Here is a 115,343-nt window from a genome sequence, read left to right on the forward strand (position 1 = left end):
GTTCCGTGTTCGCGGTGGGTGCGGACGCCTTGCAGTACTTCTTCGGGGGTGCCGGAGGTGAAGGAGGCGCCGCCGCCACCGTGGTTGTGCAGGTCGACGAAGCCGGGCACGATCCAGTGGCCGGTGAGGTCGAGGACGGCGGCGCCGTCGGGGGCGCTGCCGGCGATCCGGGTGCCCTCGACGATCACCCGACCGCCCTCCACTGTTCCGGTCGGCAGCACCACTCTGGCGCCGGAGAGAACGGTGCAGTCTGCGCTTCCGGCCATCAGGCGGTTACCTCCGTGGCAAGTGGATCGGTGGGGGGTGGGGTGGTGCGGTGCTCGCGGGTTGCTGGCGGGGCGCCGGCCGGGCTGCCGGGGGCGGGCTCGGCGGGGGCGAGTAGGTCCCAGGCGAGCAGGCCGGCGCCGAGGCAGCCCGCGGTGTCGCCCAGGGCGGCCGGGACGATGTCGGGAAGCCGCTGGAAGGTGACGCGCTCGCGTACGGCGGCGCGTAGCGGGCGGAACAGTGTCTCGCCCGCCTCCGCCAGCCCGCCGCCGATGATCAGGGTGCGTGGGTCCAGCAGGGTCAGTGCGGTGACCAGCCCGTCGGCGAGGGCGCTGACGGCTTCCTCCCACACCGCGATGGCCCTGGGGTCGTGGACGGCGACGGCCCTGGCACAGTCGGCGGCGTCCGCGCCGGGGTCACCGCTCGCTGCGGCCCAGGCGCGGGTCACGGCGGCGGCGGAGGCGAGGGTTTCCAGGCAGCCGCGCTGGCCGCAGCCGCAGGCGGGGCCGCCGGGCCGTACGACGATGTGGCCGATCTCGCCCGCGTAGCCGTGGGCGCCGGCCTCGATGCGGCCGGCGATGCCGATGGCGCCGGCGATGCCGGTGCCGAGCGGTACGAAGAGGAAGCGGTCGGCCTCCCGGCCGGCGCCGATGCGCCCTTCGGCGTAGCCGCCGGTGCGTACGTCGTGGCCGAGGGCGACGGGGATGCCGTCCAGCCGTTCGCTGAGGAGGTTGCGCATCGGTACGTCGCGCCAGCCCAGGTTGGCGGCGTAGACGGCGATGCCGCGGTCGGCGTCGACGATTCCGGGTACGGCGACTCCGGCCGCGCAGGCGGGTTCGCCGAACCGCTCGCGTCCGAGCGCGTGCAGGTCGGCGGCGAAGCCGAGGATGGTTTCGACCACTGCTTCGGGTCCGCTTTCGCGGCCCGTCGCGCGACGGGCCTGGTGCAGCAGTGTGCCGTCCGCTCCGACCAGGGCGGCCTTCATCCCGGTGCCGCCCACATCGAGGGCGATGACGTGTTTCACGGGGACAGTCTCGCCCGATCGGACACGAAAGGTCTAGTCCACTGGGGTGGATTGTTGACTAGCCATACAAAAGAGGCACCCTCTCGGTGTGGTTTAGACCTTGGTGTAGACCTCATATCCAGCCATGGGGCAAAATCGCAGCTCATGCCTTGTCGTGCCGGGGGGAGCGACACACAAATGCTGAGCAGCAAGGGTGGGAACAATCTGTGAAGGCCCGTTACCCGGCACTGGCCGCGGCCGGCACCGCACTGGCGATGACGATGACGCTGACCGGTTGCGGCAGCCTCACCGGTGACAACGACGTCACCCTCAAGATCGTGGCGGCCGATTACGGCGACAGTGAGGCCAACAGCTCCCAGAAGTACTGGGACGACCTCGCAGCCGCCTTCCACGAGGCGAACCCGGAGATCAAGGTCGAGGTCAGCGTCTACTCCTGGAACGAGGTGGACGCCAAGGTCGCTGAGCAGGTCAAGGCGGGCAAGGCCCCCGACATAGCCCAGATCGGCGCCTACTCCGACTACGTGGCGGAGGACAAGCTCTACTCCGCCGACGAACTGCTGACGATCACCACCCAGGCCGACTTCCTCGGATCGCTCGTCGATGCCGGCGAAGTCCGGCGCGTCCAGTACGGCATGCCCTTCGTCTCCAGCACCCGACTGCTGTTCTACAACGAGGACCTGTTCGCGGAGGCCGGAATCGCGAAGCCGCCGACCACCTGGGCGGAGCTGGAGGAGGCGGCGAAGAAGCTCAAGGGCGTGGCCAAGACCCCCTTCGCGCTGCCGCTGGGCCGTGAGGAGGCCCAGGCGGAGACCATGATGTGGCTGCTCAGCGGAGGCGGTGGCTACACCGACGTGGACGAGGTCTACAAGATCGGCTCCGCGGAGAACGTCAAGACGCTCAACTGGCTCAAGGACAAGCTGGTGGCGCCGGGGCTGACCGGCTCGGTGGAGCCTTGGAAGCTCAACCGGCAGGACGCCTTCGACGCCTTCTCGCGCGGCGAGGTGGGCATGCTCAACGGCCACCCCACCCTGATGAAGCAGGCCAGCAGCAAGGGCGTGAAGTACGGGATGGTCCCCATGCCCACGCTGGACGGCGAGGAGCAGCCGACCATGGGCGTCGCCGACTGGGTGATGGCCTTCAAGAACGGGCACCGCAAGGAGTCCGGAAAGTTCCTCGACTTCCTGTACGAGGAGAAGAACGTCACCAAGTTCACCAGCACCTACGGCCTGCTGCCGGTCACCAACAGCGGCTACCGCGCCATGCAGCAGAGCAGCGACCCCGCGGACGAGGAGCTCAAGAACTTCCTCACGGCACTCCCCGGATCCCGGCTGTACCCCGTGGGCAAGAAGTCCTGGGCAGCGGTCAGTGAGAGTGTGAAGAGCAACATCGGTAGCGCCGTCATGCCTTCCGGGCGGGCCGATTCGGTGCTGGAGCGGATCGCGCAGGACGCCCAGACCGCGGAGGACGCCCAGTAACGGGCGGCGCGTGATCCGGGCCGGGATCGGCCCGGATCAGCGATCCGCAGGTGGATCGGCGTTCGCCGATGGGGTCAGCGCTCTGCGCGGTGGCGCTCGCGCAGCCGGCGCAGCCGGTTCACGGTGACCGGATCGTGAGCCGACGCCGCCGGGCGGTCCAGAAGCGCGTTCAGTAGTTGGTAGTACCGCACGGGGGACAACCCCAGCTGTTCCCGGATCGCTCGCTCCTTGGCGCCCGGGCCGGGCCAGCCGGTCCGCTCGAAGCGTAGTACCGCCCGTTCGCGGTCCGAGAGAGGCAGGTCATCCGTCACACGGACCAACATAGCTCCGTCGGGCGACGATGGCCCCGAGCCCCCGGCCCCCAGCACCGGGCGGGCCTGGGAGTGGGAATTTCCGTTCGGGGATGCGTCCATACGCCCGGCGTGAGCCCCCGGGGCGCCGGTAGGGTCAGGAACATGGGCAGCCATCCGAACACCCTGCCGAACCCCGTCACCGCAGCCGGGCGTGAAGGCCTCGACGCGCTGCTGCACGAACCCAGCTCGGCCGTCGTCGCGCTGGACTTCGACGGCACCTTGGCCGAGATCGTGCCCGATCCCGAGCAGGCCCGGGCCCACCCCGGCGCGGTCCCCGCACTGGCCGCGCTCGCCCCCAAGGTCGGATCGATCGCCGTGATCACCGGCCGACCCGCCGGAGTTGCCGTGCGGTACGGCGGCTTCGCCGGTGTCCCCGGCCTGGAGCACCTGGTCGTCCTCGGGCACTACGGAGCGGAACGATGGGATGCGGTGAGCGGCATCGTCTCGGCGCCCTCCGAGCATCCCGGGGTGGCGGCGGTCCGTGCTGAACTCCCCGGATTCCTCGACGAGATCGGGGCCTGGCGGGGAACCTGGATCGAGGAGAAGGGGCGCGCGGTCGCGGTGCACACGCGGCGGGCCGCCGAGCCCATGGCGGCCTTCGAGGCGCTGCGCGGCCCGTTGGCCGACCTCGCGGAGCGGCACGGCCTGATCGTGGAGCCCGGCCGGGCCGTGCTGGAGCTCCGGCCACCGGGGACCGACAAGGGCGTGGCCCTGCGCGACTACCTCGCCCACGCGGGAGCCTCCGCGGTTCTCTACGCCGGTGACGACCTCGGTGACCTCGCTGCCTTCGCCGAGGTGGAGAAGCGCCGCACGGAGGGGCAGCCGGGCCTGTTGGTGTGCAGCGGCAGCACGGAGGTCACCGAGCTCTCCGACCGTGCGGACCTGACCCTCAACGGTCCCGCACAGGTGGTCGCCTTCCTGACCGCGCTCGCCGACCGGCTGCCCGCGCCCACGGACTGAGCCGGGGCGGCGCGCCCGTGCGGCCGTCCGCGCGGGGTAGGGAGCCCGTCCGTCCCCGCCCGGAGGGGCTTTAGTCCTGCCACAGGGCAGTCAGCTGCTCCTCGAACCAGCGCCGCGGCGGCATGGCGGTAGCCGCCGCGGCGAGGCGTTTGGTGCGGACGGTGCGTTCGGCCGGTGGCATGGTCAGTGCCTCGTGTAGGGCGCGGGCGGTCTCGGAGACGTCATAGGGGTTGACGCAGATCGCGTCCTCGCCGAGTTCCGCGTAGGCCCCGGCCTCGCGTGACAGCACCAGCGCCACACCGGCGTCGGAGAGGACCGGCATCTCCTTGGCGACGAGGTTCATGCCGTCCCGGACGGGGTTGATCAGGGCCACGTCCGCCAGGCGGTAGGCGGCCAGGGAGCGCGGGAAGTCGTCCTTGACGTAGAGGACGACCGGGCGCCAGCTCCCGGTGGCGTACTCCTCGTTGATCTCCTCGGCGAGCTGGGACACGGCGGCGGTGTACGAGCGGTAGGAGGCCAGGTCCTGCCGGGAGGGGTAGGCGAAGGCGAGGTGGACGACCCTTCCGTGCCATTCCGGCCGGGTGGCGAGCAGTTCGCGGTAGGCGAGCAGACCCCGCAGGATGTTCTTGCTCAGTTCGGTGCGGTCCACCCGCACGATGGTCTTGCGGTCCCGGTCTCCTATGGCTTCGCGCAGTTCCGTCAACCGCTCCTCGACCACTGGGCGGCGGCCGAGTGCGCGCAGGTCCTCGGCCTCCACGCCCAGCGGGTGGGCGGCCACGCGCGGGGCGGCGGATCCGGTGTGCCCGTAGCGTTCGGCGCAGGTGGTGAACGCCTCGGCCCAGGCGGCGGTGTGGAAGCCGAGGTGGTCCGCGCCCAGCATGCCGTCCAGGAGTTCGGAGCGGATGTCGGCGGGCAGCATGCCGAAGTAGTCCGGCGGGGCCCAGGGAGTGTGGGTGAAGTGGGCGATCCGCACGTCCGGGCGGAGCTGGCGGAGCATGCCGGGGGCCAGCGCCAGGTGGTAGTCCTGGATCAGCACCCGGGCGCCCTCGCCGGCCGATTCGGCCAGTGCGGTGGCGAAGGCGGTGTTGTAGGCGCGGAAGGACTCCCAGTGGCGACGAAAGGCGGCATCGAACACTGGTTCTAGCGGAATCTGGTAGAGGGTGTGGTGGGTGAACCACAGCACCGAGTTGGCGATCTGGTTGTAGGCCTCGGAGTACACCGTGGGATCGATGTCCAGCATCCGGACCCCGGGTTCGAGCACGTCCCGCCGCACCGCTTCCCGGTCGCCTTCGCTGAGCGCCGCACACACCCACAGTGCCCCTGGGTGCTGGCCGAGCGCGTCGGACAGGCCCGAGACGAGTCCGCCGCCGCCCCGGCGGGAGTCCAGGCCTCCGTCGGACGCGAGATGGTAGGAGAGCGGGCCGCGGTTCGACGCGACGAGCACCTGATGGTTTTCCTGGGCGTCCTGGGTAGCCATGCCGCGAACCTATCCGTCGGGCGAGCGGTCAAACGTACGGTCGGTTTCCCTGGCGGGAGTCCTACGCTACCGGGCTCAGCGACACCGTTCCCCTTGAGGCCGGGGCGGCGGCGGTACGGGCCGGCGCCTCCTGCCGTACTCCTCGATCTCCCGCATCGGCGGGCGTTCCTCGGTGTCCACCGCGTGGGTGCGCGGGACGAAGCCCGCTTCGGCGCGCTCGAACTGGGTCAGCACCGGGCGTACCAGGTGGGCGCGGGCCAGCCGAAGCTGCGCGGTGCGGTAGATGGCCGCGGCCATCCGGCCCAGCGCCTGACCGTCCTGGTGGCGGTGCACCCGCACCCCCACGTCGACCTGGGCGAGCGCATCGAGGCCGACCACGTCCAAGGCATCGATCAGGAGCCCGAGTTCGACGCCGTAGCCGACGGGGAACGGCAGCCGTTCCAGTAGTCCGCGACGTACCGCGTACTCCCCGCCGAGGGGTTGGACGAAGCCGGCCAGTCGGGGCCAGTGCAGGTTGAGCAGTGGGCGGGCGACGAGTTCGGTGACCCGGCCGCCCTGGCCGGGGGTGGTGCCCAGCGGCCGGTCGTACATCGCCTTGACGAACGCGATGTCGGGATCGGTCAACAGCGGCCCGATGGTGCCGGAGACGAAGTCTGCCGAGAAGTCCCGCAGGTCGGCGTCGACGAAGCAGATGATGTCCCCGTCGGTGACCAGCAGTGAACGCCACAGCACCTCACCCTTGCCGGGCACGGCGGGAACGCGCGGGAGGATCTCGTCGCGGTGGATCACCCGAGCGCCGGCCTTGGCGGCCACCTCGGCGGTCCGGTCGGTGGAGCCGGAGTCGATGACCAGGAGTTCGTCCACGAGAGGTACGGCCAGCCGCGGGGACTCGACCAACTCCCGGCGGATGGTCGCCACGATCGCACCGACCGTCTGTTCTTCGTTGAGCGCGGGCAGCACCACGCTGACCCGGCTGCCGGTGGCCCGTTTGGCGGCGACCAGCCGGTCGAGCGGCCGGTCGGCGGTCGCCCAGGACCGTCCGGCAAGCCAGCGCTCCACCTCTTCCAGCACGGTCCGCACGCTCCCTGGGTCGTTCGATTCGAGGATTCGATGGCCAAAACGTGATCCATCTCGCGGTTCGGACGGCTGTCTCGCCGGCCATCCCCTTCGGTTACAGTCTTGAACAACGCGGAGGGCCCTCGCATGTCGGGGTCGCTCGCGTACAAACGCCCGGGCCCGGCCCGGCGCCATACCGCTCATCCAGAGGGGCAGAGGGATACGGCCCGTTGAAGCCCCGGCAACCCTCCAGTCGGCACTCGCGATTCCGCAACATCAGCGAGGCCCCGACTAGGGAAGGTGCCAATTCCGTCTCGCGGTGCGACCTGCGCCGTGGGGAAGATGAGGAGAAAGGGCCTCGCCATCATGGCTGTACAGACCACTGTCACCCCCACCTCTGCCGGCGTCACCGTCGATCTCGGTCCCGCTGCGGCCCTCTCCTGCCGGGAGTGCGGACACCGCTTCGAACTCGGCCCGATCTTCGCCTGTGCCGAGTGTTTCGGACCGCTTGAGGTGGCCTACGAGCTGCCGGTCGGTGACCCGCAGGCGCTGCGCAGGCAGATCGAGGCCGGCCCGGACAACATCTGGCGCTATGCGCCGCTGCTGCCCGTTCCGGCGGACGTGGCCGACAAGCCCAGCCTGAATCCGGGTTTCACCAAGTTGGTCGAGGCCGACAACCTCGCCCGCGAGCTGGGCGTCACGGGCAAGCTGTACGTGAAGGACGACTCCGGCAACCCCACGCACTCCTTCAAGGACCGCGTGGTGGCGATCGCCGTCGAGGCGGCCCGAGCCTTCGGCTTCACCACCCTGTCCTGTTCCTCCACCGGCAACCTGGCCGGGGCCGTGGGCGCCGCGGCGGCCCGGGCCGGCTTCCGTTCCTGCGTGTTCATCCCGCACGACCTGGAGCAGGGCAAGGTGGTCATGGCCGCGGTGTACGGCGGTGATCTCGTCGGCATCGAAGGCAACTACGACGACGTGAACCGTTTCTGCTCCGAGCTCATCGGCGACCCGCTGGGCGAGGGCTGGGGCTTTGTGAACGTCAACCTTCGCCCGTACTACGGCGAGGGCTCCAAGACGCTGGCCTACGAGATCTGCGAGCAGCTCGGTTGGCGGCTGCCCGACCAGATCGTCATCCCGATCGCGTCCGGCTCCCAGCTCACCAAGATCGACAAGGGGCTCCAGGAACTCGTCAAGCTGGGTCTGGTCGAGGACAAGCCGTACAAGATCTTCGGAGCGCAGGCGGAGGGCTGCTCGCCCGTTGCGGCGGCATTCAAGGCCGGTCACGACGTGGTGCGTCCGCAGAAGCCGAACACCATCGCCAAGTCGCTGGCGATCGGCAACCCGGCGGACGGCCCCTACGTGCTCGACATCGCGCGCCGCACGGGTGGTTTCGTCGAGGACGTGAATGACGAACAGGTCGTCGAGGCGATCCGGCTGCTGGCGCGGACCGAGGGCATCTTCGCGGAGACCGCGGGCGGGGTGACCGTCGGTGTGACCAAGAAGCTGATCGAGGACGGCCGGCTGGACCCGTCTTTGACCACGGTGGTCCTCAACACCGGCGACGGCCTGAAGACCCTGGAGGCGGTGGCCGGCACCGGTCAGAGCGCCACCATCCGCCCGAGCCTGGACGCGTTCCGCGCCGCGGGCCTGGCCTGATTCCCCATCTCGGACACTGGAAGGCGATAAGCGCATGAGCGTCAAGGTCCGCATCCCCACCATCCTCCGCACGTACACCAAGGGCGAGGCCGAGGTTTCCGCCGAGGGCGCGAAGCTCTCCGAGGTCATCGAATCCCTGGAGAAGGACTACCCGGGCATCGCCGCACGGGTTCTCGACGATCAGGGCAAGCTGCGTCGTTTCGTGAACGTGTACGTGAACGACGATGACGTTCGGTTCGAGGGCGGCCTGGAGGCGGTCACGCCGGAGGGCGCGGGCGTCTCGATCATCCCGGCCGTGGCTGGCGGCTGCTGATTTCCTGGACCGGCATATGCCCCCTCCGCTAAAGCGGAGGGGGCAATTCTGGTTGGTCGCGCGGGATAGAGTGAGAGCGGTTCCCCTCGCTTGTTTGTGCCTGATGCATATGAACGGCTCCGAGTTTGGCCTCGGAGGGGCGACATTGGGCCAAAGGTCGTGCGCGGTATGGGGTGTTGGCGCATTTTGCCCAGCCCGACTTGCCCGGCGTTGATGTAAATTTTCCCCGCTTTTCCACATACTGGACTGTCCAGATTTCTCGTCGGATTGACCTGTTGCAGACAGCGTCCGTGCAGATACATTCAGCCGCGGTCGACGCGTTAGGTCTGACCCAGGTCCGCGAAGTGTGGACCTGCGCAAGGGCCAGTAACAGGGGAGTTAGGCATGGCTCAGGGCACCGTCAAGTGGTTCAACGCGGAGAAGGGTTACGGCTTCATCGCGGTCGACGGTGGTGCGGACGTGTTCGTCCACTACAGCGCGATCCAGATGGACGGCTACCGCACCCTTGAAGAAGGTCAGCGGGTCGAGTTCGAGATCTCGCAGGGCCAGAAGGGTCCACAGGCGGACATGGTCAAGCTCGCCGTCTGACCAGGCGCGATCGACCACGGACGTATTCACGCCGAGGGGTCCGTACCCACCATGGGTACGGACCCCTCGTGCGTGCCCGCCCTGCTCCCCTCCCGCGCCCACCTTGATCGTCTCCCGATCCGGCTCCCGATCCGCGTCCCGGCTCGCGGGAGGCGCTTGCACTCGGAGGGGGCGAGTGCTAATCATTGGCGTTAGCACTCTCCGAGTGAGAGTGACAAAAACGGGACCGGGTCGGTGAGGCTCGCGAGGCCGGGCGGGAAGGAACCGCCAAGGCGCGCAGGCCGTCCGTCGCGGGCGCTGGCGCGGTCCGGAGCAATCCACCCCTGTCCGGGAGGACCACTTCACATGGCCAAGATCATCGCGTTCGACGAGGAGGCCCGGCGCGGCCTGGAGCGCGGCATGAACCAGCTCGCCGACGCCGTCAAGGTCACCCTTGGCCCCAAGGGTCGCAACGTCGTCCTTGAGAAGAAGTGGGGCGCCCCCACGATCACCAACGATGGTGTGTCCATCGCCAAGGAGATCGAGCTGGAGGACCCGTACGAGAAGATCGGCGCCGAGCTGGTCAAGGAAGTCGCCAAGAAGACGGACGACGTCGCCGGCGACGGTACGACCACCGCCACCGTCCTCGCCCAGGCGCTCGTCCGCGAGGGCCTGCGCAACGTGGCCGCCGGCGCCAACCCGATGGCCCTCAAGCGCGGTATCGAGAAGGCCGTCGAGGCCGTCTCCGGTGCGCTGCTTGAGCAGGCGAAGGATGTCGAGACCAAGGAGCAGATCGCCTCCACGGCCTCCATCTCCGCCGCCGACACCCAGATCGGCGAGCTCATCGCCGAGGCCATGGACAAGGTCGGCAAGGAAGGCGTCATCACCGTCGAGGAGTCCCAGACCTTCGGTCTGGAGCTGGAACTCACCGAGGGCATGCGCTTCGACAAGGGCTACATCTCGGCGTACTTCGCCACCGACATGGAGCGTATGGAGGCGTCGCTCGACGACCCGTACATCCTGATCGTCAACTCCAAGGTCGGCAACGTGAAGGACCTCCTTCCGCTGCTGGAGAAGGTCATGCAGTCCGGCAAGCCGCTGCTGATCATCGCCGAGGACGTCGAGGGCGAGGCCCTGTCCACGCTCGTCGTGAACAAGATCCGTGGCACCTTCAAGTCCGTCGCCGTCAAGGCTCCGGGCTTCGGTGACCGTCGCAAGGCCATGCTGGGCGACATCGCCATCCTCACCGGCGGCACGGTCGTCTCCGAGGAGGTCGGCCTCAAGCTGGAGAACGCCGGGCTGGACCTGCTCGGCCGCGCCCGCAAGGTCGTCATCACCAAGGACGAGACCACGATCGTCGACGGCGCTGGCGACAGTGACCAGGTCGCCGGCCGGGTCAACCAGATCCGCGCCGAGATCGAGAACTCCGACTCGGACTACGACCGCGAGAAGCTCCAGGAGCGCCTGGCGAAGCTGGCCGGCGGCGTGGCCGTCATCAAGGCCGGCGCCGCGACCGAGGTGGAGCTCAAGGAGCGCAAGCACCGCATCGAGGACGCCGTCCGCAACGCCAAGGCCGCCGTCGAGGAGGGCATCGTCGCCGGTGGTGGCGTGGCCCTGCTCCAGGCGACCGCCGTCTTCGAGAAGCTCGACCTGGACGGCGACGAGGCCACCGGTGCCTCCGCCGTGAAGCTGGCCCTTGAGGCTCCGCTGAAGCAGATCGCCGTCAACGCCGGCCTTGAGGGTGGCGTCGTCGTGGAGAAGGTCCGCAACCTGACCCCGGGTTGGGGCCTGAACGCCGCGACCGGCGAGTACGTGGACCTCATCGCCGAGGGCATCATCGACCCGGCGAAGGTCACCCGCTCCGCGCTGCAGAACGCGGCGTCCATCGCCGCGCTGTTCCTCACCACCGAGGCCGTCATCGCCGACAAGCCGGAGAAGGCTGCGGCCGGTGCTCCGGGCGGCGGCATGCCGGGCGGCGACATGGACTTCTGATCCACCCGGATCAGTGGTTCAGGGCCCAGCACCCAGCCAGTTGCAACCGAGGGCGGTACCCCTGCACCAGGGGTACCGCCCTCGGGCGTGTGCGCGTCAGCGCCCGCTCGGTTCACGGCACGGCCCAGCGCTCCAGAGGGTGAGCGTGCCGCCCGGAGGACGGGTCTGGGAACTTCACCGACCGGGCCCAAGGCCTGTCCCGCGGCCCTGGCGGGCGCGCGGCGACGGCCAATGCGCCTCGCCGCTTTGTCGGATCGGCCGAACACACTGGGTAGGAAGGCGACCCTCCGCCTTGCGAGGCACCGCACCTTCCGCCGCGCGCCGATCCACCGGGTAGTGCGGTACAGCCCCTAAGGAGCGTTTTTGGTCGTGATCAAGGAATGCTGGTGAGTTCCTTGATCCGGGTCATCGCGGCGCGGGGGTGAAGGCCGGCGCGGTACCCTCGCCGCTTTGAGGCGCGTCCTGGGCGAGTACCGATCGTGATCGATCTGCGGGTTCTGTCTGCGCGGCGGGGCCTGGACGGGTAGCCCTTCTTGGGTGACGCGTACGCAACTGACGGATGTGGAATGGGAGTTCAACGGGCCGTACCTGCCGATCGGCGAGTACGGCCCGCACTCCGAGCGGCTGCGGCAGCAGTTCGAGGGCGTGATCTGGCGGTTCAGGACGGGCGGGCAGTAGCGGGAGATGCCGGTGGAGTTCGGCGCCTGGCCGACCGTCCACAACCGCTTCCGGCAGTGGCGTGACGCCGGGGTCTTCGAAGCTCTGCTGGAGGACCTGATCGCACAGGCCGCGAAGCGGGGCGAGGTGGACCTGTCCCTGGTCAGCATCGACTCCACCACCGTCCGGGCCCATCACGGCGCGGCCGGAATGCACCTGGAGGAGGACGCCCTCACCGCATTGGAGAAGGCCAGGTCAAAGGGGGGCGGCTGCGACGAACAAACCGGACAGGAGGCCGAAGGCGACCCCGAGCGGGAAGAGCGAGGGCGCATCCGTCGACGGCGCAAACTTCGACTGAAGGCCGCCCTGCTCGGACGCTCCAGGGCGGACAGACCAGCAAGATCCATGTCGCCGGCGACCGGAAGTGCCGCCCACTGGTGTTCCTCGTGACCGCGGGCCAGGCCGCCGACGGCCCGCAGTTCATCCCCGTGCTGAAGAAAGTACGGGTCCGCGGGCCCGTCGGCCGACCCCGCACCCGGCCGGACGCGGTCTCCGGGGACAAGGCGTACTCGTCTCGCGGAAACCGCGCCCACCTGCGCAAACGCCGCATCAAGGCGGTCACCCCGGGGGAGGAGGACCAAGCCGCCAACCGGCAGAAGAAGGGCCGCGAGGGAGGCAGACCCGTCAGTCACGACGCCGACCTCTACGAGGAACGGAACACCTTCGAGCGCCTGATCAACAAGCTCAAAGCGTGGCGAGGCATCGCCACCCGCTACGGCAAGACACCCGCGAGCTACCTCGCCGGCCTCTACCTCCGGGCATCGATGATCTGGCTCAAGAACCTCGCCCGGGCCATCTGTTGGTCACAACCCCATACGCTCCCTAGTACTCCGGGGACTTGGCCAGCAGGTCGCGGCGGTCGACGATCTCCGGCTGGTAGACCTCCTCGTCCCACAGTTCGGGCTCGACGGGCTGGAGGGAGACCGAGATGACACGGTCCTCCACCTCGAAGGCCTCGCGCACCGCCTCGGCCACCCGCGCGACGAGCCGGGCCTGCTGCTCGGCGTCGAGAGGCTTGGGGAAGTACTTGATGTTCACATGGGGCATTGCTGGTCTCCTTCTGCTCGGTACTGGTTGGGGCGTGCTGCCGGTTCGGTGGGGGACCTTCCAGCGGGTGGCCCTAGGAGGTTTCCCGCTGAATGACCTTGGTGAGCTCGTCCACGCCCGGGTCGCGTAGGGCGCCGTAGTGGTCGGTGTCCAGGTGGATCAGATCGAAGGCGCCGGTCTCCGGGGGGACGGTCCGTTCCAGGAAGGAGTCCTCGTCGCCCCGGGCCTTGAAGAGGGTGACGGGGGCGGAGAGGGCTCGGGGCTGCGGCATCCAGCCGTAGGTGGTGCACACCACCCGGACGATCCGGCGCACCAGGGACGCGTCCAGGCCCCGGAACCGTTGGATGACGAACCGGGCGAAGCTGTCCTCGTCGACCGCGACTCGGAGGCACTCGGCCAGCAGGGGCCCTCCGGTGGTGCCGGCGAAGACCGAGTAGAGGATGGTGACGAAGGTGGGGTCGGCGAAGTCGGGGCCGGGCGTGCTCCAGGATTCCGCCCGGTCCGGGATGCGCGGTGATCCCGGCGCGAGCAGCAGCAGCCGCTCCACCTTTTCGCCGGCCTGCTCCAACAGCCAGGCGGCTTCGTAGGCGACCCGGGCGCCGAAGGAGTACCCCCACAGTGTGTAAGGTCCGGCCGGCTGGATCCGGCGCAGTGCGGTCAGGTCGGCGCGGGCCATTTCCGTCAGGTCGGTGAAGGGCTGCTCGCCGCTGTTGAGGCCGTGTGCCTGCACCCCGTAGAAGGCGCGCTCCCCCGGGTCGCGGGTGGCCAGCAGGCGCAGGTTCATGGCGTAGCCGCCGAGGCCGGGCCAGCAGAACACCGGGTGCGGGGCGCCCGGTGCTGCGGTGGCGCCGTGGCGCAGCGGGACCAGGCGGGAGGACGGGCCGCAGCCGTCCCCGTCGATGCGTGCCGCCAGTTGTTCCACGGTCGGGGACTGGAAGATCACCTGGACCGGCAGGCTGACGCCGAAGGTCCGGTTGATGCGGTGCACCAGAGCCACCGCTATCAGGGAGTTGCCGCCGCAGGCGAAGAAGTCGTCCTGGACGGAGACCACCTCGCGCTTCATGGCGGCCTTCCACAGGTCGCGGACCTTGGTTTCGGTGCGGGTGCGGGGTGCGACGACGGGGCGCTCGTCCTGGGCGATCTCGGCGTCCACCCGGGCTTCCAGTGCCTTGGTGTCGATCTTTCCGTTGGCGGTCTGGGGGAGCTGGTCGAGGACCAGGATGCGGTTGGGCAGCATGAACTCGGGCAGGAAGCCGACCAGATCATCCCTGATCATCTCGGCCGGGCCCTTCATGTGCACGGTGTCCTCGTACATGCCCTGGTGGTCGCGCTGGGTTTCGCTGACCGGTCCGCCGACGCAGAAGTAGGACGGTCCGGCTGGCAGTTCGCACTGACTGAGGATGTCGCGGAACCGGCGGGCGGCCGGCAGGTCGTGCCCGCTGCGGGAGCTGTAGCCGGCGGACATGAAGCCGAGGCCGGAGGCGTTCGACTGGAGGTGTTGCAGGGCTCGGCCGAGGTCGATGTACGAGCGCCAGTGCGGGACTTCCCCCTCGACGCCGTTGCGGGCCACGAAGGTGATGCCGAAACCCGCGCGTTCGTATACCTGCTGGTTGATCGCGATGACGTGACGCTTGAGGACGAGTTCTTCGGAGATCCGCTCCAGCGCGCCTGCCCGGTAGCGGTACTGTCCGGCGGGCAGGTCACTGGTGCCGCCGGGGTGCAGTTGGACGTAGACGTCCACCGGACTGTCGGTGGGGGCGGTGCCGTGCGGGGTGAGCGCGAAGGAGCCCAGGTAGTGGTCCTCGGGTGCACAACCCAGCCGGGCCCGCAGGTCCGGGGTGTGGGGGAGGTCGGTGACGGTGAGCCCGTAGCCGGGCAGGACCTCGTCGAGGAGGCCGAGCATATGGCCGGTCTCGATCTCCAGGACCTCACGGATGTTGTTCTTGTAGACGGGTTCGATGGCGCTGGTGCGGCCGACGAAGTGCAGGCTGAGGCCGGGGCGGACGGTGGCCACGGCGGGGTCCGCCGGTTGGACGAGCACCAGTTGGTGGCGCTGCGGGTGGTAGTAGTGCACGCCCGGGGCCAGCCCGGGGAACCCGTGCGCCTCCAGGTAGAGCTGGGTGGCGTACAGGGAGCCCGGTGAGGCGTAGCCGTACTTCGGAAGCAGCCGGTCCCCGCTCAGATGTGGGCCGAACTCGCGTAGTAGTCGACCGAGTTCATCGAAGGACAGGGTAGTGGCGGCCCGAGGGCGCCGGGCCGGTGGAGCCGGGCGGCCCAGGGCGTCGAGGAGGTCCTGGACCTGCGGTGCGCCGCCCTCGTAGAAGCGGTACGTCTTGCGGGCGAAGGCGCGGCGGCGTTGCTCGGAGGTCGCCTCGGCTCCGGGCAGGGGGAGGGTCGGTCGGTGCGCGAGGTCGTTGTCCTCGCGGGTGCCCGGGTTGGCCAGCTGCGCCTTGACCTGGAGCTTGGAGGCCTTGGAGAGGTGGTGCGCGCCGGGCGTGCCCTGGTCCATCAGGGCGGCTTCGCGTGGGCTGAGTTCCATGCACGCGATGAGGTTCTGGAAGCCGGTGTGCGGGTCGTCGCGGACCAGGACGGCGGCGTTCTTCACCCAGTCGTGGGCCTCGATGGCGAGGCGTATCTCGTCCAGCTCGATGCGGAACCCGCGCAGTTTGACCTGGTTGTCGACACGGCCGGCGAACTGCACGGTGCCGTCGGTGTTCCACTGGGCGAGGTCGCCCGTGCGGTAGAGCCGGTGGTGGGGGGCGGGGGCGCCGGAGGGGTTGTCCAGGAACCGTTCCGCGGTCAGGTCGGGACGGTGCAGATAGCCGCGGGCCAACTGAACACCGCTGATGTGGAGTTCCCCGGTCTCTCCGGGCCCCACCGGCCGGCCGGTGGGGCCCAGTACGTAGTAGCGCATTCCGGCCACGGGCGCGCCGATCGACACGGCCTGGGGGCCGTCGTCGAGGGCGGCGGGATCGACCGTGAAGGCAGAAGTGTTGATGGTGCACTCGGTCGGTCCGTAGAGGTTGGTGACCGTGCAGCGAGGTAGTTGAGCAGCGCATTTCCGGGCCAGGGTGCGAGAAAGCGCCTCTCCGCCGCTGAATATCTGGGTGAGTGATGTGCAGCGGTGCAGCTCGTCGCTGTCCAGAAGGGCCTGGAGGAGAGTGGGGACGCATTGCAGCGCCGTTACCCCGTGCTGAATAACGGCTTCGATCAGTCGGGGTGGGTCGCGATAGATCCCGGCGGTTCCGATCACTGTCCTACTGCCGCAGGCCACGGCTAGGATTTCCCATTGCGCGGCGTCGAAGCTCATGGGGGTCTTCTGGAGCACGACGGTGCCGGCGCCCAGTCCGCAGGCGTCCGCGAGCCAGTTCATCTGGTGGGCGATGCTGCGGTGCTCGATCATCACTCCCTTGGGTTTTCCAGTGCTTCCCGAGGTGTAGATGACATAAGCGAGGTCTTCCGGGTGAGGGCCTGGCGGCAATTCTGTGCCGCGATCGGAAGGTGCCTTCTTCTTGTACTCGGAGACATCTTCCGAGGTGACGATCCGTATTCCTTCTGGCGTCAATTCGGTGAGGCGTTCCCGTAGTTCTTCCTGGGTGAAGACCACGGTGATCTGGGCATCCTCGATCATATAGCGAAGGCGTTCATCCGGGTATTCCGGGGAGAGCGGTAGATAGGCGCCGCCGGCGTAGAGGATGCCCCAAGTCCCGGCGATGAGTTCGAACGCCGGATCGACGAAGACGCCGACCGCCTCGTCCCTCTTCAACCCGAGGTGATGCAGGTAGGAGGCGAGGTCCGTGCTCCAGTCCACCAGCTCGCGGAAGGTCAGCGTTTCCGCTTCGCATACCACCGCGATCTCGTTCGGGCGAGCCCGTGCCTGCTCGGTGAGCAGGTCGGTCAGACATTTCCCGACCGCGGTCGACTTCCCCATGGCGCCCCCAATTCGATGCGTCTTTATACCCCCGGAACGCTGGAAACTATGGGATCGAGCCACGGTGGTTGGCAAGGTTCAGCCAATGAATGGCCAATTACCGAGAGGCTTAAATCGCTCTATATGGTTGCTTAGTGCCCCTATCTGGAGCCGTGTGTGGCTGATTCTGTCGACTAACGTCGAAATCAAGCCAATCGACGTTCGGCGGATGCCGGCTAGTCAACGCGCATAGGGAGACCGGAGTGTCCGTTCTTGCGGTGATACGCACCCCCGCATTGTGTGCAGTGCGGGGACCCGAGCCATCGCGGCTGTGGCGAGCGGACCAAACCCCCGGCAGGCTTCAGGGCGTGGAATAGGTGGGAGGGGCGATCCATGCTGGTAAATCCGGCAGCCGAAGTCACTATTGACGACCTGCGGGCCGAGCTCGACGCAATCGACGAGCGCTTCCTTGAGGAGCTGCGGGCCCGTATCGAGAAGTGCGTCGAAATCGGACACTTCAAACGTGACAACAGCGTACCGATGATGCAACCGCACCGAATCGGCATCGTTCAGGAGCGTGCCGCCAAGTTCGGCGCCGAGCACGGCATCAACCAAGAATTTCTGCGCAGGCTCTACGACCTGATCATCGAGGAGACCTGCCGGGTCGAGAACCTGGTGATCGGGGATTCCGCATGAGAACACTGCTGATCGACAACTACGACTCGTTCACCTACAACCTCTACCAGTTGCTGGGCGAGGTGAACGGACAGGCACCCGTCGTCGTGAAGAACGGCGCCGACTGGTCCCGACTGAGGCTCGACGAATTCGATGCCATCGTGGTCTCACCCGGCCCCGGCCGACCCGACCGCGAACGTGATTTCGGCATCAGCGCCCGCGCCATCTTGGAGAGCGGACTGCCCGTGCTGGGGGTGTGCCTCGGCCACCAGGGCATCTGCCACCTCTTCGGCGGTGAGGTCGCTCTGGCCCCCACGCCGATGCACGGTCGGGTCTCCGCGGTGAAGCACAACGGCACCGACGTCTTCGCGGGGCTCCCGAGCCCCTACGACGTGGTGCGCTACCACTCGCTCGCCGCGACGACCGTGCCGGAGTCGCTCGAAGCCATCGCCTGGACCGAGGACGGCGTGGTCATGGGCGTGCGCCACAAGACGCTGCCGATCTGGGGAGTGCAGTTCCACCCCGAATCGATCAGCAGCGAGTACGGGCGCGAACTCCTCGCGAACTTCCGTGACCTGGCGCTCGCGCACGCCGGTACCCGCACGCCCGCCAGCCCGTACACCGTGCACGTGCGCACCGTGGACCACCAGCCGGACACCGAGGCCGCCTACCGCGCCCTGTTCGCCGGCAACGCGCACGGCTTCTGGCTGGACAGCGGCAACGTCATCGAAGGGCTGTCGCGGTTCTCGTTCCTCGGCGACGGCAGTGGCCCGCTGGCCGAGTACGTCAGCTACCGGGTCTCGGACGGCTACGTCACCGTCCACACCCCCGGCAGGCCGGGTGACGAGGGCGAGATCGTCGAGCAGGGGTTCTTCGACTACCTCGACGAACAGCTGCGGCTGCGTGCCGTACCCGCCCCCCAGGGCGTGCCCTTCGAGTTCAACCTCGGCTACGTCGGCTACCTCGGCTACGAGCTGAAGTCCGAAGCCGGCGGGCTCATGGTGCACAAGGCGGACACGCCGGACGCGGCGATGCTCTTCGCGGACCGGATGCTGGCCGTCGACCACGTCGAGGGCACCAGCTACCTGCTGGCCCTGTCCACCGGCGGGGACACCGCCGCCGCCGAGCGCTGGCTGGAGGAGACCGAAGCAAGACTGCGCGAGGTCCCCGACCACCGGACGACGGTCCGGGAGCAGGTGAGCTTCGCTGGCGCAGGCATGACGGACCCGGCCGCCGCGGGCACCGCCGTGTTGCGCCACGGCAAGGAGGAGTACCTCGACCGCATCGCCGAGAGCCTGGAGGAGATCCGGCAGGGCGAGACGTACGAGGTGTGCCTGACCAACACGGTCACCCTCGGCGCCCGGATCGACCCGCTGACCACCTATGCGCACCTGCGCCGGATCAGCCCCGTGCCGTACGGTGCGCTGCTGGACTACCCGGGGGTGGCCGTGCTCAGCGCCTCACCCGAGCGGTTCCTGACAGTCGGCACCGACCGGGTCGCCGAGTCCAAGCCGATCAAGGGCACCCGCCCGAGGGGCGCCACCCCGGCCGAGGACGAAGCACTGCGCACGGACCTGCTCAGCCAGGAGAAGGACCGCGCCGAGAACCTGATGATCGTGGACCTGATCCGCAATGACCTCAACGTGGTCAGCGAGATCGGCTCGGTGCACGTGCCGAGCCTCTTCCACGTGGAGACCTACGCCCCCGTGCACCAGCTGGTGTCCACCATCCGCGGCACCCTGCGGCCAGAGGAGACGGCCGTCTCCTGCGTCCGCGCCGCCTTCCCGGGCGGATCGATGACGGGCGCGCCGAAACTGCGCACCATGGAGATCATCGACCGGCTGGAGGAGGGCCCGCGCGGGGTGTACTCCGGTTCGCTCGGCTGGTTCTCGCTCAGCGGTGCGGCAGACCTCAACATCGTCATCCGGACCCTGGTGGCCACCGAGGACCGGGTCAGCTTCGGTGTCGGCGGCGCGATCGTGGCTCTCTCGGACCCGGAGGAAGAGTTCGAGGAGACCGTCGTGAAGTCGCGGGCCATGGTGGCCGCGGTGCTTGCCACCGCACTGGAGTCGGAGCCGGAGACGGTCGCCGGGCACCCGGGAGGTACCGCGTGATCAAGCGTGCCGTGGTCGTGGGTGGGGCCGGCGCGGTGGGAGCCCTGTTCGTGGAACGGCTGCTCCAGACCGGAGCCGAGGTGACGGTGGTGGACACCGCCGATCCTGCCGAGCCCGATCACCGGGTCAGCCACGTGCGTGGGGACGTCACCGCGATCGGATTCCGGCTGGCCGCCGAACTGGGCCACGCCGACCTCGTGGTGCTCGCCCTGCCGGACGCCGTCGCCCTCGCCTCGGTCCGCGGGATCGCCGAGGAACTGCGTCCCGGTGCACTGCTGGTGGACACGCTGTCGGTGAAACAGCCCATTACCGAGGCCATCCGCGCTCAGGCGCCGGGGGTCCAAGCCGTGGGCCTGAACCCGATGTTCGCCCCCTCGCTGGGCTTCGATGGTCGGCCGGTGGCCGCGGTCGTCGTCCACGAGGGCCCGCGCACCGAGGAGTTGCTAGCCCTGGTGGAGAGCTGGGGAGCCACCGTGGTCCGGGTGGATGCCGCCCAACACGACCAGTTGGCCGGCGCCACGCAGGCGTTGACCCATGCCGCCGTCCTCGGTTTCGGCCTGGCCCTCACCGAGCTCGGGGTGCCCGCAGCGGACCTGCGGCCGGTCGCTCCGCCGCCGGCGAACACGATGCTCGCCCTGCTGGCGAGGATCGCCTCCGGGACACCGGAGGTGTACTGGGACGTCCAGTACGCCAACCCGGAGGCCGCCGGGGTCCGCAAGACCCTCGCCGACAGCCTGCACCGACTCGCCGGGATCGTCGAGCACGGCACCGAGAACGATTTCGCGGCCGTCCTGGACGAGCTGCGCACGTACTTGGGCGAGGACCTCGCCCACCACCGCGACACCTGCGCCCGGCTCTTCGCCCTGGCCTGAGACCGCGCCGCTGCGGGCCCTTCGGGGTCCGCAGCACCCGATACCGCTTCCGCAAACCCCTGCCTGGAAGGTGCAACTCCCATGACCACGTTCGCCCCGACCGTACTCACCCCGGAGCAGCGCGAGGCGCTGGCCGCCGACGTCACCGTGGGCGGCGGCAACCTGCTGCGTTCCGCGATCGCCGCGAACCCGCAGCCCGACGTCAAGTTCATCCACTCCTCCCGCCCGATCGGCACCACCGCCGGAGAGTTCCAGCAGGACTTCAGCCTGGTCGAGTTCGACGAGCTCGCCCAGGCCTGGTCGGCCTGGTACCTGGCGCAGGGCGTCCAGACCCGGGACCGGGTCGCGGTGTGGTTCGAGGACTCCATCGCGTACTCGCTGCACTTCTACGCGCTCGCCCAGATCGGCGCCGTGGCCCTGCTGATCAACTCGAACGCCTCCAAGGCGATCGCCACCTCACTGATCGAGCAGTGCACCCCGGTCGGCCTGTACGCCGACCAGGCCCGCATCGACCGCCTCGGCGACACCTCGGGGCTGAGCATGAACTGGGTGCAGTCCCTGGAGGGCCTGCCCGCCCCGCAGGCCGCCCCGCTGCCGGAGTCCTCCTACTGGAAGCACCACGACGAGGACCCGGTCGCGATCCTGCACTCCTCGGGCACCACCGGTCGCCCGAAGCCGACCATCCACACCCACAAGTCCATCGTCTCGGGCCCCAAGTTCCGTCTGATCGACCACACGGAGCAGCCCGGCGCCCTGATGATGACCGCGCTCCCGCAGTCCCACCTCGGCTGCGTGGCGTACACCGTGTACGCCGTCCTCGGCGGCACTCCGATCGTGGCGCTGAGCGACGTCAACGGCGCCAGCCTCACGGCGGCCGTGCAGAAGTTCAAGCCCACCGCCGTGATGTCCTTCGCGCACGCCTACGCCGAGCTCGCCAACCTCGACCTGCCGGTCGGCGCCCTGGACTCGGTCAACGTGTGGACCTCCATCGGTGACGCCGTCCACCAGTCGCACATCACCAAGGTGCTCTCGCTGCGCAGCCCCGAACTGAAGCCCTCCGCCTTCTTCGACCGGCTGGGCACCACGGAGCTCGGCTGGGGCGTCCTGCTGAAGATCCGCACCCTGGACACCGAGCGCAACGACCGCTGCGCCGGAAAGCCGGTGGGCGTGGCCGACGTCGCCATCCTGCGCAAGGACGGCAGCCACGCCAACGACAACGAGGTCGGCTTCCTGGCCGCCCAGGGCCCGGCCATCACGCCCGGCTACTGGGCGGACTCGGAGACCACCTACCGCTTCAAGCTGGCCGGCTACTGGCTGCCCGGTGACATGGCCTACCGGGACTCCGAGGGCGACTTCTTCCTCGTCGACCGTGCCGCGGACGCCATCGAGACGGAAACCGGCACCGGATACTCGGTGTTCATGGAGGAGGTCATCCTCAACGACGTGCCCGACACCGGTGACGTCGCCGTGATCGCCGGCCGTCGCGACGGAGCCGTCGTACCGGTCGCAGTGGTCACCGTCGCCGAGGGCGCCGCCGCCGAGCCGGAGAAGCTCCTGGCGCAGGCCAACGAGGCGCTGAAGGCCGCCGGGCACCCGCTGCTGGGGCTGCTGGAGATCGCCACCTCGGAGGCCGACTTCCCGGTCGGTGTCACCGGCAAGGTGCTCAAGCGCGAACTGCGCGAGAAGTACGCCGACCTGAGCGCCTACGCCGCCGGGACCGAGGGCAAGTCGCTCGCCGCGGCCACGGGGGTCTGAACGTGACCAGCACCACCGACACCGCCACCGGTGCCGCCGCAACCACCGCGAAGGTCGACTTCTACTTCGACCCGGCCTGCCCGTTCGCCTGGGTCACCTCCCGGTGGATCCTGGAGGTCCAGCAGCACCGCCAGCTGGACCTGCGCTTTCGAGTGATGAGCCTGTACGTGCTCAACGAGGGGCGCGAACTTCCCGGCTGGTACCGGGAGCTCGTGGACAACTCGCTGGCCCTGACCCGCATATGCACCGCGGTCGCCCAGGCCCACGGCGAGGAGGCGCTGCCCGCCCTCTACACGGCCCTCGGCACCCGCATCCACAACGGCGGCAACAAGGACTACCTGGCCGTCGCCGAGCAGGCGCTCGCCGAGACCGGCCTGGCCGCCGAGTTCATCGAAGCCGCGCACAGCGAGGCCCACGACGAACTGCTGCGCAAGAGCCACCACGAGGGCATGGACCCGGTCGGCGAGGACGTGGGCACCCCCACGCTCCACATCGACGGAGTGGCCTTCTTCGGGCCCGTCCTCAACTCGATCCCCCGGGGAGAGGAGGCCACGCGCATCTTCGACGGCGCCCGCGCCCTCGCCAGCTTCCCCGACTTCTTCGAGCTGAAGCGGACCCGTACCGGAAAGCTCAAGTTCGACTGACCAGACCGCCCGGGACCGTCCCCGCCCGCGCCTCGCGCCGTGCGGGGACGGTCCGCGCCCGAACCCGACTGAGGAATACCGGATCATGAACACGCTGCAGCCCGCCGAAGTGCGCCCGGACGCCTTTGTGCTGACCGGATCCTTCCTGGTCGTGTGCCGGGCACCCCTGTACCTCGCCGAACTCGCCCGCCGGGGACTGAAGATCCTGCTCATCACGCCCTCCGCCTGGCGTGAGGAAGCGCTGGCAGCCGCGCAGGACCCCGAACATCCGGCGCACGCCATCGACGAGTTCGCCTTCGTCGACGGAGACGTGGGCCGGGAGAACTCCTACGTGCCCGGTGTCATCTCCGCCGCCCGTCGCTGGCGTGAGCGCTACCGCCTGGTCGGCGCCTACGCCGTCGGTGAGACCCAGGTCGAGCCGACCGGGCTGCTGGCCGACGCCCTCGGGGTGCCCACCCCGGGGCTGCGCGCCACCCGGGCCTGCCGCAGCAAGTACCTTCAGCGCTGGTACCTGCCCGAGTTCAGCCCCGCCTCGCTGATCGTCTCCGGTGAAGACCGCGCCGGGCTGGACCCGCAGGCCGTGCGTTACCCGGCCGTCGTCAAGCCCGCCGGCCGGCACTCCAGCTCCGGCGTGGAGACCGTGGACGGCCCCGACGCGCTGCTGGCCCAGCTGGCGACCTACCCCGAGCACGAGACGGTGCTGGTGGAGGAGAAGATCGCCGGCCAGGAGTACAGCGTGGAATCTCTGGTCCAAGGCGGCCGGATCATCTTCGCCTCCGCCACCCGCAAGGACACCACCGACTCGCACGCCCGCACCTTCGTGGAGCTCTCCCACACCGTGCCCAGCGACAGGCCCGGTGACGAGGCGGCCCTCCTCGAAGCCAACGCGCGGCTGCTGGCCGGCCTCGACTTCCGTGACGGCATCGCGCACGCCGAATGGCGCATCGACGCCGAAGGCCGTCCCTTCCTGATGGAGGTGGCTGCCCGCACCCCCGGCGACGGACTGTGCGTGCTGTACGAACTGGCCACCGGAGCTCCGCTGGAGCCGCAGATCGTCAAGATCGCGCTCGGTGAGCCGGCCGCCTACCCGGCGCCCGTCCGAGTGGCCCGCCAGGTCTACCTGGAGCATGCGCCGGGCGTTCTGCGGGACGTCACCGTCGAGGGCTTCGACACCGTCCCGGCCTGGGTCGGCGACGGCGGCCTGTGGCCGCGTATCGAACCGGGAGCGGCCACGGAGGGCCCCGCTCTGCGTGCCGTGTTCGTCCACAAGGACCGTGGGGCGGTCCTCGGGGAGCTGCGCAGCTCCGAGGACAGGGCGGTGTCCTTCTTCATCGACGCGCCGACCGTGGCCGAACTCGACGCTCTGGAAGAGCGGGTGCGGGAGGCGATCACCGTGACCACGGCCGCGCCCGCGCAGCCGCTGCCCGAGAGCATCACCCACGTGCTGGTCGGATACAGCCCCGTGATGCTCGGCAAGCTCGACGGTCGGCTGCCCACGGACTCGGTGCTCGTGCTGGAGGAGCCCGCGGTCATCGAGGCCCGCGCCCTGGAGGACCTCGCCCAGCGGCACCCCTGCGTGGGCGCGCTGCTGCCGGCGCCCTCCCAGGACGAGGAGCACCCGGACCGGATCACCGCGGCCGTGCCCCGCCCAGCGCGGGTGCGCGTGGTCGTCCCCGTCGTCGAGTACGGGGTGGTGGTCGCCGCGGCGCTCGCCGAGGACTGGGGCCTGCCGGGAGCCGGCCCCAAGGCGGCCCGGGTACTGCGGGACAAGGGCCTGCTGCGGGCGGCGCTCGCCGGTACCGACCTGGCCCAGCCGGACTGGGCGGTGGTCGGCAGCGCCGAGGCGGTGGCCGCGTTCCGAGCTGCGCACGGTGGCCTGGCGGTCCTCAAGCCCGCGAACCGTCAGGCCAGCCTCGGCGTACAACTCCTCGGCCCGAAGGACGATGTGCAGGCCGCCTGGGAGCACACCACCGGTGCCGACGAGCCGGCGCTGCGCGCCCAGTACCCGGGCACTGCCCGCTTCATGGTGGAGGAGCGGCTGCACGGTCCGGAGGTGAGCGTGGAGGCGGTCGTCCACGAGGGCGTCCTCGGCTTCACCAACATCACGGCGAAGAACGTGCTTGACTCCCGGTACCCGGTGGAGACCGGTCACACCGTGCCGGCCGATCTGCCGCAGGAGAGCGCGGCGCAACTGCGTGAAGCCCTGGCCCAGCTGGCCCAGACCATCGGCTTCCGCTCCGGGGTACTGCACTCGGAGTGGATACTCGCCGAGGGCGACGGGCGTCCGCACCTCGTGGAATGCGCCGGGCGGATGCCCGGCGGCGGGATCACCGTCCTGATCGACCTCGGCTACGACACCGACATCCTCGACGCCCTGCTGCACGTGCTTGAGGGGCGTGGTCCGGTGGAGCCGCTGCCCGCCCGGCGGGCTGCCGCCGTCCGGTTCCTGACCGCCGGACCCGGCCGGGTCGAGGCGATCACCGGAACCGCCGAGGCCAGGGACGCAGAGGGCGTCCACGAACTGCACCTCGCGGTCGCCCCCGGCGACGACGTGCGCCCCACCACCAGCTCCTGGGACCGGGCCGGTTACGTCATCGCGACGGGGCCGGACGCCGCTGCCGCGGCGGGCAACGCGGAGCGGGCGGTGGCTCTGATCGAGATCCGCACGTCCGCGGTGGAGCCCGCGGGGCGTCGGGCGGGAGCTGCGGCCGAAGGGACCCAGCGGTGAGACTGCCTTCCTGGCGCGACTACGTGCCCGCTACCCGGGCCGGACGCACCTTCGCGGTGATCTCGCTGGTCAACGCGGCCGGCACCGGGCTCTTCCTGGCCGCCTCCGCCGTGTTCTTCGTCCGCTCGGTGGGGCTGACGGTCGCCGAGGTGGGCGCCGGTCTGGCGATCTCGGGGGTGGTGGGCTTCCTCACCACGGTGCCGATCGGCGCCGCCGGGGACCGCTTCGGCGCCCGACGTACCCTGGTCGCCCTTCAACTGTGGCGGGCCGGTGGCTTCGTAGCCCTGTGCTTCGCTGAGGGCGTGGTGGTCTTCACCCTCGTCTCCTGCGCGTTGGCGGCGGCGGAGGCAGCCACCCAGCCGATGACCCAGGCGGTGGCCTCGGCGACCGTGGCGGGGGCGGATCGCACCCGCACCATGGCCATCATCCGGACCGTCCGCAACGTGGGCTTCTCCCTCGGTGCGTTGTTGGCCGCCCCCCTGTTGGCCGCCGACAGCATCTGGGCGTACCGGGGCATCGTGCTCGGTACCGCGGTGGCCTTCGTCGCTTCGGCCCTGATGCTGACCCGGCTGCGCATCGAGGGCGCCGACGTGGTGCAGCGCAAGGTGAACCCGCTGACCGCGATCCGGCAGTTCCGCGACTGGCGCTACGGCCTGCTGGCCGGTCTCAACGGGGTGCTGAACCTGCACGTGACGCTGCTGTCGGTGGGCATCCCGCTGTGGGCGCTGGAAGCCACCGAGATGCCCGCCGGTCTGCTGCCGGTACTGGTGCTGATCAACACACTGATGTCGATCGTGCTCCAGGTGCCGGTGGCCAAGGCCGCCGAACGCGCGGGTGGCGCGGTACGGGCGCTGCGGCTGGGCGGGGTGGCGCTGGTGCTGTGCTGCGTGGCGCTGGCCCTCGCCGCCGGACCCGCCTCACCGTGGGCGGCGGGCGCCGTCCTGGTGCTGGCCTGCGTGCTGTTGACCTTCGGCGAGATGTGGCAGGCCACCGGTGGATGGGACCTCAGCTACGCGTACGCCCCCGAGGACCGCAAGGGCGTGTACCTGTCGGTGTTCAGCCTCGGGGGAACCGGCCAGCGCATCGTCGGCCCGGCTCTGGTCACCTCGGTGGTGATCGTGGCGGGACCGGCCGGCTGGCTCGGACTGGCGGCGCTCTTCGCTCTGGCCACGCTGCTCGTCACCCCGGTCACCCGGGCACTGGACGGCGCCTCGGCGTCTGCCACCGCCGCCGAGGGACCCGCAGCGTCCGCTGCGTCCGCACCCGTAGAAACCGCCGCTGAAGGGCTCAAGAAGTGAACGACCCCAAGGAACTGTTGCTCGTCGGTGTCGGCACGATGGGCCGCCCCTACCTGGACGCCGCCGCCCGACTCGGCCTGCGAGTACGGGCGGTGGAGTCGGCCGCGGCCTGGGAGGGCCGGCCGGTGGACCTGGCCGAGCGGTTCTACCGGGTGGCGGGCTCCCGCGACGAGGCCTGGGTCGCCGGGGTCGCGCAGGCGGCGGCCGAGGGGGTTCCGGACGGTCTGATCGCCTTCGCCGAGCCGCACGTGTTGTCCGGGGCGCTGGCCCAGGACCGCTACGGGCTGCGCGGGCCTTCCCTGCACGCGGCGGTCATCTCCCGCAACAAGGCGCTCCAGCGGGCCACCTTCGGCGCGTTCGCAGTGCCGCAGCCGGAGCACCTGCACGTGGGCCGGATCGAGGAGGCCCGCGACTGGATGCTGGAGCGGCTGCCCGTGGTCGTCAAGCCGCTCTCCCTCGCCGGTAGTGAGGGTGTGGAGCTGGTCCGGGACGCCGAGGCCGTGGCGGAGGTGGTGGCACGGCGTGCCGCTGAGGGCACGGTGCTGGTCGAGGAAGCCATCGGCGGACCCGAGTACAGCTGGGAGGCGCTGGTCCGAGACGGCGAGGTGGTGTTCGAGAACATCACCGAGAAGGAGACCACCGCGCCGCCGTACTTCGTGGAGCTGGCGCACCGCTGTGGGCATCGCTTCGAGGGCGAACTCGCCGCGCAGGTAAGCGATCTGACGGGACGGGTGCTGGGTGCGCTGGGAATGCGCACCGGCCTGGTCCACCTGGAGTTCAAGGTGGACGCGCGCGGCCCGGTACTGATGGAGGTCGCGGTGCGCACCCCCGGTGACTACCTGCCGGACGCGATCGGCTTGACCTACGGATTCGACCTGTACGAGGAGGTCGTCAAGCTCGCGATGGGCCTGCCCGCGGGTGAGTTGCCCGAACGTCCCGTCAGTTACGCCGCCACGGTGTTCCCGACCGCGGCGACGCCGGGCACGATCCGGGAGATCGTCGGGGTCGAGCAGGTGGCGGCCCATCCGGCGGTGGTACGGGTGCGCTTGCGTAAGAAGGTGGGTGACGAGGTCCGTCCCCTCACCTCGTCCTCGCAGCGCATGGGCCACGTGTTGGTCAACGCCTCCTCGCCGACCGAGCGGGAGGAAGCCTTGAAGTTCGTTCGGGAGAACCTGCGCGTGGTGACCGGGCCCGCGGGGTCCGCCGCGTCCGTCGAGAACAGCTGAGCCGGAGGAAACCCCCCCATGAACCATCCACTCGTCGGCACGGTGGCCACCTCGTTCGAGGACCTGGTGGGCAACACGCCACTGCTGCGCTTGCAGCTCGACGGTCTGCCGCAGACCGCCCACGTACTGGCCAAGCTGGAGGCCGCCAACCCGCTGTCCAGCATCAAGGACCGGGCCGCGCTGTTCATGATGCGTGCGGCCGAGGAGTCGGGGGCACTGGCCCGTGGCGCCGTCGTCATCGAGTCGACCTCCGGCAACACCGGCATAGCGCTGGCCGCGTTGGCCGCCACCCGTGGCTACCCCTGTCTGATCGTGTTGCCCGACAACGCTTCCCAGGAGCGGGTGCTGACCCTGCGCATGCTGGGCGCCACCGTGGAGTTCACCGACCACAAGCTGGGCTTCGCCGGCTGCGTGGAGCGGGCCGAGGAGCTCCACGCGTCGATACCCGGATCCTGGTACGCCCGCCAGCACGAGAACCCCGACAACGTGCGCGCCCACTACGAGTCCACCGGACCGGAGATCTGGCGGGATGCGGGGGGACGGGTGGACTACCTGGTGTGCGGGGTGGGCACCGGCGGCACGCTCACCGGCACCGCCCGGTACCTGCGCGAACGCAACCCGCGGCTGAAGGTGGTCGCGGTGGAACCGGCCGGCTCCCCGCTGCTGTCCGGCGGCGAGCCGGGTCCGCACCGCATCCCGGGTCTGAACGGTGGGTTCATCAGCCCGGTCACGGACACGGCCCTGATCGACGAGGTCGTGGTGGTGGCCGACGAGGACGCCGCCGCCACCACCCGGGCGATCGCCGCCCGGACCGGTCTGCTGGTGGGCATCTCCGCGGGAGCCGCCGCTTACGGCTGTGTCGAACTCGCCCGCCGCCACGACCTGTCGGGCGCGACCTTGGCCACTGTCTTCCCTGACAGCGGGGAGCGCTACCTCAGCTGGTGGCCGCCGGAGGAGTCCGCGGGAGAAGGTGCCGTATGACCTTCCGTGACCTGCACCCCAACCTTCGGCTGCGCATAGGCGTCGGCTTCGTCCAGCGGTTCTTCGACATCATGCTGGTGCCGCTGATGGTCATTCACTTCGCGGGCCTGTACGGGGCGGCCACCGCCGGCGTGATGACGCTGTGCGCCGCGCTGGCGACCATCAGCTGCAACCTGGTCGGCGGGCACCTGTCGGACACTTACGGCCGCCGCCCGGTGCTGCTGGCCGGCGAGGTGGGGTCCGCCCTGTCCTACGTGGGACTGGCCCTCGTCGCCTCGCCGCTGGTCGGCGGCAACGGCATCGCGATGTACGCCCTCTACCTGTGCGCGGGCTGCTTCGCGGGGATCGCGCTGCCCGCCAACGAGGCGATGATCGTGGACGTTTCCACCCCCGCTTCGCGCACCGCCGTCTACACGATCAACTACTGGTCGATCAACCTCGCCTTCATGCTGGGCTCGCTGGTCGGCGGATTCCTCTACGGCGGCTACTTCTTCCAACTGCTCACCGCGGCTGCCCTGGGCACCGGCCTGATCTTCCTGGTGACCTGGTTCGGGATCACCGAGACCGCACCGCCCGGCACCGTGGAGAGCCCGCGCGGCGTGAAGTCGGCGCTCACCGGATACCTCTCGGTGGTCCGCGACCGGGTGTTCCTGCGCCTGGCGGTGGCGGCCCTGCTGATCCGCTCCATCGAGGTGCAGATCTCCTCCTCCATCGCGGTCCGCCTCGGCAACGACTTCACGCCCCAGCGGCTGCTGCACATCGGGTCCTGGGAGTTCACCGTCGACGGCGTGAACATGCTCGGCATCATGCGGGCCGTCAACACCCTGCTGGTGGTCTGCTGTGCACTGTGGGTCGGCAAGCTGTTCGGCAAGCTCGACGAGCGCCGCCGACTGACCTACGGAATCGTCGTCTTCACCGCCGGCTACCTGGTGTGGACGGTGAGCGGGGACGCCTGGACGCTGATCGTCGCGACCTTCGTGGTCACCGCGGGCGAGCTGATGAACGCCCCCGTCAAACAGACCCTGCTGGCCAACCTGGTCCCCAGCGAGTCCCGCACCAAGTACATGGCCGCCTACGGGCTCCAGGTCCGCTTCGGCCTGCTCGTCGGCTCACTGTGCGTGACCTTGGGCTCCTTCGTCGGAGTGTGGACCATGGCGGCGCTGTTCGGTGCCTTCGGCGTGGCCGCCATCGTCTTGTACCGGTCGTTGTTCCGTGCCGTGGACGCCCGCGCTGCGGCCGAGCCCACGACGCAGGCACTCGCATGAGCGCCGCCGGCCGGTGGCGCCGCCGGATACGGGAGACCCTGGACGTGGTCGTCGCCCGCGACCCGTCGATCCGTTCCCGGAGCGAAGCACTGCTGCACCCCACCGTGCTGACCTTGCTCGGCCACCGGACCGGCAACCGCCTCTACCGGGGGCGCCACTACCGATCCGCCCGGCTGGTCTGCTTGGTGACCAAGGCGATCACCGGTGGAATCGAGATTCATCCGGGGGCCCGGATCGGCCGCCGGTTCTTCATTGACCACGGCAGTGGGGTGGTGATCGGGGAGACCGCCGTCATCGGTGACGACGTGTCCCTCTTCCACCGCGTCACGCTCGGTTCCACCGGCTGGTGGCATGACCGGGCCCGTGCCGAACAGGAGGCCGGCGAGCCCCGCCGTCACCCCAGGCTGGGCAACGGGGTGACCGTGGGCGCGGGCGCCACCCTGCTCGGCCCGATCACCGTCGGCGAAGACGCACTGATCGGCGCCATGGCGCTGGTCCTGCACGACGTGCCCAAGGGCGCGCACGTACGGGCGCCGGCCGCCCGCACCCACGAAAGGGATGAGCCAAGTTGAGCGCGAACAATCGGATCCTGATGGTCATGCCGTACCGCCAGTTGGTGGAGAAGGCCGTGGCCGCCGGGTTCGAGGTGTGGTCGATCTGGGACCCGACGCAGCAGTCCGCGGCCTACCTGCGGGACGTGGCCGCGCACTCCGTCGAACTGCTGCTCGCCGACTTCGACGACGAGCGGGCGCTGCGCCGCCTGGTGCGGGAGACCGCCGTGGCCAAGGACGTCGCCCGGGTGCTGCACCTGGGCAAGGAAGCGACGATGCTCGCCGTCGCCGAGGAGGCGCACGCCCTGGGGCTGGCCCCCAACCCGCCGGACGCGGTGCGCCGGCTCAACGACAAGGCGGCACTGCGCGGACTGCTCGCCGAGCACGACCTGTCCCCGGTTCGGACGGCCGTGGTGGACGGTCCCCGCCAGGTTCCTGAGGTCCTGGACGGCTTCGGTTTCCCGGCGGTCGTCAAGCCCACTCGGCTCCAGGGCAGCTCGGGGGTCCGCCTGGTCCGTGGACCGGCCGAACTCGACTCCTGGGCACAGGAGGTAGACGCCCTCGGCTACACCGGTCCGGTGCTGGTCGAGGAGTACCTGCGGGGGGCCGAGTACAGCGTGGAAACCCTCAGTGCCGAAGGCCGACACCAGGTCATCGGCATCACCGCCAAGCAGACCACCGACGCCCCCCTGTTCATCGAGACCGGGCAGCTGTTCCCCGCGCCGCTGCCCGCGGACACCGCCGCGGCGGCGGCCGGGCTGGTCTGCGCCCTGCTCGACGCGGCCGGCCACCGCTTCGGGCCCGCTCACACCGAGCTGATCCTCACCGCTCAGGGCCCGCGCATCGTGGAGTCCCAGGCCCGGCTCGGCGGCGACCGCATCCCGCACCTGATCCGCATCGCCACCGGCTTCGACATCGAGGCGGCGGTCTTCGAGCTGCTGGCCGGGCGTACGGTCGAGCCCGGCCCGGCCGCACGGGTCGGCGCCATCTCCTTCTTCCAGTTGGAGCCGGGCACGGTCAGCCGGGTCGAGGGCCTGGATGCGATCCGCGCCCTGCCGCACGTCCACGACCTGCACTTCCCGCACCGGGTGGGTGAGGTCCTGCCGCACACCGTGAACTCCGGCAGCCGGCACGGGTTCGTGGTCCTGGAGGCCGCCGACGCGGTGCGGGCCGCGGAGCTGGCCCGCACCGCCCGCTCCCAGCTGACCGTGGACACCGGAGCCGAACTGGTCAACGCGGTGCGCAGCGAACCCAAGCAGCCGATGGTGCCTGAGCGAACCCTGCTGCTGCTGGGGCATCTGACGGAGCCGATCCGCCAGGCCAAGGAGCTCGGCCTGAACGTGATCCTGATCCAGCACAAGGACAAGTTCGACCCGGAGCAGGCCCGGCTCGCCGATGTCACCTTCATCGCCGACTTCACCGACTGGGCGGTGGTGGAACCGCTGGCTCGTGCCGCTCATCAGCTGTGGCGGTTCTCGGCCGCGCTCTCCCTGACGGAGCCGGGCCTGGAGATCGCCGGCCGGATCAATGACCTCTTCGGCCTCGGTGGCACCGGCCACGAGCCGGCCCGGCTGCTGCGCGACAAGTTGGCGATGCGCCGTCATCTCGCCGAGCATGCGCCGCGGTTCGCGGTCCAGGCGGAGCCACTGACCGGTCGGGACGCGCTGGCGGCCTTCGGCGCAGCCCACGGCTACCCCTTCGTGGTCAAGCCGGTGGACCTGACGGCGGGCTTCGGCATCTTCAAGGTCACCAAAGAGCAGGACGTCGAGGCCGTGTGGCAGCGCATCAGCTCGGTGCGGGAACGCGGAGTGGACCGCGGCACCACCCTCTACCAGGTCACCGAGTACCTGATGGAGGAGTACATCGAGGGCCCCGAGTTCAGCGTGGAGTCCTTCAGTTTCGCGGGCCGGCACGTGGTGGTCGCGATCACCGAGAAGCTCGTCGACGAGGAGCACTTCGCCGAACTGGGCCACGCCCTGCCGGCCCGGCTGGAGCCGGCCGAGGAGCAGCAGATCACCGAGGCGGTGGCCGCGTTCCTCACCTGTGTCGGCATCCAGGACGGGCCCGGCCACACCGAGCTGAGGCTGAGCCCGCGCGGTCCGCTGATCATCGAGGGCCACAACCGCAACGGCGGTGGACGCATCCAGGAACTGGTCGCCGCAGCCTACGGAATCGACCTCACCCACTACGCGCTGGCCTGGCCCTTCGGCTTGGTCGAGCCGCTCGCCGGCCGCCCGGAGCCGGTCGCCGCCGGCTGCGCCCGCGGGCTGACGGCGGCCCCCGGCAAGGTGGTGTCCGTGGAGGGCGTCGAGGAGTTGCGCGCCCATCCGGCGGTGCTCGCGGTGGACCTCGCGGCCCGTGCCGGCTCCCGGGTCCGGCCGATGCAGGACAACTGGGACCGGTTGGGGCTGCTCGCCGTCACGGCCTCCGACACCGACAAGGCCGTGCTGTTGTGCGAGGAACTCCTCGCCACCCGGCTGACCGTGCGCATGGACAAGGACGGAGCGGGAGCATGACCGTCGTCGTACTGGACCGGCCGCCGGCCACGGGAGCCCTGCCGTACGCGGAGTGGCTCGCCGGCTCCGGGCGCGACCTGGTGCTGCTGACCGGCACCCCGGGTCCGCGCCCGGGCTTCACCGAGGTGCATGTGATGGCGCGGTACGCGGTCACCGCCGCGGTGGAGACCACCGTCCTGGCGCTGGCCCGTCGTAGTCCGGTGACCGCTGTGGTGGCCCTGGACCCGGCGGATCAGTTGCGTGCCGGCGCGCTGCGGGACCTGCTCGGCGTGCCCGGCCAGAGCCGGGACACGGCACGGCTGCTGCTTGACCCGATCGCGTCGGCCGACGTGCTGCGCCGGTCGGGGATCCCGGTGGTGCGCCGGGCCGAGGTCCGTCGGGTGCTGGATCTGTACCGGTACGGGCACGAGTGGGGATACCCGCTGGTGGTCCGGCGGCGCCGGGCCGCGGGGCGTCGGGTGCTCGCCGTGCTGGAGGACGAGGCGGCGCTGCGGTCCTTCGTGCGCGGGGGGTTGACCTCGGGCCGGGCGGGTTCCGTACCGGATCTGACGGTGGAGCCCCCCTGTCCCGGTGCGCGGCACGTGGGTCCGGGGCTCGCGGTCACCGATGCCGCGCTCGCGGCACTGCCGGTGGAGCCGGGACATCCCCGTGTCGTGGAGGCCGTCCGTGCCGATGGCGACTGGCTGATCGACGGCGTTCGTTACGAGCCGGCCGAGGACCCGCGGGCGCAGGTGCGCGCGCAGGTTTCCTCGGCCGGGCTGGCTCTGGAGGGGATCTAGGTGAGTGTGCTCGTACTGCACCACATGGGCTCGCTGAACGCCGTGCCCTATGACCGGTGGTTGGCGGACTACGAGGGCGACGTGGTGCTGCTGGCCTGTGCGAGGCAGCTGGCCCTGGTGGCGGAGGAGCTGCCGCACGGTGGTGGCTACCTGCACGCGGAGGCCGTGGTCGGTTACGAGGACTCCGGTCTGCTGGAGGAGCGGGCGCTGGAGCTGGCCCGGACACACGGCGTGCGGCACCTCGTTTCCTGCCACGAGTTGGACCTGGATCGGGCGGCTGGGCTGCGGGAGATCCTGGACCTGCCGGGGCAGCGGCTGGATTCGGTGACGCCGTTCCGCGACAAGGGGTCGATGAAGGAGATCGCCTCCGGTGCGGGCCTGGCGGTGGCGCCGTGGCGGGACGTGGAGTGCGCCGGCGACCTGCTGGGGTTCGTGCGGGAGCACGGCTTGCCGGTGGTGGTCAAGCCACGGGACAGCGCGGGTTCGATGGGCCTGCGGATCCTGCACACCGAAGTCGAGCTGTCGGCCTATCTGGCGGACGAGTTCGACCTGTACTCGGGCGATCATCCGAACCTGATCGTGGAGGCTTTCGTCCGCGGGCCGATGTGCCACGTGGACGGATTGGTGCTGGACGGCAAGGTGGTGTTGTCCTGGCCTTCGCAGTACCAGTACGCGCTGGCGACGTACCGGACGGACACCGGTCCGCGGATGGACCTGACCTTGGACGTGGACGATCCGCTGGCCAAGCGGCTGCTGGAGTTCACCGAGCGGCTGCTGGAAGCGATGCCCGGTCCGCCGAACTTCACTTTTCACGCGGAGGTCTTCCACACGCCCGATGACGAGTTGGTGCTGTGTGAGATCGCCTGCCGCACGGGCGGCGCCGCGATCCGCGACATCATGCGGACCCTGTTCGGGGTGGACCCGACCGAGGCATGGGTGAGGGCGCAGCTCGGCCTGTCGTTGCCGGCGGAACTTGGTTCGGGCGGGGTCCCGTTGGCGCCACGACAGATGTCGGGTCAGATGGTGCTGATGAAGCGGCCCGGTCGGGTGGTGGAGGTGCCCCTGGAGGCACCTGACTTTCCCTGGATCGAGAAGTTCCGGGTGTTTGTGAGGCCGGGACAGGTGATGGAGGCGGCTGCGGGTTCCTCGGACTTCCTGGTCACCGTGCTGGTTTCGGGGCGGGACCGGGCGCAGTGCGTGGAGCGGCTGCGGCAGGTGGAGGAGTGGTTCATGGCCGCTCTGGTGCTGGAGCCGGTACCGGCCGGCTGAGCGGGGATCGGTTCCAAAGGGTGTGGGGCGGCCGTCGGGCCGTCCCGTGGGGGGCCGGGTGCGGGGGGTCGACGCGCCCGGCCCGCTCGTTTTCGGCCGCCGTGCCTCGCGGCCGGGCAGGCCGGTCCCGGGGTGCGGGTTTGTGCAGCCGGCGCCGGGCGGTGCGGGTGGGTGCAACGCCCGGCGCGCGGGGTGCGTCAGGCTCCGGGTGCGAAGGCCGCGGCCACCTGCAACACCAGGTCGTTCGCCTCGGGCGTGCCGACCGTGACCCGGACGCCCTCGTCGGGGAAGGCCCGGACCAGCACCGCGCGGGCGGCGCAGGCCTCGGCGAAGGCGGTGGTGCGTTCGCCGAGCGGGAGCCACAGGAAGTTGGCTTGCGAAGTGGGGAGTTCAAGGCCGAGGTCGCGCAGGCCCGATTGCAGCCGGTGGCGCTCCTTGACCAGTTCTTCGACCCGTCCCATCAGTTCGTCTTCGGCGCGCAGCGAGGCGACGGCCGCGGCCTGGGCCATACCGGTGACACCGAAGGGTACGGCCGCCTTGCGGATCGCGGTGGCGTGCTGCTCGTGGGCGACTGCGTATCCGATCCGAAGCCCGGCCAGGCCGTAGGCCTTGGAGAAGGTGCGCAGCACGATCAGTTGGGGCCGCTCGCGGTAGAGCTCGATGCCGTCGGGCACGTCCGTGTCGCGCACGAACTCCCTATAGGCCTCGTCAAGGATGACGGGGACGTGGGCCGGGACGCGGTCCAAGAACCGTTCCAGTTCGGCTCGGCGCACCACGGTGCCGGTGGGATTGTTGGGATTGCAGACGATGACCGCCTTGGTGCTTTCCGTGACGGCGCCAGCGAGGGCGTCGAGGTCGTGGACGTGTCCAGCGGCCAAGGGCACCTGTGTGGAGCGTCCTCCGCAGATCTGCGTGAGGTGCGGATAGGCCTCGAAGGATGGCCAGGCGTAGGCGATTTCGCCACCGGAGGTCCCCAGGAGCGAGTGCAGGAGATGCAGGGTGACGCCCACCGATCCGGCGCCGGTGGCGATATGCGCGGTCGGCACGGACAGGTGTTCGGAGATCGCCGCGATGACGTCGGTGGAGAAGCGGTCGGGATACCTGTTGATGTGGCTGGTTTCGTTGCGTAGGAGTTCCTGTACGGAGGGCAAGGGGGGGTAGGGGTTCTCGTTTGCGGAGAGTGCGTGCGGGGTGACGGAAGTCATGGGGGGCACCTTTCCGGTGCGGCGATACGTGCGAAACGTGCGTGCCGGCAATGGCCGGCGATGGCCGGCCGTTGCCGGGCAACGCTGCCGCAGGAGGTTGGAATCCAGTGAACGCGCGCCGGCATCCGGGGGGTTGAGCCGCTCGGGGGCGTCGCGTGAGTGAGCCTAGGAGCTGTGCCCGGCGCCCGCAAGATCCTTGGGGGCTACGGGGAAGTCCTCCTCCGCTTCCTCGCGGAGTTCCTGGTGGGTGGTGGCCGAAAGGTCCGGGGTCAGGCTTCCCTCCGTTGCTTCCTTGATGCCCATCAGGTACCCGAGCTGTAGGCGGTGCTGAGCCCCGTATTCGTCTTTCAGTCGTGCCACATGTGATTGCAGTGAACGGAGGCTGAATCCGAGGCGGCGGGCGATCTCCCGGTCCGACCTTCCTTCGATCAGCAGTTTGCAGATGGCGTCGCGTATCGCAGGGATTATCTCGGCTGCGGCGTCCGCGGCGCGTACCGGAAGGAACGGATAGGGTTCGGCCCGGTCCCAGGCCCTTTCGAAGATATCCACCAGGAATTTAACCATGGCGGGCTCGGAGACGATCACGGCCGTCGTGCGATCGGCGTTCGCCGGAATGAACGCGATCTTGCGGTCCACGATGATCAGACGGTCGAAGAACTCGGCGAGCGTTCTGATCTGTGCACCGTACCCGGTTACGGTCCGGACGTATTCCTTCGTCGGCTCGTCGAAGCGGGTGCTGTGCTGGTAGAGCGTGCGCATGGACACGCCGGCGGCGATCCGCTCCTGCACGGCGGCGAGCGCCTTGTCGAGCACCACACCCGGACGGGGACCATCCGGTTGTGCGGTCAGAATCTCGGACGTGGCGTCGTCCAGTGAGCACTGTATCGCGGCGGCTATCTCGGGCAAGCCCTGTATGTACTCGAACCCCGAGCTGGTGCCCGTCCCCGGTTTCGAAGCGGAGGGCTGTTGCTCATTTGAGGCGATGAGTTCGGCTTTTGTGGCCAGCGTGCGGGACAACTCCTCCAGGGCGATGGCCGCGCCGCGCAGGGTGTCGGCGGGCCCGGCCGTGGGCATGGGGGCATCGCGGTCGGCGGCGCCGTCCTCGTGCGGGCCGACCCCGGGTCTATGTGTTGTGTCCGCTGAGTCACCTTCGTGCCACCGTGCATGCATTTGCATCCCTCGTTTCGCAGCAGTGCGCTGACCCGAAGTATCCATGATCTTTTCCGGGTTCTCCAGGGGTGTCACAGTTGTCCGTGCGGGGAGGGAAGCTGTTCTTCAAGAGGGTTTCTCATCGAGTCAACGACGGAATGACGGGTTCCAGTTCGCTGGCCAGAAACACTCGGCCGGAAAGTAACGGCTGTTCATCCCAATAGCGGCGCGCATCTTAATTGCCCGCCCCGGGCATCGCTGCGGAAGTCCATTGATTGGATATTCCCCGCCTGTCAAACCGTGTTTTATCAGGAAAACTCAGGAAAGCAGGGAAGGGGACTTTTATGTCCGGGGGGATTTCCATGACGCTGCGTTCGGTCCGGAACGGCGTCGCCAAGGGCACCGCGACGATGGCCTGCGCCGTCGCTCTGGGAGGGTCCGTGACGACCGCCGTGGCCGGCTACACCGGCACGCAGGACGTCGGCTGGAACCGGGTGGTGCTCTTCGCCGCCCCGCACCTCGCTGACGTGGGCTGGAACAGCCTGGACGACGTCGGCTGGAACAGCTTCGGCACCGAGGACGTCGGCTGGAACCGGATGGTCGCCGCCCCCAAGTCGGGCACCGAGGACGTCGGCTGGAACAGCGTCCTCGCGGCCCCGCTCTCGCACACCGCCGACGTGGGCTGGAACGCGCTGGCCGCCTGAGCCGCCGTCCCACCGCCCTCCTTCCGTCCCACCGCCAAGCGGAGATCGACACGTGAACAGCAGACACTCGGAGATCGGCATCGTCGGGGCGGGGCCCCGCGGTGTGTCCGTCCTGGAGCGACTATGCGCCCAGGAGCGGAAATCGCCCTCGTGCGACCGCCTGACGGTCCACGTCATCGACCCCTCGCCGGCCGGACCGGGCACCGTTTGGCGTACCGCGCAGCCCCGCCACCTGCTCATGAACACCGTGGCCTCGCAGGTCAGCGTGTTCACCGATGCCAGCGTGGACATCACCGGCCCGATCGAGGAGGGCCCCAGCCTGTACGAGTGGGCCCAGGCCCAACTGCGGGCCAGCGCCGAGGGGGTGCCCGTCGACCTCGACGACAGCGCCCTGGCCGAGGCGCGTGACCTGGGGCCCGACTCGTACCCCACCCGGGCCTTCTACGGGTACTACCTGACCTGGGTCTTCCAACGGCTCGTCGCCACCGCTCCCGCGCACCTGACCATCGAGGTCCACCGGGCGCTGGCGGTCGCCCTGGACGACGAGCCCGGTGGTTCCCAGCAGCTCCGACTCTCCGACGGCACCCTGCTCGACGGGCTGGACGCGGTCGTCCTCGCGCAGGGCCACGTCCCCGCGGAGTCCACCGGCACCGAGATCGAGCTGGCGGCGTTCGCCCAGGCGGGCGGCCTGACCTATGTGGCGCCCGCCAACCCGGCCGATGTGGACCTCAGCGGGATCGAGCCGGGCCAGGCCGTCATCCTGCGCGGCATGGGCCTGAACTTCTTCGACCACATGGCCCTGTTCACCCTCGGCCGGGGCGGCAGCTTCGAACGGGTCGAGGGCCGGCTGGTCTACCGGGCTTCGGGTCGGGAGCCCCGGCTGTTCACCGGCTCGCGCCGCGGTGTGCCGTACCACGCGCGCGGCGAGAACGAGAAAGGGGCACACGGGCGTTACTTCCCACGCCTGTTGACCGCCGCCAGGGCCGCCGAGCTGCGGGTCCGCAGCGCCGCCGGCGACTGGATCCGGTTCGGGACCGAGCTGTGGCCGCTGATCGCCAAGGAGGTCGAAAGCGTCTACTACGCGGCGCTGTTGGCCGGTCGCGGTCAGGACGGCGAGGTGTTCGCGGAGCGGTACCTGGCCGCGGAGCAGGGCGCGGAGGAAGCCGCCCTGGTCCAGGCGGCCGGGGTTTCGAAGGCGGAGGTCTGGGACTGGGACCTGGTAGCCCGGCCCTACGGCAAAAGGGAGTTCACCGACTACGCCGAGTATCGGGCGTGGCTGCTCGACTACCTGCGCGCCGACGTGGAGCACGCCCGGCAGGGCAACGTCAGCGGTCCGGTGAAGGCTGCCCTGGACGTGCTGCGCGACCTGCGCAACGAGATCCGGCTCGCGGTGGACCACGGTGGGCTGGAGGGCAACTCCCACCGGGACGACCTGGAGGGCTGGTACACCCCACTGAACGCCTTCCTCTCGATCGGCCCGCCCGCCTCCCGCATCGAGGAGATGGTGGCGCTGATCGAGGCCGGGGTCATCGAGCTGACTGGTCCTGGTATGCGCGTGGAGACCGTCATCGACTCGGACGGGCCTGCCTTCATCGCAGGATCCAGCATGCTGACCGATGTTCAGCTGAGGGCAACCGCCCTGATTGAAGCAAGACTTCCCGAACCCGACCTCCGCCGCACGGCTGACCCCTTGATGCGCCACCTCCTGGACACCGGCCAGTGCACGACGTACCAAATACCAGGAGAATGCGGTACGACCTACGAGACGGGTGGTCTTTCGGTCACCGAACGCCCCTACCGGGTGCTCGATGCGCGGGGTCGCGTCCACCCCCGGCGCTTCGCCTACGGCGTTCCCACCGAGTCCGTCCACTGGGTCACCGCGGCCGGCATCCGACCCGGCGTCGGCTCCGTCACCCTGGAGGACTCCGACGCGATCGCCGCCAGCGTGCTGGCCCTACCGCCCACACCGGACCGCGAGCCCGGGACGGCGGACCGCATCGGGGCCCGGGCATGAGTGAGGAGGGCGGACCGGTACCGGTGCCCATCGACTCCGGTCTGCTCTCGCCCGTACGGGTCGGCACTCCGGTGGAGGCCGCCACCTCCGACCAGGCCTACCTGCAGGCGATGCTCGACGCCGAGGCCGCGCTGGCCCGTGCCCAGGCGGGCCTGGGCACGCTGCCGGCATCGGCGGCGGCGGTCATCACGGCCGCCGCCCGTGCCGACAACCTGGACCTGCTGGCCCTCGCCCGGGCAGCGAGGGAAACCGCCAATCCGGTGGTGGGCCTCGTCGCGGCCTTCACCCGGGTGGTCGCCGCCACCGACGAGACGGCCGCCGAGTACGTGCACCGCGGTTCCACCAGCCAGGACGTGCTCGACACCGGCACCATGCTGGTGGCACAACGCGCCCTGAAACTGATCCGGGGGGACCTGCACCGCGCCGCCGAGGCGCTGGGCCACCTCGCGCAGACCCACCGGGACACCCCGGCCGCCGCCCGTACCCTGACCCTGCACGCCGTCCCCACCACCTTCGGGTTGAAGGCGGCCGGCTGGCGCCAGCTGGTCCTGGATTCCGCGGACCGGCTGGACAAGGTGGCCGAGGGCGGACTGCCGGTGTCCCTCGGCGGCGCCGCCGGCACCCTCGCCGGCTACCTCACCTACGCGGCCATCGACGGCGACGTCACCGACACCGGCGACTACCTCGACCGGCTCACCGAGGCCTACGCGGCGCAGACCGGACTGGCCCGGCCGTCCCTGCCCTGGCATGCGCTGCGCACTCCGCTGCACGACCTCGGTGCCGCCCTGGCCCACACCGCCGCCGCCCTCGGCAAGATCGCGGTGGATGTGCAGGTCCTCACCCGTACCGAAGTCGGCGAAGCCACCGAACCCGCGGTGGCCGGTCGCGGCGCCTCCTCGGCGATGCCCCACAAGCGCAACCCCGTACTGGCCACCTTGATCCGCTCGGCCGCCCTCCAGGTTCCCGCGCTCGCAGGAGCCCTGACGCAGTGCCTGACCACCGAGGACGAACGGTCCGGCGGCGCCTGGCACGCCGAGTGGCTGCTGCTGCGCGAGGCCCTGCGGCTGGCGGGCGGAGCCGCCTACACCGCCGCCGAACTGGCCACAGGCCTCGCGGTCAACCCGCCGAGGATGCGCGCCAACCTCGACCTCACCGGAAGCCAGATCGTCTCGGAGCGCATCGCAGCGGTCCTGGCACCCCGCCTCGGCAAGGCGGTCGCCAAGCAACTACTGACCCTCGCCTCGGCCACCGCCGACCGCGAGGGCCGCAGCCTGGGCGAGGTGCTTGAGCAACTCCCCGAAATCCAGGGGACTTTCAACGAGGGGGAGCTCGCCGGACTCCTCGATCCCACCCGGTACACGGGAGCGGCGGGCCCGCTGGTCGACCGCGCCCTGAAGAGAAGAGGGACCCCTCCGCTGTGACCGTCACCCAGTTGACCGAGCACCCCATCGACACCAGCCATCCGGGTCGCCTGAACCCCCCGATGCTCGACTCCGGCCTGCCCGCCGCCCAGCAGCCCAGCTGGCCGGACCCGGCCGCCCTCGCCGCAGCCGCCGGCGCCCTCGCCGCCAGCCCCGCCCTGGTCCTTCCCGAGGAGTGTGACCGGCTGCGCGACCGACTCGCCGCGGTGGCCCGCGGCGAGTCCCTGCTGCTCCAGGGCGGAGACTGCGCAGAGACCTTCGACGGCGTCACCCAGGAGCAGGTCACCGGCAAGTTCCGCACCCTCAACCAGATGGCGGCCGTCATCTCCGAGGGTGCCGTCATGCCGGTGGTCACCCTCGGTCGGATGGCCGGCCAGTACGCCAAACCGCGTTCCAGCCCGATGGAGACCCGCGACGACCAGTCGTTGCCGGTCTACCGGGGCGACCTGGTCAACGGCCAGGACTTCCACACCGACTCAAGGACTCCCGACGCGGCCCGGCTCGGCCGGGCCTACCGGGTCTCGGCGACCACCCTGAACCTGCTGCGCGCCCTGACCGCGCGACAGAACACCGAGTTCTGGACCAGCCACGAAGCACTGGTCCTGGAGTACGACAGGGCGTTGACCCGGGGCACCCCGTCGGGGGCCTACAACCTGTCCGCCCATCTGGTGTGGGTCGGTGAACGAACCCGCCAGCTGGACGGCGCACACATCGACTTCGTCTCGCGCATCCGCAACCCGGTCGCGGTGAAGCTCGGTCCCACCACCACCCCCGATGACGCACTCGCGCTCGTCGACCGGCTCGACCCGGACCGGGAGCCGGGCCGCCTCACCTTCATCTCGCGCATGGGCGCGGGCGCAGTCCGGGACGTGTTGCCCGATCTGGTGGCGAAAGTGACGGCCTCCGGCGCCCAGGTGGTGTGGATGTGCGACCCCATGCACGGAAACACGTTCTCCGCCGCCAGCGGGCACAAGACCCGCCGTTTCGCCGACATCCTGGACGAGGTCCGGGGGTTCTTCGAAGTGCATGCCGCTCTGGGCACCCACCCGGGAGGCATCCACGCCGAGCTGACGGGCGAGCACGTGACCGAGTGCCTGGGGGGCACGTACGAGGTCACTCCCGCCGACCTGCCGATCCGTTACGAGTCCGCCTGCGATCCGAGGCTGAACCGCAGCCAGTCGCTGGACCTGGCATGGGAGCTGGCCGATCTGTATGCCAAGCATCAGCTCAGCAGGAGGTAATCCAATGCAGGCCCTGACACGCGCCGAGGACTTCCGGTGTATGCACGAGCGGACCGAACCGGGGGACCCGTTGGTCATCCCGAACGTCTGGGACGCCGTGAGCGCACGCGCCTTCGAGGCAGCAGGCTTCCCGGTGCTCGCCACCTCCAGTGCGGCGGTCGCCGCCGTCCTGGGGTACGAGGACGGCGGCCACACCCCGGCGGACGAGATGTTCGCCGCGATCGCCCGCATCGTGCGGGCGGTGGACGTACCGGTGACGGCCGACATCGAGGCCGGCTACGGCCTCGCCCCCGGGGAGATCGTCGAGAGACTCCTGGAAGCCGGCGCCGTCGGCTGCAACCTGGAGGACTCGGACCCGCTCACCGGGCAGGTCAAGGACCCGACGCAGCACGCGGACTGGCTGGCGGAGGTCAGCGTCGCCGCCGGCGACCGGCTCGTCCTCAACGCCCGGATCGACACCTTCCTCTTCGGTGACCGTTCGGTGGAGACGGCCGTCAAGTGCGCCCGCCTGTACGTGGAGGCGGGCGCGGACGTGGTGTTCCCGATCCTGGCCCCGGCCGAGCTCCTCCCGGACATCGCCGAGTGCATCAAGCGTCCCGTCAACGCGCTGTGCCTGCCCGGCGGCCCCACCCCGGCCGAACTGGGCACGCTGGGAGCCTCCCGGGTCACCTTCGGCCACACCCTCCACGCGAGGGCCACCACCGCGATCCAGGACCTGATCAAGCAGGTATCCGGGCGCTGACCCACCCGCGGCCGGGGCCCCGATAGGGTCCCCGGCCGCTCGGACACCGAGGCTCAAGGGCCCGGACCTCTCAATGGCCCACTGCACGAAGACCGGACCTCGGGGAGGAGCGCGACTCTCTCCTCCCCGAGGAGGTTCCGCAGCGACACGCGGTGCTGACTGCGGTATCCCCGGCCGGCGTTACCCGACGGCGCGGGTGCAAGCTGGAGGCATCGGTAACGGACGGGCAGCAGGGGAGCGGCACATGGACACGGTCGGCGAGAACCGCCGCGGCGGCACGGTGCGAGCGGCGGCCGGGACGGCCGCCGCTGGGTTGGCGGCGGCAGGCGCCCTGCACGTGGCCTGGACCCGCACCCCATGGCCGCTCAGCTCACCGGCCGAATTCGCCTCCGTGGTCGTCGGCGTGGAGGAGTCCAGGCTGCCCTCCACCACCGCAACCCTCACCGTGGCCGGGCTGCTCGGCACCGGCGCCGCACTGGTCGCGGCCACCGGCGCCCGCCCACAGGGCCGGCTGATCCGCTCCGGGGTGTGGACGGTGGCCGGGGTGCTCGCTGCCCGAGGTCTCGGTGGACTCGCCGCATCGAGCCTCGAACTCGGCAGGTCCACACCCGAGTTCCGCCGCTGGGACCTGCGGCTGTACTCGCCGCTCTGCCTGACCCTCGCAGGCCTGAGCGGGTACGTGGCTGCTCGCACTCGATCCGTCGAGCCCACCGCCTGAGCCCTCCACCAGCGCGCCCAAGGGCCAGGCAGTTGACTTCCTCCCCACGGCTAGAGCCGGGGGATTCCAACCAGCTCGAAAGTGGGTTGGACCGGTGCTGCCTCGCGGGGTCCCGGAAGTTCCTGCTTCACCGACCGCCCAGCGGCGAGGTCTCCACAGGCTGCCACCGCATGCCCTGCGGCGCTGAGGACGTTCTTCGCCGCGTTCAGGTCGGCGTGGTCCCGGTGGCCGCAGGCCGTGCACACGAAGGCCGCTTGGCTCTCGCGGTTCTTCGCGTCCACGTGCCCGCACCGGTTGCACGTGTGCGACGCGAACAGCCGTGCCTCGATCCGTCCGCCCAGCACGCGGCGCCGGTCCTTCGGGCACCACACCACATGGAAGGCAGGCTGAAGCCCGGGGCCTGCGCCGCTACCAAGAACTGATCAGCTGAACCCGGCTGCCGCCCGCACCCGTTCGGCATGCGCCCGGACCTCTGCGGGAGTCAGGCCCTCAGCGGGAAGCGGTCCTTCGTTGCAGGGCCGGCACAGGCCGTTGACGAAGTCCTCGTGGCGACCCGGCGCATCGCAGAACAGGCAGGCCGTGAAGCGCAAGGCGGGCGTTGCGGAGGGGAGCCGGGCTACCGGACCGGGCCGGTGCGGCGGCATCTTCGTCATCAGACGCCGCCGCGCCAGGCCCGCGGGGTGGTGCACCGGGGTGGGCAGCCCGCAGGTCAGCGCCCTCAACACCTCGGCCTTGAGGGCACCGCGGGCCAGCCACTCGCCGACCAGCGGCGCCAGTTCGGTGCAGTCGGCCGCCGACAGCGTCATCCGTGGATCGGACCGCCCCACGGAAGCCAGCACCGCGTACGCCTCCGAAGGCGGGGCGGGCACCGTAGCCGGTGCGGGGGACACCGGCTCGGGCGTCGCGGGTTCCTCCCCACGGGTGAATGCCGCCCACCAGGCCTCGTCCCGTGGAGTTCGGGAAAAGTAGGTCCGGGTCACCCAGCGGGCTTCGTTGTCGTCCAGGTAGACCTCGGTGAGGCGGCGCAGGTGCCCGGCCTCGCACAGCCGCCGCAGCGCCGTGCGCACGGCGCACTGACCGTAGTCCGCAAGCACTTTGGCCAGCGTCTTCACCGAGATGTCGGCCCCGGCCGGCAGTCGGTCCAGGTAGCTGGCGATCGACGCCTCGCGAGGCGGAAGGTGCGCGAAGTCATCCGCGCGGCGCGGTTGCTGATCGGGCGCCGGCTGTTTTCCGTACCCGGGTTTGGCCATGGGATGAGCGCATCCGGGCTCTGCGTCAGTAAGCTGTTCCACAGCCATCCGATCGGTTGGGTAAAGCGTTTCGATCACGGTGGTCAGACCCCCGTCCGGTGCTGAGAACACCTGCGGGGGTCGAGCTTTCTCCGGGCACGCTAGACCGTCGCGACACCCCGTCGCAACACGATCACATTTAGTCATACTCCGTGCTGGGAGCGGCACTTGGGAGGGTGGGTGGGTTGTTCCAACCGCCCGATCCGCTTACGGAGCGCTCGACGCCCGGAGCCTGAGCTCCGGGCCGCTCAGCCCCGGCCGAAGCCGCCCCCCGCCGCCTCCGTGACGAAGGCGGACCACGCCCCGGCCCGGAACACGAGCCCCGGGCCCGCCGGCCGCTTCGAATCCCGCACCGGCACCACCCCTCCCCGCTCCTCGGCCACTTCCAGGCAGTCGCCGCCGCTAGCGTCGCTGTAGCTCGACTTGCGCCATGCGGCTGCTCCGGGGAAGTTGCTGGCGACTTCCAGGCAGTCCCCGCCGCTCCCGCCGCTGTAGCTGGACTTCTGCCAGGTCGCCGCTCTCAGGTCGTACTCAGGCGTGCTCGTCATGGGCGTAATCCTCCGCCACCGACTCGATCAAGGCCAGGGAATCCCGAGGAGAGAGCGCGCTGGCTGTGATCAGGCCGTATGTCAACTCATGGCGCGCGACCTTCGCTGGATCATCCAGGAGTTGCCCCGTGCCGAGCCCTTGTACATAGGCCAACGGGGGAGCGTCCGAGAAGGCCATGAGCTTGAGGGGGCCTTCCAGCGCGGAGTGTCCCCCGGCACTGAACGGCAGTACCTGAACGATGATCCGGTGCTTTCGTGCGAGTGCGGCGATGTGATCCAGGGCCTCGGCCTCGACTGCGGGGCCTCCAACCGGTCGCCGCAGCACTGCCTCGTCCAGAACCGTCCAAAACAAGGGCGTTGTTGGATCGTTCAGTAAGCGGGCCCGGTCGAGTCGGGCGTCGACTAGGTGGTCGATCACCTCCTGCGTCGCTGTTGGCTCGTAAGCCCGGAAGATCTCGTGCGCGTATGCCTCGGTCTGGAGTAGGCCTGGAATGATCAGGGGCGCGTACTCCCGGATCGACTTCGCGACGGCCTCTGCCTCGGCCGCCTCCGCGAAGTGGTCGGGGTATCTGGACTTGGCCGCAGCCCGGCAGTTGCGGGTGAAGAAGCCGCCGGTGTCGAGGATCTCGTCTATCTGCCGGGCGTACTCCACCTGCATCCGCCGGGTGCCGGACTCCAACTGGCCGATGAAGGAGCCGCTGACGAACAAGGGACCGCCTAGCTCCTCCTGGGTCAGGCCGGCTCGCTCGCGGGCGAAGCGGAGCTCGGAGCCGAGCAGGGCGCGGGGGGAGGTGGACGGGTCGAGGTCCTTAGGGCCGGGCATCGCGACTCCCTGACGAACAGATGCGGTTGTTGGGCTGCCGTCACTGTTCAGCGTAGGACCGCGCGGCCACGCTGTGTACAGGAACCGGATGCTGAGCGTGGAGAGGGAACGGGAATGGCGGAGAAGGTGTGGGCGGCCGAGGATGTCGTCGGGCAGCTCAAGGACGGGCTCGGCGCGGCCGGGGTGGTGTTGCCGTCGCTCAGGGTGGACCCCGTGTCCGCGGCCGACCGTTGGGCGGCTCCGCTGGTGGACCTGGGTCGCTGCAATCTGGACACGGCGCTGCGGCTGGTCGCGCTGCTGCGCGAGTGGGGGACCCCGTGCCCCCCGAGCCCGGTGCGTACGTCGTGGACGGGCGGGACGGGCGGGTGGGGCGGGTGATGCGGAGCGCGGGGCCGTATGTGCAGCTGCGGCCACCGGGCGGTGGGCGGGAGCGGGAGTGGGAGTGCCCACCGGGCGCACTCCGTCCCGCGCCGCCCGCCGCGCTGCTGCGTGCCCGCGTGGCCGAGGCGAACCGGGACAGCCGTGGCAGGTGATTCGTCCCCGGTCACGACCCGAAGCGGTGCTCAGGTGCCCAGGCGCGGAGATCGCGGTCGAGGTCGACGGGACAGGAAGACGTCGACCCCGGCCAGGAGCAGTACTCCGGCGGCGATGGTGAGCAGCGCGCGTCCGGTGCCCCAGGGCACCAGAAGGGTGCCGAGGATGCCGCCGAGGAACATGGCGGCGACGGTCACGCCGGGGCGGATCCGAGTTCCCCGTGGCCGGCCGGCCGGGCTGTCGCCGCCACCCCGCTTGGCGGTGTCCACGTCGGCCAGGAGGTTCACCAGGGACCTCTGAACGAGCAGGGTCGGCATGCCCGGTACTCCGGCCCGTAGGACGACGGCGGCGCGCGTTCCCATGGCGAGGGCGACGGCCATGATGACGAGCAGGTCGGGGTCGTGGGCGAGGGAGCCCGTTCCGTAGCGCACCAGGGCCACCGTTCCTGCCCCGCCGAGGAGGAGGGCTTCGACCGTCAGGGCCGCAGGTAGCCAGAAGGGGTGGCGCTCGGCGAGGCGGTGGGCCGAGTGGGCGGCCAGGATGACTCCGGCGGCGAAGGCGATCAGTGCGACGGCGGACCGTCCCACCGAGATGTGGTTGTCTCCCGCCAGTGCGAAGGAGAGCAGCAGTACGTTTCCCGTCACCAGCGCGGCGAACACCTGGCCCATGGTCAGGAAGGTGATTGCGTCGACTGCTCCGGCGACCACGGTCAGCACGGCCATCACGGCGGTTTCGTGTGTCTCGCGGCGGGCGGGGGGTCCGGGCTTCGCTGTGCTTTCGGCCATGGGCCCAAGTCTTGGCAGCCCGGGCTTGTGAGTCGTGCCATCCGGAGCGACACGGGGGCCGGTACGCCGTCTGCCGCACCGGTCGACGCTGGGGCCGGTGGGAGTCGGGTCGGAATTCGAGCGGCGGGCGGCCGGGGCTGGATGTGCCCCGGGTCGCCCGCCGGTTCGGGTCTCAGGCGGCCTGGACCAGCTTGGGGTTGGGGCCGTACTGGTTCTCCTCGGGCTTGCCTTCGCTCACCAGGAAGACCAGCAGGATGATGCTGCCGACGAGCGGAACCAGCGAGATCAGCAGCCACCAGCCTGAGCGTCCGGTGTCGTGCAGGCGGCGGACGCAGACACCGAGGGCCGGCAGCAGGACCGCGAGCGTGTAGAGCCCGGTCAGTAGCGGGTTGGTGCCCAGCACGCCGTCCAGCACCGTCAGTACCACGACGGCGAGGATGTGGAACAGCGCGAACATCCAGTACTCCTGACGGCGTGCGCGCCCGCTGAAGACCACGTACTTCTTCAGAACGTCCAGGTACCAGTTCATTTGCGTCCCCCAGAGGATCACGTGAAGGCTCGTCGTGTTCGAGCCGCTGGCCAGAAACTGCCGGTCAGTGGCCGAAAACGAAAGGGGGTTGAACTGAGCTGGTCAAACTGTTACCTGCGGGCAGGTGGTTCGGGGCGGATCGCCCCTGTTTGATCGAAGGACGACTGTGCCATGGGCGGTCCGCCGGCGCACGAGATGCCGCCGGTGCGCCCCGGGGTGCCGCGTGGGCAGCCCGGGGCCGATGCCCCAGCCCCGTCAGTGTGTGGTGCATTCCGGCAGGTGAGAGACGTCCGGAGAGCCTGGCCCGCTGAGCGACTTGACGTTGATGTAGTCCGTCCTGGATCCCGAGACCTTCAGGAAGGTGGCCTTCTGCACCTTGGCCCTGCAGTCAAGGGTGAGGGTCGTTCCCTCGTCCACCCGCAACAACTCGGCCTGGTCGTCGGACGACAGGGAAGCGGGCGCCCGGTAGACCAGGATGTCGTCGGTCGCCAGCGTTCTCAGCTGCCAGGTGGTGCCGCTGTGTGGCTCCGGCGCGGTGTACTCGGGTAAGAAGTCGTACCGCTCGGAAGTTGCGCGCACGTCGCTGCCGCCCGCAGCGCCCGCCGCGATGAAGCCGCCGAGGAGTAGTGCGACCGCCAACGCGACCGCCACCGCTTTCTCCCGCCAACACTTTGCTACCCAACCAGGGGTCTTGCCCAGGTCCTCGGCCCCTTGGGCCCAGAGCTCACGCACCTCCGCCAGCGTCGTGTCCACCAGGTGGTTCTCAAGCACGCGGGCGATCGCCTCGACTCGCCGCCACCGTGGATACCGGCGCTTTCCGCGCATGAGGTCCGAAATGTGGGACTTTTGATCTCCCGTCAGCTTGGCGAGGTGCTGACAGGACATTCCGCTGTCGAGTAACGCCTGGCGGAAGTGGGTCAGCCAGGCAAGGTGGTGCTCCTTGACCGAAGGATCGATATCCCCGATCGTCGGTCCTGGCCGACCCGGTACGCGTGGTGCACCGGACGCCGGGCCCAGCCCGTCCGCCCTCCTTCCCCCAGGTGGTGGAGCGTCAGGTTCTCCGCTCACTGCTGCTGTGCTCCATCTGACCGCGTGCCGAGATCCTCGCCGTCGCTCGGGCAGCCTTCGGTCGCGCCTGCCGAAGCGGCGGGGGAGGCGGCGGACGTCGGAGCTGCGGCCACGGCGGGAGCGGCCGTGTTCACCGCGCTGACGATCTGTTGGAATCCGAAGGCGACGGAGGGGATCAGCGTGACGACCGCGGTGACCGTCTGCCCTATCAGCAGCATCGTGATGGACAGAATGGTCAGTGCGACGAGGGCAATCGCGGCGACGATCGCCGTGCGCGCGTTCATGGTTCCTCCAGTGCCGCGGATCGGTCCCGCCCGCGAAGGTGCTTGACCCGTAGACGCCCGACGTCTGAGGGGCGGGGCACGATCAAGCATCAGGGCCAACACGGCCGATCCGGTACTGGGATGAGCAAAGGTGGAACGTTCCATTCCTGTCGTGATCATGCGTTCCTACAGCTCACGGAGGCATTCCGGGAAAGTTCCACCTTTCCGGCGGCAGCGGGCCCGACCTCGTCGAAGCCCGCCCCCCTCCGCCCCGGAGCCGTCCCCGGCACACCAGCCTCAGCGCAGCGCGCCCGCCCGCGGTGCGGCGGCCTCCGCCGGCGGGGAGGCCGGGCGTTTCGCGGGCCGGGGCAAGACGAAGCGGAGCAGGGCGAGCGCAGCGAGGTACATGGCGATCTGGGCGGCCAGCGCCCAGGCGGTGGCCGCCGTGGACAGGGCGGCGTCACCCGCGATCCCGTAGTAGAGGGTGCCGACCAGCGCGACCCCGAAGGCGCTGCCGACCTGGCCGAAGGTGGAGAAGACTCCACTGGCCGAACCGATGCCGCCGCGGGACATCGCGGACAGGGTGATGTTGTACAGCGGCGGGCTGAGGAGACCCATGCCCGCTCCACACAGGACCAGACCCGGCAGGACGTGCAGGGGCCGCAGGTCCTCGCCGCGGGTGACGGTCAGCCACAGCAACAGGCCGGTGCCCAAGGACATCAACAGGGCACCGCTCTCCAGCATCGGGCGCCCCAGCCGGCCGGTCAGCGGTACCGAGGCACCCGAGGCGAACGCGGCGGACAAGGCGAAGGGCAGCAGAGTGAAACCGGCTTCCTTGCCGGTGAAGCCGAGGCCGGTCTGGAGGTGCACCACGAAGACCAGGAAGAAGGAAGCCACGGCACCCAACACCAGGAAGTTCACCGCCGCGCCGGTCGGGAAGGCCCGCCCGGCGAACAACTCGGGTGCGATCAGTGGGGTACGGCCGCCGGCCGCGGCCCGCCGCTGGAGCGGGGCCAGCGCGAACAGCAGGAAGAGGCCGGCGGCGAAGGACAGCCACAGCCACCAGGGCCAGCCCAACTCGCGCCCCTGGACCAGCGGCACCAGCAGCAGCAACAGGCCGGAGGTGGCCACGGCGACCCCGGTCAGGTCCAGTCGGGCCGCCGCCGGACCGTCCACAGAACGCTCCGCCGGGAGCCAGCGCAACGCCATCACCAAGGCGAGAAGTCCCACCGGCAGGTTCACCAGGAACACCGAACGCCAGCCCAGACCCAGCAGGTTGGCGTGTGTGAGGAGGCCGCCCACCACCGGTCCACCGCAGGTCGCGGCGGCGATCACGGCTGCCTGCACACCGAAGGCGGCACCCCGACGCTCCTTGGGGAACAGCAGCATGATGACCGGGGCGATCTGGGGGGCGAGCAGCGCCGCCGAGAGCCCCTGGACCACCCGGGCGGTGATCAGCCAGCCGGAGTCGGGAGCCGCCGCGCACAACGCCGAGGCGCCGGTGAAGGACACGATGCCCCACAGCACCAGGGGACGGCGGCCGAAGGCGTCACCGAGTCGTCCGGCGGTGATCAGTACCAGGGCGAAGGCCAGGCTGTAGCCCGCCAGCAGCCATTGCACCGTCGCGTCGGAGGCGCCCAACGCGTCCTGGATGGACGGGGCCGCGATGGACACCACCGTGACGTCGAAGGTGTGCAGGAAGCCGGCGAGCAGCACCGCACAGAGCGCGAGCCAGGAGCTGCGCGGGACTGCCGCCGCTGACCTGGTTCCTCCGCTGCCCGCGGTCGGGGGTCTGGTCACGGTCTACGCCTCCTTGAGTGCCTTCCGGGCCGACGGGCCCGTGCGCGCCGGGGTGCTCCGGGCGGTGCCGACCGTCCCCCACGGGTGACGAAGACGGCTTGAGAACCGTTCGGGGCCCGCTCGGTCCACCAGCGCTCTAGCCCGGCCCGGTCCGCCCACGACCGGCCCGGCGGATGCTGCTTCAGGTACTCAAACCAGACATTGAGGAGAGGTGGCAGCGTGTCCGGTCTCGTTGGCTGGATCGACTTCGAAAGGGACCTGCGCAGGCACCGGCCGGTCGTCACTGCGCTGGCCTCGACCCTGGCGCAGCGTGGACCGGACGGGGAAGCTGTGTGGGTCGGCGAGCACGCCGCACTCGGCGCCCGACTGCTGTCCGTGGACGGCGTCAAGGACGTGCAGCCCTTCACGGTTCGTGCGGGGGAGCAGGAGATCATCGCGATCGTCACCGGGTGGCCGACGGGGACGGCGTCCGTGGTCACGGACCTCGCCGCGGCGGGTGTGCGGTTGGACGGGGACGCCGGGCCGGCGTCCCTGGTCGCCCACGCCTACCGGGAATGGGGCGCGGAATTCCTGCCCCGGCTCGGTGGCGCCTGGGCCGTGGCGATCTGGGACGGTCGGACCGAGGAGGTCGTGCTCGCCCGCGACCACCTCGGAGGGCAGCCCCTGTACTGGACCCGAACCGCGACCGGCATCGTCTTCGGATCGGAGCGCAAGGTCCTCCTCGCGCACCCCGAGGTCGACCCGGTCGTCGACGCGGCCGGTCTGCGGGAGGCGGTCTCGCAGGCGCTCCCGCACGGCGGCATCTTCCAGGGCTTCGACCGGGTCGGCGCGGCGGAGATCGCCCGATACGGCCGGGACGGGTGGAAGCGCAAGAAGTACTGGGGGATCAGCACCCAACCGCACACCGACGACTACGAAGCCACGGTGACGCGGGTCCGCGAGATCCTGGCCCGCAGCGTCGAGGACAACCTGACCGACGACCCGGCGCAGCTTCTGGTGATGCTCTCCGGCGGCATCGACTCCTCCGCCGTGGCTGGTCTGGCCGCGGACGCGCTGGCACGCTCGCAGCAGGGCTCCCTGCGCACCTTCACCATCGGTTTCCAGCGCAGCGAGTTCCAGGCCGACGTCATGCGCTCCACGCACGACACACCGTTCGCCGAACAGGTCGCCACCCACATCGGCGCCGACCACACCCTGGTGGAACTGGACACCGGCGACATCCTCGACCCGATCGTGCGGACCGGGATGCTCAAGTCCAAGGACTTCCCGACCCGCCAGTACGACATGGACACCGCCCAGTACCTGACGGTGCAGCGCGCCGCGCAGGAAGGGCGCAAGGTGGTCTTCGCCGGCTACGGCGGCGACAAGTACTTCCAGGGCGCCACCTGGTACACGCACAAGGACCTGGTGCTCTCCGGTACCTTCCCGTGGCTGGCGCTGGCCCAGAAACACGGGGCCAAGAACGGCTTCGGCACCGGGCTGTTCAACCAGGACGCACTGGCCGCGCTGGACTTCCAGACGTACTACCGGGACGTGTACGCCACCGCCGTAGGCGAGGTCGAGTACCTGCCGCAGGAGGAGGAGTGGCAGCGCCACATGCGCCGCGTCGCCTACCTGATGAACACCCGTTTCGGCATCGACGCCGGCTCCTACTCGGCTGCCGGACTCCAACTGCGCACTCCGATCAACCATCCGGAGCTGGTGCAGTACGCGTACAACATCCCCAACGAGATGCACAATCGGCGCGGCATCGAGAAGGGCATCCTGCGGGCCGCGGTGGCGGACCTGATGCCGCAGTCCGTGCTGGAGCGCCACCGCAGCGCCTCGCCGGTCTCCAACTCGCCTGACTATCCAGCTGGGTTGCAGCGCGCCATCAAGGCGGTGCTCGCCGACCCCAAGGCCCCCGTTCGCGAGATCATGGACGTGGAGGGCGCCACCGCCGTCGCGTCCAGCCTGGAGCGGCTCACCAAGGACCGGATGGCCCGGGCCGACATCGAGTTGATGCTCCAGCTGAACCTGTGGCTCGACCACTACCGTGTCAGGCTCGCACTGTGACGTCCCCGGGACTGAGAACCGCCCGCCTCGCCCAGCAGATGGACGAGGCGGGGCTGGACGTCCTGGTCGCCACCTCCGCGGAGAACGTCCTCTACCTCACGGGGATCTCCAGCGTGGGCGGCCTGAACCACCCCTACAGCAGTCGGGCGTTGGCAGTGGTCACCCGGGAGCGCCCGGACGCCCCGTACTACGCGAGCGGTCGCAGCGATGTGGACCAGTTCCTCGATGCCACCACCGCGCTCAGTGGGGCCGTCGGCTACGGCACCTTCTACCGAGAGCTGCCGGAGGGCACCGAACTCACCGACCGCGAACAACGGTTCATTGAGGTCGGACACGATCCGGTGCCGCCGCCGAACGCGCTCGCCGCACTCGTGGGGATCCTCAAGGACTCCGGGCAGGCCGCAGCCCGCATCGGCGTCGACGAGAACGCGGCCCCGCTCGGCTTCCTCGACCGGCTCGCCGAGGAACTGCCCGGCAGCCGGGTGCGGCCGGCCGGGGCGCTCTTCCAGCAGGCCCGCAAGGTCAAGACGGAGACCGAGGTGCAGCGGATCACCATGTCCGCGGCGATCGCCGAGGCCGGTGTCCGGGCCGCCCTGGAGATCGCCGCGGACGGCGTCACCGAACAGGACATGGTCCGCGCCTTCGAGACGGCGGTGGCCCGGGCCGGCGGTCGACCCCGCTTCACCCTGATCAAGTTCGGCCGGGACGGGGTGCTGGGCCAGACCCGGCCCTCCGACCGCCCACTGCGCCGCGGCGACTCGATCTGGTTCGACGCCGGCTGCACCTACCGTGGCTACTGGTCGGACATCGCCCGCACGGCCAGCTTCGGTGCCCCCTGCGCCCGCCTGGAGCGGGTGTACGCGGCGATGCTCGCCGGCGAGGAGGCCGCCCTGGCGCAGGCCCGCCCCGGGATGACCGGCGGAGAGTTGTTCGACCTGACGGTGGAGGCGGTTCGAGCTGCCGGGGTGAGCCACTACCGGCGCCAGCACGTCGGCCACGGCATCGGCGCGGAGATCTACGAGCCGGTCCTGATCACCCCGGGCAATCCGGACGTGATCGAGGAGGGCACGGTCGTCAACATCGAGACGCCCTACTACGAGTTCGGGCTCGGAGGCGTCCACATAGAGGACCCGTTCGTCGTCGGCGCCGCCGGGAACCGGCTCCTGACCACGCTCGACCGCTCGCTCCTCGTCATCGAGTAGGAAAGGTTTCCCAGGGAAGACCATGTCACCGATCTCACGACGTAACTTCCTCGGCGCCGTCGGCGCCGTGTCCACCTCCGGACTGATCCTGCCCTTCGCCGTCGGCTGCGACAGCAGCGGCGAGCAGGGCGGCGTGACCATAAAGTCCGGGTCGGTGCCGATACCGGACCGCTTCACCCTGCCCTTCCGGACGCCACCGGTGATCCAGCCGGCCTCCTCGGCGGGCACCACCGACTACTTCGACGTACGGGCCTACACCACCAAGCTACAGATCCTGCCGGGCGTGCAGACGGAGGTCTTCAGCTACAACGGCACCTTCCCCGGACCCACCTTCGACGTCCGCAAGGGGCGCACCGCGGTGGTTCGAACCCGCAACGACCTGCCCGTGCCGATCGTGACCCACCTGCACGGGGGCAAGACCCCGGAAGCCAGCGACGGCTACCCGACCGACCTGATCCTGCCCACCGGCGGCTGGTCCGCCGCCGGGCACGCCGGCCACGCGGCCAAGGGGCTGGCGATGGAGGGCACCACCTCCGAAGGCAGCTTCGACTACAGCTATCCGAACGCACAGCGGGCCTCCACCCTCTGGTACCACGACCACCGGATGGACTTCACCGGGCCGCAGGTCTGGCGCGGCCTGGCCGGGTTCTACGTGATCCGCGACGAGGAAGAGGAAGCGCTGCCGCTGCCCAAGGGCACCCGCGACCTGCCCGTCATGATCATGGACCGGGCGTTCAACTCGGACGGCTCGCTGGCCTACCCCTCCATCGACCCGACACTGAAGACCACCCCGGGCGTCACCGGATCCGCGCACAACGGGATGGAGGGCGACGTCATCCTCGTCAACGGCGTGCCCTGGCCCCGCCTGGAAGTGCAGGGTGCCCGCTACCGGCTGCGCCTGCTCAACGCCTCCAACGCGCGCCGCTACCGGATCAGGATCAAACCGGAGCCGTCCTCGGGAGAGCCCTTCACGCTCATCGGCAGCGACGGTGGGCTACTCGCCGCGCCCCAGGAGATGGACTCCATCTACATGGTGCCGGGCGAACGCTTCGACGTGATCATCGACTTCGGCAAGTACGCGGCCGGCACGAAGATCGTGATGGAGAACAGCCTCGGTGACGACGCGGGCACCAAGGAGATCATGCAGTTCGTCGTCGGCTCGAAGGTCACCGACAACACCTCCATCCCGGACACCCTCTCCACGGTGGAGCGCCTGGACCCGGCCAGGGCCGTGCGAACCCGGTCCTTCAGCCTGGCCCGGTTCTCCGAGGGCGGCCACTGGGTCTACAAGATCAACGGCTACCCCTTCTCCACCGACCGCAGTTGGGCCGACGTCAAACGCGGCGACATCGAGGTGTGGGAGTTCAGCTCCACCACCCATCACCCGATCCATCTGCACTTGTCGCCCTTCCAGGTCTGGAAGCGCGGCGGCTCCACCACCATCAGGCCCGAGGACGTGGGCTGGAAGGACACCGCCCGCCTGGAGCCGAACAAGAAACTCAGCGTGCTGGTGCGCTTCGACGGCTACACCGGCCGGTACGTCTTCCACTGCCACAACCTCGAACACGAGGACATGGCGATGATGGCGAACTTCCGCGTCACCTGAGCGGATCCAAGCCGAACCACCGGTGCCGGCCACCCCTCGGGGTGACCGGCACCGGCGCGTCGGATCAGGCTGGCCGGTCAGGGGGCAAGGCGCGTGTCCAGCCAGTCGAAGACCCGCTGCTCGAACACCGCGCGCCCCATCGGTTCGCAGTGCAACTGCGCCCCTTCGGACTCGGTGAAACGGACCAGCTCCTTGGGGCCCGGGAGGGCCTCGTACAGGCGCTCGGAAGCGCCGGGCCAGAACTGTTCGCCGTCGGGGTCGGTGATCAGCAGCGGGGTGGTGATCTGGTGGACCACCGGCATCAGGTCGTACTTGGCGATCTCCACCATCACGTCGTAGGGCGAGTCCACGCCGTACGGCTTGGTCCGCCACCGCCACACCGAGGCCGCCGCCGGATCGGCGCCCAGAGCTCCGTTGACGACGTGGTCGAAGGTCTCGCGGTCGCCGGACTCCCACAGGGCGCGCAGGTCCGGGCCCAGACGCGGCCACCAGCTCTCGCCCACCTCGACGACACCGGGATCGGCGACGCCGGCAGCGATCCGGTGCTCGAAGGCGAGCGCCCGCGGCACCCAGTAGCCGGCCTGGCTGATCCCGGCCAGCACCAGGCGCGCGGGGTCGACGTCCGACCGGGCGAGAAGGAAGTCCACGACCGGGGTGATGACTCTCTCCCAGTCGGGGCGGAACGGAACCTTGTGATCGAAGAGCATGGACTGCTGGCCAGGGCCGTCGAACAACAGCGCGCGGTACCCACGAGCCACCGCCGGCGCGCCGAGGAGCGTCCAGGCAGCGCTGATAGGTCCGTCACTGCCGTTGTTGGCGATCACCGTGGGCAGCTGGCCCGAGCGGCCCGGCGGACTCAGGAGGTAGCCGGGTAGCGAGGCTCCCTCGTACGGGATCGTGACCCGCTCGGCTGGCGGGTCCAGGGTTTCGGCGAACAGCTCCCGCAGCAGCTCTTCGGGGTCGGCGCAGGCGTCGACCGACACCAAAGCCGTACCGAAGTAGGTGGCGGCCCGAAGGAACGCGTCCCGCGCGCTGATCGTCCGCCCACCAGCCAGGCTCCGCTCACCCTGCTGGCGGACGGCGCGGGCCAGCGTCGACCACGTCGTACACCACGTCTGCGCGTCGGCGTCCGCCGTGGCCGACGCGGCGGTCAGGACCTCCCCGACGTCCGCGCCCCGCTGCCAGGCGGAGCCCAAAGCGAGCAGAACCTCGTAGTTGAACTGGTCGTTCGTGCTGAACCGGTACGCCATCGCCACTCCAGGTGCGCCCGCACGTCGGCCCCCTGCCCGCCCCGAAGAACCCCGTATCCGGCGCCGCTCCCACTCCCACCGTAGGAGGGCCCCCTCAATCCCGCACCCTCGGGCGCTCGGTCGACAGGCCTGCAACAAAGCCCCAGGCGAGCGCGGCGCACGCGCGCCGGTAGCCGTCCTGCCGCCGCCGCGCCCGACGGCGGCAGGCGAGCCTCAGCGCGCCAGCGCCCTTCGCAGCGCGCGCGTGATCGCCGCCTCGGCGTCCGGCCCGGTGGTGTCCTCGGGCGAGCGCCAGGCCACGAAGCCGTCCGGGCGGACCAGCACCGCGCCGTCCGCCGGCACCGCGTACCGCAGGTGCCAGCCGTCCTCGCTGAGGTCTTCCAGCTCCACGCCGAAGGACACCGCGGACAGCGCCGCTCCCACGGCCCGCCCGGCCGCCTCGGCGGCCGTCCGCCAGTGCTCGCCGGACGGGCCGGCGAGCAGGACGAAGCCCTTGCCGTACACGTCGAGCAGCGAGCCGGGCGTCCGCCCGCCGTCGCCGCTCAGCAGTACCGGCAGGTGCGGTGCGCGGGTGCCCGGTTCGCCGTTCAGCTCCTGTGGTTCTCGGAACTGCGGCAGGTGGGTGCCCGGGGCAGCCGCGCTCGGGTAGGCGTGCCCGAGCATCACGGTCAGCACGTCCAAGGTGGCGGCACGCTGCTCCGCGGTCGCCCTCCCGGAGCGGACCATGAGCCGCAGCTGGGCCTGGAGGAGGGTGGCCTCGGCGACCGGGCGGCGCTCCGTGTCGTAGCTGTCGAGCAGCTCCTCGCCAGCCTCGCCGCGCAGCACCGCGGCGAGTTTCCAGGCCAGGTTGTGCGCGTCCTGCACACCAGTGTTGGCGCCGTAACCGCCGATCGGGGGGACCACGTGCGCCGCGTCGCCGATCAGGAACACCGAACCGTCGCGGAAGCGTTCGGCGGACAGCGCCGCCAACTCCCAGGGCAGCACGCCGATGATCTGCACGTCCACTGTCGGGTCGCCGATCGCCGAGCGGACCAGTTCGATGCTTCGCTCGGGGGTGAAGTCCGCCACCGTCCAGCCGTCTTCGGGACGCAGCTGCACGATCAGTGTGCCGCGGCTGAGGGTGTCGTCGTGTCCCAGCACGGCGCCCTTCAACTGTTCGTTCTCGATCTGGCAGATCGAGAACCGGCGTCCGTCGAGCGGGCCCTCCAGATCGGCGGAGAACAGGATCGACACCTGCTGTTGAAGCACCCCGCGGCCCCTGCGGGCGATGCCCAGGGCCTCCCGCACCGGGCTGCGCCCACCGTCGGCGGCCACCAGCCACCGGGCCCGGACGGTCCGTTCCCGTCCGCTGCCGCGGTCCTTGACGGTCGCCAGAACGGGACCGTCCTCGCCCGCCGGGCGTTCGAAGTGCACCAGTTCGGTGTGGAAGCGCAGGTCCGCGCCGGCGGCCTCGGCGCCGGCCCGCACGATCGGTTCCATACGGTCCTGGCCCAGCGAGATCTGCCGGGAGGGAGTCAGGGAGCTGAGGTCCCCCGGCTCCGGCAGCATCGCCGACTTGAGTTCCGCGCCGGCCAGCGACTCGACGGTGGCCTGCCGCCGGTGCCCGGCGTACCCCGCCGCGGCGGCGAGGATGTCCTCCTCCACACCGCTGGCGCGGAACAGCTCCAGCGTCCTCGGGTACCAGCCCCAGGCGCGGGGGTGGATGGAGGTGGAGACGTGCCGTTCCACCAGCACGACCTTGACGCCGTGTTGCCGCAGGAACAGCGCGCAGCTCAGCCCGGTGATCCCACCGCCCACGATCAGTACGTCCGTCAGCTCCTCGGGCTCCTTGCCCACGGCAGCTCTCCCTTCCCGTTACGGAGGGCGGCTCGTCGGCCTGCCCTGTCCGGCAGGGTCCGCACGTCTGCTGGAGGCGCTGTCGAGGGGAACTTGAGGTGATCCGGCCAGCCTGTGGCTCCACTGTCGAAGGGAGACCCTGCGGTGTCCGGTATTGCAGGATGGATCGACTACGAACGCGACCTGCGGCGTGAGCGGCCGACCCTGGTCGCCATGACCGCGGCGCTCGCCCAGCGCGGGCCCGAGGGCGAGCGCCTGTGGGTGGGCGAACACGCCGCCGTCGGCACCCGCTGGTCCGCCACCACGGGCCACGGCCCGCAGGACCAGCCCTGGGTGCTCCAGGAGGACGGCCGCACCGTCCTCACCGCGGCCCTCACCGGCCTTCTCTTCGAGCCCGAGCTGTTGCGGGCCGAACTCGGCATCGACGACAGGTGCACGGACGCGGAGCTCGCCGGCCGCGCCTATCTGCGCTGGGGCGAGGACTTCGCCCGGCACCTCGACGGCGCCTTCGCCGTCGTGGTGTGGGACGAGCGCACCGGCGAGCTGATCGCGGCCCGTGACCGGCTGGGCAACCAGCCGCTCTACTACTACCCGCTGGGCACCGGAGTGCTGTTCGGCTCCGAGCGCAAGGCGATCCTCGCCCACCCCGGGATCGAGGCGGTCATCGACGCGGACGGGCTGCGCGAGCTGTTCTCCTACGCGGGTACTGCCGGTCACGGCATCCTCAAGGGCTTCAAGCAGGTGCCGCCCGCCCATGTGCTGCGCTGGCACCGGGGCCGGGAACGCGCGCTGCGCTACTGGGAGCTGACGGCTGAGGAGCACACCGACGACCAGGCGGAGACCATCGCCCATGTCCGTGAGCTGCTGGGCGAGTCGGTGCGGCGCAACCTCGGTAGCGGTGAGGTTCCCGGTGTCCTGCTGTCCGGGGGCATCGACTCCAGTGCCGTCTCGGCGCTGGCGCACCAGGCGCTGAAGGAGCGCGGCGAGGGCCCGGTGCGGACCTTCACGGTTTCCTTCGGTGACGCGGGGGACTTCAAGGAGGACGAGATCTGGGGCAGCCCGGACGCGCCCTTCGTGCAGTCGGTGGTGCGGCACCTGGGTGCCGAACACACCGATCTGGTGCTGGACACCGCCGACATCATCGACCCGGCCGTGCGGGCCGCGGTGCTCCGCGCCAAGGACGTACCGAGCCCGCTGGGCAACATGAACACCTCGCTGTACCTCCTCACGGGCGCGGTGCGCGAGCACGTCGGATCAGTGCTCTCCGGAGAGATCGCCGATGCCGTCTTCGGCGGCTTCGCCTGGGTCCACAACAAGGCGCTGGTGGAAGCCCCCAGCCTGCCCTGGGTGGCCATGGGCCACTTCGGCGGCGGTCAGCACGGCCTCGGCGGCGACCTGTTGGAACCCGGTCTGCTCGGCAAGCTCGACCTCAACGGCTACGTGGGCGACGCCTACGCCGACAGCATGGCGCGCGTACCGCGGTTGGACGGTGAGAGCGGCCAGGACCTGCGGATGCGGGAGATCACCTACTTCCACCTCACCCGCTGGCTGGAGACCCTCCTCAGCCACGACGAGTCCCTCGGCGCGGTCGCCGGCCTCGGCACCCGGATGCCGTTCTGCGACTGGCGGCTCGTCCAGTACGCCTACAACGTGCCCTGGCACCTCAAGAGCTTCGACGGTCGCGAGAAGTCGCTCCTGCGGGCCTCCGTCGCGGACCTGCTCCCCGAGGACGTCATCAACCGTGCCAAGAGCCCCTACCCGGTCACCCAGGACCCGGCCTACGGCCACGCCCTGTGCACCGGCATGGCCGAACTCCTGGCCGACCCGACCGCCCCCGCCGCCCCGCTCGCCGACAGCGCCGGAGTGCGGGCCCTCATCGAAGACCCGTCCGTGCTCGACAGCGGCATGCGCGCCTGGGTGGCCCGGGCCAACGTCGAAATGCTGCTCGGCCTGAACGACTGGCTGCGGCGCTACGGCGTGCGGGTGGAGCTGTGACCGGGCCGCACCGTGGCGCCCCCGTCCTCGGGCGGGACGCCGGGCCGTGGGGCCGCCTGGTACGCGTCGCCGCGGGCGGCGCCGCGCTGACGCACCTGCTGAGCACCAAGGTGCCCGAACGGAGCGGCGCCCAGATCACCGCCGCCCTGGGTACCTTCCTGGCCCTCGCCCTGGCCTACACGCTCGTGCTGGCCGTACTACGGCCCCACCTGACCCGGGGAGCGACCCGTGGCCTGTCCGGCTGGCCGGGCGGCGCACTGCTCCTCGCCCCCCTGCTCCTCTACCCCACGGGGGTGCTGCCGCAAGGGCCCGCGTTGGGTGTCGCCCTCTACACCGAGTTCTCGGCACTGACCGCGGGCCTGATCGGCTACGGCGGCATCGAACTGGCCGCGATACCGGTGATGGCCCTACGGTTCCGCCCGGTGCTGTACGGGCCGTTCAACGCCGTGGACCTGGCCGAACGCGGGAAGGCCGGCCCTCACCACGGGTCCGCCTCGCGGATCGCGGCCCCGCTCGCCACGCTCGGCCTCGCCTTCTTCTGGGTGGTGGGGCCGCTGGCCGCCGTGAAGGGCTCCTTCGGAGAGGCGGTGGATGGCCTCAGGGGCCTGGCCCCGGTCGCCGGCGGCCTGCTCCTCCTCGCCGGCGCCCTGTGGCTCGCCCCCGCCAAGGGGCCGGCCCGGATGCGGAAACTGCGCGCCGGCGCCTTCCTGTTGCTGGGGTTGGGCGGCCTCGTCGGAGCCCTGCCCGACGTGCTGTGGCCCGTGGTCATCCTGACCGGCCTGGTGCTGGGAGTACTGCGGACGCTGCGGGGCCGCCGGCCTCCCGTCCCGGCCCATCCGGCGTCCGACACCCCGGAGTCGGACGTCCAACAGCCCGAATCCGTGCGGCTGGTGGCCGTCGAGACGACTTCCACCACCCGTTGAGACCGTCTGCGGAGCATCCCCACATGGCAGAGAACACCCCTGACACCCCTCCCGAAGGCAACCGGACGGCGCTCGGGGCCTGGATCCCGCAGTTCCGACTCCGTCTGAGCACGCCCCGCCTAGAGCTCCGGGTCCCCGACGAGCAGGACCTGCTCGCCCTGGCCGAGCTCGTCGCCGAGCAGGGCATCCACGCGAGCGACTACATCCCCTTCCCGGGCGGCTGGAGCGACGCACCCCAACAGGTCGTCGCCGGCCGCGTCGTCCAGTACCTGTGGAAGGGCCTGGCCCTGAGCCGGCCCGACTACTGGAACCTGGGCCTGGCCGTCTTCCTCGACGGGCGGCCCGTCGGCGTCCAGGGCCTACAGGCCCGCCGCTTCCCCCAACTCAAAGAGGTCGCCACCGAGAGCTGGCTCGCCCAAGGCCATCAGGGCCGGGGCATCGGGACCGAGATGAAGGCGGCAGCCCTCCACCTCGCCTTCCACGGACTCGGCGCCGCACACGTCACCTCCGCGGTGTACGAGGACGGGGCCGCGCCGCTGGCCGTCAACAAGAAGCTGGGCTTCCAGCCCGACGGCATCGACCGCGAGGAACGCAAGGGGACACCGGCCGTCCTCACCCGCTGGCGACTCACCCGCGAGAGTTGGGAACTCGGCCCCGCCTCGGAGCAACCGGCCACGGACGTCCGCGGACTCGAAGCCTGCCGCGGCCTGCTCGGCGCCCGCCCGCACCTCACCCCCAAGGAGCAGCGGTGATCCACAACTCCATCACCGACTGCATCGGCGGCACTCCGCTGGTCCGACTCGGTCGACTGTTCCCCCAGCCCGGCATCGAGGTCCTCGCCAAACTGGAGATGCTCAACCCCGGTGGCAGCGTCAAGGACCGCTCGGCCCGCTACATCGTCGAGCGCGGCATCCGGGACGGCATGATCCGCCGCGGCACCCGCATCGTGGAATCCACCTCCGGCAACTTCGGCGTGGCCCTGGCCATGGTCGCCGTACGGTACGGGCTGCGGTTCACGGCCGTCGTCGACCCGAACGCCTCCCGCACCAACCTGCGCATCCTGCGCCAGTTCGGGGCCGACATCGAGATGGTCACCGAACCCGACCACGCCGGCGGCTACCTGCACACCCGGCTGGCTCGCGTCCAGGACCTGCTGGCCGACGACCGCGATGCCGTGTGGATCAACCAGTACGCCAACGAGCTCAACTGGGAGACCCACGCCGCCACGACCGCGCGCGAGATCATCGAGGACTGCCCGGAGCCCGTGGACGTGCTGGTCGCCGCTGTCTCCACCACCGGCACCCTGCACGGGCTGGCCCGCGGGCTGCGGCGCGTGTGGCCGCATCTGACGGTGGTCGCCGTCGACGCCGTCGGCTCGGTCATCTTCGGCACGCCACCCGGGCCGCGCATGCTGCCCGGCGTGGGCTCCAGCCGGGTCCCCGAGCTCCTCACTCCCGGTGAGATCGACCGGGTCATCCACATCGACGACGCCGCCGCCATCCGCGGCTGCCACACCCTGCTGCGGCACGAGGCGATCTTCGCCGGCGGCTCCTCCGGGTCGGTGGTCACCGCAGTCGCCCAACTGCTACCCGAACTGCCCCGCCCCAGCAGGGTCCTGACGCTGCTCGCCGACCGCGGGGAGCGCTACCTGGACCTGGTGTACACCGACGAGATGGCGATCGAGCACGAGGAACTCGCCTACTCCGCCCGCCCTTGACCGGGGCGGCCCGCCACTCGCGCAGGCCGCCCCGGGCGGGACCCGGCCGTCCCCGGCACGCGGGCGGCCGGGTCCCGTTGCGGCACCGAGGCGATCTTCGCCGGCCCCTCCACCCCGCCTCCAGCACCCTTCGAGTGGAACTCCACCGTCCTCGGCTGAAGTGGAAAGGCCGTCTTCCCACCCACCCATGACCGCTGCCGGCAGCCGAGACTGCCGCGCCGCCACACCGCAGGCCAACGCACCGCAGACGGCTGCTGAGCCGACCGAGGGGAACCAACGTGGACGTGCTAGATCTCGCACGGCTCCAGTTCGCCATCACCGCCATCGGGCACTTCCTGTTCGTCTCCCTGACGCTCGGGCTGGTCGCCTACCTGGTGGTGATGCAGACCCGCTGGGCGATCACCGGAAAGGAGGAACACCGGAGGCAGACCCGTTTTTGGGGTCAGCTCTACGTCATCAACTACGCCCTGGGCATCGGCACCGGCATCGTGATGGAGTTCCAGTTCGGCCTCACCTGGAGCGGGCTGAGCCACTTCGTCGGCAACGTGTTCGGTGCACCGCTGGCCATCGAGACGCTCGTCGCGTTCTTCGCCGAGTCCACCCTCCTCGGACTGTGGATCTTCGGCTGGAACCGGATGGGCCGCACCCTGCACACCGTCCTGCTGTGGCTGGTGGCGCTCACCGCCTACGCCTCGGTGTTCTTCGTCCTCACCGCCAACGGCTTCCTGCAGCATCCCGTCGGCTACGAAATGCGTGACGGCGCCGCCGTGCTGATCGACTTCGGCGCCCTGCTGAACAACACCAACGCGGTCTCCGCCTCCGTGCACATCGTGGCGGCGGCCCTGGTGACCGGTTCCTTCTTCATCATCGCCGTCAGCGCCTGGCACCTGCGGAGGAAGACCGGTCACGAAGCCTTCTTCTGGTCCTCGATGAAGCTCGCGCTGCCGGTCACCCCGGCCTTCGTCCTGCTGACCGCCGCCCTCGGCGGCACCCAGATCGGCTACTCCGTCAAACAGACCCCGACGAAGTACGGCCAACGTTCCGAACGCGCCGCTGCCCTGGTGGAGACCTTCACCCAGAAGTTCGGGCCGGACAACTACTTCCCGCCGGGCTTCTCCCAGACGGCCGAGTTCGTGATGATCATCCCGGCGCTCTTCATGATGTTGGTGGCGGTCATCGCGATCCCCTTCATGATCAAGCGCAACCTGATCCGCCGCAAGGTCCTGCTGTGGCTGCTGACCGCCGCACTCTTCCTGCCCTACCTGTCCATGATCTCCGGCTGGGTCTTCCGCGAGGTGGGCCGTCAACCCTGGGCCGTGTACGGGCTGTTGAAGACCAAGGACGCGATCACGCCGGGCCTCGGCCTCGGATCGGTGCTCACCTCCCTGATCGTCTTCGGCACCCTGGTCCTCGTCCTGCTCGTCGTCGACTGGGCGCTGTTGGTGCGCTTCGCCCGCCGCGGCCCCGACGGGGCGCACCTCGGGCGGGCGCCCGGCGAGCCCGCCGCCCCCCTCGTCGCTCCGGGTTCCGGCCCCGGCATCCCCGGCCCAACGGCAGCGGAGCGGGTCTCCGCGGGCTCCGCCCCGACCTTCTGACAGCGGGAGACTCATCGTGTGGCACAACATCTGGTACGCGCTGCTGGGGCTGCTCGTCGCGGGCTACCTGGCCCTGGACGGCATCACCATCGGCACCGGCATCATCGGCCGCTGGCTCGCCCGTGACGCGCGTGAACGACACACCGTCGCCGCCGCGACCGGACCCTTCTTCCTCGGCAACGAGGTCTGGCTGGTAGCCGCCGCGGGCATTACCCTCGGAGGCTTCCCCGGCCTCGAATCCACCGTGATCAGCGGCATGTACCCGGTGATCGTCCTGGCCGTCGCCGCGCTCCTGGTCCGCGAGGCGGCCATGCAGTTCCGCCGCAGAGTGGCCGGAGCCCGCGCCCAGGGCCGCTGGAACTCCGCCGTCCAACTCGCCTGCCTGGTCATCGCCCTGATGTGGGGCGCACTCGGGGGAACCCTGCTCGGCACCCTGCCGGTGCGCGGCGCCGAAGTCCACCCTTCGCCGGGCCTGCTCCTCTCCCCGGTGCCGGTGCTCTCCGCGCTGACCGCCGTGGCCGTCTTCGCCCTGCACGCCGCGGTCTTCCTCGCCCTGCGCACCGAAGGCCCGGTCGCCGGGCGGGCCGCGGCCCTCGCCCGTCGCCTCGCCCCGGTCGCCGCCGGCGCCGGCGCCCTCACCGCCCTCGCCTCGGTCCTCGACGGCGGGGCCCGTGACGGGCTGCTGAACCCGCTGGCGGCGGCAGCCGTCCTCGCCGCCGCCCTCGCCGCGATCCTGGTGGCCCCCCGGATGATCCCCGGCGGCGGCTGGCCAGCCGCGGCGGTCAGCGGTTTCGCGGCGCTGGCCCCGGCCGTGCTGATCGCCGCGGCGCACTTCCCGCAGGCCGTCGTCAGCAGCATCTCAGCCGACGAGCACCTGTCGGTGGCGCGGGCAGCCGCGGACCCGTCGACCCTGTCCGTGGTCGGGCCCGTGGTCCTGCTGGTCCTGCCGATCCTGTTCGCCTTCCAGGCGATGCAGTGGTGGGCCTTCCGGGCCAAAGCCAACGACCGCTCCCCGGCGTACTTCTGATGGGTGTCCGTTCCGCCGCACCCGGCCGCCGGGCCGCCCACCGTGGCCCGGCGGCGCCGCTCACCGACCGGGAGGTACGGGCCCGGCTGCTGTCGGCAACACCGAAGAGCCGCCCCGCCGGGCTGCTGGTGCTCACCGGTGTCACGCTCGCAGCGGTCGGGGTCGTCGGCCAGTGCCTGGCCCTCGCGGCGCTCCTGTCCGAGACGTTCGCCACCGGCCGCATCGGTTTGTCGGCGGCCGGCTGGGTCGCCGTGGCCGTCGCGGTCCGTCCCCTGGGCGGCTGGCTCCAGGCCCGCGCCGCCCAGTGGGCCGCCTCAGACGCCAAGTACCGTTTAAGGCAAGCCTTGTTGGACGCGGCGGCGCGGCGCGAGGCGTACCGCCCCGGGCAGCGGAGCACGGGGGAGTACAGCACCCTGGTCACCCGTGGACTCGACGCGCTCGACCCCTACCTGGTCGGCTACCTCCCGCAGTTGCTGGCCGCCGCACTGGTCCCGCTGGCCGTGCTCGTCGCGATGCTACGGGCGGACCCGATCAGCGGCGTTCTGCTGCTGATCACCCTCCCCCTGATCCCCGTCTTCGGAGCCCTCGTCGGCCTGCACACCCGGGACGCCACCGCGCGCCAGTGGGAGGCGCTGGCGCGACTGGGCGGCCACTTCCTGGACACGCTGCGCGGGCTGAGCACCCTACGGGTCTTCGGGCGGGCCGGCGCCCAGGAAGCCATCGTCGCAGAGGTCGCCGACGCGCACCGCCGTGCCACCCTGCGGACCCTGCGGATCGCCTTCCTCAACACCCTCGTCCTCGACACGGTGGCGACCCTCTCCGTCGCGCTGATCGCCGTTCCCGTGGGCCTGAGGCTGCTCGGCGGCAGCCTCACCCTGCACACCGCCCTGGTGGTTCTCCTCCTCGCGCCGGAGGCGTACCTGCCGCTGCGCGCGCTGGGGTTGCGCTTCCACGCGGCCACCGAAGGGCTCACCACGGCCCGCGAAGCGTTGACCCTAACGGCGCCGGACGCCGACTCGGACCAGGGGCCCCGGGGCGGGCGGTCGCACCCGGGCAGCGCGAACACCATCGTGTCCGCCCCTGGCGCCCCGTCCAACGCGGGGGCGCCCACCATCGAGTTCGAGCGCGTCGGCCTGTGGCTGCCCGGGCGCCCGGCGCCCGTCCTCGAAGAGGTCTCCTTCCGCATCGAGCCGGGCGAACGCCTCGCCCTCACCGGCCCCAGCGGCGGAGGCAAATCCACCCTCCTCGCCCTGCTGTTGGGGTTCGCCCGCCCCGACACCGGCCGCATCCTCATCGACGGCACCGATCTCGCCCGGCTCGATGCGGAAGCCTGGCTGCGCCGCCTCGCCTGGGTCCCCCAGCGCCCCCACCTCTTCGACCGCAGCGTGGCCGACAACATCCGGCTCGGTGCCCCCGGTGCCGAGCCGGCACGGGTCGCCGCCGCCGCCCGCGCCGCCGCCGCGGACGAGTTCGTCCGCGGCCTGCCCGAGGGCTACGCCACCCGACTCGGCCCCCGGGGTGCGGGGCTCTCCGCCGGCCAACGCCAACGCATCGCCCTCGCAAGGGCGTTCCTGCGTGACGCGCCCCTGCTCCTGCTGGACGAACCCACCGCGGGCCTGGACAGCACCAGTGAGGACGCGGTGCTCGACGCGAGCGAGCGACTGATGGCGGGCCGCACCGTCCTCCTCGTCGCCCACCGCGAACGTCTCCTCGACGGCATCGACCGCCGCCTGGAGGTCCACGACGGGCAGGTCCGCGAACGGCAGCCCTCATGACCCTCACCGACGCCCTTTCGGAGGTGCCCCGATGAGAGCTCTCCTGGCGGTCCTGCGCGCCGCCGGACCCGGCCACAAGATCGTGACCGCCGTGCTCCTGGCCCTCGCCGCCGACCTCGGCGCGGTCACTTTGATGGGAGTCGCCGCCTGGCTGATCGCGCGGGCCGCCGAACACCCCCTGATGGGCGCGCTCTCCGTGGCGATCGTCGCCGTGAGGGCACTGGCCGTGACCCGGGGCCTGTTCCGCTACGGGGAACGCCTGGCCGGCCACGACGCGGCCTTGCGTGCCGTCGCCACCTTGCGCCGCCGGGTCTTCGGCGCGCTGGCAGCGCGCCCCGCCCGTCTCGACGCGCCGGCTCTGCGGGACGCCGACACCGCCAGCAGGCTGGTCGCCGACGTGGACCTCGTCCAGGACGCCCTGCTTCGGGTGGCCATCCCGGCCTGCTCCGCGCTCCTGGTCTGCGTCGGCGCCGTCACGGCGGCAGCCTGCGTGTCGATGCCCGCCGCCCTCGCCCTGGCCCTCGGCCTGGCCGCCGCCGGGCTGCTGCTTCCCATGGCCACCGCCCGCTCGGCCCGCCGGGCCGGGCTCCGGGCCGGTGCCCTGCGGGCCGAACTCGCCGTGCGCGCCGTCGACATCCTCGACGGCGCGGCGGACCTGCGGGCGTTCGGCGCCGCCGAGCAGGAGACCACCCGGGCCGCCGACACCGCCCGTCGCCTGCGCGCCCACGACCGGGGCACCGCTTTGATGTCGGCGTTGTCCGCGGCCGTCCTGACCGTCCTCCAGGGCGCCACCGTGCTGGCCGTCGCCGTGGTGTGCGCCGGAGAGGTGCCCCGGGTCTGGGCGGTGGCGCTGCCGCTGCTCGCCCTGGCGTCCTTCGAGCCGTTGGCCCCGCTGCCCGCCGCCGCCCAACTCCTGTCCCCGCTGACCGAAAGCGCCCGCCGGGTCGCCGAGCTCCTCGACCCCAGCGCTCCGCCCGGTTTCGAGCCGCAGTCGAGCCGGTCCGCCGACCCTGCACGGGTGCGGGGCACGGTGCGAGGGCCCTTGCCCGCAGCACGGCGTGGACCTGACCCCGCCGTGCTGCGGGCCGGCGGCCGGCTCGCCCCCGCCGGCTGGAAAGCGGCGTCCGGGGCCACCCCCTCTCCGGACGCCGCGCCCGCACACCTGACGGTGCGTGACCTACGGGTGCGCTACCGCCCCGATGCCCCACCGGCCCTGCGCGGCGTGGACCTGGACCTCCCCCCGGGCCGCCGCATCGCGCTCGTCGGTGCCAGCGGATCCGGCAAGTCCACGCTGCTGGCCGCCCTGACCCGGCTGGTGGTGCCCTACCAGGGCCACGTCCTGTTGGGCGGGCAGGACCTCGCCGGTGTCCCGGAGGCCACCTTGCGGCGCACGGTCAGCGGTTCGCTCCAGGACGCGCACGTCTTCCACACCTCCATCCGCAACAACCTGCTGCCCGCCCGCCCGGGGGCCAGTGACGCCGCGCTCCTCGAAGCCTTGGGCCGGGCCGGCCTCGCGGAATGGGTACGGGCCCTGCCGGAAGGCCTGGACACCTACACCGGATCCGACGGGGAAAGGCTGTCCGGCGGTCAGCGCCGCCGACTCCTGCTGGCCCGCGCGCTGCTCGCCGCGCCCCCCGTGCTGCTCCTCGACGAGCCCACCGAGGGCCTGGATCCCGCCACGGCCGATGCGGTGCTGCACGACGTGACGGCTGGTGCCGAGGAGACCGGGGCTTCTCTGGTCCTGGTCACCCATCGACTCCGGGGACTGGCCGAACTGCCCGGCCTGGACGAGGTGCTGGTCATGGCGGACGGGCGGCTCGTACAACGCTTGGCGCCCGCGGACTTCGATCGCAGTCGGCCCTTGTACGGCGCCCAGGCCCCGGCCCGGCGTGCGGGCAGCCCTCCACTTCCCTCCCGCCTTGAGCCGCACGCGACGGCGCCGAGGCAGACCGATGCCGACGATGTCTATGCAAGGAGTCCACGGTGACCACCACCCCGGTCCGGGGCCAGGACGGCCCCGTCGTCCCGCCCACGGCCCACGACCGCACTTTCCTGGAGCGCACCGCCGCCTTCTCCCAACGCCACCGCTGGCTGGCCCTGCTGTTGTGGACCGTGCTGCTGGTCGGCGTGTGGGGTGGTGCCTCAGCCGTCGGCGACAGTTATCACGACGACTTCGCCATCCCGGGTACCGAAACCCAGGAGGCGCTGGAGACGATGCAGCGGCACGGGTCCAACCAGGGGGGTGACAGCGTCCAGATCGTCCTGCACGACCAGGACAAGATCACCGCCCCGGCCGTCCGCGAGCGGATCGATGCGATGTTGGCGAAGGTGGCCGCGCTGCCCACCATCGACCAGGTGCGCAGCCCCTACGAGGAGCGCTCCGCGCTGTCCGAGGACAAGACGGTCGGCTATGCCACCGCGGTACTCAAGGGCACCGCCGACGCGATGCCCTTCGAGGAGGCGCAGCAGATCTACGACACCGCCCGCAGCGCACACGGCGACGGCCTCCAGGTGGAGCTCGGCGGCGACGTGGCCCGCAAGTTGGGCGAGTCCGGCGGCGGTGCGGCCGAAGGGGCCGGCATGCTGGCCGCGTTGGTGATCCTGGGGCTGATGTTCGGCACCGTGATCGCGGCGGGACTGCCGATCATCACGGCGGTGTTCGCGGTCGGCAGCACCCTCGGCGTGATCGTCCTGCTGTCCCACGTGTTCACGATCGCCAGCTACACCTCGTACATGATGATCCTGGTGGGGCTGGGCGTGGGCATCGACTACGCGCTGCTGATCTTCGCTCGCTACCGCTCCGAGCTGGTGCGCGGGTCGACGAGCGAGGAGGCCACCAACCGGGCGCTCAACTTCGCCGGCCGTAGCGTGCTGTTCGCAGGCTGCACGGTCATCATCGCCCTGCTCGGTCTGGTCGCCCTCGGCATCGGTTCGCTCCAGGGCACCGCCGTCGCAGTCGCGCTCACCGTCCTGGTCACCATGATCGCCTCGCTGACCTTGTTGCCGGCCCTGCTGTCGGTGTTCGGCGGGCGGTTCGCCCGCCAGTTCCCGGCGAAGGCCGCCAGGCGGCAGGCGAAGGGTCGCCCGATCGAGGGCGGGACCCGCTGGCGCGTCTGGGCGGGTGCGGTCCAGCGGCGTCCGTTGGCCGCACTGCTGGTCGCGGGCGTGGCACTGGCGGCGCTGGCCGCTCCCGCGCTGGACATGCGCCTGGGCCTGTCCGATGCGGGCAGCGAGTCCCCACAGTCCACCGCCCGCAAGGCCTACGACTTGCTGTCGGACGGTTTCGGCCCTGGATTCAACGGCCCCCTGGTGGTGGTCACCGAGGGGGACGCGGCTGCCCGGGAGGCGCTCGGGCGGACCCTGAACACCACGGACGGCGTCGCCTTCGCCACCCAAGCGTTCCCGTCCGCCGACGGCAAGGCGGCCACCGCGATCGTCTTCCCCGAGACCACCCCGCAGGCCGAGCAGACCAGTGAGCTCGTGCACCGACTGCGGGACGAGGTGTTGGCCGAGCTGGGTCGGCAGACGGGGGCGCGGTTCCTGGTCGGCGGCTCCACCACGGCGGTCATCGACTACTCCGACACCATCGCGGAACGAATGCCGATCTTCATCGCCATCGTGGTCGGCCTCTCCTTGCTGCTGCTGATCGCCGTCTTCCGGTCCGTGCTCATCCCGTTGAAGGCGGCCGTGCTGAACCTGCTGAGCATCGGCGCCTCGCTGGGAACCATCACCCTGGTCTTCCAGAAGGGCTGGTTCGGGGTGGAGCAGGGGCCGATCGAGGCCTACCTACCGATCATGATCTTCGCGATCTCCTTCGGCCTGGCCATGGACTACGAGATCTTCATCGTGTCCCGGATCCGTGAGGAGTGGGACCGCACCGGCGACGCGACCGCGTCCATCCGGGAGGGCCTGGCGCACACCGGGTCGGTGGTCACCGCGGCCGGCGCGATCATGGTGGCCGTGTTCGGGGCGTTCATGCTCAGCGGTGACCGGATGCTCCAGCAGTTCGGACTCGGCATGGCGGTCGGTGTGTTCGTCGACGCCGTGATCATCCGCTGCCTCATCGTCCCGGCTGCGATGCAACTGATGGGCCGCAGGGCCTGGTGGATGCCGGCCGCACTGGACCGTCTGCTGCCGAAGGTCGAGGTCGAGAAGAGCAGCTGACCCGTCCGCTCCCCGTGGGGGGGGGGGGGGGGGGGGGGGGGGGGGGGGGGCGCGGGCGGCGCGGCGGCGGGGGGCCGCCCCCGCCCCCCCCCCCCCCCCCCCCCCCCCCCCCCCCCCCCCCCCCCCCCCCCCCCCCCCCCCCCCCCCCCACAGTGGTTCCCCGACGAGGCCCGGCCGCCCGAGCCCTTCTTGAGCAACTGTCGACGGCGCGCTGTGAACCTGGAGCGAACCTGCTGGACCCGCCCCGTACGGAGGAGAAATGAGCGCCCCGCCCCGCCCGCCGCAGACGGCCCCGTCCGCGCCGGCGGCCTCCCACCACCGCTTCGCGCTCCTGGGCAGGCCGCGCTGGTTCACCACGCTCTTCGGCACCGACATGTGGGAGCGGTTCAGCTTCTACGGGATGACCGCCATCCTCGTGCTGTACGCCACGGAACCCGAATCCGGCGGCGGCCTCGGCCTGTCCAACGAGGATGCGGCCCTTCTCTACGGCCTCTACATGGCCAGCGTCTTCCTCTCCTCCGTGCCCGGCGGTTGGATCGGCGACCGTGTCCTCGGCACCTACCGGGCGGTGCTGTACGGGGGTGTCCTCATCGGCCTCGGCCACACGGCGATGGCCCTGCCGCTGGACGGCTCCTTCTACCCCGGGCTGCTCCTGATCGCTCTGGGCACCGGACTCCTCAAGCCCAACATGGCAGGCCTGCTCAGCGCCTTCTACGACCGCGAGGACCGGGCCGGGCGGGACGCCGGCTTCGCCGTCTTCTACATGAGCGTGCAGGTCAGTGCCCTGATCGCGCCCGTGGTCGTCGGGGCGGTCGGTGAGGGCGTGAACTGGCACCTCGGCTTCGGTCTCGCCGCCTTCGGCATGGCCGCCGGGCTCCTCCAGTACGTGCGCGGTGCCCGGCACTTCCAAGAGGTGGGCGCCGCCCCCGAACGGGCCGCGAGCTTCGCCCAGCGCCGTGTCGTCGCCCGCCGGACCGCCGTGGCGGCGTCCGTGGTCCTCGTCGGCTACGGCACGGACGCGGCACTGGGCACCTTCGAGCTCGGCCACGTGATGGCGCTGGTTGGCCTGCTCTGCCTGGTCCTGCCCGTGGTCTGCTTCCGGCGGCTGCTGCGCGAGCCCCTGCTGAGCGCCGCCGAGCGGGTGCGGGTCAAGGCGTACGTGTGGCTGTTCCTGGCCTCCGCCGTGTTCTGGGCGCTGTTCCTCCAAGGCGGTTCGGTCTTCTCGCTGTTCGCCAAGGAGGCCACGGACCGTGAGCTGTTCGGCCTGACCGTGCCGGCGAGCTGGTTCCAGTCGGCGGTCCCGCTGTTCGTGCTGTTGACCGCGCCCCTGTTCGCCTGGCTGTGGACCTGGGGCGGGGACCGGATCGCCACCGTCGTGAAGTACGCGATCGGCATGGGCTGCACGGCCGGGGCCTACCTGCTGATGGTGCTGGCCGCGTTCGTGGCGGGCGGCGGAAAGGCCTCGCCGCTCTGGCTGGTGGGGGCCTTCCTGCTGCTGGCCGCCGGCGAGGTGTCCTTCGCCCCGGTCGGGATGAGCGCCACGACGGCGGTGGCGCCGGCCACCTTCGTCAACCAGATGGTGTCGCTGTTCTGGCTGGCGGGCGCGCTCGGCGGCGGCATCGGCGGCAACGCGCTGAAGCTCTCCGGCGAACAGGTGCCCGGGCCCGCGTACTTCCTCCTGCTGGGTCTCGTCGTCCTCGGTGTCGGCGCGGCCCTCGTCCTCGCCCGTCGTCCCCTGACCCGGCGGCTGGGCCTGTGACCGCGGGGGCGGCACCGCACATCCCCGCCGGGCCGCCCCCGCTCCTTCCCGTCGGATCGTCCTCAGGGCAGGGGACGGGAGAGCACGTAGACCGTCCGCAGCACCACCGCGGCCGAGAGCACCAGCAGGTGGTAGCCGACCAGCCGGTACAGGCTCAGGTCGGGCGTCACCTCGGGGCCGCCGTCGATCGTCAACAACTGCACGCCCAGGACCCCGAAGAAGATGCCCAGGAAGGTCAGCAGCATTCGGCTGAGGAGTTCGCCTATCACCCTGCGGTCCCGCGGATCGGCGAGCAGGCGCACGTTGACGCCGAGGCGGCCCTCTTCCAGGGCGCCGCCGATCCGGTCCAGCCGGCGCGGCAACCTGCGCAGCACCGGCAGTACCGCCAGCAGTTCGTCGCGTGCCGTGTCGCGCACCGTGGCAGGCTCCAACTGGCGGGTGAAGCGGGCGGCGGCGTACCCGCGGGAGGCGTCCAGGACGTCGAAGCCGGCCGAGACCGCCCCCAGGGTGCCTTCCAGCGTGGCCAGCGCACGGAAGACGGCCGCCATCTCCGGCGGCACCGCCAGCCGAAAGTCGGCGACCAGTTTGAAAAGTTCTGTGAACATCGCCGCGTCCGGCGTCGCCCCGAGTCCGAGATGGCGTCCGCTGAACTGGCCCAACGCCCGCTGGAGCCGCTGCTCGTCCACGTCTTCGGGGCGTTCGGTGAGTTCCAGCAGCGCATCGCACAGGGCGATCGGGTCGCCGCGGTCCACCGAGAGGAAGAGCCCCGCCATCGCCGAGCGCAGCGCGCTGTCCAGCCTGCCCACCGAGCCGAAGTCCAGTAGGGCAGGGCTCCCGTCGGGCTGGAGCAGAATGTTCCCCGGATGCGGGTCGGCGTGGAAGACCCCGTCGTACATGATCTGGTCGAGCAGCGCGGTCAGCAGGGTCAGCGCGACCTTCCGGCCGTGCTCGGGACTGTCCGGGCGGGCCTTGCCCAGTTGGACCCCGTCGATCCGGCTCATCACCAGCACGCGTTCGCCGCTGAGCTCCTGGTGCAGGTCCGGCACCGTCACACTGTGGTCCCCGCGCAGGGCGGCGGCCCGGTGCACAGCCGTCATGTTGCGCGCCTCGACCCGGAAGTCGAGTTCCTCGCGCAGCGCCACGGCGAACCCCCGGGCCAGTTCCTCCAGGCCCAGCGAGCGTCCCCAGTCGGTGCGTGCCTGCAAGGTCGCGGCCAGTCGCCCGACGATGTCCAGGTCCCTTTCCACCGCCTCCCGGATGCCCGGCCGTTGCACTTTGACGATCACCCTGCTGCCGTCGCGCAGGACCGCGGCGTGCACCTGCGCGATGGATGCGGCGGCCAGCGGCTCCACGTCGAACTCGGCGAACACCATGTGCGGGGACCCGCCCAGACTGGCCAGCAGCACCGCCTCCACCTCGCTCCACGGCGCCGGCGGCACCCGGTCCTGGAGGCAGCTGAGTTCCTCGACGTAGGCGGCGGGCAGCAGGTCCCGGCGGGTCGACATCAACTGGCCGAGTTTGACGAAGGTGGTTCCGCCGGCCTGGAGGGCCGCACGCAGTTCCCGCGCGAGCTGCTCGTGCCGGGTGTCGCCCGCCCGCCGCGCCCTGCCGGCCCGCCTGCTCAGGTACGGGGCGAGGCCGTGTCGGCCGAGGATGCGCAGGATCTGCGAGTAGCGCCGGGCCCGTGACGCCCGGGCCCGGATGGCCTGGAGGCGGCCGAGCAACCGCACTCCTCCGGTGGGCAACAGGACTTCCAGGGCGACCAGCGCCACCATGGCGGTGAGCAGCCCGACGCCGATCATCAGAGTGAAGAGCATCGGCCCGCTGTTTTGGAGCTTGGGGCCGATGACCGTACCGGAGACGGAGACGCCCACCAGGGCGGCGATGAGGACACGGACGAGTCCCGCTTCCATCCCTAGCAGGCGTCTGCCGAGCAGGGCGGGGAGAGCGATCACAGAGAAGGCGCCGCCGGCCGCGAGGAATACCCACATATCAGGCAGCCTAGTCAACAGCTCAGGCTAAAAACGGAGTTGGAGTCGAGCGCCGCTTGAGTGACGCTGGAGCCCGGTCGCTGCCCCGGGTCGCGGGTCCGGCTGCGGCCAAGTCCGTGAGTCGACGCAAGAGCTCAGCCGGCGGGGCGCGCGAAAACCAGTGGAGCGGCGCCGCCGCGCGTCGCTACGTTGCTGCCCAACCGATCCCTCTGGTCAAGGACGTGCCGTTGTACACCCTGTGAGACCTCCCGAGCGCTGATTCCTCGCGCGTCGCGCATGTGCGCGACGCGCTGCTTCCTGCTGCGGACTTCTCACTGGAAACCGGTGTACTGCTGTGCTCGACAACTGGGCGGTCACGCCCACCTGCCTTCCCCTCGTCCGTCGCCGCTGCCACACGTGCGCGTCCGAGCGCTTCCGACCGAGCGGCAAGTTCCGCGTCAACGCCAACCACAAGGTCATCGACGCCTGGCTCCTCGCACTGTGCACGGCCTGCGGAGCCACCACCAAGATCACTGTCCTGGAGCGCCGGAACGTGCGCTCGGTACGGCCTGAAATGCTGGACTCGCTGCACGCCAACGACGTGGACCTCACGGCCGAGCTGCTCCAGGACCCGGTCATACGGCACCGCAACCGCATCGCCCTCGACTGGGACCACGCCTGGCGCCTCAACACCGGCGGATCAGATCACCTGACCCGCGAGGTCATCGACGTCTCGGTCCGCTTCCTGGCGCGGATCCCCGTCCGAGCGTTGCGGCTGATCGCCGAAGGCTGCGGCCTACCACGGGCCGAGGCCCAAAGATTGCTCGTGGCGGGGAGACTCGTCTCGGCGGTCGACCTGAGCGGCAGGGTCTTCGACGACTTCACCTTCACGCTCAAACGCTGACCCCTGTCCGGGATCGGGGGCCGGTCCCGCGAACACGCCGGGCCGACCCCTGATCCCGGACACGCCCCCGTTCCCCAAGCCCTCAACCCAACCTGGCCATGAACCCCTCGACCGCCGCGAGCACGTCCTGGCGACTCCACTCCAACGCGGCGGCGCCCACCGTCACCTCCGTGTGGCTCATCCCCGGCACCACATCGGAGAACCACCGTCGGAACAACACCGTCGAGGTCTCCTCCGCCAACCGCACCCCGGCCTCCGTCAACGCCTGCGGCTCGTAGGGGAGCCACACCTGGAACTCATGGGTGTGCGGCTGTGCGGGCTGGACCCGAAACCATCTCACCCCGGCCGCCGCGAAGCCCTCGTGCAGCGCCGCCGCCACCACCTTGGCGTGCGCCACGTACTGCGGCAGCCGCGGCAGCTCCCGTTCCAGCCCGATCAGCGCCCCCAGCGCCGCCGGATACTGCTGGAAGACCTGCCCCCCGTACCGGTGACGCCAGACCCGGGCCTCCTCGACGAAGTCCGGCGGCCCCGCCAGCACCGCCCCGGACAGGCCGTTGAGCGACTTGTAGAAGGAGACGTACACGCTGTCGGCCAGTTCGGCGATCTCCTCCAGCGGGCGGCCGAAGTGCTCGGTGCACTCCCACAGCCGGGCCCCGTCGAAGTGGACGACGGCGTCCCGCTCCCGCGCCGCCTGCGTCACCGCCACCAGCTCATCCCACTGAGGCAGGACGAAACCCGCGTCCCGCAGAGGAAGTTCCAGCATCAAGGTGCCGAAGGGCTCGGCCGTGTCGCGTACCTCCTCGGCGGTCGGAAGGCGCCGCTCGGCGGTCGGATGGACCGTCCGCAGGCCGGTGAGCACGGACAGGGCCTGCGCCTCGTGCACCTCCGGATGGCCCAGCGGATGCATCGCCACCACCTCGCTGCCGGTCCGCCCGGCCCAGCAGCGCAGCGCCGCCTGCTGCGCCATCGTCCCGGTGGGGAAGAACGCGGCCTCGTCCTTGCCCAGCAGATCGGCGACGCGGTCCTCCAGTTCGCCCACCACCCCGTCGCCGTAGACGTCACCCGCCTGGTCGAGATCGGTCACCCCAGCCGCGTGCGCGGTCAGCTCCGCCAGGCGCTCGGCCAAGGTCAGCTCCACCGAGCCCCGCCACAGGCTCTTCGCCGCCCCCCGGAACGCCAGCCGCCGGCGCTCGCTGTGCCGCCCGGCCCCGTTGTCCTCGTTCGCTCCCGCTTCGACATCCGTCATACCGGTGATCATTACGTTTGGGCGTCGTGCCAGCATCCTCTTTGGCTGAAACCAGCGCCGCTCGAAAGGCGCCGGGCACCCCGTCCCCGTACCGGGCCGTAGCCGCCCGTCGCGCTCCGCCCCCGCAGAAGGCCCTGCCGTCCTCCCCGATGTATCAGCGTATGGCGTCAGACGCGGAACGGCGCAGGACGCAGGGGCACCCTCGTACCGGGCGCATCCGGCGGACGCGGCAGCGGGGCGGGGCGCGGCAGCCGTCGTCGTGCGCCCGCCGGGGAAGGCCGGACAGGCCTTAGCATGGCCGTGAAATCGTCCGGTACCCCTCGCGGACTGGAACGGAAGGCCCGCCCCGCGTGAACGCACCACAACAGACCCGCCCCGCCCGCCTCACCGTCGGTGTAGTCGGTGCGGGCCGCGTCGGCCCCACCCTCGCCGCCTCCCTCCAACTCGCCGGGCACCGCCCGGTGGCGGTCTCCGGGGTGTCCGACGCCTCCGTACGGCGAGCCGCCGCCCTCCTGCCCGGCGTGCCCGTGGTGACGCCCGCACAGGTGCTCCAGAGCGCCGAACTTGTCCTTCTGACCGTTCCCGACGACGCCCTGCCAGGGCTCGTCCAGGGGCTCGCCGAAACCGGCGCCGTCCGGCCCGGCCAGCTCCTGGTCCACACCTCCGGCCGCTACGGGACGGCGGTCCTGGCCCCCGCCACCCGCGCAGGCGCTCTGCCGCTGGCCCTCCACCCGGCCATGACCTTCACCGGGACCCCGGTGGACGTACAACGCCTCGCCGGCTGCTCCTTCGGCGTTACCGCCCCCGACGAGCTGCGGCTGGCCGCCGAAGCCCTGGTGATCGAGATGGGCGGTGAGCCCGAATGGATCGCCGAAGAGTCCCGACCGCTGTACCACGCGGCTCTCGCGCTCGGCGCGAACTACCTGGTCACCCTGGTCGCCCAGGCTATGGAACTGCTGCGCACGGCCGGGGTCGCGCACCCCGACCGGATGCTCGGACCCCTGCTCGGTGCCGCCCTCGACAACGCCCTGCGCTCCGGGGACGCGGCCCTGACCGGCCCCGTCGCCCGCGGGGACGCCGGCACCGTCGCCGCGCACATCGCCGAACTGCGCCGGCACTCTCCGCAGACCGTGGCCGGCTACGTGGCGATGGCCCGAACCACCGCCGACCGCGCCCTCGCCCACGGCCTGCTCAAGCCCGAGCTGGCCGAGGACCTGCTCGGGGTGCTGGCCGACGAGAGCGCCGACGGGCGCCGAGGCGGACCTTCCGGCGGATCCGCGAACGACCCCCACGACGGAGGAGAGCGATGACCGCCCCTTGCCCGCTGCTCCGCACCTCCGACGAACTGCACGCGCTGCCGGTGCCCGGCGGCGGTGCGTCCCGCAGGGCCGTGGTGATGACGATGGGCGCCCTGCACGAGGGGCACGCCACGCTGGTGCGCACCGCTCGGGAACTGGTCGGCCCCACGGGGCAGGTGATCGTCACCGTGTTCGTCAACCCCCTGCAGTTCGGCGCGGGTGAAGATCTCGACCGCTATCCCCGCACCCTGGCCGCCGACCTCAAGACGGCAGAACAGGCGGGCGCCGATGCGGTCTTCGCCCCCGCGGCGGAAGAGGTCTATCCCGGCGGGGAACCGCAGGTGCGCATCTCGGCCGGCCCCATGGGCGAGCGGTTCGAGGGCGCCACCCGCCCCGGCCACTTCGACGGAATGCTCACCGTCGTCGCCAAACTGCTGCACCTCACCCGCCCCGACCTGGCGCTGTACGGGCACAAGGACGCCCAGCAGCTCGCCCTGATCCGACGCATGGTCCGCGACCTGAACTTCCCCGTCCAGATCCACGGCGTTCCCACCGTCCGGGAACACGACGGCCTCGCCCTGTCCTCCCGCAACCGCTACCTCTCCGCCGCGGAACGCACCACGGCCCTCGCCCTGTCCCGGGCGCTGTTCGCCGGCCGCGACCGGCTCGCCGCCGAGGAGGCGCTGCGCGCCCGCCACGAGGCCACTCCCGCCACCGACGAGGCCCGGGCGGCGGCGCTCGCCGCCATCGGCGAGGCCAGAGCCTCGGCTGACGCGCACGCCGTGTTCACGGCCGGCAGCAGGCCGGTTTCGGCAGTGCGCACCGCCGCCGGGCACGTGTTGGACGAGGCGGCGCGAGCCGAGCCGCCGCTGCGGTTGGACTACCTGGCGCTGGTGGACCCCAGCGACTTCACCGAGGTCGCGGACGGGTTCACCGGCCGCGCCGTACTGGCCGTCGCCGCGAAGGTCGGCACCACCCGACTGATCGACAACATTCCCGTCGAGTTCGGAGCACATCCGTGAGTACCAGTCCGCAGACCGGCACCGGCATACGGCTGCACGCACCCGCCCCCGGCTGGGCGGTCGAAGCCGACGTGGTGGTGATCGGCTCCGGCGTGGCGGGCCTGACCGCCGCCCTGCGCTGCGCCGCCGCGGGCCGCCGTACCGTGGTCGTCACCAAGGCCCGCCTGGACGACGGCTCCACCCGTTGGGCACAGGGCGGCATCGCCGCCGCCCTCGGCGAGGGCGACACCCCCGAGCAGCACCTCGCGGACACCCTGGTCGCGGGCGCCGGCCTGTGCGACGAGGAAGCGGTCCGCCTGCTGGTCACCGAGGGTCCGGACGCCGTCCGCAGGCTCATCGCCACCGGGGCCGTCTTCGACACCTCGGAGTCGACCGGCGAGATCGAACTGACCCGGGAGGGCGGCCACCACCGGCGTCGGATCGCGCACGCGGGTGGCGACGCCACGGGCGCCGAGATCTCCCGGGCCCTCGTGGAGGCAGTCCAGGCCTCCGGCATCGAAACCGTCGAGAACGCCCTCGCCCTCGACCTGCTCACCGACGCCGAGGGCCGGACCGCAGGTGTCACCCTGCACGTGATGGGCGAGGGTCAGCACGACGGAGTCGGTGCCGTGCACGCGCCGGCGGTCATCTTGGCCACCGGCGGCATGGGGCAGGTGTTCTCGGCCACCACCAACCCTTCGGTCTCCACCGGCGACGGCGTCGCCCTCGCGCTGCGCGCCGGCGCCGAGGTGTCCGACCTGGAGTTCGTTCAGTTCCACCCGACGGTGCTGTTCCTCGGCGCGGACGCGGAGGGCCAGCAGCCACTGGTGTCCGAGGCGGTCCGGGGCGAGGGCGCCCACCTCGTCGATGCCGACGGGGTCCGCTTCATGCTGGGCCAGCACGAACTCGCCGAACTCGCCCCCCGGGACATCGTGGCCAAGGGCATCATGCGCCGTATGCAGGAGCAGGGTGCCGAGCACATGTACCTGGACGCCCGACACTTCGGTGCCGCCATGTGGGAACAGCGGTTCCCCACCATCCTGGCGGCCTGCCGCGCCCACGGCATCGATCCGGTGACCCAGCCCATCCCGGTGGCGCCCGCCGCGCACTACGCGAGCGGCGGGGTGCGCACGGACCTGCACGGGCGCACCACCGTCCCCGGGCTCTACGCCTGTGGCGAGGTCGCCTGCACCGGCGTGCACGGCGCCAACCGCTTGGCCTCCAACTCCCTGCTCGAAGGCCTCGTTTTCGCCGAGCGGATCGCCGAGGACATCGTCAGTGGTTCCGTGGCGTCAAGCGGTCCGGGTATCCCGGTGCCGGCCAGTGGCCCGCTCCAGCCCGCCGAGGCCCGTCCGGAGGTGCAGCGGACCATGACGGCCGGTGCCGGGGTGCTGCGCTCCGCCCGGTCCCTGCGCGAGGCCGCTGACTCCCTCGAAGCCCTCTACACCGCGGCCCTGACCGAGTTGGAGGTCCACGGGAAGACGTCCGAACCCGGTGTGGACAGCTGGGAAGCCACCAACCTGCTGTGTGTGGCCCGGGTACTGGTCGCCGCCGCCCTGCGGCGCGAGGAGACCCGTGGCTGCCACTGGCGCGAGGACCACCCCGACCGGGACGACCGGTCCTGGCGCCGCCACCTCGTCGTAGGTCTGTCCCGGATCGAGAAGCGCGCCCTGGTCGTCGCCCGCACCGAGTCGGCGGCCTTCCCTTCCGTACGCCACCCCCTGAGCCAGGAGCAGTAACCGTGACCACCGAACTCCCCCTCATTCCGAACGAAGGCGACGGCACCCCGAGCGGGGGCTGTGGCGAAGGCTGCGGCTGCGGAGCGGATCCCGACGGCGAGGCCATGGAGTGCGGGCTGGACCCGGCGCTGGCCGGGCTGCTGGCCGACGCCGGTCTGGACCCCGTGGAGGTCGAGGACATCGCGCACATGGCGATCGCCGAGGACCTGGCCGCAGGCGTGGACGTGACCACCGTCGCCACCGTCCCCGAGGAGGCCACCGCCACCGCCGACTTCACCGCACGCGAAGCCGGCACCGTGGCCGGTCTGCGGATCGCGGAGGCCGTGTTGTCGGTGGTCTGCGCCGACGAGTTCGAGGTGGAGCGGCACGTTGAGGACGGTGACCGGGTCGAGCCGGGGCAGGTGCTGCTGTCCGTCAGCGCCCGAACCCGGGACCTGCTGACCGGCGAGCGCAGCGCCCTGAACATCCTGTGCCGGCTCTCCGGCATCGCCACCGCCACCCGGCGCTGGGCCGATGCGCTGGAGGGGACCGGGGCGAAGGTCCGAGACACCCGCAAGACGACTCCCGGCCTGCGTTCCCTGGAGAAGTACGCGGTCCGTTGCGGCGGCGGGGTCAACCACCGCATGTCGCTCTCGGACGCGGCACTGGTCAAGGACAACCACGTGGTGGCCGCCGGTGGGGTGGCCCAGGCGTTCAAGGCGGTGCGCGAGCTGTTCCCCGAGCTGCCCATCGAGGTCGAGGTGGACACGCTCCACCAGTGCCGCGAGGTCATGGACGCCGGCGCGGACCTGATCCTGCTGGACAACTTCACCCCGCTGGAGACCGAGGAGGCCGTGCACCTGAACCGGGAGCACAACCAGGGCCGCGCCCTGCTGGAGTCCTCCGGTCGCCTCACCCTGGCCAACGCCGCCGCGTACGCGGCCACCGGGGTGGACTTCCTGGCCGTCGGCGGCCTCACCCACTCCTCCCCGATCCTGGACATCGGCCTGGACCTGCGCGAGGAGCGGTAATGCTGCTCACCATCGACGCGGGGAACACCCAGACCGTCTTCGGGCTCTTCGACGGCGAGGAGATCGTCGAGCACTGGCGGATCTCCACCGACCCGCGCCGCACCGCCGACGAACTGGCCGTGCTGATGCAGGGGCTGATGAGCATGCACCCGCTTCTGGGCGAGGAGCTCGGGGAGGGCGTCAACGGCATCGCCATCTGTTCCACGGTGCCCTTCGTGCTGCACGAGCTGCGCGAGGTCACCCGTCGCTACTTCGGGGACGTGCCGGCCGTCCTGGTCGAGCCGGGGGTCAAGACGGGAGTGCCCATCCTCACGGACAACCCCAAGGAGGTCGGTGCCGACCGGATCGTCAACGCGGTGGCGGCGGCCGAGCTGTACGGCGGGCCGGCGATCGTCGTGGACTTCGGCACGGCCACCACCTTCGACGCGGTCTCGGCGCGAGGTGAGTACACCGGCGGGGTGATCGCCCCCGGCATCGAGATCTCCGTCGAGGCCCTCGGGGTGCGCGGTGCCCAGTTGCGCAAGATCGAGCTGGCCCGACCGCGCAGTGTGATCGGCAAGAACACCGTCGAGGCCATGCAGTCCGGCATCCTGTACGGCTTCGCCGGCCAGGTCGACGGTGTCGTCACCCGCATGGCCAAGGAACTCGCCGGCCCCGAAGGCGACCCCGATGACGTGCGGGTGATCGCCACCGGCGGCCTCGCGCCGATGGTGCTCGGCGAATCCTCGGTGATCGACGTGCACGAGCCGTGGCTGACCTTGATCGGGCTGCGGTTGGTCTACGAGCGCAACGTGGGTTCCTTCACCTGATCCGCGCCGCGGGCGGGGTGCGTGCTCCCCGTCGGCCGGGTCACGCCCCGGCCGACGGGAACGCCGCGCCCGAGTTGTCTGCACTTACGGAGATTTTGTCCGATTAGCGCGTATCTTCGGGCCCATGCCCACGCCCTACGGATCCCGCGGCGGCATGGCGTTCAGCGCATCCGAGCTGCACGTGCTCCGGCGCGCCCTCGCCCACGCCCTCCACTCCTCCACGGACCCTCTGCCGGCCCAGGAGGTCCAGGACTGCCTGCGCCTGTCGCGATCGCTGGACGAAGCGGTCAGTGAGGCCGGGCGCCTCAGAGCCTTCCTGCTCGACGATCTCGCGCGCTACCGCGCAGCCCTGCCCGGCAGCTTCCCCGGCTACCTCGAACTCCTCCAGGACGCCCTCGCGGCCGGCTATCGGCCACACCCGGATGACCTGTCCGCCCTGCGCGCCCTGCGCGGCAACCCGGTCGCCAGCGCCCTCCTTGACCGCTGCCGTGCCATCGCGGAGCGATCCGTGAGGGCCCGACTTGCCCGGACCAAGGCCCGGGTGGCGGCTCCCGCTCCCCGAACCCGGCTGCTGGCCCTGCCTGGCGGACTGGACGAGGGTGACGGGACGGACCCCGGCCCGGAGGGCGGCGGCCCCGAAGACCGGCCGGCGGACCGTGACAAGCCCGGGCCGGCAGCCCCGTCCCCGCCACCCGACCGCCCCCAGGCGCCGCGTCCCGACCGGCCGATCCCCACCCCCGGAGAGGTCTTCCCGCCGCGCCGCAAGCCGGCACCTCCCCCCGGGTCGGGCCGCGCCGTCGGGTAGCTACCCTGAAGCCATGGAAATCGTTTCCGCGCTCGTGCCCCCCGTCTTCATGGCCGCCCTCTTCATCGGCCTCGTCGTGACGATCGTGAAGTCTCAGGGCGGCGCCAACAAGGCCAAGGAGGACGGGATCGTCGACACCGCCCTCGCTCGCGCCGAGGCGGCCCGTCAGGCCCCGAAGGCCATGGATTCCTGATCCGGGCCGCTTTGCATCACCCCCGCGCGAGCACCGCGCGATCCGGGCGTACGGCTCCTTTCGAGCCGTACGCCCGTTTTGTTGCGCAAATGGCCGGGCCATTCGACTCCGCGGCCACTATCGTGCTCGTGTGCCTCGCCCCTTGGGAGAACTCGAAGACGCCGTCATGACCAGGGTGTGGCAGTGGAACCGCCCGGTCACCGTTCGTGAAGTCCTGGAAGACCTCCAGCAGGAACGCTCCATCGCGTACACCACCGTGATGACCGTTATGGACAATCTCCATCAGAAGGGCTGGGTGCGCCGGGAAGCCGAAGGCCGGGCCTATCGATATACGGCGGTCTCCACCCGAGCCGCGTACTCGGCTGCCCTCATGAACGAGGCCTGGTCAACCAGCGACAACCCCGCAGCGGCCCTCGTGGCCTTCTTCGGGATGATGTCGGCGGAACAGCGTGAGGCCCTGCGCGACGCGATCCGGGTTGTACAACCCCAACCGAGCCCCGATCCCGGTCCGGGCCCGGATCTCACGGAGGTCCCTACCGAAGGGGACCGGACCGGGGACGAGAAGACGGACGCCCCCGAACAGCGGCCCGACGCGGGGCGATAGCGTCCGGGCATGGCAAAAGCAAAACCGGTCACCATCCGTCGGGCACGGACGAGTGATGTTCCCGCGGTCCGACGTCTACTCGACTCCTACGTGCGTGACCGCATCCTGCTCGACAAAGCCACGGTGACTCTTTACGAGGACATCCAGGAGTTCTGGATCGCGGAACGCGATGAGGACGCCCAGGTCGTGGGGTGCGGTGCCCTCCATGTCATGTGGGAGGATCTCGCCGAAGTACGCACTCTTGCCGTGGACTCCGACGTGAAGGGCTCGGGTGTGGGACACCGACTGCTCGGGCAGTTGCTTCAGACCGCCCGCTGGTTGGGCGTTCGCCGGGTATTCTGTCTGACCTTCGAAGTGGACTTCTTCGCCAAGCACGGCTTCACGGAGATCGGCGAGACTCCGGTGGACATGGATGTCTACGCCGAGCTGCTGCGTTCCTATGACGAGGGAGTAGCGGAGTTCCTCGGTCTCGAACGAGTGAAGCCGAACACCTTGGGCAACAGCCGGATGCTTCTGCACCTCTGAACGGCTATGTCCGAATCGCGCACGTTTCCCATAGTGCAGCTCCACTGAACCTCTCCCGGGGGTTTGTGTTTTCCCAGGAAAAGCGGTTTCCTTTCCGCGTACTGCATTTTCGATGAAAGGAAATCCGGTGGCACAGAAGGTTCAGGTCCTTCTTGTCGACGACCTCGACGGTGGCGAGGCGGACGAGACCGTGACGTTCGCTCTGGACGGCAAGACCTACGAGATCGATCTCACCACCGCCAACGCGGACAAGCTCCGTGGCCTCCTTGAGCCCTACACCAAGGGTGGCCGCCGCACCGGAGGTCGCGCCGCCGCGGGCCGCGCCAAGGGCCGCGCCGCCGCGAGCACGGGTAGCACCGACACCGCCGAGATCCGCGCATGGGCGAAGTCGAACGGCTACAACGTCAACGACCGCGGTCGGGTTTCGGCCGAGATTCGTGAGGCTTACGAGAAGGCCAAGGGCTGAACCGCCTGAGCTGGCCGACCTGGCCTTTCCGGTCGGGTGGTCCGCCGCAGCTGATGTCTGAGGCATTCACTGGCGACAGCACCCACCAGCCGCACCAGCCCGCCGCCACCCCGGCCCACCGGGGCCAGGGTCGGCAGCGCGGCCTCGCACCCCGGCTCGGGGGGCCGTAGCCACACAGCGGCTCCCTGCGTCGCGCCGCCGGTCAGGCCCGGTGGCATGGGTGCGCAGATCCGACCGCCCGCACCATGGGCGGTCAGGTCCAGAGCGATCCCGCTCCACTCCAGCCAGTCGAGCAGCCCGTCCAGCTCCTCTGCGCTCCCCGCGGCCACCCACAGCCGCACCCTGGTGCCGGCCAGGGCCACCGGACCGGTGGTGACGTCCTGTTCCAGCAGTGCCCTACCCGCCGCGGCGGGCAGCTCCAGCACGTCGAAGAGCTGGCCGGTCGGTAGCTGGAGCGGCACCCCACCGGTGCCGCCGGTGACCTTCCAACCCAGTTCCTGTTCGTACCAGTGCGCCCACCGGATCGAGCGCGTTGACGGCCCGCCCGCCCCGGGCGGGTGCTCGGGAGCCGGCGGAACGCGGGGGCCGGGGAAGCCCGGGAAGCCCGGGAGTCCGGGGTCGCTCGGGAAGGGGAGGGCCACTCCCCGGAAACCGGCGGGGCAGTCGTGGGGTTACGCGGTGTCGGGCTGAAGGCGCGGCGAGTTAGCCGGCATGGGCTGTATGCCACATTCGGGTACGCAAGTGTGTTCGCCCTTAGCTGAGGGATGCGGGTGTACTCGCATGGACTGTCCGTCACTGCGGGTAAGACATTCCTAGTGGATCGGGGCGACACACCGAATCGAGGGGCATCCGTTCGCCGTCGGCGTACTGCTGCGGCGGGTATCTGCCTGGCCTGCGGGAACATCGTCTCGCACCATCGAGTTGGAGCAGGTGTCGGCTGTGCAAGCCGGGAAATCCCCGCACAAGTGGGGGTGACCCTCGGACGGATGTCGGCAGTTGGAATGAGCTGTCCCGTCCTGCGGGACTAGCATGCGGAAGGACAGGGAGGGGACCGCCCCCTTACTGCCCGACCGCTCTGAGGAGCGATTAACGATGTTCGAGAGGTTCACCGACCGCGCGCGGCGGGTTGTCGTCCTGGCTCAGGAAGAAGCCCGGATGCTCAACCACAACTACATCGGCACCGAACACATCCTTCTGGGTCTGATCCACGAGGGTGAGGGTGTCGCCGCTAAGGCCTTGGAGAGCCTCGGCATTTCGCTTGAGGCGGTCCGCCAGCAGGTGGAGGAGATCATCGGTCAGGGCCAGCAGGCCCCGTCCGGCCACATCCCCTTCACTCCTCGTGCCAAGAAGGTTCTGGAGCTGTCGCTCCGCGAGGCGCTGCAGCTAGGCCACAACTACATCGGCACCGAGCACATCCTGCTCGGCCTGATCCGCGAGGGCGAGGGCGTCGCCGCCCAGGTCCTGGTGAAACTGGGCGCCGATCTCAACAGGGTCCGACAGCAGGTCATCCAGCTGCTCTCCGGCTACCAGGGCAAGGAGACCGCCACCGCCGGCGGACCGGCCGAGGGCACCCCCTCGACCTCCCTCGTCCTGGACCAGTTCGGCCGCAACCTCACCCAGGCGGCCCGCGAATCCAAGCTCGACCCGGTCATCGGGCGCGAGAAGGAGATCGAGCGGGTCATGCAGGTGCTGTCGCGCCGCACCAAGAACAACCCCGTGCTCATCGGCGAGCCCGGCGTCGGCAAGACCGCCGTCGTCGAAGGCCTGGCGCAGGCCATCGTCAAGGGCGAGGTGCCCGAGACCCTCAAGGACAAGCACCTCTACACCCTGGACCTCGGCGCGCTGGTCGCCGGTTCCCGCTACCGCGGTGACTTCGAGGAGCGCCTGAAGAAGGTCCTCAAGGAGATCCGCACTCGCGGCGACATCATCCTGTTCATCGACGAGCTCCACACCCTGGTCGGTGCGGGCGCCGCCGAGGGAGCCATCGACGCCGCTTCGATCCTGAAGCCGATGCTGGCCCGTGGCGAGCTCCAGACCATCGGCGCCACCACGCTCGACGAGTACCGCAAGCACCTGGAGAAGGACGCGGCCCTGGAGCGCCGCTTCCAGCCCATCCAGGTCGCCGAGCCCTCGCTCCCGCACACCATCGAGATCCTCAAGGGTCTGCGCGACCGTTACGAGGCGCACCACCGGGTGTCCATCACGGATGCCGCGCTGGTGGCCGCCGCCACGCTCGCCGACCGTTACATCTCGGACCGTTTCCTGCCGGACAAGGCGATCGACCTGATCGACGAAGCCGGTTCCCGGATGCGCATCCGCCGGATGACCGCGCCGCCGGACCTCCGCGAGTTCGACGAGAAGATCGCCGGCGTCCGCCGGGACAAGGAGTCCGCGATCGATTCGCAGGACTTCGAGAAGGCCGCTTCGCTGCGTGATTCGGAGAAGCAGCTCCTGACCGCGAAGGCCAAGCGGGAGAAGGAGTGGAAGGCCGGCGACATGGACGTCGTCGCCGAGGTGGACGAGGACCTGATCGCAGAGGTCCTGGCCACCGCCACCGGTATCCCGGTCTTCAAGCTGACCGAGGAGGAGTCCTCGCGCCTGCTGCGCATGGAGGACGAGCTCCACAAGCGCGTGATCGGTCAGAAGGACGCCATCAAGGCTCTCTCGCAGGCCATCCGCCGTACGCGGGCCGGTCTCAAGGACCCGAAGCGCCCCGGTGGCTCGTTCATCTTCGCCGGCCCCTCCGGTGTCGGTAAGACCGAGCTCTCCAAGACCCTCGCCGAATTCCTCTTCGGTGACGAGGACGCGCTGATCTCCCTCGACATGTCGGAGTTCAGTGAGAAGCACACGGTTTCGCGACTGTTCGGTTCGCCGCCCGGTTACGTGGGCTACGAAGAGGGCGGCCAGCTCACGGAGAAGGTCCGTCGCAAGCCGTTCTCCGTCGTCCTCTTCGATGAGGTCGAGAAGGCGCACCCGGATATCTTCAATTCCCTGCTGCAGATCCTGGAAGACGGTCGACTGACCGACTCGCAGGGCCGGGTGGTGGACTTCAAGAACACCGTCATCATCATGACGACCAACCTGGGAACCCGAGACATCTCCAAGGGATTCAACCTCGGATTCGCAGCCACGGGCGATGTCCGCACCGGATATGAGCGGATGAAGGCGAAGGTCAACGAGGAGCTCAAGCAGCACTTCCGGCCGGAGTTCCTCAACCGTGTCGATGACACGGTGGTCTTCCACCAGCTCAGCCAGGAAGACATCATCCAGATCGTCGACCTGATGATCGCCAAGGTGGACGAGCGCCTCAAGGACCGCGACATGGGCATCGAGCTCAGCGGTGATGCCAAGTTGCTGCTGGCCAAGCGGGGTTACGACCCGATCCTCGGAGCCCGTCCGCTGCGTCGCACCATTCAGCGCGAGATCGAGGACATCCTCTCCGAGAAGATCCTCTTCGGTGAGCTCCGTCCCGGTCACATCGTGGTGGTCGACGTCGAGGGTGAGGGTGAGGAGAAGAAGTTCTCCTTCCGCGGCGAGGAGAAGTCGGCGCTTCCCGACGTCCCGCCGATCGAGCAGGCAACGGGCGGGTCCGCCGGCCCGAACCTCAGCAAGGACGCGTAGCGTCCGGCCTCAGGGCCAGGCTCGCAGGGGGCGCCCCCGGAACCACGGTTCCGGGGGCGCCCCCTTTTGCGCTGCGCGGCTGGAACCGGTGGCGCGGTACTCGTCCCTGGGGCGTGCTCCGGCGTTCCGGCGGCCTCAAGGGGCCCTGCGGGCCCCTTGAGGAGCCGTTACTCGGTCGTGAGCGGTCCTCTGGGGAGCCGGGGCCCGGCCTCGCCGCCCGCGTGCGCGGATCGCGGGTGCCCCCGCGTTGTGTCTGGGTGTCGTGTGCCGTGGCAGGGCCCGGGACCCGGGCAGCCCGGCTCGTTCGGGCCCCGCCAGCGGGGTCCGGGCGCCGTACGGTCGCTGGGACCCCTGGCCGGAGGTCCACCAGGGAGATCGGCGACTTCTGGTTCCGGGACTTTGGTTCTGAAACGGAAGGACTTTAGTCCTAATTCGATCTTGGGTGCGGTGACAAGGCGCACAGGGGCACAGGGGCGTACTAGCTGAGGCAGTAGATCCAGAAGGGTCTAGTCGTGGGGTTTAACCCCACTTCGGAGGGGGTCAACGGGGGCGAATTCCTTCGTGTCGGCTACGAGGTTCGCTAGTAATTGGGGTTTTTGAGAAGTAAGGGCCATTCGGGTTACCAAGGTGAGGCCAGCCCGGCAGGTGTGCCGGGCGGTTTCCTGCCCGGGGGTTCCCCCGGGTCCCCCTGAAGGTCCGGACCGCTCCGGGCCGACGGGCCCGGGTCCCCCCGGGTCCCGCTGTCCCCACCGGCCCGGCTCGCCCCGGGTTCGAAACTGCCCGGAGGCTTCCCCATGTCGAAGAGCACCGTCACCACCCGTCGCCCGTCCGCCGGCCGTACCCGCCGCGGCGTCCTCGTCGCCACTGGGCTCGGGGCCGCGCTCGCGCTCGGTGTGGGTGGCGCCGCCTCCGCGGCACCGCAGGCCGCCGCGCCGGCGGCCAAGATCGCCGTCGCTCCGGCGGCCGTGGCCTCGGTGGCGAAGAAGGCCGCCGCGTGGGACCTTCCGCTGGACCACTACAAGCTGTCCGCGACCTACGGCAAGGGCGGCAACATGTGGGCCCACAAGCATTCCGGTCAGGACTTCGCCGTGCCCACCGGCACCCCTGTCAAGGCCGTCGGTGCCGGCAAGGTGGTCAAGGCCGGGGGCAACGGCGCCGGCGATGGTCCCGCGTACGGCAACGCCATTGTGATCAAGCACGCCAACGGCAAGTACTCGCAGTACGCGCACCTGTCGAAGATCAAGGTTCGGGTCGGCCAGAAGGTCGCCACCAACCAGCTCATCGGTCTGTCCGGCAACACCGGCAACTCCAGCGGTCCTCACCTGCACTTCGAGATCCGCACCACCCCGAACTACGGCTCCGCGATCAACCCGGTCTCGTTCCTGCGCGGGGTCGGCGTCACTCTCTGACGCGGAGACCCTGACCACCGGGGTCCCGTTCCCCGCTGGCTCCTCAGGCGTGGTGGGCCTGACTGATCAGATCGATGGCGACTTCGAGGGCGGCCCTGCGCTTCTCCTCGGGGTCGCCTTCGACGTGCTGGAGGAAAGCCAGGCCGGCGTGCATGGTGAACAGTGCGCTGACGCAGCGGACCTGGTCGGTCAGCGGGGTGTCGGTGGTCCGCAGCAGGTCGACCATGCGGAACAGGCGCTCCTTGAAGGCCTCCCCGATGCTGAGCTCGCGCAGCGCCGCCTGGTTCTCCTGCATGAAGCGGTAGAGCGGGGCGGCGTCCGTCATGGCTTCGCTGTAGCGGCTCAGCAGTTCCTTCTTGACCTCCAGGCTCCGCGGCTCCGGTTGGCGCTCCCCCCAGGCGATCAGCTCGTCGATCGGGCGGGTGAGGTCCGCGAAGAGGCTGATCAGGATGTCTTCCTTGGTCTTGAAGTGGTAGTACAGCGCGGCCTTGGTGACGTCGAGGCCTTCGGCGATCTCCCGCAGGGACGTCTTCTCGTATCCCTGTTCGGCGAAGAGCTCCAGCGCGACGTCCTGAATGCGCTGGCGGGTGTTCCCGCGGCGCTGCTGCGGAGTGCTGGAGCTCGACATGGATCTCTCCCAGAAAACTTACTTGACGCCCGGCTAGTGACAGGTCTACCGTCCCCAGTGTAGTGAACTAGCCGGGCGGCAAGTAAGTGCCAGGGGAGCGGATCGTGGGCGAAATGGCGGGGAATCGAGCCAAATCCGAGGCGGTGGCAGAGCCACCAGCCGAGGGGGCGGCGGAGCAGGTCGCAGGGGAGGGGTCCAAGCAACGCAGTGTCCGAGTGGTCCTCATGGCCCTCATGATCGCGATGCTGCTCGCGATGCTCGACAACATGATCATCGGCACCGCCATGCCGACGATCGTCGGCGAACTGGGCGGCCTGGCACACCTCTCCTGGGTGGTCACCGCCTACACCCTGGCCACCGCGGCCTCCACGCCCATCTGGGGCAAGCTCGGCGACATGTACGGGCGCAAGGGCTCCTTCCTCGCGTCCATCGTCATCTTCCTGATCGGCTCCGCGCTCAGCGGCATGGCCCAGAGCATGGGCGAGCTCATCGGCTTCCGAGCGCTTCAGGGGCTGGGCGCCGGCGGCCTGATGGTCGGGGTGATGGCGATCATCGGCGATCTGATCCCGCCCCGGGAGCGCGGCAAGTACCAGGGCATGATGGCCGGAGTCATGGCGCTCGCCATGATCGGTGGGCCGCTGGTCGGCGGGACCATCACCGACCACATGGGTTGGCGCTGGTCCTTCTACATCAACCTGCCGCTGGGTGCGATCGCCCTGGTCATGGTCACCATGGTGCTGCACCTGCCGAAGAAGACGGCGCAAGGCAAGATCGATTACCTGGGTGCGGCCCTACTTACCCTCGCGATCACCTCGACGGTCCTCCTCACCACCTGGGGCGGCACCGAGTACGCCTGGGGCTCGGCCGAGATCCTCGGCCTGATCGCCGTGGGTCTCGTCTCCACCGCGGCCTTCCTCTACGTCCAGACCCGGGCTGCCGAGCCGGTGCTCCCGCTGCACATATTCCGTAGCCGCAACTTCAGCCTGATGCAGGTCATCGGCTTCCTCACCGGTTTCGCGATGTTCGGCGGCGTGCTGTACCTGCCGCTGTTCCAGCAGTCCGTCCAGGGGGCTTCGGCCACCAACTCCGGGCTGCTGCTGCTTCCGATGCTGCTGTCGATGATGGTGGTCTCCCTGATCGCCGGCCGCATCACCACCAGCAGTGGCAAGTACAAGATCTTCCCGATCCTGGGTGGTGCCCTGATGGTGACCGGCCTCTTCCTGCTGGCCCAGATGGACACCACCACCACGCGGTTCGTCTCCGGTCTCTACATGGCGGTGCTCGGCGCCGGACTCGGCTTCCTGATGCAGATCACCATGCTGGTCGCGCAGAACAGCGTGGAGATGAAGGACATGGGCGTCGCCTCCTCCTCCGCCACTCTCTTCCGTACCCTCGGCGGTTCCTTCGGTGTCGCTCTGATGGGTTCCCTGTTCACCAGCCGGGTCCAGGACACCATGGCCGAACGGGCCGGGGCCGGCGCCGAGGCTCCGGGGGCCCTGGCGGGCGCCCAACTCGACGCGGCCAGCCTGGCCAAGCTGCCGGAAGCGGTGCGCGAGGCCTACCAACACGCCGTGGCCGCCGGCACCCACTCCGCCTTCCTGCTGGGCGCCGCCGTGGCCGTCGCCGGTTTCGTCGCCGCCTGGTTCGTCCGAGAGGTGCCGCTGCGCGGGGCCGGTCCTGCTCCGGCCTCTAAGGAGCACCCTGCGGTGGCCCAGTCCGCTGCGGCGGCCCACTGACCCTGCCCTGATCCCAGTCCGATCGAAGGCCTCCGGTGCGCCGGGGGCCTTCTGTCGTTCTCCGAGCGTCCTCCACTACGGCCGCCCGGCCGGTTGATCGGTGCGGGTTCGCTCCGGGGGCGGGTGGTGGCGCCGCTGCCTACGGTGGGCAGGGAGTCGCCTCTCAGTCGCGCAGGAGTGGAGCAGAAATGATCAAGGGTCTGGGCATCGCGGCCGTCTGGACGCTCGACCAGGAGCGCACCATGGCCTTCTTCACCCAGAAGTTGGGCTTCGAGGTCCGCAACGACATCACCTTCGGCGGGGTGCGCCGGCTCACCGTGGGGGCCAAGGGCCAGCCCGAGGTGGAGCTTGCCCTGCTGGGGCCAGGACACGACAGCGTCGATGCCGAGTCCGCCCGAGCCCTGCGGACGCTGATCAGCGGCGGGGTGCTCGGAGCCGCGGGGTTTCGTACGGACGACTGCTTCGGGGACTACGAGACGTTTCGGGAGCGAGGCGTCCGGTTCCTCCAGGAGCCGCGGGAGCGCCCCTGGGGGATCGAGGCGATCTTCCGCGATGAGGACGGCAACTGGTACGCGCTGACCGAGCGGCTCAGCGGGGATCTCGACCCGGCGCGGGGGTGGGGGGACGTGGTGGGCGAGTCCTGCTGAGGGCGCGGCCGATGGACAGCCGCCTCGGCCCGGCGCGTCCAGGGGCGGCTAGGGCCGCCGTCGACGCTGGCCGCGGCGCCGGGCTCGTGTGCCCCCACGGCGCCCCGGGAGCGGTTCCCCTCGTCCCCGCGGGTGGGTCTTGTTCGACCCGGGTGGGGCCCGCTGGGTGCGCGTTTCACCGCACCGGGACCGGGGCTTCCCCGGTGCGCGCCGGCGCCAGCGCGCGTCCGGAGCGCAGCGCCAGGGCGACCGCCACGGCCGAGGCGGCCGTGAGCAGTCCCGCCGCGATGAGGGTGTGTGCGTCGGGTTCGGTCAGCGCCTGGCCGCGCAGGGCCTGCCAGGTGACCAGGGCGACCAGGCCCGCGTAGCCGCCCGAGGCGATCAGCACCAGGCGCAGCCGGACGGCGGGGGCGCCGGTGGGCCGGATCCGCAGGAGGGCCAGAGCGAGCAGCGGGAGCACCTGGAGGGCGTGCATGCCGACGAAGTGACCGATGCGCAGGTCCCCTCCGGTCGCTGACCAGCCGGTGACGGGCAGGTGTGGTCCGCCGTCGGGGACGCCGACGCTGTGGGCTCCGACGGTGGTGACCACCTGGGCGGTGAGTTGTTCCTCGGTGGGTTGTGCCATCAGGAAGCCGATGGCCAGACCGACCAGGGCGATCGCGGAGCCGAGGCGCAGGGACCAGAGGAGGGCGGGGTCCAGCGGTCGGTCGTCCCCCCGGTGTGCGGGGCGGCGAAAGAGGAGTACGGCGATCAGGAGTGCCGCCAGCCACAGCACGGCCACGGTGGCGCCCATCACGCCGAAGAGCGCGCTGTCCAAAGGAGTCTCGTTGTTGAAATGACTGCGTTTGCCGCGCACCACCTGGCCGACGATGATCAGCATTTCGATCGCTCCGGCTGCTGCGATGACGGTGCCGGCCCACCAGCTCACCCGTCGGGCGCGGGGTCGGGTGAGGAAGGAGTGCATCCAGGCGAGGGTGGCGCCGTAGAGGGCGAAAGACGCGGAGAACTTGAGTGGTTTGTGCCAGATCGGGGCCCCGACCAGGCGGCGGTCATCGATGAGGAGGCCAAGGGCGCAGGCGAACAGGAGCAGCACCATGGCGGCGGTGAAGAGCACCAGTGGTCGGTGCCAGGCGGTGGTGCGCCAGGTGGCGGCGGGCCGGCGGGTGCGCTGGGCCGGTGGAGTCGGCATGGAGTTCCCCCAATATGGATAGTGGTGCTGTCCACTATCTGGTAGCACCACTATCTATCCTGTGGAAGGGGAATCACAAGAGCCGGACCTGGAAATCAGGGACATCCCCGAGGCGGCCCCTGAGGGCCGTTGGGGCGGGCGAGAAGGAGAGAGCGCGTTGCGCATCGGTGAGCTGAGCCGTACCACCGGAGTTCCGGTGCCGACGATCAAGTTCTACGTACGGGAAGGACTGCTCCCGGCCGGCGAGCTGACCAGCCCCAACCAGGCCCGCTACGGCGATGCGCACCTCCGGCGGCTGCGCCTGATCCGGGCGCTGTTGGAAGTGGGCGGACTCTCCCTGGGCTCCATCAGGAAGGTGCTCGAAGTGGTCGAGGACACCGGCCGTCCGGTCCACGAGATGCTGGGGACCACCGCCCGGACCCTGGACCACCTCTACCCCGACGCCGTCGAGGACCCGCACGGCGAGGCCCGCCGCATGGTCGCGGACCTGATCGAACGAAGGGGCTGGCACATCAGTCCGGAACATCCGGCCGCCGTGGAAACGGCCGCGGCCGTGGCCTCCTTCACCGCAGTGGGCCATGAGGATTACTTGGAGTCCCTCGACGACTTCGCCGCGGCCAGCGAACGGATCGCGGAGGCGGACCTCGGCTACGTGGCCCGACGGGTCGAACGTGAGGACCTCGTGGAGCGGGTGGTCGTCGGCACCGTCCTGGGTGACGCGCTGCTCGCCGCGCTCCGACGGATGGCCCAGGTGGACGCCTCGGCGCGCCGGTACGACAACGCGTGATCATCTCGGTGCGGGTGGGGCGGGCGGGTCGGGGTCTGTCGCGGCGGGGCGGCCGGTCGGCTCAACGCTCCCCGGCGGACGGGAAACTGCCCGTCACCGTCGGTGCGTGCTCCGGCAGCCACAGGACGGCCACCGCGCCCCCGCCCGGTCCCCGGTCCTCACCCGTCCCCTGAGCGTCGGAAGCGCCCGGGAGGGCCACGTTGCGGAAAGTCAGGCGTGCGCCGAGGACCCGTGCCTGGCCCTCGGCGATGGTCAGCCCGAGTCCGTGCCCCACCCCGGCCCGGTCGCTGGAGCCGGTCCGGAAACGGCTCGGTCCGTCCTTGAGTATCGCCTCCGGGAAACCGGGTCCGTGATCACGGACCCGAACCACCCGCCCCTCCACATCGATCTCGATCGGCGGCTTGCCGTAGCGAGCGGCGTTGGCCAGCAGATTGCCCAGGATGCGCTCCAGCCGGCGCGGGTCGGTGGCGACGAACTCGTTCGCCACCACCCGGACCCGCGCCTGCGGCATCAGCATCGCGACCCGCCTGGTCACGAACTCACCGAGGGCCACTTCCTGGAGTTCGGCCCGCTCCGAGGAGCTGTCCAGCCGGGCCACCTCCAGCACGTCCTCGACCAGCGCACGCATGGCCTGGGCTCGGTCCCGCACGAGTTCCGTCGGCCGGCCCGGAGGCAGCAGCTCCGCCGCGGTCAGCAGCCCCGTCACCGGTGTGCGGAGCTCGTGAGCGATGTCCGCCGTGACGCGGCGCTCGGCCTCCAGCCGCTGCTGGAGCGCGTCGGCCATCCGGTCCACGGCTCGGGCGAGGTCATCGGTCTCGTCCCGAACCACCCCACCGACCGCGTCGCGGACCCGGACGCCGGGCACCCCCTGGGCGACCTGTCCGGCTGCCGCAGCGGCCTTGCGTAGCCGTCGGGAGATCTGGCCGCCGATCAGCACCCCGAGCGCGGACCCGCCGAACAGGACCGCCGCGGAACCGATGACCAGGGCGCGGTCGAGGTCCTGGAGTACGTTCGCGCTCTCCGCGAAGCGGCTGTGCAGGGACAGCACCTGCCCGTTGCCGAGGGGAACCGCGGCCCATACCTCGGGTGCCGCGCCGGGATGTTCCTGCACGTAGGTGCCGCGGCGTCCGGACCGGGCCTTGTCCCGCAGCTCCCGTGGCAGATCGGGATCGTTGAGCTTCGCGCCGAGCGGCGGCTTCTTCGACGCCTCGGCGTTGCGCGAGATGAACTGGACCCGCTCCAACTGGACCTCGCGGGCGTTGTCCAGCATGGAGACCCGGGCGGCACTGTGCACGACCAGGCTGAGCGCCAGGGCGATGAGCGCCCCCACCGCGGCGATCGCGAGGCTGATCTTCCAACGGATTCCGGTGCGCAGGGTGACGGCCTCCGGGCGCCTCACGGTCCCTCCTCGGCACGTGGCCCCTTCGCCCCCGTGGTGGGGCGGTGGTCTCCCGTGGCGCCGGGCCGCGCAAGGGGCGGCTCTGCGGAGCATCTGGCGGACCTCAACGGAACATCTCCTGGCGGGGCGCTCGGCGACGTGGTGGCTGCGGCGGGTTCCCCTTGGGCTGGGGAGCGGTGCTTCACCCTCGGAGCTTGTAGCCGAAGCCCCGGACCGTCTCGATCCGGTCCTGTCCGATCTTCGTACGGAGCCGCTGTACGTGGACGTCCACGACCCGGGTGTCCCCGCCCCAGCCGTAGTCCCAGACCCGCTCCAAGAGCCGGTCGCGGGACAGTACGGTCCCCGGGGCGGCGGAGAACTCCAGCAGCAGTCGCATTTCGGTCGGAGTCAGGGCAACCGGAGTGCCGCTCCGCCGCACCTCCATGCCCTCGGTGTCGACCACCAGATCGCCGAAGGAGAGCGGGCCGGACTCGCCGGCCACCCCGTCGTCGTCGCGGGGCCCGTTCCCACCGGCGTGGCCGAAGCGTCTGAGTACCGCGCGGATCCTGGCCACGAGCACCGAACCGTCGAACGGCTTGGTGACGTAGTCATCGGCCCCGGCCTCCAGGCCCAGCACCACGTCGATGGAGTCGGCCCGTGCGGACAGCATGATCACCGGCACGGTGGACTCGTCGCGGATGCGCCGGCACAGGCTCACGCCGTCCATGCCCGGCACCATGACGTCCAGCAGCGCGATGTCCGGCCGGTTCGCCCGGAAGGACTCCAGCCCCGACAGGCCGTCGGGCATCGCGGTCACCCGGAAGCCGTCGCGCTCCAGGGCGAGCGTCGTGGCCTCGCGGATGACGTCGTCGTCCTCGACGAAGAGCACCTGGGTCTCGGCCATCTCCTGCTTCCAGTCCTTCGCTTGCACAACGGTCGGTCTTCGGTCGGTCTTCGAATCAGTTGGCGCTGGTGACCGCTGGCGCCGGCTGCCCGCCGCCGTCCACGGCGTTGCTGTAGTCGGTGTGGACCCGGTCGTGCTCGGTGAACTTCTCACCCGTCCACCGGTAGGTGATCACGTCCTCCCCCGAGGGATAGGCCAGGGCGTCGCTCTTGGTGTACACCGGCTTGGTCAGCACCAGATCCCCGCGGTCCACCTCCGCGTAGACCGGGGGCTGCTCGTCCGCGAAGACGTTCTCGTAGCCCTCGCCGTTCGCCCGGTACACGTAGGAGCCGAGGCCGACCGCATCGGCGCAGGACAGCACGTTGACGATCACGTCGTTGGGGCCGTTGGCAGTGACCTTCCCGTAGGTCACGTCCACCGGGTACTCGTCGGCCACACAGGGCCTGAGGTCGCGCTTGATCTCCGAACTGACCTTCGGGTCGTTCTTCACCAGGGTGACCGCGTCGATCCTCTCGTAGGCGGGGGAGTGGCTGACTGACGGGGCCGGGGCCGCCGCCTTGCCCACGGGGTCGGTGTGTGCCGGACCCTCGTCCCGCACTCCGGTGCCTCCCGAGGCGCACCCACCCACCAACAACGCGGCACCGACGAGGGCGACCGCCCCCGCCGACACCGCTGCCAGCGAACCCCTGCCCCGCACGAGACCCTCGTCCGTCCCGGGTCTGCCGCCGTCTTTCAGGCCGCGCAACGCTCCCGCCCCTCACTGTGGTCCCCGCGTTCCAAGGCGCGCATGTCCAGGTCCCGCCTCTCCAGCTCCTGGCGGAGCCGGGCCAGTGCCCGGTGCAGCGTGCTCTTCACGGTTCCCGCCGACATGCCGAGCGCCGCGGCCGTCTCCTCGGTGCTCATCTGCTCCCAGTGTCGCAAAACGACGACGCTGCGCTGCTTCGGCGCCAGTACCCCGAGTATGTCCATCAGCAGGGCGCGGTCGGCCCGCTGGTCGGAGCCGTCCTCGACGCGGGCGTCGGGCAGCTGCTCGGTGGGGACCTCTTCGAGCTTGCGGGCCCGCCACCACTCGGTCCGGGTATTGATCATCACGCGGCGCAGGTAGGCGTCCGCCAGCGACTTGTCGGCGATGCCCTCCCAGCGGCCGTAGGTGCGTACCAGGGCGGTCTGCAGCAGGTCCTGCGCGTCCACCGGGTCCGGGACCAGGCGCCGGGCGCTGCGCAGCAGCGCGTCCTGCCGAGTGCGGACGTACTCCTCGAATTCGAGTACCTCGCCGTGCGCCATCTCAGACCGCCTCCGATCCAACCGTTCGATCACCCGTTTGCTTGTGGAATCGAAGGTACGGAGGCGTTGTCACGGGGCTGTGCGAGTCAGCACTCGGAGGGCGCACGGTAAACCGTAGGTTGTGTAACAGCCCCGCTCGGCAGGCGGCGGATCAGGTCAGCGGGAGTCGGTACAAACGGTCCGCCAGCGGCTCCACCAGGCCGTCCGCGACGAGCCCGTCCAACGCCCTGGCCCGCTGCACCGGATCGTCCCACACGGCGTCGAGGCGCTCCCCGGGCACCGGGTCGACGGCTTCACGCAGGACCGCCAGTAGTTTTCCGCGGACCTGCCGATCGGTGCCGGCATAGGTCTGTCCGCGCCGCGGCGGGCCGTCGTGGGCGGGCTTGCCGGCCAGCCGCCAGGCGCAGCGCGCGGCGATCGGGCAGCGCCCACAGGCCGGACTCTTCGCGGTGCACACCAGCGCGCCCAGTTCCATGGAGGCCGCCGCCCACCGGGCCGCGGTGGCTTCCTGCTCGGGCAGCAGGGCTCTGGCCAGCCGCCGCTCGGCCGCCGTCGTCGCGTTCGGCGGGTACTCGACACCGGTCTGTGCGCGGGCCAGGACCCGGCGGACGTTGGTGTCCAGCACGGGGTGGCGCTGCCCGTAGGCGAAGGAGGCGACGGCGGCTGCGGTGTACTCGCCGATGCCGGGCAGGGCCAGCAACTGGGCGTGGTCCTGCGGCACGTCGCCGTGGTGCCGTTCCGTTATGGCGACGGCCGCGCCGTGCAGCCGCAGCGCCCGACGCGGGTAGCCCAGGCGACCCCAGGCACGGACGGCCTCGCCGGGCGGCTCGGCGGCCAGAGCGGCCGGGCGGGGCCAGCGGGCCACCCACTGCTCGTAGACGGGCAGCACGCGTGACACCGGCGTCTGTTGCAACATGAACTCGCTGACCATGACTCCCCATGCGCCCGCTTCGGGGCGGCGCCAGGGCAGGTCGCGGGCGTTCTCGTCGAACCACGCGATGACGGGGGTGTGCAGGGCGCCGGGGCTGTCGTCCGGCGGGGCGGCTGAGGCGGTGGTCGTAGCACTCATGACACAGGCATCCTGGCACGTTTTCACGGGCGTCCGGTGCACGCCCACGGCCACCCGGCGGTGCCCCTCAGCGGCCCGGCATGATGATGATCGGCAAAACACGCAGGGTCGGGCCGCATATGGGCGCCGATCGTGGGCGGAACTCTCGTACAGTTTGCGCCGTGGGATCTCTGCGCAATCCGGTCGGGCCGCTCCCCTCCTCCATCTACTGGCGTCGGAGGGCCGTCCTGGCGTCCGTCGTCGCCCTGCTGGCCATCTTGGCCGTATGGACCGTCAGTTACGGCGGCGGGGGCGGTAGTACGAACAACGACAAGAACCCGCGCGCGGGCGGACCCGTCCCCGCGATCACTCCGGGGCCATCCGGCACCGGGCCGGCGATCAGCCAACAGCCCGGCGGACGCGAGGAGTCGAGCGCCGGCTCGGGTACGGGTACCGGCTCGGGCGATGCAGGCGGCGGCACTGACTCCGGCGCCGGCAAGAACGGCGACCCCGGCGCCGGCGCGCCGGTGGGCCGCAGCGGCGACCCCGACTCCGGCACGGGCGGCTCAGCGGGTCCCGGATCGGTACGGGTGCCGGCCGACTCCAGCCTGCCGAACTGCACGGCCGGCGCCGTCCGGTGGGCGCTGCGCAGCACCAAGAACTCCTACGAGCTCGGCGAGCGGCCCCGCTTCGAGGTCACCGCCACCAACAGCTCCAGCACCGACTGCAAGGTCGACCTCGGCCCCGGCCGGGCGGTTGTGAAGATCACCGAGGCGAGCACCGACAAGGCCGTGTGGTCCTCCGCGGACTGTCCGCGCACCGCCAGCACCTACTACCAACTGCCCGCAGGGAAGCAGGCGACCCACATCGTGGAGTGGAACCGCGCCTTCAGCGCGGCCCGCTGCGCCACCCCGCCGCCGGGCACCGCCGCCCCGGGCACCTATCTGGTGGAGGCCACCGCCCCGGGCCTGCCGATCGTCCAGACCTCGTTCGTCCTGGAGAAGGACTGAGTCGAGGCCGCGACCGGGCCCGGTCGCGAAGGTCGGGGACGGCGCCGGTTCGACGGACGTCCGACGGACCGGTTGCGGCCCCCCACTCCGGGCGGCCGGTCAACGGCAGGATCAGACGTACCGTTCCAGGATCGAGGATTCGGCCAGGCGTGAGAGACCCTCGCGGACACTGCGCGCCCTGGCCTCGCCGACGCCGTCCACGGCCTGTAGGTCGTCCACACTCGCGGCTAGCAGCTTCTGCAGTCCACCGAAGTGTTCCACCAGACGCTCGATGATCGCGCCGGGCAGCCGCGGCACCTTCGCCAGCAGCCGGTAACCGCGAGGCGAGACCGCCGAGTCCAAGGTCTCGGGCGAACCGCTGTAACCCAGGGCCCGCGCCACCGTGGGCAGCTCCAACAATTCGGCGTGGCTCAGCGTGTCCAGTTCGGTCAGGGCCGCATCCACCGTCCGCGAACGTTTGGCCGTCGGCTCGGGGACGTAGTCGCGGATCACCAGCTCCCGCTCCGGCTCCACCCCCGCGATCAACTCGTCCAGCTGAAGGGAGAGCAGCCGACCGTCAGTGCCGAGCTCCACCACGTACTCGGCGATCTCCGTGGCGATCCGGCGGACCATCTCCAGACGCTGGGCGACGGCGGTCACGTCCCGCACCGTCACCAGGTCCTCGATCTCCAGGGCGGAGAGGGTGCCGGCGACCTCGTCGAGGCGCAGCTTGTACCGCTCCAGCGTGGCCAGCGCCTGGTTGGCGCGGGAGAGGATCGCGGCGGACTCCTCCAGGACCCTGCGCTCGCCGTCCACGTACAGCGCGATCAGCCGCATCGACTGGGAGACCGACACCACCGGGAAACCACACGACTTCGAGACCCGGTCCGCGGTGCGGTGGCGGGTGCCGGTCTCTTCGGTCGGGATGGAGGCGTCGGGCACCAACTGCACACCGGCCCGGTGGATCTTGGTGATGTCCTTGTCGAGGATCAGTGCGCCGTCGAGCTTGCACAGCTCCCGCAGCCGGGTGGCGGTGAACTCCACGTCCAGCACGAAGCCGCCGGTGCACATGGACTCCACGGACTTGTCCATGCCCAGTACGAGCAGACCGCCGGTGTTTCCGCGCAGGATGCGCTCAAGGCCGTCACGCAGGGCGGTGCCGGGGGCGACCGCGCTCAGCGATGCGCGCACGAGGGCCTCGTGCGCGGAGCCGGCGCCGGACTTACCGGATGCTGCTGCCCCGTCCTTGGCTGCCACTGCACTCCTCCGGTAGCGGGTTGTCATGCCCGGGCCTTGGGCACGCGGGCGTGCGTCGCGGCGGGCGGACCAGGGCAAAGTCTACCGGCGCCCCGTGTCCGCCCGAGGTGCGTTGCCACCCATGCCCGCCCGGGCCGCGACCAACCGCAGGTGGGAGCGGGTTTGCAGGAGGTCTCAAAGGGCCTCTCGACCGGTCCGCCGGGGGAGCTGGCAGACCCTACTGCGGCCGGGGGGCAGCCGCCCGGCGGCTGCGCGGCAGCACCCGCAGCGCCTCTCCCATGTCGGCGACTTCGATCACCTTCATGCCCGCGGGCACCTTCCCCGGGTCGGCCGGAACGAGCGCCTGGGTGAACCCCAGCCGGTGCGCCTCCGCCAGCCTGCGCTGGACGCCGGTCACCCGCCGGACCTCCCCGGCCAGCCCCACCTCACCGATGGCCACCAGGTTCTTCGGGAGCGGAGTGTCGCTCGCCGCGCTGGCCAGGGCCAGCGCCACCGCCAGATCGGCGGCTGGTTCGGACAGTTTCACCCCGCCCACCGTCGCGCTGTAGATGTCCCGTTTGCCCAGGGCGCTGATTCGGCCTCGCTGCTCCAGGACGGCCAGCATCATGGACACCCGGGACGTCTCCAGGCCCGAGGTCGTCCGCCGGGGCGAGGGGATCTGTGAGTCCACCGTCAGCGCCTGCACCTCGGCGACCAGCGGCCGGCGACCTTCCAGGGTGACCGTCAGGCAGGTTCCCGGTACTGCCTCCGCCCGCCGGGTCAGGAACAGGCCGCTGGGGTCGGCCAGGCCGGTGATCCCCTCGTCGTGCAGTTCGAAGCAGCCGACCTCGTCGGTCGCTCCGTACCGGTTCTTCACCCCGCGTACCAACCGCAGACGGGCGTGCCGGTCACCCTCGAAGTGCAGCACCACGTCAACCAGGTGCTCCAGCAGCCGGGGCCCGGCGATCGCGCCGTCCTTCGTAACGTGACCGACCAGCAGGGTGGACATGCCCCGTTCCTTCGACGCCCGGATCAGCGCGCCCGCCACCTCGCGCACCTGGGCCATGCCACCCGGCGCGCCGTCGATCTCCGGCGAGGCCACGGTCTGTACGGAGTCCAGGACCAGCAGCGAGGGCTTGACCGCGTCGAGGTGGCCGAGCACCGCCGAGAGGTCAGTCTCGGCTGCCAGGTACAGGTGGTCGCTGAGGGCTTTGATCCGGTCGGCGCGCAGCCGCACCTGACTGGCCGACTCCTCCGCCGTGACGTAAAGGGTGCGGTGGTTCTCGCTCGCGGCCTTGGCGGCCACGTCCAGGAGCAGGGTGGACTTGCCGACCCCGGGCTCGCCGGCCAGCAGCACCACGGCACCGGGGACCAGCCCGCCGCCCAGCACCCGGTCCAGTTCGTCCACGCCGGTGGACCGGGCCGTCGCTGTCCGGCCGTCCACCTGTGCGATGGGGACCGCGGCGGTCGAGACACGACCGGCCGCGGTGGTGCGCACGGCGGGGGCGCCGGTCTCCTCGACGGTGCCCCAGGCCTGGCATTCGGGGCAACGGCCCAGCCATTTGGCCGTGCTCCACCCGCATTCGGTGCAGCGGTAGGAAGGGCGGTCCTTGGCGGACGAGCGGGAGGTACGGGCAGCAGCCATGCCGCAACGGTAACGGGCGCCGCCGACACCCTCGGGCGCTCCCGCCGCGGCCGTCCGCTTCCGGGCCCTCTCCCCTCATGCGGTCGCCCGGACCGGTGGCTCTGCCAGGCTCGGTGGCCGGGGCTCCGGCTCCGCCCGCTGCCGCCCCGCGCTCCCGTGGGGCCCGTAGCGCCCGGTATGTCGAGCGCACGCCGGACACTGTCCCCTTTCGGAGGATGACTTCACCCGTATGGATTAAAACTCCCCAAGGGGTGCGAAGGGGCCGTGCGCAGCCCCCTACCTTCGCCGGGTGACGAGCAGCAGCCAGGCGCATTCCAAGCACAGCACCGGCGCACACGGGGCGCATCGGCGTGCGCCCAGCATGTTGGCGCAGACGCCCCCCAGCCGGTACGAGCCTTATCTCGACGGGCTGTTCACCTACTGCCTCTCCGTGCTGTGCGACCACGGCACGGCCACCGAGGTGCTCGCGGACGTACTGGCCGTCGCCGAGCGGCAGGCCGGGCGCGGCCCGGCGGACGAGGGCCAGCGCAGGGCCTGGCTCTACGCCCTGGCCCGCTGGGCCTGTCTGCGCAAGCTCGCCGAGCTGCGCCGCGCCCGCCAAGGAGCGCACGGTACCCATCGGGCGCCGGCGCACCACCGGTCGCATCGGGGCGTGGTGGGCCACCCGGACGCCCCCGCCAGCGAAGGCGCGGTGACGCCCGATGGCGCGGACGCCACCGCCCGGGCCCAGCACCGGGAACTCGCCCTGCTCGCCTGGCCGGAGGCGGCCGGCACCAGCCCGGAGCAGCGCGAGGCACTCGAACTCGCCGTACGACACCGGCTGTCGGCCACCGAGGTCGCCGTGGTGCTCGGCATGCCCCTGCAGAACACCCGCGACCTGCTGGCCGGCGCCGCCTGCGAGGTGGAGCGGACCCGGGCCGCGCTGGCCGTCGTGGAGAGCGGCGGCTGTCCGGTGGTGGCCCGTTTCACCGGGGACAACGAGGTGTTGCTCTCCACCGCGCTGCGCGGCGAACTGGTCCGCCACGTCGACGACTGCCCGACCTGCCGACGCGCAGCCGAACGGGTCGGCGCCGGCGGACCGTGGCCGGGGACCACCGTCAGCCCCGCCACCCTGCCCGTCCTGCCCGCCCCCCGCGCCGCCCTCCACATGGCCGTGCTCGGCGCCCTGCGCTCCCGCTGCGCCACCCCTCGCTTCGACCGCGCCGGCTTCCCGATGGACCCCAAGGACCACGCCGCACGCCGGGAGCGGATGCGGGCCCGGGCGGTGACCACCACCGTGGTCGCAACCGTCCTGGCGGCTCCGGCGATCGCCCTTTGGGCCTCCTACCGGGGGGCGCCCGCCGCGGCCGAGACCGGCGGGTCAGCCGTCGCCGCGAGCGGCAGCGACAGGCCGGGCACGGTGGAGGACCGCGGCTACCCGGTGCACGAGAACGTACGCGACACCCGGACCGGGCCCGCCGAGGGCACTTCCCGCAGCACCCACACCCGGGAGGTCTCGGTACAGGTGCTCGGCCCCGGCGCTTCCCCCGATCCGGTCCTGCCGAGCGGGTCCGCACCCGGCAGGCTCGCCGTCCACGCCCGTTCGCAGGCAGGCGTCACACTGATCACCCTGACCGCGCGCGGTGGCACCGCGGTGGAGTGGACGCTGTGGTCCGACTCGGTCTGGCTCAAGCCCAGCCAGAACTCGGGAACGCTGGAGCCGGGGGAATCGCTGACCATCCGGGTCACCGTCGACCCGGTCCGGGAGCCCGCCGGCGACTGGATCGCACGGATCGACATCGCGCCCGGTGGCGCGGTCGTCTCCGTGGAGGGCCAGGGCCGCCCGCCGGAGCCGCCCGCACCGACCCGCCCTCCGAGCACCAAGCCCTCGCCCCGGCCGCCGGGCCCCACGCCGACCCCGACGTCGAAGCCCCCCGCCGCCACGCCCACGCCGTCCGCCACCCGGCCGACCGAGCCGCCCTCCGAGGAGCCGCAGCCGACCCCGTCCGAGGGGACGGTCCCCCCCGACCCCGGTGGTCCCTGAGCTCACACGGGGTCGGCGGGGTGCGGGGCCATCGGCAACAGCGCGGACAGGCGCTGCTCGCACAGCTCCACCAGCCGCTCGTACGCCTCCGCGCCCATCAGCTCCACGAGTTCGGCGCGGTAGGTGACGTACACCGGCTCGCCCGCGCCGTGCGCCGAAGTGGCCGAGGTGCACCACCAGTGCAGGTCGTGGCCGCCCGGTCCCCAGCCGCGCCGGTCGTACTCGCCGATCGACACCTGGAGCACCCGGGTGTCGTCTGGGCGGTCGATCCAGTCGTAGGTGCGGCGCACGGGCAGCTGCCAGCACACGTCGGGCTTGGTCTCCAGCGGCTCCCGGCCCTCCTTGAGCGCCAGGATGTGCAGGGAACATCCGGCGCCGCCGGCGAAGCCGGGACGGTTCTGGAAGATGCAGGACCCCTCCCAGCGCCGGGTCTGCTTCTCGCCGTCCTCGTCGTGCTGTGTCCAACCGGTACGGGTGCCGACCTCGTGGAACTGCCACAGCTCGGGAGTCAGCCTTGCCACGTGCCCGGCGACGCGCTGCTCGTCCTCCTCGTCGGAGAAGTGCGCCCCGAGGGTGCAGCAGCCGTCATCGGCGCGGCCGGCCCGGATGCCCTGGCAGCCGCTGCCGAAGATGCAGGTCCAGCGGGAGGTCAGCCAGGTCAGATCGCAGCGGAAGACCTGTTCTTCGTCAGCGGGGTCGGGGAACTCGACCCAGGCGCGAGGGAAGTCCAGGTCCTTCTCGTCGGGCTCCGCGGCGGATGCCCGCACCACGGCTCCCTTCGCGGCGGAGGCGCGCTCGGCGGGCCCGCGGCCGGATTCCCCGGACCGCGCGGCGACCTCGGCAAGCTCCACCCCGGGGCTCTTGGGAGCATCGTCCTTCTTGGCCCGCTTGGCGTTCTTTTCCTGCTTCGCCTGCTTGGTCTGCTTCGTCTTTGGCACAAGCCAAGCGTAAGCGGGCATGGGCCGCCTCGAGGAGGGAGCGGGCCCCGAAGCACAGTAGCGTTCCCCATATGAGACTCGGTGTCCTTGATGTGGGTTCGAACACGGTTCATCTGCTGGTGGTGGACGCGCACCCCGGTGCGCGCCCGTTGCCCGCGCACTCCCACAAGCGGGAAATGCGCCTGGCCGAACTCCTCGACGCGGACGGCGCCATCGGCCCCGAGGGCATCGACACTCTCGCCCGCGTGATCGCCGACGCGGTGCAGGCCGCCGAGGACAAGGGCTGTGAGGACGTGCTCCCCTTCGCCACCTCCGCGGTGCGCGAGGCCAGCAACGCCGATGAGGTGCTGGCCCGGGTCCGCGAGGTCACCGGAGTCGACCTCCAGGTCCTCAGCGGTGAGGACGAGGCCCGACTGACCTTCCTGGCCGCCCGCCGCTGGTTCGGATGGTCCGCCGGGAAACTGCTGGTCCTCGACATCGGCGGTGGTTCGCTGGAGATCGCGTACGGGATCGACGAGGACCCCGACGCCGCCGTGTCCCTCCCGCTGGGCGCGGGCCGCCTCACCGGCGGCTGGTTGCCGGGGGACCCGCCGGACCCGCTGGACGTGAAGGCCCTGCGCCGGTACGTGCGGGCCCAGATCGCCCGGATCGTGGGAGAGTTCAGCCGCCTCGGGGCGCCCGACCACGTGGTGGCCACCTCCAAGACCTTCAAACAGCTCGCGCGTATCGCCGGCGCGGCCCGGTCCGCCGAGGGGCTGTACGTACAGCGCGACCTGAGCCGGCGCTCCCTGGAGGAGTGGGTCCCCAAGCTGGCGTCGATGACCACCGAGGAGCGCGCCGCGTTGCCCGGGGTGTCCGACGGTCGCGCGGGGCAGCTGCTCGCCGGAGCCCTGGTGGCGGAGGGGGCGATGGACCTGTTCGGAGTGGACCAGCTGGAGATCTGCCCCTGGGCGCTGCGCGAGGGCGTGATCCTGCGCCGCCTGGACCACCTGGCGACCTGAGACACCGCGGCTGACGGCGCGGCCCGTGCCCCGAAGGTCGCCCCGGAGGACCTGTCGGGCCGGCCACCCGGTCCCGGGCCCCGCGGGGGAGACGGTCTTCACACCGCAGCCCCCGGCCGGCGGCGGGCCCGTACCCTGTCCCTCGTGGCAGAACCAGTGGTGCGGATGCCGGATGCGAAGGTCGCCTTGTCCACGGCCTCGGTGTACCCGGAGTCGACGGCGACCGCTTTCGAGATCGCCGCACGGCTGGGCTACGACGGCGTCGAGGTCATGGTCTGGACGGACCCTGTCAGTCAGGACGTGGAAGCCCTGCGCCGACTCTCGGACTACCACGGGGTGCCGGTGCTCGCGGTGCACGCCCCCTGTCTCCTGATCACCCAACGGGTTTGGTCCACCGACCCCTGGACCAAGCTCCAGCGGGCCCGGTCGGCCGCCGAGCGCCTGGGCGCCTCCACCGTGGTGGTCCACCCGCCGTTCCGCTGGCAGCGACAGTACGGGCGGGAGTTCGTGGAGGGCATCTGGCGGATGGCCGAGGAGACCGAGGTCCGCTTCGCAGTGGAGAACATGTACCCCTGGCGTTACCGGGACCGCGAGATGCTCGCCTACGCGCCGGACTGGGACGTCACCAAGGACGACTACCGCCACTTCACGATCGACCTCTCGCACACCGCCACCGCCCGTACCGATGCCACCGCCATGGTCGACCGGATGGGGGACCGGCTCGCTCACGTCCACCTCGCCGACGGCAACGGTTCCGGCAAGGACGAGCACCTGGTTCCCGGGCGGGGCAGCCAGCCCTGTGCGGAGCTGCTGGAACGGCTCGCGCTCGGGGGCTTCGAAGGGCACGTGGTCATCGAGGTCAACACCCGGCGGGCGATGTCCTCGGCCGAACGCGAGGCCGACCTCGCGGAGGCGCTCGCCTTCACCCGACTGCACCTGGCCTCCGCCGTGCGGGCCCACCGCTCCCCGGGCACCCGTGGGCGGGTGCCCGGCACATGAACGGACCGGCCGAACGGCCCGCCCCCGACGCTCCGCGGCGCGGTCGCGGTCGTCCCTCGCGCCGCGAGGCGGACGCCGGACCGGGAGCGCGCGAGCAGATCCTGCGGGCGGCCCGCGACGAGTTCGCCGCTCGTGGCTACGACAAGACCTCGGTGCGGGGCATCGCGAAGGCCGCCGGTGTGGACTCTGCCCTGGTCCACCACTACTTCGGGACCAAGGACGACCTGTTCGCCGCGGCGATCGAGGTCTCGCTGGGTCCCGCGCTGGCGGTGCCCGCCGTGTTGGAAGGCGGCCCGGAGGGCGTCGGCGAGCGTCTGGTCCGCTATTTCCTCTCGGTGTGGGAGAACCCGGCGACCCGTGTGCCCCTGCTGGCCACCCTGCGGTCCGCGTTGACCAACGAGATGGCCGCGGCGGTGCTGCGCGGCTTCGTCGGGCGGGTGCTGCTGGAGCGGGTCGCGGGGGACCTCAGGGTGTCGAACCCCAAGTTCCGGGCCGAGCTGGCCGCCTCCCAGTTGGTGGGCCTGGCCGTGCTGCGCCACGTGGTGAAGGTCGAGCCGTTGGCCTCCGCCGATCCGGAGGAGATCGTGCGGATGGTGGCGCCCACCGTGCAGCGGTACCTGACCGAGGAATGAGTCAACCGTCCCGGTATCCGGACCGAGTGTCCAGATCCTGGAGCCTGAGCGTAGGCTCGGAGAGTCGACACCGTGCGCCGCAGCCGCATCCACACCTGGTGGATCCGACGGCAAGGCCGCACACCTGCCTAGGGAGTGAGCCCCGATGCCCGAGCTGAGGTCCCGCACCGTCACCCACGGCCGCAACATGGCAGGGGCGCGCGCACTGATGCGCGCTTCGGGCGTAGCGAGCGCGGACATCGGCAAGCCGATCATCGCCGTCGCCAACTCCTTCACGGAGTTCGTCCCCGGTCACACCCACCTCGCCCCGGTCGGTCGCATCGTCTCCGACGCGATCCGCGAGGCCGGCGCCATCCCCCGCGAGTTCAACACGATCGCGGTGGACGACGGCATCGCCATGGGCCACGCCGGAATGCTGTACTCCCTGCCCTCCCGCGACCTGATCGCGGACAGCGTGGAGTACATGGTGGAGGCGCACTGCGCGGACGCCCTGATCTGCATCTCCAACTGCGACAAGATCACCCCTGGCATGCTGATGGCCGCCATGCGGCTGAACATCCCGGTGGTCTTCGTCTCCGGCGGTCCCATGGAAGCCGGCCAGGCCACTCTCGTAGACGGCACCGTGCGCAAGCTCGACCTGGTCAACGCGATCGTCGACGCGGTCAACGAGGACGTCTCCGACGAGGACATCCTGCGCATCGAGGAGAACGCCTGCCCCACCTGCGGCTCCTGTTCGGGCATGTTCACCGCTAACTCCATGAACTGCCTCGCCGAGGCCATCGGCCTGGCCCTGCCCGGCAACGGCTCGGTCCTGGCCACCCACACCGCCCGCCGCGCCCTGTACGAGCGGGCCGGCCGCACCGTCGTGGAGATCACCAAGCGGTACTACGAGCAGGACGACGACTCCGTCCTGCCGCGCAGCATCGCCACCCGGCAGGCCTTCGAGAACGCCATGGCCCTGGACATCGCCATGGGCGGCTCCACCAACACGATCCTGCACCTGCTGGCCGCCGCGCAGGAAGCGGGACTCGACTACGACCTGCGCGACATCGACGAGGTCTCGCGCCGTGTCCCCTGCCTGGCCAAGGTCGCGCCGAACGTAGCCCCCGGCGGTACCTACTACATGGAGGACGTGCACCGCGCCGGAGGCATCCCCGCCATCCTCGGCGAGCTCTACCGCGGCGGCCTGCTCAACAAGGACGTCCACACCGTCCACTCCGACACCATCGAACAGTGGCTCGGCACCTGGGACGTCCGATCCGGCAGCGCGAGCGCCGAGGCGGTCGAACTCTGGCACGCCGCCCCCGGCTGCGTCCGTTCGGCGACCGCCTTCTCCCAGTCCGAGCGCTGGGAGACCCTCGACCTCGACGCCGAGGGCGGCTGCATCCGCTCCGTCGCCCACGCCTACTCCAAGGACGGCGGCCTCGCCGTCCTCAAGGGCAACCTGGCCGTCGACGGCTGCGTGGTCAAGACGGCGGGCGTGGACGAGTCGATCTGGACCTTCGAAGGCCCCGCCGTGGTCTGCGAATCGCAGGACGAGGCCGTCGAGAAGATCCTTTCCAAGCAGATCAAGGACGGCGACGTGGTCGTCATCCGCTACGAGGGTCCCCGCGGCGGTCCCGGCATGCAGGAGATGCTCTATCCCACCTCGTTCCTCAAGGGCCGCGGCCTGGGTAAGACCTGCGCGCTGGTGACGGACGGGCGTTTCTCCGGCGGCACCTCGGGACTCTCCATCGGGCACGCCTCGCCGGAAGCGGCCTCCGGTGGCACCATCGCCCTGGTCGAGGACGGGGACCGCATCCGCATCGACATCCCGAGCCGGTCCATCGAACTCCTGGTGGACGAGGGCACCCTCACGGTCCGCCGTGAGGCCCTCGGCGGCGTCTACGCCCCCAAGGACCGCCACCGGCCGGTCTCTGCCGCCCTTCGTGCGTACGCCGCGATGGCCACCAGCGCGGACAAGGGCGCGGTCCGCGACGTCTCCCGACTCGGCTGATCACCGCCCGGAGCGGACCCCGACCTGCGGCCGGGGCCGGTGACCTCTCGCGTCACCGGCCCCGGCCGTTCCCGTCCGCTCGGGCCGCGCTCACCAGGCGGCAGTCCCGTTCACCGCGACCGCGAACACCGACCCGTCCGGCGCCGCCCCGAACACCATCGGGCCCCCGACCACCGGAGCCGGCAGCACCGGCGCGTAGGTGCGCCGCCCGCCGTCCATCCGCGGCGGGGTCTGGCCGACCAGTACGCCGGCCCCGGGGGTGGAGTCCACCGCCAGCAGACGGCCGTCCGCGGCCATCAGCAGCACCCGGCTGCCCACCACCACCGGTCGTGAGGAGCGGCTCACCCCGGTCTCCAGCCGCCAGGTCTCCAGAGCGTCCCCCACGGCCGCGAGGGCGCCACCGGCACCCACCACGTACACCGTGCCGTCCGTGCCGACGGCGGCCTGCGCCTGGTCCATCGGGGCGCTGAGCGGGACCCGTCGCACCTTCGAGGTCCGGGCGTCGATCCGGAGCACCGCGTCGTTCATGGACCTCTCGTCGCTGCCCAGCAGGTACAGCGCCCGCTCGTCCGCCACGGCGGGCACCGGTGTCCCGGCCACCTGGACGCGCCACCGGATGCCCCCGTCGGCCGTGTCCACCGCCGTCACCTGGGTGGAGCCGCCGCCCGGTGCGGCGGTTGAGGCGTAGGCCCGCCCGTCGGGCCCGGCCGTCCACACCGCCTCCGTCCCACCGACCCGCCGCGTCCAGCGCCGCTCGCCCGTCTCCGCGTCCAGCGCCGTGACGCGCCCGTCGGCGCCCACCAGCAGGACGGCGTCGTCCACCGTCAGCGTGCTCCGGTAGGCCGACACGGCGTGCTGCCAGCGCTGTTCGCCGGTGTCCGGGTCCAGGGCGCGCCACACTCCGTCAGCCGTGGACCTGGTGTGGACCAGCCCCCCGGCAAGGACGGGTGCGCCGGCCTCCTCGACCGTCGAGGGCGCCCCCGGAGCCGGTACCCGCCAGCGTTCCGAGCCGTCCGCCGGGTCCAGCCGGGCGGCGGCCACCCCCGGCGCCTTGCAGTACAGCGCGGGCTCGTCGCCAGCGGCGTAGCCGCAGACGGCCGTGCGGTTCTCCAGCCCCGCCCCGGCCGGCCCGGGAACGGACCAGGGAGTGTGCTGTTCCGTGGGCTCCGGAGCGCTCTTCGGCCGTGCGGCAGCCGCCGTGCCGAGCCGCTCCTCAGCGGCCAGCCGGTAGCCTCCGGCCACCGCGCCGCCCGCCAGCAGTGCCCCCACCAGCGCCAGCGTGAGGGGGCGCCGTCGCCGTCGTCGCGCCGCAGCGGGCGCCAAGGGTACGGCGGGCACTTTCAGGTGGGTGGGTTCGTCGTCCCGGCCCGAGGAGACCTCCGGCGGGTGGGGGAACGCGGCACCGGAGGGGGTGTCCGCACCCACCGGCGCGCAGAAGGACCGGGTGTCCTCAGCTGTCCGG

99 protein-coding genes and 1 riboswitch (2 of these 100 cut by a window edge) are annotated in these 115,343 nt (G+C 70.8%); of the genes, 65 read left to right on the forward strand and 34 right to left on the reverse strand.

What is annotated here, in order from left to right; all coding sequences use genetic code 11:
• Both nagA and ACFYMC_RS11620 read right to left on the reverse strand, forming a co-directional pair.
• Window positions 1–266: the beginning of an N-acetylglucosamine-6-phosphate deacetylase gene (gene nagA / locus ACFYMC_RS11615; protein WP_388522437.1), read on the reverse strand. The gene continues 892 nt to the left of window position 1, outside the view; only the first 266 of its 1,158 coding nucleotides appear in the window; it begins with the start codon at window positions 264–266; its stop codon lies beyond the left edge, outside the window.
• On the reverse strand, window positions 266–1,288 hold the full coding sequence (locus ACFYMC_RS11620) for an ROK family protein (RefSeq protein ID WP_388522440.1): 1,023 nt from the start codon (window positions 1,286–1,288) through the stop codon (window positions 266–268). The genes nagA and ACFYMC_RS11620 overlap by 1 nt, the downstream gene beginning before the upstream one ends.
• 254 nt (window positions 1,289–1,542) lie before the next feature.
• Here ACFYMC_RS11620 and ACFYMC_RS11625 point away from each other — a divergent pair, with 254 nt between their 5' ends.
• A complete protein-coding gene (locus ACFYMC_RS11625) occupies window positions 1,543–2,763 on the forward strand; it encodes an extracellular solute-binding protein (protein ID WP_388522697.1) in 1,221 nt (406 codons plus the stop codon).
• 74 nt (window positions 2,764–2,837) lie between these two features.
• Here ACFYMC_RS11625 and ACFYMC_RS11630 read toward each other — a convergent pair whose 3' ends face one another.
• Window positions 2,838–3,074 (reverse strand): DUF3263 domain-containing protein, encoded by a 237-nt coding sequence (locus tag ACFYMC_RS11630; protein ID WP_388522442.1) that lies wholly within the window; start codon window positions 3,072–3,074, stop codon window positions 2,838–2,840.
• 144 nt (window positions 3,075–3,218) lie between these two features.
• Between ACFYMC_RS11630 and otsB the strand changes: the two genes are divergently transcribed.
• Complete coding sequence (otsB, locus tag ACFYMC_RS11635) at window positions 3,219–4,076, forward strand: trehalose-phosphatase (RefSeq protein WP_388522444.1); 858 nt, start codon at window positions 3,219–3,221, stop codon at window positions 4,074–4,076.
• Between the two features lie 70 nt (window positions 4,077–4,146).
• Here the strand turns inward: otsB and ACFYMC_RS11640 are convergent, their stop codons facing one another.
• Window positions 4,147–5,553: a trehalose-6-phosphate synthase gene (locus ACFYMC_RS11640; protein ID WP_388522447.1), complete on the reverse strand. Its 1,407-nt coding sequence runs from the start codon at window positions 5,551–5,553 to the stop codon at window positions 4,147–4,149.
• A 75-nt stretch (window positions 5,554–5,628) separates the two neighbouring features.
• Window positions 5,629–6,624 carry a glucosyl-3-phosphoglycerate synthase gene (locus ACFYMC_RS11645; protein ID WP_388522449.1) on the reverse strand — a complete coding sequence of 332 codons (996 nt, stop codon included), beginning with the start codon at window positions 6,622–6,624 and terminating at the stop codon, window positions 5,629–5,631.
• Window positions 6,625–6,806: 182 nt separating this feature from the next.
• Window positions 6,807–6,958, forward strand: a riboswitch (SAM riboswitch).
• A 17-nt stretch (window positions 6,959–6,975) separates the two neighbouring features.
• Between ACFYMC_RS11645 and thrC the strand changes: the two genes are divergently transcribed.
• From thrC to ACFYMC_RS11675, 6 genes are all read left to right on the forward strand, one after another.
• Window positions 6,976–8,265, forward strand: coding sequence for a threonine synthase (gene thrC / locus ACFYMC_RS11650; protein WP_388522452.1), 1,290 nt, complete (start codon window positions 6,976–6,978; stop codon window positions 8,263–8,265).
• Window positions 8,266–8,299: 34 nt separating this feature from the next.
• Window positions 8,300–8,578: a MoaD/ThiS family protein gene (locus ACFYMC_RS11655; protein WP_388522455.1), complete on the forward strand. Its 279-nt coding sequence runs from the start codon at window positions 8,300–8,302 to the stop codon at window positions 8,576–8,578.
• 384 nt (window positions 8,579–8,962) lie between these two features.
• The gene (locus ACFYMC_RS11660; RefSeq protein ID WP_005315736.1) at window positions 8,963–9,166 is read left to right on the forward strand and encodes a cold-shock protein; all 204 of its coding nucleotides are present in this window, start codon (window positions 8,963–8,965) and stop codon (window positions 9,164–9,166) included.
• 345 nt (window positions 9,167–9,511) lie between these two features.
• Window positions 9,512–11,137 carry a chaperonin GroEL gene (gene groL / locus ACFYMC_RS11665; protein ID WP_388522457.1) on the forward strand — a complete coding sequence of 542 codons (1,626 nt, stop codon included), beginning with the start codon at window positions 9,512–9,514 and terminating at the stop codon, window positions 11,135–11,137.
• Between the two features lie 537 nt (window positions 11,138–11,674).
• Window positions 11,675–11,815, forward strand: coding sequence for a hypothetical protein (locus tag ACFYMC_RS11670; RefSeq protein WP_388522460.1), 141 nt, complete (start codon window positions 11,675–11,677; stop codon window positions 11,813–11,815).
• Window positions 11,816–12,063: 248 nt separating this feature from the next.
• Entirely contained in the window at window positions 12,064–12,786 is a 723-nt protein-coding gene (locus ACFYMC_RS11675) for an IS5 family transposase (protein ID WP_388522699.1), read from the forward strand.
• Here ACFYMC_RS11675 and ACFYMC_RS11680 read toward each other — a convergent pair.
• Both ACFYMC_RS11680 and ACFYMC_RS11685 read right to left on the reverse strand, forming a co-directional pair.
• Complete coding sequence (locus ACFYMC_RS11680; RefSeq protein ID WP_388522461.1) at window positions 12,677–12,901, reverse strand: tautomerase family protein; 225 nt, start codon at window positions 12,899–12,901, stop codon at window positions 12,677–12,679. The genes ACFYMC_RS11675 and ACFYMC_RS11680 overlap by 110 nt on opposite strands.
• Window positions 12,902–12,974: 73 nt before the next feature.
• Window positions 12,975–16,832 (reverse strand): amino acid adenylation domain-containing protein, encoded by a 3,858-nt coding sequence (locus tag ACFYMC_RS11685; protein ID WP_388522464.1) that lies wholly within the window; start codon window positions 16,830–16,832, stop codon window positions 12,975–12,977.
• A 372-nt stretch (window positions 16,833–17,204) separates the two neighbouring features.
• Between ACFYMC_RS11685 and ACFYMC_RS11690 the strand changes: the two genes are divergently transcribed.
• The 14 genes from ACFYMC_RS11690 (at window position 17,205) to ACFYMC_RS11755 (ending at window position 35,484) form a co-directional block, all read left to right on the forward strand.
• Complete coding sequence (locus ACFYMC_RS11690) at window positions 17,205–17,507, forward strand: chorismate mutase family protein (protein ID WP_388522467.1); 303 nt, start codon at window positions 17,205–17,207, stop codon at window positions 17,505–17,507.
• On the forward strand, window positions 17,504–19,600 hold the full coding sequence (gene pabB / locus ACFYMC_RS11695) for an aminodeoxychorismate synthase component I (protein WP_388522470.1): 2,097 nt from the start codon (window positions 17,504–17,506) through the stop codon (window positions 19,598–19,600). Before ACFYMC_RS11690 ends, pabB begins: the two co-directional genes overlap by 4 nt.
• On the forward strand, window positions 19,597–20,472 hold the full coding sequence (locus tag ACFYMC_RS11700; RefSeq protein ID WP_388522473.1) for a prephenate dehydrogenase/arogenate dehydrogenase family protein: 876 nt from the start codon (window positions 19,597–19,599) through the stop codon (window positions 20,470–20,472). Before pabB ends, ACFYMC_RS11700 begins: the two co-directional genes overlap by 4 nt.
• 81 nt (window positions 20,473–20,553) lie before the next feature.
• Window positions 20,554–22,227 (forward strand): AMP-binding protein, encoded by a 1,674-nt coding sequence (locus ACFYMC_RS11705; RefSeq protein ID WP_388522476.1) that lies wholly within the window; start codon window positions 20,554–20,556, stop codon window positions 22,225–22,227.
• Window positions 22,224–22,871 carry a DsbA family protein gene (locus ACFYMC_RS11710; protein ID WP_388522702.1) on the forward strand — a complete coding sequence of 216 codons (648 nt, stop codon included), beginning with the start codon at window positions 22,224–22,226 and terminating at the stop codon, window positions 22,869–22,871. Before ACFYMC_RS11705 ends, ACFYMC_RS11710 begins: the two co-directional genes overlap by 4 nt.
• An 85-nt stretch (window positions 22,872–22,956) precedes the next feature.
• Window positions 22,957–25,599 carry an ATP-grasp domain-containing protein gene (locus tag ACFYMC_RS11715; protein ID WP_388522479.1) on the forward strand — a complete coding sequence of 881 codons (2,643 nt, stop codon included), beginning with the start codon at window positions 22,957–22,959 and terminating at the stop codon, window positions 25,597–25,599.
• The gene (locus ACFYMC_RS11720; RefSeq protein ID WP_388522482.1) at window positions 25,596–26,897 is read left to right on the forward strand and encodes an MFS transporter; all 1,302 of its coding nucleotides are present in this window, start codon (window positions 25,596–25,598) and stop codon (window positions 26,895–26,897) included. The genes ACFYMC_RS11715 and ACFYMC_RS11720 overlap by 4 nt, the downstream gene beginning before the upstream one ends.
• Complete coding sequence (locus ACFYMC_RS11725) at window positions 26,894–28,123, forward strand: ATP-grasp domain-containing protein (protein ID WP_388522485.1); 1,230 nt, start codon at window positions 26,894–26,896, stop codon at window positions 28,121–28,123. Before ACFYMC_RS11720 ends, ACFYMC_RS11725 begins: the two co-directional genes overlap by 4 nt.
• A gap of 18 nt (window positions 28,124–28,141) precedes the next feature.
• The gene (locus ACFYMC_RS11730; RefSeq protein WP_388522488.1) at window positions 28,142–29,104 is read left to right on the forward strand and encodes a PLP-dependent cysteine synthase family protein; all 963 of its coding nucleotides are present in this window, start codon (window positions 28,142–28,144) and stop codon (window positions 29,102–29,104) included.
• Entirely contained in the window at window positions 29,101–30,369 is a 1,269-nt protein-coding gene (locus tag ACFYMC_RS11735; protein WP_388522491.1) for an MFS transporter, read from the forward strand. The genes ACFYMC_RS11730 and ACFYMC_RS11735 overlap by 4 nt, the downstream gene beginning before the upstream one ends.
• A complete protein-coding gene (gene epsC, locus ACFYMC_RS11740) occupies window positions 30,366–30,941 on the forward strand; it encodes a serine O-acetyltransferase EpsC (RefSeq protein WP_388522493.1) in 576 nt (191 codons plus the stop codon). Before ACFYMC_RS11735 ends, epsC begins: the two co-directional genes overlap by 4 nt.
• Window positions 30,938–33,436 carry an ATP-grasp domain-containing protein gene (locus tag ACFYMC_RS11745; RefSeq protein WP_388522496.1) on the forward strand — a complete coding sequence of 833 codons (2,499 nt, stop codon included), beginning with the start codon at window positions 30,938–30,940 and terminating at the stop codon, window positions 33,434–33,436. The genes epsC and ACFYMC_RS11745 overlap by 4 nt, the downstream gene beginning before the upstream one ends.
• Window positions 33,433–34,215 carry a hypothetical protein gene (locus ACFYMC_RS11750; RefSeq protein WP_388522498.1) on the forward strand — a complete coding sequence of 261 codons (783 nt, stop codon included), beginning with the start codon at window positions 33,433–33,435 and terminating at the stop codon, window positions 34,213–34,215. Before ACFYMC_RS11745 ends, ACFYMC_RS11750 begins: the two co-directional genes overlap by 4 nt.
• Entirely contained in the window at window positions 34,216–35,484 is a 1,269-nt protein-coding gene (locus ACFYMC_RS11755) for an acetyl-CoA carboxylase biotin carboxylase subunit family protein (RefSeq protein WP_388522501.1), read from the forward strand. It abuts the gene before it with no gap.
• Between the two features lie 197 nt (window positions 35,485–35,681).
• Here the strand turns inward: ACFYMC_RS11755 and ACFYMC_RS11760 are convergent, their stop codons facing one another.
• The gene (locus ACFYMC_RS11760; protein WP_388522503.1) at window positions 35,682–36,740 is read right to left on the reverse strand and encodes a histidinol-phosphate transaminase; all 1,059 of its coding nucleotides are present in this window, start codon (window positions 36,738–36,740) and stop codon (window positions 35,682–35,684) included.
• Between the two features lie 114 nt (window positions 36,741–36,854).
• Complete coding sequence (locus ACFYMC_RS11765; RefSeq protein ID WP_388522506.1) at window positions 36,855–37,763, reverse strand: LuxR family transcriptional regulator; 909 nt, start codon at window positions 37,761–37,763, stop codon at window positions 36,855–36,857.
• 419 nt (window positions 37,764–38,182) lie between these two features.
• Here ACFYMC_RS11765 and ACFYMC_RS11770 point away from each other — a divergent pair, with 419 nt between their 5' ends.
• From ACFYMC_RS11770 to ACFYMC_RS11795, 6 genes are all read left to right on the forward strand, one after another.
• A complete protein-coding gene (locus tag ACFYMC_RS11770) occupies window positions 38,183–38,542 on the forward strand; it encodes a hypothetical protein (protein WP_388522509.1) in 360 nt (119 codons plus the stop codon).
• A gap of 52 nt (window positions 38,543–38,594) precedes the next feature.
• Complete coding sequence (locus ACFYMC_RS11775) at window positions 38,595–40,556, forward strand: FAD/NAD(P)-binding protein (protein WP_388522512.1); 1,962 nt, start codon at window positions 38,595–38,597, stop codon at window positions 40,554–40,556.
• A complete protein-coding gene (locus ACFYMC_RS11780) occupies window positions 40,553–41,977 on the forward strand; it encodes a lyase family protein (RefSeq protein ID WP_388522515.1) in 1,425 nt (474 codons plus the stop codon). The genes ACFYMC_RS11775 and ACFYMC_RS11780 overlap by 4 nt, the downstream gene beginning before the upstream one ends.
• 62 nt (window positions 41,978–42,039) lie before the next feature.
• Window positions 42,040–43,218: a 3-deoxy-7-phosphoheptulonate synthase gene (locus ACFYMC_RS11785; protein WP_388522705.1), complete on the forward strand. Its 1,179-nt coding sequence runs from the start codon at window positions 42,040–42,042 to the stop codon at window positions 43,216–43,218.
• A gap of 4 nt (window positions 43,219–43,222) precedes the next feature.
• On the forward strand, window positions 43,223–43,960 hold the full coding sequence (locus ACFYMC_RS11790) for an isocitrate lyase/phosphoenolpyruvate mutase family protein (protein ID WP_388522518.1): 738 nt from the start codon (window positions 43,223–43,225) through the stop codon (window positions 43,958–43,960).
• A 244-nt stretch (window positions 43,961–44,204) separates the two neighbouring features.
• Window positions 44,205–44,678, forward strand: a complete 474-nt coding sequence (locus tag ACFYMC_RS11795; RefSeq protein WP_388522520.1) for a DUF3995 domain-containing protein — start codon at window positions 44,205–44,207, stop codon at window positions 44,676–44,678.
• Window positions 44,679–44,728: 50 nt separating this feature from the next.
• On the opposite strand, the gene ACFYMC_RS11800 is transcribed toward ACFYMC_RS11795, so the two are convergent.
• From ACFYMC_RS11800 to ACFYMC_RS11815, 4 genes are all read right to left on the reverse strand, one after another.
• The gene (locus ACFYMC_RS11800; RefSeq protein WP_388522708.1) at window positions 44,729–45,019 is read right to left on the reverse strand and encodes a zinc ribbon domain-containing protein; all 291 of its coding nucleotides are present in this window, start codon (window positions 45,017–45,019) and stop codon (window positions 44,729–44,731) included.
• An 81-nt stretch (window positions 45,020–45,100) separates the two neighbouring features.
• Complete coding sequence (locus ACFYMC_RS11805) at window positions 45,101–45,928, reverse strand: hypothetical protein (RefSeq protein ID WP_388522523.1); 828 nt, start codon at window positions 45,926–45,928, stop codon at window positions 45,101–45,103.
• 287 nt (window positions 45,929–46,215) lie between these two features.
• The gene (locus ACFYMC_RS11810) at window positions 46,216–46,515 is read right to left on the reverse strand and encodes a DUF397 domain-containing protein (protein WP_388522526.1); all 300 of its coding nucleotides are present in this window, start codon (window positions 46,513–46,515) and stop codon (window positions 46,216–46,218) included.
• The gene (locus tag ACFYMC_RS11815; RefSeq protein ID WP_388522528.1) at window positions 46,499–47,338 is read right to left on the reverse strand and encodes a Scr1 family TA system antitoxin-like transcriptional regulator; all 840 of its coding nucleotides are present in this window, start codon (window positions 47,336–47,338) and stop codon (window positions 46,499–46,501) included. The genes ACFYMC_RS11810 and ACFYMC_RS11815 overlap by 17 nt, the downstream gene beginning before the upstream one ends.
• Window positions 47,339–47,452: 114 nt before the next feature.
• On the opposite strand from ACFYMC_RS11815, the gene ACFYMC_RS11820 reads away from it, so the two are divergent.
• On the forward strand, window positions 47,453–47,716 hold the full coding sequence (locus ACFYMC_RS11820) for a hypothetical protein (RefSeq protein WP_388522531.1): 264 nt from the start codon (window positions 47,453–47,455) through the stop codon (window positions 47,714–47,716).
• A 185-nt stretch (window positions 47,717–47,901) separates the two neighbouring features.
• Here ACFYMC_RS11820 and ACFYMC_RS11825 read toward each other — a convergent pair whose 3' ends face one another.
• From ACFYMC_RS11825 to ACFYMC_RS11845, 5 genes are all read right to left on the reverse strand, one after another.
• Window positions 47,902–48,657 (reverse strand): YoaK family protein, encoded by a 756-nt coding sequence (locus tag ACFYMC_RS11825; RefSeq protein ID WP_388522534.1) that lies wholly within the window; start codon window positions 48,655–48,657, stop codon window positions 47,902–47,904.
• Between the two features lie 172 nt (window positions 48,658–48,829).
• Window positions 48,830–49,186 (reverse strand): DUF805 domain-containing protein, encoded by a 357-nt coding sequence (locus tag ACFYMC_RS11830; protein WP_388522537.1) that lies wholly within the window; start codon window positions 49,184–49,186, stop codon window positions 48,830–48,832.
• A gap of 255 nt (window positions 49,187–49,441) precedes the next feature.
• A complete protein-coding gene (locus tag ACFYMC_RS11835) occupies window positions 49,442–49,957 on the reverse strand; it encodes a hypothetical protein (RefSeq protein WP_388522540.1) in 516 nt (171 codons plus the stop codon).
• Window positions 49,958–50,250: 293 nt separating this feature from the next.
• Window positions 50,251–50,538, reverse strand: coding sequence for a hypothetical protein (locus ACFYMC_RS11840; RefSeq protein WP_388522542.1), 288 nt, complete (start codon window positions 50,536–50,538; stop codon window positions 50,251–50,253).
• A gap of 276 nt (window positions 50,539–50,814) precedes the next feature.
• Entirely contained in the window at window positions 50,815–52,317 is a 1,503-nt protein-coding gene (locus ACFYMC_RS11845; RefSeq protein WP_388522545.1) for an MFS transporter, read from the reverse strand.
• Window positions 52,318–52,536: 219 nt separating this feature from the next.
• On the opposite strand from ACFYMC_RS11845, the gene ACFYMC_RS11850 reads away from it, so the two are divergent.
• From ACFYMC_RS11850 to ACFYMC_RS11860, 3 genes are read left to right on the forward strand one after another with little or no spacing between them, the layout of a single operon-like run.
• Window positions 52,537–54,372 carry an asparagine synthetase B family protein gene (locus ACFYMC_RS11850; protein WP_388522548.1) on the forward strand — a complete coding sequence of 612 codons (1,836 nt, stop codon included), beginning with the start codon at window positions 52,537–52,539 and terminating at the stop codon, window positions 54,370–54,372.
• Entirely contained in the window at window positions 54,369–55,574 is a 1,206-nt protein-coding gene (locus ACFYMC_RS11855; protein ID WP_388522549.1) for a M24 family metallopeptidase, read from the forward strand. Before ACFYMC_RS11850 ends, ACFYMC_RS11855 begins: the two co-directional genes overlap by 4 nt.
• Before the next feature lie 22 nt (window positions 55,575–55,596).
• Window positions 55,597–57,180: a multicopper oxidase family protein gene (locus tag ACFYMC_RS11860; protein WP_388522551.1), complete on the forward strand. Its 1,584-nt coding sequence runs from the start codon at window positions 55,597–55,599 to the stop codon at window positions 57,178–57,180.
• 77 nt (window positions 57,181–57,257) lie between these two features.
• On the opposite strand, the gene ACFYMC_RS11865 is transcribed toward ACFYMC_RS11860, so the two are convergent.
• Both ACFYMC_RS11865 and ACFYMC_RS11870 read right to left on the reverse strand, forming a co-directional pair.
• A complete protein-coding gene (locus ACFYMC_RS11865; RefSeq protein WP_388522554.1) occupies window positions 57,258–58,430 on the reverse strand; it encodes an alpha/beta hydrolase family protein in 1,173 nt (390 codons plus the stop codon).
• A gap of 213 nt (window positions 58,431–58,643) precedes the next feature.
• A complete protein-coding gene (locus ACFYMC_RS11870) occupies window positions 58,644–60,266 on the reverse strand; it encodes an FAD-dependent oxidoreductase (RefSeq protein ID WP_388522557.1) in 1,623 nt (540 codons plus the stop codon).
• 144 nt (window positions 60,267–60,410) lie between these two features.
• Here ACFYMC_RS11870 and asnB point away from each other — a divergent pair, with 144 nt between their 5' ends.
• The 10 genes from asnB (at window position 60,411) to ACFYMC_RS11920 (ending at window position 75,221) form a co-directional block, all read left to right on the forward strand.
• A complete protein-coding gene (gene asnB, locus ACFYMC_RS11875) occupies window positions 60,411–62,261 on the forward strand; it encodes an asparagine synthase (glutamine-hydrolyzing) (RefSeq protein WP_388522560.1) in 1,851 nt (616 codons plus the stop codon).
• Window positions 62,258–63,184: a DUF6410 domain-containing protein gene (locus ACFYMC_RS11880; protein WP_388522562.1), complete on the forward strand. Its 927-nt coding sequence runs from the start codon at window positions 62,258–62,260 to the stop codon at window positions 63,182–63,184. The genes asnB and ACFYMC_RS11880 overlap by 4 nt, the downstream gene beginning before the upstream one ends.
• Window positions 63,185–63,207: 23 nt before the next feature.
• Complete coding sequence (locus tag ACFYMC_RS11885) at window positions 63,208–63,936, forward strand: GNAT family N-acetyltransferase (protein ID WP_388522565.1); 729 nt, start codon at window positions 63,208–63,210, stop codon at window positions 63,934–63,936.
• Complete coding sequence (gene sbnA, locus ACFYMC_RS11890) at window positions 63,933–64,901, forward strand: 2,3-diaminopropionate biosynthesis protein SbnA (protein ID WP_388522568.1); 969 nt, start codon at window positions 63,933–63,935, stop codon at window positions 64,899–64,901. Before ACFYMC_RS11885 ends, sbnA begins: the two co-directional genes overlap by 4 nt.
• A gap of 278 nt (window positions 64,902–65,179) precedes the next feature.
• A complete protein-coding gene (locus ACFYMC_RS11895; RefSeq protein WP_388522569.1) occupies window positions 65,180–66,496 on the forward strand; it encodes a cytochrome ubiquinol oxidase subunit I in 1,317 nt (438 codons plus the stop codon).
• Window positions 66,497–66,512: 16 nt separating this feature from the next.
• Window positions 66,513–67,523 carry a cytochrome d ubiquinol oxidase subunit II gene (locus ACFYMC_RS11900; protein WP_388522572.1) on the forward strand — a complete coding sequence of 337 codons (1,011 nt, stop codon included), beginning with the start codon at window positions 66,513–66,515 and terminating at the stop codon, window positions 67,521–67,523.
• A complete protein-coding gene (gene cydD / locus ACFYMC_RS11905) occupies window positions 67,523–69,298 on the forward strand; it encodes a thiol reductant ABC exporter subunit CydD (protein WP_388522575.1) in 1,776 nt (591 codons plus the stop codon). The genes ACFYMC_RS11900 and cydD overlap by 1 nt, the downstream gene beginning before the upstream one ends.
• A gap of 31 nt (window positions 69,299–69,329) precedes the next feature.
• Complete coding sequence (cydC, locus tag ACFYMC_RS11910) at window positions 69,330–71,285, forward strand: thiol reductant ABC exporter subunit CydC (protein WP_388522577.1); 1,956 nt, start codon at window positions 69,330–69,332, stop codon at window positions 71,283–71,285.
• The gene (locus tag ACFYMC_RS11915; protein WP_388522580.1) at window positions 71,282–73,462 is read left to right on the forward strand and encodes an MMPL family transporter; all 2,181 of its coding nucleotides are present in this window, start codon (window positions 71,282–71,284) and stop codon (window positions 73,460–73,462) included. The genes cydC and ACFYMC_RS11915 overlap by 4 nt, the downstream gene beginning before the upstream one ends.
• A 259-nt stretch (window positions 73,463–73,721) precedes the next feature.
• Window positions 73,722–75,221 carry a peptide MFS transporter gene (locus ACFYMC_RS11920; protein ID WP_388522583.1) on the forward strand — a complete coding sequence of 500 codons (1,500 nt, stop codon included), beginning with the start codon at window positions 73,722–73,724 and terminating at the stop codon, window positions 75,219–75,221.
• A 62-nt stretch (window positions 75,222–75,283) separates the two neighbouring features.
• Here ACFYMC_RS11920 and ACFYMC_RS11925 read toward each other — a convergent pair whose 3' ends face one another.
• Window positions 75,284–77,212, reverse strand: coding sequence for an ABC1 kinase family protein (locus tag ACFYMC_RS11925; protein WP_388522586.1), 1,929 nt, complete (start codon window positions 77,210–77,212; stop codon window positions 75,284–75,286).
• A 56-nt stretch (window positions 77,213–77,268) separates the two neighbouring features.
• Here ACFYMC_RS11925 and ACFYMC_RS11930 point away from each other — a divergent pair, with 56 nt between their 5' ends.
• Together ACFYMC_RS11930 and ACFYMC_RS11935 are read left to right on the forward strand one after the other, a co-directional pair.
• On the forward strand, window positions 77,269–77,454 hold the full coding sequence (locus ACFYMC_RS11930; protein WP_388522589.1) for a hypothetical protein: 186 nt from the start codon (window positions 77,269–77,271) through the stop codon (window positions 77,452–77,454).
• 92 nt (window positions 77,455–77,546) lie between these two features.
• Window positions 77,547–78,095 carry a DUF1062 domain-containing protein gene (locus ACFYMC_RS11935; protein ID WP_388522592.1) on the forward strand — a complete coding sequence of 183 codons (549 nt, stop codon included), beginning with the start codon at window positions 77,547–77,549 and terminating at the stop codon, window positions 78,093–78,095.
• A gap of 82 nt (window positions 78,096–78,177) precedes the next feature.
• Here the strand turns inward: ACFYMC_RS11935 and ACFYMC_RS11940 are convergent, their stop codons facing one another.
• On the reverse strand, window positions 78,178–79,341 hold the full coding sequence (locus ACFYMC_RS11940) for a threonine aldolase family protein (RefSeq protein ID WP_388522595.1): 1,164 nt from the start codon (window positions 79,339–79,341) through the stop codon (window positions 78,178–78,180).
• A 350-nt stretch (window positions 79,342–79,691) separates the two neighbouring features.
• Here ACFYMC_RS11940 and ACFYMC_RS11945 point away from each other — a divergent pair, with 350 nt between their 5' ends.
• The 10 genes from ACFYMC_RS11945 to ACFYMC_RS11990 all read left to right on the forward strand — a co-directional run bounded on the left by ACFYMC_RS11945 (window position 79,692) and on the right by ACFYMC_RS11990 (window position 87,791).
• On the forward strand, window positions 79,692–80,651 hold the full coding sequence (locus ACFYMC_RS11945) for a Rossmann-like and DUF2520 domain-containing protein (protein ID WP_388522597.1): 960 nt from the start codon (window positions 79,692–79,694) through the stop codon (window positions 80,649–80,651).
• Window positions 80,648–81,661, forward strand: a complete 1,014-nt coding sequence (panC, locus tag ACFYMC_RS11950) for a pantoate--beta-alanine ligase (protein WP_388522600.1) — start codon at window positions 80,648–80,650, stop codon at window positions 81,659–81,661. The genes ACFYMC_RS11945 and panC overlap by 4 nt, the downstream gene beginning before the upstream one ends.
• Window positions 81,658–83,379, forward strand: a complete 1,722-nt coding sequence (locus ACFYMC_RS11955; protein WP_388522603.1) for an L-aspartate oxidase — start codon at window positions 81,658–81,660, stop codon at window positions 83,377–83,379. Before panC ends, ACFYMC_RS11955 begins: the two co-directional genes overlap by 4 nt.
• Window positions 83,380–83,381: 2 nt before the next feature.
• The gene (nadC, locus tag ACFYMC_RS11960; RefSeq protein ID WP_388522606.1) at window positions 83,382–84,389 is read left to right on the forward strand and encodes a carboxylating nicotinate-nucleotide diphosphorylase; all 1,008 of its coding nucleotides are present in this window, start codon (window positions 83,382–83,384) and stop codon (window positions 84,387–84,389) included.
• Complete coding sequence (locus ACFYMC_RS11965) at window positions 84,389–85,198, forward strand: type III pantothenate kinase (RefSeq protein ID WP_388522608.1); 810 nt, start codon at window positions 84,389–84,391, stop codon at window positions 85,196–85,198. Before nadC ends, ACFYMC_RS11965 begins: the two co-directional genes overlap by 1 nt.
• A gap of 154 nt (window positions 85,199–85,352) precedes the next feature.
• On the forward strand, window positions 85,353–86,003 hold the full coding sequence (locus ACFYMC_RS11970) for a hypothetical protein (RefSeq protein WP_388522709.1): 651 nt from the start codon (window positions 85,353–85,355) through the stop codon (window positions 86,001–86,003).
• A 13-nt stretch (window positions 86,004–86,016) separates the two neighbouring features.
• The gene (locus ACFYMC_RS11975) at window positions 86,017–86,196 is read left to right on the forward strand and encodes a hypothetical protein (protein WP_388522611.1); all 180 of its coding nucleotides are present in this window, start codon (window positions 86,017–86,019) and stop codon (window positions 86,194–86,196) included.
• 130 nt (window positions 86,197–86,326) lie between these two features.
• Window positions 86,327–86,800 carry a BlaI/MecI/CopY family transcriptional regulator gene (locus ACFYMC_RS11980; protein ID WP_388522613.1) on the forward strand — a complete coding sequence of 158 codons (474 nt, stop codon included), beginning with the start codon at window positions 86,327–86,329 and terminating at the stop codon, window positions 86,798–86,800.
• A gap of 9 nt (window positions 86,801–86,809) precedes the next feature.
• Window positions 86,810–87,325 carry an amino-acid N-acetyltransferase gene (locus ACFYMC_RS11985; protein WP_388522615.1) on the forward strand — a complete coding sequence of 172 codons (516 nt, stop codon included), beginning with the start codon at window positions 86,810–86,812 and terminating at the stop codon, window positions 87,323–87,325.
• 127 nt (window positions 87,326–87,452) lie between these two features.
• Window positions 87,453–87,791, forward strand: coding sequence for an Lsr2 family protein (locus ACFYMC_RS11990; RefSeq protein ID WP_388522617.1), 339 nt, complete (start codon window positions 87,453–87,455; stop codon window positions 87,789–87,791).
• Here ACFYMC_RS11990 and ACFYMC_RS11995 read toward each other — a convergent pair.
• Window positions 87,770–88,432: an SCO3374 family protein gene (locus tag ACFYMC_RS11995; RefSeq protein WP_388522618.1), complete on the reverse strand. Its 663-nt coding sequence runs from the start codon at window positions 88,430–88,432 to the stop codon at window positions 87,770–87,772. The genes ACFYMC_RS11990 and ACFYMC_RS11995 overlap by 22 nt on opposite strands.
• A gap of 451 nt (window positions 88,433–88,883) precedes the next feature.
• Here ACFYMC_RS11995 and ACFYMC_RS12000 point away from each other — a divergent pair, with 451 nt between their 5' ends.
• Both ACFYMC_RS12000 and ACFYMC_RS12005 read left to right on the forward strand, forming a co-directional pair.
• Window positions 88,884–91,412 carry an ATP-dependent Clp protease ATP-binding subunit gene (locus ACFYMC_RS12000; protein ID WP_388522619.1) on the forward strand — a complete coding sequence of 843 codons (2,529 nt, stop codon included), beginning with the start codon at window positions 88,884–88,886 and terminating at the stop codon, window positions 91,410–91,412.
• A 794-nt stretch (window positions 91,413–92,206) separates the two neighbouring features.
• On the forward strand, window positions 92,207–92,821 hold the full coding sequence (locus tag ACFYMC_RS12005) for a M23 family metallopeptidase (protein ID WP_388522621.1): 615 nt from the start codon (window positions 92,207–92,209) through the stop codon (window positions 92,819–92,821).
• Between the two features lie 43 nt (window positions 92,822–92,864).
• Here ACFYMC_RS12005 and ACFYMC_RS12010 read toward each other — a convergent pair whose 3' ends face one another.
• Window positions 92,865–93,449, reverse strand: coding sequence for a TetR/AcrR family transcriptional regulator (locus ACFYMC_RS12010; protein ID WP_388522623.1), 585 nt, complete (start codon window positions 93,447–93,449; stop codon window positions 92,865–92,867).
• A 224-nt stretch (window positions 93,450–93,673) separates the two neighbouring features.
• Here ACFYMC_RS12010 and ACFYMC_RS12015 point away from each other — a divergent pair, with 224 nt between their 5' ends.
• Together ACFYMC_RS12015 and ACFYMC_RS12020 are read left to right on the forward strand one after the other, a co-directional pair.
• On the forward strand, window positions 93,674–95,185 hold the full coding sequence (locus ACFYMC_RS12015; protein WP_388522712.1) for an MDR family MFS transporter: 1,512 nt from the start codon (window positions 93,674–93,676) through the stop codon (window positions 95,183–95,185).
• Window positions 95,186–95,373: 188 nt separating this feature from the next.
• A complete protein-coding gene (locus ACFYMC_RS12020) occupies window positions 95,374–95,832 on the forward strand; it encodes a VOC family protein (RefSeq protein ID WP_388522626.1) in 459 nt (152 codons plus the stop codon).
• Between the two features lie 175 nt (window positions 95,833–96,007).
• Here the strand turns inward: ACFYMC_RS12020 and ACFYMC_RS12025 are convergent, their stop codons facing one another.
• Window positions 96,008–97,021 carry a hypothetical protein gene (locus ACFYMC_RS12025; protein ID WP_388522628.1) on the reverse strand — a complete coding sequence of 338 codons (1,014 nt, stop codon included), beginning with the start codon at window positions 97,019–97,021 and terminating at the stop codon, window positions 96,008–96,010.
• 61 nt (window positions 97,022–97,082) lie between these two features.
• On the opposite strand from ACFYMC_RS12025, the gene ACFYMC_RS12030 reads away from it, so the two are divergent.
• Window positions 97,083–97,808: a MerR family transcriptional regulator gene (locus ACFYMC_RS12030; RefSeq protein ID WP_388522629.1), complete on the forward strand. Its 726-nt coding sequence runs from the start codon at window positions 97,083–97,085 to the stop codon at window positions 97,806–97,808.
• 61 nt (window positions 97,809–97,869) lie between these two features.
• On the opposite strand, the gene cseC is transcribed toward ACFYMC_RS12030, so the two are convergent.
• The 5 genes from cseC to ACFYMC_RS12055 form a co-directional block, all read right to left on the reverse strand.
• The gene (gene cseC, locus ACFYMC_RS12035; RefSeq protein ID WP_388522632.1) at window positions 97,870–99,207 is read right to left on the reverse strand and encodes a two-component system sensor histidine kinase CseC; all 1,338 of its coding nucleotides are present in this window, start codon (window positions 99,205–99,207) and stop codon (window positions 97,870–97,872) included.
• Between the two features lie 181 nt (window positions 99,208–99,388).
• Complete coding sequence (gene cseB / locus ACFYMC_RS12040; protein WP_388522635.1) at window positions 99,389–100,090, reverse strand: two-component system response regulator CseB; 702 nt, start codon at window positions 100,088–100,090, stop codon at window positions 99,389–99,391.
• A gap of 55 nt (window positions 100,091–100,145) precedes the next feature.
• The gene (locus tag ACFYMC_RS12045) at window positions 100,146–100,835 is read right to left on the reverse strand and encodes a hypothetical protein (RefSeq protein WP_388522637.1); all 690 of its coding nucleotides are present in this window, start codon (window positions 100,833–100,835) and stop codon (window positions 100,146–100,148) included.
• Complete coding sequence (locus ACFYMC_RS12050) at window positions 100,823–101,374, reverse strand: SigE family RNA polymerase sigma factor (protein ID WP_388522640.1); 552 nt, start codon at window positions 101,372–101,374, stop codon at window positions 100,823–100,825. The genes ACFYMC_RS12045 and ACFYMC_RS12050 overlap by 13 nt, the downstream gene beginning before the upstream one ends.
• Before the next feature lie 151 nt (window positions 101,375–101,525).
• Window positions 101,526–102,443 (reverse strand): A/G-specific adenine glycosylase, encoded by a 918-nt coding sequence (locus tag ACFYMC_RS12055; protein WP_388522643.1) that lies wholly within the window; start codon window positions 102,441–102,443, stop codon window positions 101,526–101,528.
• Window positions 102,444–102,604: 161 nt separating this feature from the next.
• Here ACFYMC_RS12055 and ACFYMC_RS12060 point away from each other — a divergent pair, with 161 nt between their 5' ends.
• The gene (locus ACFYMC_RS12060) at window positions 102,605–103,432 is read left to right on the forward strand and encodes a hypothetical protein (RefSeq protein WP_388522646.1); all 828 of its coding nucleotides are present in this window, start codon (window positions 102,605–102,607) and stop codon (window positions 103,430–103,432) included.
• Between the two features lie 111 nt (window positions 103,433–103,543).
• Here ACFYMC_RS12060 and disA read toward each other — a convergent pair whose 3' ends face one another.
• Both disA and radA read right to left on the reverse strand, forming a co-directional pair.
• Window positions 103,544–104,668: a DNA integrity scanning diadenylate cyclase DisA gene (gene disA / locus ACFYMC_RS12065; protein WP_388522649.1), complete on the reverse strand. Its 1,125-nt coding sequence runs from the start codon at window positions 104,666–104,668 to the stop codon at window positions 103,544–103,546.
• A 217-nt stretch (window positions 104,669–104,885) separates the two neighbouring features.
• Entirely contained in the window at window positions 104,886–106,292 is a 1,407-nt protein-coding gene (gene radA, locus ACFYMC_RS12070) for a DNA repair protein RadA (RefSeq protein WP_388522652.1), read from the reverse strand.
• A 289-nt stretch (window positions 106,293–106,581) separates the two neighbouring features.
• Between radA and ACFYMC_RS12075 the strand changes: the two genes are divergently transcribed.
• Window positions 106,582–108,315, forward strand: coding sequence for a hypothetical protein (locus ACFYMC_RS12075; protein WP_388522655.1), 1,734 nt, complete (start codon window positions 106,582–106,584; stop codon window positions 108,313–108,315).
• 2 nt (window positions 108,316–108,317) lie between these two features.
• On the opposite strand, the gene ACFYMC_RS12080 is transcribed toward ACFYMC_RS12075, so the two are convergent.
• Complete coding sequence (locus ACFYMC_RS12080) at window positions 108,318–109,253, reverse strand: hypothetical protein (protein WP_388522658.1); 936 nt, start codon at window positions 109,251–109,253, stop codon at window positions 108,318–108,320.
• Window positions 109,254–109,324: 71 nt separating this feature from the next.
• On the opposite strand from ACFYMC_RS12080, the gene ACFYMC_RS12085 reads away from it, so the two are divergent.
• The 4 genes from ACFYMC_RS12085 to ilvD all read left to right on the forward strand — a co-directional run bounded on the left by ACFYMC_RS12085 (window position 109,325) and on the right by ilvD (window position 113,881).
• Window positions 109,325–110,254: a Ppx/GppA family phosphatase gene (locus ACFYMC_RS12085; protein ID WP_388522661.1), complete on the forward strand. Its 930-nt coding sequence runs from the start codon at window positions 109,325–109,327 to the stop codon at window positions 110,252–110,254.
• Between the two features lie 144 nt (window positions 110,255–110,398).
• Window positions 110,399–111,253, forward strand: a complete 855-nt coding sequence (locus tag ACFYMC_RS12090) for a sugar phosphate isomerase/epimerase family protein (protein ID WP_388522664.1) — start codon at window positions 110,399–110,401, stop codon at window positions 111,251–111,253.
• On the forward strand, window positions 111,250–111,885 hold the full coding sequence (locus ACFYMC_RS12095) for a TetR family transcriptional regulator (protein ID WP_388522667.1): 636 nt from the start codon (window positions 111,250–111,252) through the stop codon (window positions 111,883–111,885). Before ACFYMC_RS12090 ends, ACFYMC_RS12095 begins: the two co-directional genes overlap by 4 nt.
• Before the next feature lie 145 nt (window positions 111,886–112,030).
• A complete protein-coding gene (gene ilvD / locus ACFYMC_RS12100; RefSeq protein WP_388522669.1) occupies window positions 112,031–113,881 on the forward strand; it encodes a dihydroxy-acid dehydratase in 1,851 nt (616 codons plus the stop codon).
• Window positions 113,882–113,971: 90 nt separating this feature from the next.
• Here the strand turns inward: ilvD and ACFYMC_RS12105 are convergent, their stop codons facing one another.
• Window positions 113,972–115,343, reverse strand: the 3' portion of a protein-coding gene (locus ACFYMC_RS12105) for a PQQ-binding-like beta-propeller repeat protein (protein ID WP_388522672.1). Its footprint extends 803 nt past the window's final position; only the last 1,372 of its 2,175 coding nucleotides appear in the window; its start codon lies off the right edge, out of view; it ends in the stop codon at window positions 113,972–113,974.

It is taken from the genome of Streptomyces sp. NPDC006879, from assembly GCF_042869595.1.
Classification (GTDB): Bacteria; Actinomycetota; Actinomycetes; order Streptomycetales; family Streptomycetaceae; genus Streptomyces.

Bases quoted from the DNA above. Each gene is read 5' to 3' on its own strand.
- ACFYMC_RS11805 (WP_388522523.1), bottom strand. From the start codon at position 45,928: ATGGCCAAACCCGGGTACGGAAAACAGCCGGCGCCCGATCAGCAACCG.
- ACFYMC_RS11885 (WP_388522565.1), top strand. From the start codon at position 63,208: ATGGCAGAGAACACCCCTGACACCCCTCCCGAAGGCAACCGGACGGCG.
- panC (WP_388522600.1), top strand. From the start codon at position 80,648: ATGACCGCCCCTTGCCCGCTGCTCCGCACCTCCGACGAACTGCACGCG.
- ACFYMC_RS11780 (WP_388522515.1), top strand. From the start codon at position 40,553: ATGAGTGAGGAGGGCGGACCGGTACCGGTGCCCATCGACTCCGGTCTG.
- ACFYMC_RS12010 (WP_388522623.1), bottom strand. From the start codon at position 93,449: ATGTCGAGCTCCAGCACTCCGCAGCAGCGCCGCGGGAACACCCGCCAG.
- ACFYMC_RS11690 (WP_388522467.1), top strand. From the start codon at position 17,205: ATGCTGGTAAATCCGGCAGCCGAAGTCACTATTGACGACCTGCGGGCC.
- ACFYMC_RS11815 (WP_388522528.1), bottom strand. From the start codon at position 47,338: ATGCCCGGCCCTAAGGACCTCGACCCGTCCACCTCCCCCCGCGCCCTG.
- ACFYMC_RS11730 (WP_388522488.1), top strand. From the start codon at position 28,142: ATGAACCATCCACTCGTCGGCACGGTGGCCACCTCGTTCGAGGACCTG.
- thrC (WP_388522452.1), top strand. From the start codon at position 6,976: ATGGCTGTACAGACCACTGTCACCCCCACCTCTGCCGGCGTCACCGTC.
- ACFYMC_RS11820 (WP_388522531.1), top strand. From the start codon at position 47,453: ATGGCGGAGAAGGTGTGGGCGGCCGAGGATGTCGTCGGGCAGCTCAAG.
- ACFYMC_RS11795 (WP_388522520.1), top strand. From the start codon at position 44,205: ATGGACACGGTCGGCGAGAACCGCCGCGGCGGCACGGTGCGAGCGGCG.
- groL (WP_388522457.1), top strand. From the start codon at position 9,512: ATGGCCAAGATCATCGCGTTCGACGAGGAGGCCCGGCGCGGCCTGGAG.
- pabB (WP_388522470.1), top strand. From the start codon at position 17,504: ATGAGAACACTGCTGATCGACAACTACGACTCGTTCACCTACAACCTC.
- epsC (WP_388522493.1), top strand. From the start codon at position 30,366: ATGAGCGCCGCCGGCCGGTGGCGCCGCCGGATACGGGAGACCCTGGAC.
- ACFYMC_RS11825 (WP_388522534.1), bottom strand. From the start codon at position 48,657: ATGGCCGAAAGCACAGCGAAGCCCGGACCCCCCGCCCGCCGCGAGACA.
- ACFYMC_RS11965 (WP_388522608.1), top strand. From the start codon at position 84,389: ATGCTGCTCACCATCGACGCGGGGAACACCCAGACCGTCTTCGGGCTC.
- ACFYMC_RS11785 (WP_388522705.1), top strand. From the start codon at position 42,040: ATGCTCGACTCCGGCCTGCCCGCCGCCCAGCAGCCCAGCTGGCCGGAC.
- otsB (WP_388522444.1), top strand. From the start codon at position 3,219: ATGGGCAGCCATCCGAACACCCTGCCGAACCCCGTCACCGCAGCCGGG.
- ACFYMC_RS11715 (WP_388522479.1), top strand. From the start codon at position 22,957: ATGAACACGCTGCAGCCCGCCGAAGTGCGCCCGGACGCCTTTGTGCTG.
- ACFYMC_RS11975 (WP_388522611.1), top strand. From the start codon at position 86,017: ATGGAAATCGTTTCCGCGCTCGTGCCCCCCGTCTTCATGGCCGCCCTC.
- ACFYMC_RS12085 (WP_388522661.1), top strand. From the start codon at position 109,325: ATGAGACTCGGTGTCCTTGATGTGGGTTCGAACACGGTTCATCTGCTG.
- ACFYMC_RS11655 (WP_388522455.1), top strand. From the start codon at position 8,300: ATGAGCGTCAAGGTCCGCATCCCCACCATCCTCCGCACGTACACCAAG.
- ACFYMC_RS11840 (WP_388522542.1), bottom strand. From the start codon at position 50,538: ATGAACGCGCGCACGGCGATCGTCGCCGCGATTGCCCTCGTCGCACTG.
- ACFYMC_RS11860 (WP_388522551.1), top strand. From the start codon at position 55,597: ATGTCACCGATCTCACGACGTAACTTCCTCGGCGCCGTCGGCGCCGTG.
- ACFYMC_RS12005 (WP_388522621.1), top strand. From the start codon at position 92,207: ATGTCGAAGAGCACCGTCACCACCCGTCGCCCGTCCGCCGGCCGTACC.
- cydD (WP_388522575.1), top strand. From the start codon at position 67,523: ATGGGTGTCCGTTCCGCCGCACCCGGCCGCCGGGCCGCCCACCGTGGC.
- ACFYMC_RS12020 (WP_388522626.1), top strand. From the start codon at position 95,374: ATGATCAAGGGTCTGGGCATCGCGGCCGTCTGGACGCTCGACCAGGAG.
- ACFYMC_RS12055 (WP_388522643.1), bottom strand. From the start codon at position 102,443: ATGAGTGCTACGACCACCGCCTCAGCCGCCCCGCCGGACGACAGCCCC.
- ACFYMC_RS12025 (WP_388522628.1), bottom strand. From the start codon at position 97,021: ATGCCGACTCCACCGGCCCAGCGCACCCGCCGGCCCGCCGCCACCTGG.
- ilvD (WP_388522669.1), top strand. From the start codon at position 112,031: ATGCCCGAGCTGAGGTCCCGCACCGTCACCCACGGCCGCAACATGGCA.
- ACFYMC_RS11830 (WP_388522537.1), bottom strand. From the start codon at position 49,186: ATGAACTGGTACCTGGACGTTCTGAAGAAGTACGTGGTCTTCAGCGGG.
- ACFYMC_RS11680 (WP_388522461.1), bottom strand. From the start codon at position 12,901: ATGCCCCATGTGAACATCAAGTACTTCCCCAAGCCTCTCGACGCCGAG.
- ACFYMC_RS11940 (WP_388522595.1), bottom strand. From the start codon at position 79,341: ATGACGGATGTCGAAGCGGGAGCGAACGAGGACAACGGGGCCGGGCGG.
- ACFYMC_RS11705 (WP_388522476.1), top strand. From the start codon at position 20,554: ATGACCACGTTCGCCCCGACCGTACTCACCCCGGAGCAGCGCGAGGCG.
- ACFYMC_RS11920 (WP_388522583.1), top strand. From the start codon at position 73,722: ATGAGCGCCCCGCCCCGCCCGCCGCAGACGGCCCCGTCCGCGCCGGCG.
- cydC (WP_388522577.1), top strand. From the start codon at position 69,330: ATGAGAGCTCTCCTGGCGGTCCTGCGCGCCGCCGGACCCGGCCACAAG.
- ACFYMC_RS12015 (WP_388522712.1), top strand. From the start codon at position 93,674: ATGGCCCTCATGATCGCGATGCTGCTCGCGATGCTCGACAACATGATC.
- ACFYMC_RS11925 (WP_388522586.1), bottom strand. From the start codon at position 77,212: ATGTGGGTATTCCTCGCGGCCGGCGGCGCCTTCTCTGTGATCGCTCTC.
- ACFYMC_RS11640 (WP_388522447.1), bottom strand. From the start codon at position 5,553: ATGGCTACCCAGGACGCCCAGGAAAACCATCAGGTGCTCGTCGCGTCG.
- ACFYMC_RS11625 (WP_388522697.1), top strand. From the start codon at position 1,543: ATGACGATGACGCTGACCGGTTGCGGCAGCCTCACCGGTGACAACGAC.
- ACFYMC_RS11685 (WP_388522464.1), bottom strand. From the start codon at position 16,832: ATGGGGAAGTCGACCGCGGTCGGGAAATGTCTGACCGACCTGCTCACC.
- ACFYMC_RS11810 (WP_388522526.1), bottom strand. From the start codon at position 46,515: ATGACGAGCACGCCTGAGTACGACCTGAGAGCGGCGACCTGGCAGAAG.
- ACFYMC_RS11970 (WP_388522709.1), top strand. From the start codon at position 85,353: ATGGCGTTCAGCGCATCCGAGCTGCACGTGCTCCGGCGCGCCCTCGCC.
- ACFYMC_RS11865 (WP_388522554.1), bottom strand. From the start codon at position 58,430: ATGGCGTACCGGTTCAGCACGAACGACCAGTTCAACTACGAGGTTCTG.
- cseB (WP_388522635.1), bottom strand. From the start codon at position 100,090: ATGGCCGAGACCCAGGTGCTCTTCGTCGAGGACGACGACGTCATCCGC.
- ACFYMC_RS11735 (WP_388522491.1), top strand. From the start codon at position 29,101: ATGACCTTCCGTGACCTGCACCCCAACCTTCGGCTGCGCATAGGCGTC.
- ACFYMC_RS12000 (WP_388522619.1), top strand. From the start codon at position 88,884: ATGTTCGAGAGGTTCACCGACCGCGCGCGGCGGGTTGTCGTCCTGGCT.
- ACFYMC_RS12095 (WP_388522667.1), top strand. From the start codon at position 111,250: ATGAACGGACCGGCCGAACGGCCCGCCCCCGACGCTCCGCGGCGCGGT.
- ACFYMC_RS12050 (WP_388522640.1), bottom strand. From the start codon at position 101,374: ATGGCGCACGGCGAGGTACTCGAATTCGAGGAGTACGTCCGCACTCGG.
- ACFYMC_RS11660 (WP_005315736.1), top strand. From the start codon at position 8,963: ATGGCTCAGGGCACCGTCAAGTGGTTCAACGCGGAGAAGGGTTACGGC.
- ACFYMC_RS11765 (WP_388522506.1), bottom strand. From the start codon at position 37,763: ATGCCCACGGCCGGGCCCGCCGACACCCTGCGCGGCGCGGCCATCGCC.
- radA (WP_388522652.1), bottom strand. From the start codon at position 106,292: ATGGCTGCTGCCCGTACCTCCCGCTCGTCCGCCAAGGACCGCCCTTCC.
- ACFYMC_RS11750 (WP_388522498.1), top strand. From the start codon at position 33,433: ATGACCGTCGTCGTACTGGACCGGCCGCCGGCCACGGGAGCCCTGCCG.
- ACFYMC_RS11790 (WP_388522518.1), top strand. From the start codon at position 43,223: ATGCAGGCCCTGACACGCGCCGAGGACTTCCGGTGTATGCACGAGCGG.
- ACFYMC_RS11985 (WP_388522615.1), top strand. From the start codon at position 86,810: ATGGCAAAAGCAAAACCGGTCACCATCCGTCGGGCACGGACGAGTGAT.
- ACFYMC_RS11770 (WP_388522509.1), top strand. From the start codon at position 38,183: ATGTCCGGGGGGATTTCCATGACGCTGCGTTCGGTCCGGAACGGCGTC.